This is a genomic window from Actinosynnema sp. NPDC023587 (assembly GCF_040640215.1).
Taxonomy (GTDB): Bacteria; Actinomycetota; Actinomycetes; order Mycobacteriales; family Pseudonocardiaceae; genus Actinosynnema.
In genome coordinates, this window is the sequence record NZ_JBFABG010000002.1 from 285910 (window position 1) to 401252 (window position 115343).

Genomic DNA, 115343 nt, shown 5'->3' on the forward strand with positions numbered 1-115343 from the left:
GATGGTCGACCGGACCTCGCACATGTTCATCACCGGCCCGGACGTGATCAAGACCGTCACCGGCGAGGACGTGGGCTTCGAGGAGCTCGGCGGCGCGCGCACGCACAACACCAAGTCTGGCAACGCGCACTACCTGGCGGGTGACGAGGAGGACGCCGTCTCCTACGTCAAGGACCTGCTGTCCTACCTGCCCGCCAACAACATGTCCGACGCCCCGGTGTTCGACGCCGCCGACCTGGTCACCGGCTCGGTCGAGGACTCGGTCACCGACGCGGACCGCGAGCTCGACACCCTGGTCCCGGACTCCGCGAACCAGCCGTACGACATGCACGAGGTGCTCACCCGCGTGCTGGACGACGGCGAGTTCCTGGAGGTCCAGCCGCTGTTCGCGCCGAACATCCTGATCGGCTTCGGCCGGGTCGGCGGCCACCCGGTGGGCATCGTGGCCAACCAGCCCACCCAGTTCGCGGGCTGCCTGGACATCGACGCCTCGGAGAAGGCCGCGCGGTTCGTGCGGACCTGCGACGCGTTCAACGTCCCGGTGCTGACGTTCGTGGACGTGCCGGGTTTCCTGCCGGGCACCGACCAGGAGTGGAACGGCATCATCCGGCGCGGCGCGAAGCTGATCTACGCCTACGCCGAGGCCACCGTCCCGCTGGTCACCGTGATCACCCGCAAGGCCTACGGCGGCGCGTACGACGTGATGGGGTCCAAGCACCTCGGCGCGGACGTCAACCTCGCGTGGCCCACCGCCCAGATCGCCGTCATGGGCGCGCAGGGCGCGGCGAACATCGTGCACCGCAAGACGTTGGCCAACGCCGTGACCGAGGGCCAGGACGTCGACGCGCTGCGCGCGCGGTTGCAGCAGGAGTACGAGGACACCCTCTGCAACCCTTACGTGGCCGCCGAACGCGGTTACGTGGACGCGGTCATCCCACCCTCTTACACGCGGTCGTACGTCGCGCGGGCGCTGTCGATGCTCCGCGACAAGCGCGAGGTGCTGCCGCCCAAGAAGCACGGGAACATTCCGCTGTGACCGAGCGCCCCTACCTGCACGTCGTGCGCGGCAACCCGGACGACGCGGAACTGGCCGCGCTGACGGCGGTGGTGGCGGGCCTGGCCACCACCGGCGGCACGGCCGACGTTCCGGCCCGTCGTTCGGCGTGGTCCGACCGGTCCCGGCTGGTCCGCGCGCCCCTGGCGCACGGTCCGGGCGCGTGGCGGGCGTCCGGCCTTCCGCGCTGAGCGGTCAGCAGTCCACGCGGCGGCTGTTCACCTGGACGCCGTCGCCGAGCACCATGACCTCGCGGCAGCGGGTGCCGTCCGGCACGTGCAGGCGCACCCGCAGCCAGATGCCGCCGCCCGGCGGGTGCAGGCGGGTGTCGAGCACCTCGACGCCGTCCCCGGCCACCGCCGAGGGCACCCGCGCCGGGTCGCCCTGCGCCCTGGCGGCCTCGGCCACGGTGCCCATGATGCGGTACTCGGCCTGGTCGGACCCGGTCGCGAACGGCCAGGGGGGCACTCCGTAGCCGACCGGGTCGGTGGGCACGACGACCGCCGCCACCCCGCCCAGCAGGACGAGCGGCGCGATCCACGACCACCGCCGCCGACCACGAGCCCGATCGGTCCGGCGGACCACCAGAGCCCGGCGCTGCAACACGTCTCCGAGGTTGCCGAACCGGCGCGCCGCGCGCATCGGTAGTTCTACGCAGCGGACCTCCGGATCACCCGGTCGTCCCCCGTCCGACGTTCCCGGAGCTCCCCCGGTTCCCCCGCCGGCGGGGCCGTTAGGGTTCCGGACGTGCGATTCGTGCTTGCTTCCGCCTCCCCCGCCCGGCTCACCGTGCTGCGCAACGCCGGCGTCGACCCCGTGGTCCGCGTGTCGGGCGTGGACGAGGACGCGGTGGCCGCCGCGCTGCCCGACCCCACCCCCGGCGAGCTGGTCACCGCCCTGGCCATCGCGAAAGCCGAGGCGATCGCGGGCGACGAGCGGGACGCCGTGGTCGTCGGCTGCGACTCGATGCTGCTGACCCCGGACGGCGACGTGGAGGGCAAGCCCGGCACGGTCGAGGTGGCGCGCGAGCGGTGGCGGCGGATGGCCGGCCGGTCGGGCACCCTGCTCACCGGGCACGCCGTGCTGCGCGTGCTGGACGGCGTGGTGGCCGAGCGCGCCGCCGACCACCAGGCGACCGCGGTCCGGTTCGGCACGCCCTCCGAGGCCGAGCTGGAGGCGTACCTGGCGTCCGGCGAGCCGCTGGGCGTCGCCGGGGCGTTCACCCTGGACGGTCGCGGCGGCTGGTTCGTGGACGGCATCGACGGCGACCCGTCCAGCGTGATCGGCATCAGCCTGCCGCTCACCCGCCGGCTGCTGGGTCGCGTGGGCGTCGAGATGTCCGACATCTGGTAGCCGTTGTCACATTCCCGCCGATCCGGGAAGCTCCCCCTGGCACCGGGCGTTGGGGGAGCCGATGGACGAATTGCTGACGCGCCGCCGTCACATCGACTTCGGGCGCAGGACGAGCACGGGCTGTCGCGGCTGACCGCCGCCCCAGTCCTGCCCTGCGCACCCCCGGAGCCGACATGTCGTTCATCCGCACCTACACCAAGCCGAAGGTCTTCGGCGTCACCGTGCTCGCCGCGCTCCTGCTGGGCGCGCTCGCGGGTTGGCTGGCCAAGACCGCCGACCTGCCCTGGCTCACCACCGCGCTGGGCAGGATCGGCGACACGTTCACCAGCCTGCTCCAGTTCACGGTCATCCCGCTGGTGTTCACCGCGATCGTCGTCGGCATCACCAGCCTGCGCCGGCTCGGCGGCTCGCGGGCCGCGCGCCTGGGCGGCAAGACGCTGCTCTGGTTCGCCATCACCTCGCTGGTCGCCGTGCTGATCGGGCTGGCGATCGCGCTGGTCTTCAAGCCCGGCACCGGCGTCCAGGTGACCCCGACGGAAGCGGCGCTCAAGCGGCTGTCCGCCCGCGAGGGCGGCTCGTGGAGCACCCTGCTGGACGGCCTGGTGCCGTCCAACATCTTCAGCGCCTTCACCGAGGGCGAGGTGCTCCAGGTCGTGTTCATCGCGATCCTGGTCGGCTTCGCCGCGTACGCGCTGGGCGAGCGGGCCGCGCCGTTCGTGGACTTCACCCGGTCCGCGTTCGACCTGGTGCAGAAGATCGTCGGCTGGATCGTGCTGCTCGCCCCGCTCGGCGTGTTCGGCCTGATCGGCACGGCCTTCGCGACCTACGGCAACTCGTTCGTGCAGCCGCTGTTCAGCCTGATCGCGTCCGTGTACGGCGGGACGCTGATCGTGCTGTTCGTGGTGTACCCGGTGCTGCTGCGGTTCGTCGGCAAGGTCAGCCCGGTGACGTTCTTCGCGAAGGCGTGGACTGCGATCCAGTTCGCGTTCGTGTCCCGCTCGTCGGGCGCGACCCTGCCGCTGAGCAGGCAGACGGCCGCGAACCTCGGCGTGGACGACGACTACGCGTCCTTCGCCGTGCCGCTGGGCACGACCACGAAGATGGACGGTTGCGCGGCCGTGTACCCGGCCATCGCCACGGTGTTCATCGCGAACCTGTTCGGCGTCGAGCTGGGGATCTGGCAGTACGTGGCGATCGTGGCGGTGGCCGTGTTCGGCGCGCTGGCGACGGCGGGCACGACGGGCTGGTTCACCATGCTGACGCTGACCCTGGGCGCGGTGAACATGCCGCCCGAGGTGATCGCGACCGGTGTGGCCGTGGTCTACGCGATCGACCCCATCCTGGACATGGTCCGCACCGCGACCAACGTGGCGGGCCAGATCACCGTCCCGGTCCTGGTCGCCCGCTCCGAGGGGCTGCTGGACGACGAGGTGCTCAACGCGCCGAGCGAGCCGCCGCTGCTCACCGGCCCGCGCGAGCCCGTGCCGGCCTGACCGGCCCGCCCACCTCCCGGCCCGAGGTCCCCACGGGGGCCTCGGGCCGGATCACGTCGGTGCCGCCCCGGGTCAGGCCCCGCAGCGGTGGAGCTGGGTGAACGCGGGGGCGACGTCCGGCCAGCCCGGCAGCAGGGCCCGGTCGCCCACCACGGTCGTGCAGCCGAGTTCCGACTTGCCGCCCACCAGGGAGAACACCTGGGCGAACCGCCGTGGGCAGTCCGCGCCGGGGCCGCACGCCCGTTGCACCGCCACCACGTCGTCGACCCCGTCCCCGTCGACGTCCCGCAGACCGAGGTACCCGCCGCTGGCCACGTACGGAAGCTGCGCGCGCGACCACGCCCCGCTGCGGCGCACCAGCAACTCGCCCCGCACCTCGCCGCCCAGCGAGCCGCGCACCAGGCACACCGACACCGCGGCGTTCGTGCACTCCAGCGAGTCGGCCGTGATCGCGGCACCGGACTCGGCGATGGTCAGCTCGAAGATGTTGCGCCCCGACGCCCCGTTCGTCCGGATTCGGCCGACGCCCTGGCCGTAGAGCAGCTCGACCGTGTCCGCGCCCACGTCCGCGCGCACGACCGGCTGGCACGCCACCGACCCGCACCGCAGGTCGTCGGCGGCCGGTTCGCCCGTCGGCGCGACCGGCGGGGGCGGGCGCAGCGACCAGGCGAAGACCATCCCCGCGACGGTCGTGGCCACGGCGAGGCACGCCACGATCAGCGCGGTTGCCGGCGGGCGGTTCACGATCGCCGATTGTTCCACCCGCACGTGAGCTGTCTCTCCCTTACGACTTACTGGCGAGTCACTAAACTCCCCGTGCGTTGACCCCCCGCACCAGTGCTGCCAGGAGGTAGGACGTCGTGTCGCTGCGCAAGGTCCTCGTCGCCAACCGCGGTGAGATCGCCGTCCGGGTCGTCCGCGCCTGCCGGGACGCGGGGCTCGCGAGCGTCGCCGTGTACGCCGACCCGGACCGGGACGCGCCCTTCGTCCGGCTCGCCGACGAGGCGTTCGCGCTCGGTGGCAGCACGCCCGGCGACACCTACCTCTCGGTCGACAAGCTGCTCGACGTGGCCAAGCGCGCGGGCGCGGACTCGGTGCACCCCGGCTACGGGTTCCTGTCCGAGAACGCCGACTTCGCGCAGGCCGTGCTGGACGCGGGCCTGATCTGGATCGGGCCGACCCCGCAGGCGATCCGCGACCTGGGCGACAAGGTGACCGCGCGGCGCATCGCGATGCGCGCGGGCGCGCCGCTGGTGCCCGGCACCCGGGACCCGGTGGCCGGGCCGGACGAGGTGGTCGCGTTCGCCCGGGAACACGGGTTGCCGGTCGCGATCAAGGCCGCGTTCGGCGGCGGCGGGCGCGGGCTCAAGGTGGCCCGCACGCTGGAGGAGATCCCCGAGCTGTTCGACAGCGCGGTGCGCGAGGCGGTCACCGCGTTCGGGCGCGGCGAGTGCTTCGTGGAGCGGTACCTGGACAAGCCGCGCCACGTCGAGGCCCAGGTGCTGGCCGACCAGCACGGCAACGTGGTCGTGGTCGGCACCCGCGACTGCTCGCTCCAGCGCCGCCACCAGAAGCTGGTCGAGGAGGCTCCCGCGCCGTTCCTGACCGCCGGGCAGCGCGCGGCCGTCCACACGTCGGCGCGGGCCATCTGCGCGGAGGCCGGCTACCACGGCGCGGGCACCGTCGAGTACCTGGTGGCGCAGGACGGCACGATCTCGTTCCTGGAGGTCAACACGCGGCTCCAGGTCGAGCACCCGGTCAGCGAGGAGACCGCCGGCATCGACCTGGTGCGCGAGCAGTTCCGCATCGCGGCCGGCGAGCCGCTGCGGTTCACCGAGGACCCGACCCCGCGCGGCCACTCGATCGAGTTCCGGATCAACGGCGAGGACGCGGGTCGTGGCTTCCTGCCCGCCCCCGGCACGGTCACCACGTTCACCGCGCCGGCCGGACCGGGCGTCCGGGTGGACGCGGGTGTGGAGAGCGGCACGGTCGTCGGCGGCCAGTTCGACTCGCTGCTGGCGAAGCTGGTCGTCACCGGCGAGGACCGCGCGCAGGCCCTGGAGCGGGCGCGGCGCGCGCTGGACGAGATGGTCGTGGAGGGCGTGGCGACGGTCCTGCCGTTCCACCGGCGGATCGTCCGCGACCCGGCGTTCGTGGGCACCGACGAGGGGTTCACCGTGCACACCCGGTGGATCGAGACCGAGTTCGACAACACCGTCGAGCCGTTCACCGGCGGCGCGGAGGCCGGCGAGGACGAACCCCGGCGGACCGTGGTGGTCGAGGTCGGCGGCCGGCGGCTGGAGGTGTCGCTCCCCGGTGACCTGGCCGCCGGCGCGGCGGCACCGGGGGCGGGCGCGAAGGCCGCGCCGCGCAGGCGGGGCGGCGGCAGGAGTGGCGCGGCGGTGTCCGGCAACGCGGTGACCGCTCCCATGCAGGGCACGATCGTGAAGGTCGCGGTGCGGGACGGGCAGCGGGTCGAGGTGGGCGAGCTGGTCGTGGTGCTGGAGGCGATGAAGATGGAGAACCCGGTGACCGCGCACCGGGCGGGCACCGTGGCGGGTCTCTCGGCCGAGCCCGGGGCGACCGTCACCCAGGGCGCGGTCCTCTGCGAGATCGAGGAATAGGCTCGGCCGCGTGGGCGACGGGGACATCCGGATCGGTGACGCCGAGCGCGAGCAGGCGCTCCGGCTGCTGGGCGAGCACCTCGGCGAGGGCCGCCTGGACGTCGAGGAGTACGGCGACCGGTCGGCCCGGGTGACCACCGCGAAGACCCGCGCCGAGCTGCTGGCGCTGTTCGACGACCTGCCGGCACCGCGCCCGGTGTTCGGGCGGGTGGCTCCCCTGCCCTCGGTGACGCCCGCGCCGCGCGGGGGTTTTTGGTTGGACCAGAGGCTGACCCGCGCGATCGTGCCGGCGGTGGGCATCGTCTGCGTGGCGGTGTTCTTCCTGGGCCTGCGCAACCCGCTGATCTTCCTGCTGGTGCCGCTGGTGGCGGTGCTGCTCGGCCGGTGGAGCAACCGGCGGTGACCCCGCTGCCGCGCGGCCCGCTCGCCCGCGCCCTCATCGGCCCCACTCTTCCGGGTGAAAAAACCGGTGCCGAGTGGCGGGCCGCGCTCTCCGATCGGCCGGCCGCCGACCTCCCGCCCGGCGCGGCCGGGCCGGACCCGGCCACCTCCGGCAAAGCCCCGGCCAGGCCCGGTGGCTGACTTCCTGCTGCTCGTCCTGCACGACCGGGACGAGGCCGAACACCTCGCCGAGCAGCTCGGAACCGCCGGCTGGCGGCCCTGCGCCGTGCACCGGGACCTGCTCGCCGGCGAGGACGACGCCGAGGACGCGGACTGGGTGGTCGAGGTGACCACCGCCCCGGACGGCACGCCCGCGCACGCGCGGCGGACCGAACTCGAAGCGCTGCTCGAACCCCACGACGGGTTCGTGACGGACTAGTCTCGCCGGCCATGGAGCCGGTCGAGATCAACGCGGGCGACTTCTACCTGCGCGAACTGCGGGTGGACGACCGGGTGGACGACCGGGTCGCGCTGCACGCGGGCGGCCGGTTCGACAGCCTCGACGCGGCGGGCGCGCACGTGGCCGAAAGGCGACGGCAGTGGCACGCGGACGAGACGTGCTCGTGGGCGGTGTGCGAACAGTTGTCGAACACCGCGATCGGCGAGATCTCGCTCTCCGCAGCCGGTGAACTGTTCTGCTGGGTCACGCCGGAACTGCGCGGAAAAGGGATCGGGACGCGCGTGGCGGATGCCGTGACGGGCTTCGGGTTCGGTTTTCTGGAGCTGGCGCGCATCACCGCCACCCCTTCCGACAAAGCCGGCGAACGACTGGCGCAGAAATGCGGATTCGAGTCCAGGGCTCCACACGGCGTGTGGACACGGCTACGGTAGGTGCTCATGAGGGCTGCTCGCTTGATCGTCGCGCTCACCGCGTCTGCCCTCGTCGCATGCACTCCCCTGCCCGACAACAAGGCCGACGGCCGGGCGGATGAACCACTCAGCGTGACGACGACGTCCCGGATCGCGCTGCCGGCCCGCCCCCGGGACCTCCCGCTGGACCACCTGGACCCGTGCGCCGTGCTGTCCGCCGAACAGCGGACCCAGTTGAGCTTGGACAACCCGCCCAGCAACTACGTGGAATCGAGCTTCGGCAACGCGAAGGCGTGCACCATCCGGAGCAACACCAGCGGCAACGTGGTGCGGCTGGCGCTGGTCACGGTCGAGGGCGTCGAGGTGTGGCTGAGCGAGAACGCCCAGGTGGAGGCGAGCCAGACCGCTGTAATCGGGTTTCCGGCGCTCACCGTGCGCACGCCGGGCCTGGACCACGTGTGCAATGTCGAGGTGGACGTGGCCGACGGCCAGTTCCTCGACGTGATGTTCCGCGACGGCGGCAATGAAACACAGGTCAAACAGGAAATTCTCTGTCAGGGGGCACAACGCGCGGCAGAGGCGGCCGTCACCGGTTTGTTGCAACGGGGGTGACCCGCGCGGGGGAAGTGCGTTGCACCTACTCCCCGCTGTCGGACCATGTGGCTAAAGTGACCGTGCCGAGGGAACCTGCCGGCGCGGCCGGGAGTCGAACCGAAGCAGACGACAGAGGCAGACGGGGAGGTCGTCCATGCCGTCGGAAGACCACGGCCGTGGTGGGGACACGGGCGGCACACCGCCGCCGATGTCGCACACCCTGAACGTGGAACCCAGCGCCATACCCGGCCTCCGCACCGCGTTCGCAGGCGCGTTGACGAGGCTGGACCAGCAGATCGAACTGGCCATCACCGAGGTCAGGGTCCGTCCCTGGGCCGGCGACCCGGTCAGCGCCGACGCCGCGGAGCGGTTCAACGAGCGCTCCCTGGAGTCGGGCGACTCGGCGCTGAACGCGTTGCGCGACTACCAGCGCCAGCTCAAGGGTGCGATGGACGCGTTGACGCTGGTCGAGCAGCAGTACCGGTCCATCGAGGACGACAACACCGGGTTGATGGAGCAGCAAGGCGGCTGCTAGGCGCACGCCGCAGGCAAGGGGAATCGTCATGCCCGATGGACACCGCTGGAACGGCTACAGCCACGAGGAGCTCTACCGGGAGATCAACTCCGGCCCCGGGCCGACGGCCTCGCACGCCTCGGTGGAGCGCTGGGAGGGCGTCTCGGCCGCGTTAGCCGAGATCAACTCCGAGCTGCACGCCGGCGTGCTGCGGTCCGGCGCGACCTGGGAGGGCGCGGCGGCCGACCAGGCCCGGTCGGGGATGAACCCGCTGGCCGCGTGGGCGGACGACGCCCGGGGCGGCGCGGAGGTCATGCGCACGTCCGCCGAGCTCCAGGCCGACTACATCGCCAAGGCCCGCGCCGACATGCCGCCGCCGGTCGCGGTGACCGCCGAGGACCCCGGCGCGCTGCTGACCGGGTTGACGCACCTCGTGGGCGGCCAGACGGACTACGAGAAGCAGGAGCACGCGCACCACGCGGCCGAGCAGCGGGCCCGCGAGGTGATGGGCACCTACGCGTCGTCCACCACGTCGAACGTGGCCACCCTCGGCCAGTTCCACCAGCCCCCGCAGCTCGTGATCGCCACCCCCGAGGTGGTGCGCAACGAGGGCGTGGGCGTCGGCGGTCCCGGTGGTGTCCACGGCGGTCCGCGCGGCGGACGCGGGTGGGGCGGCTGGAACGGCGGTCGCGGCGGTGGCCGGGGCGCGCGCGGCGGGTGGACCCCGCAGCAGCCGGCCAGGCCGGGCGGGCAGCACGGCGGTGGCAACACCGGCACGTCGACCACTCCGGTGGCGGGCGGCCAGCCGGGCAGCGGGTCGAGCACCAGGCCCGCGAACAGCGTGCCGGGCGGTCCGGGGCACCTGGTGCCCGGTCCGGGCGGCGTGCTCGGCGGTGGCGGCGGAAGCGGCGGTGGCGGCGGCAGTCGGCAGGACCGCGGCAAGAAGGCCACCGACACCACGACCGCCGAGCAGCACCAGGCCGCCGGCGGCGGCGGCAGCCCGGCCGAGCAGGCGTTGGCCCGCGCGAGCGGCACCACGGCGGCCAGCTCGGCGGAGTTCGGCGCGATCGCGGCGGCCAACGCGCAGCACGCCACCACGAGCCCCGGTCCGGGCGCGGGCGGTGTGCCCGGCGCGGGCCAGCAGGGCAGCGGTGACACCGTGCACAAGCGGACGGTCGGCGTCGTCCCCGTCCCGCAGCAGCAGGCGTTCGACCCGTTCGGCGGGTTGGGCGGCGCGCGGGCGGACGAGGAGGAGGACGGCGAGCACGGCGGTGCCGACTACCTCCGCGAGACCGACGACATCTACGGCATCGGCGGGATGATCTCGCCACCGGTGATCGGGGAGAGCACCACCCACTGATGACGACGTTCGGTTTGGACCTGGGCACCAACGACCTGCGCGAGCCGGTGACGATCTCCGCGCTGGAGTTCGACGTGCTCTGGGAGCACCTGCGGCTGGAGACGATGCCGCTGGTGCTCAAGGTGCCCTCACCCGGCAGGACGCACGCGGAGCGCGCGGAGCTGGAGCGCGCCGCGTGGGCGTCGCTGGACCGGCGCGGCCTGGGTCGCCCGGTGTCGCTGGACCCGATGCTGGAAGACCTCCTGCACCTGCTGAACCGGCCCCAGCAGGAGGTCGACGGCAGGCTGTGGCTGGGTCGCAGCGTGCGGGTGCTGGCGGCGGCGAAGGGCCAGTCGGCGGTGCTGGCGGTGCTGGACGGCGAGCAGCTCACGCTGCGGCCGGCGTCCAGCGAGGGCCTGCCGCGCGAGGCGCTCGGCGTGCTCCCGCCCGCGCCGCCCGGTCCGGGCCACTCGGTGACGCTGCCGAGCGCGGACCTGGACGCGGCGGTCGCGGCGGCGGGCACCCCGGACAACCTGCCGGCGGCGTTGCGGGCGCGCGGCGTGCGCGCGGAGGACGCGAAGACCCTCGCCGAGATGCTCCTCGACGCCGGTCACCGGGGCCAGTTCGGCGCGGCGGTGCGGGACAAGTGGGGCAAGCGGGTGCGGCCGGAGCACGTGGTGGCGTTCTTCGACAACCCGCACGGCCGGTACGCGCAGCTTCGGCGGGCGACGCCGGGGCAGCAGCCGTGGAGCACGGTGTCCCCCACGGATTCGCGCAGGCTGGTGCAGCACCTGACCGATCTGCTGCCCACGGCCGAGTGAACCCGGTACGCCCGCCGGGGGTTCGGCCCTCGGTTGGTCGTGACGACGCTGCCGACCGGGACGACGCTGCCGACCGGATTGCACGGGGCCCACGTCCGGTCCGCCCTTGAGGACCGGTTGGGCCCGCCGACCCTGCGCACCGCCGTGGGCGAGGGCGCTCTGGTGCGCTACGGCCGCCGGGTGCTCGTCGTCCGAGAGCGCGCCCTCGACTTCCGGACCCGGTGCGCAGCGGCGTTGCTGGCCGCCGGGCCGCACGCCGTGCTGGCCCGGGAGACGGCGCTGAGCCTGCACGGCTGCACGGCCGCCGGGGTGGGGACGCTGCACGTGCGGGTGCCGTACTGGGCCGGTACCGGGCGGCACGCGGGCGTGCGGGTGCACCACGGCCGGGTGGGCGCGGTGCGCGAGGTGGACGGCCTGCGCTGCCAGCCCGTGGCCGAGGCGCTGGGCGACGTGCTGTGCCGGGGTGACCGGTACGTGGCGTTGGCGTGCGCGGACGAGGCCCTGCACGACTTGCCGGCCGCCGGCCGGGCCGACCTGAAGGCGGCGGTGCGGGAGGAGATCGTCAACCGCCCCGACCCGCGCGGCACCCGCCGGGCGGCGACCCTGCTGGACCTGGCGACCGGCAAGTCACCGTGCCGCAGCCGCCTGCTGCTCACGCTGGTGGACGCGGGCCTGCCGGTCCCGGAACAGCACTACGCGGCACCGGACGGCAGGACCTTCGACTACGCGTGGCCGACGGCGGCGCTGGCTCTCGACTACGCCCCGACCGCAGAGCCGGGCGACGGCCGGGAGCCCACGGGCTGGACGCTCCTGCACGCGGGACCGGCGGACCTGCGGAACCCGACGGCCCTGATCTCCCGGCTGACCCGAGAACTCCACGCCAGGCTGCTACCAGGACGCCCCGGCCGCCGAAGCCCCCACTGACCCGGTGCCGGCCCCGCACCCCCGACAACGCGGGGTCGGCACCGAACCCCGACACGCCGACACCCACCGACCAGTCCGGCACGGGTGTGGGTTCACAGCGAGTGGATCAGGGGCCGATGCCACGGCACGGGCGGGTGCGCAGGTCGGACACGTAGTCGTCCGGCGCGCCGGCCGCTTCCGCCGCGTCGGCCACCACGCCGATGTACCGGGCGGACGGGAGGCCGCCCTCGTAGGCGTCCAGCACGTAGAGCCAGGCGGTGACCGAGCCCTCCAGGGTCTGCACGCGGAGCCGGATCTTCTTGTAGAGGCCGAGCGCGCCTTCCCACCGGTCCAGCCGGGATTCGTCGCGCGGGCTCACGTCGTAGAGGACGGCGAAGGTCTGGGAGTCCGGGTCCTCCACGATCGTGGCGAGAGCGCCCTCCCAGCCGAGGTCCTCGCCACCGAACGACAGTCGCCAGCCGGCGAGCCACCCGGTCCCCGCCATCGGGGAGTACGGGGCTCGCTCCATCATCTGGTTCGGATCCATGTTGGACCCGTACGCGGCATAGAGCGGCACGACGACAGCCTAGCGACCCCGCGATCACCAGAAGACCCGGAAGACCGCACGACACGCCCCAGGACCCGACCGCGTACGGTTGTCCCGGCCGCAGCAGAACACGAGGAGGACTTGTCGTGACCCGCATCGTCATCATGGGCGGTGGGCCCGCAGGTTACGAAGCGGCGCTGGTCGCGGCTCAGCACGGGGCCGACGTGACCATCGTCGAGGCCGACGGCCTGGGTGGCGCGTGCGTGCTCTACGACTGCGTCCCGTCCAAGACCTTCATCGCCTCCGCCGGTGGGCGCAGCGCCTTCCGCAACGCCGGTGAGCTGGGCATCCGCACCGACGACACGACCGCGGCGGTCGACCTGCCGGTGGTCCACGGCCGGGTGAAGGGGCTCGCGCTGGCGCAGTCCGCCGACGTCCGCGCCCGCCTCCAGCGCGAGGGCGTGCGGATCATCACCGGCACCGCGAAGTTCTGCGACGACGAGCGCGGCCTCGCCCAGCACCGCGTGGTGGCGGTCACCGACGAGGGCGAGCCCGAGGTGCTCGCGGCCGACGTGGTGCTCATCGCGACCGGTGCGACCCCGCGCGTGTTGCCCGGTGCGGAGCCGGACGGCAAGCGCGTCCTGACCTGGCGGCAGATCTACGAGCTGCCCGAGCTCCCCGAGCACCTGGCCGTGATCGGCTCCGGCGTCACGGGCGTCGAGTTCGCCTCCGCGTACACCGAGCTGGGCGTCAAGGTGACCATGGTGTCCAGCCGGGACCGCGTGCTCCCGCACGAGGACGCCGACGCGGCGGCCGTGCTGGAGGACGTCTTCGCCGAGCGCGGCACGGCCGTGGTGAAGCACGCCCGCGCCAACCGGGTGGAGAACGTCGGCGACGGCGTCCTGATTCACCTGGAGGACGGTCGCACGATCGAGGCGAGCCACGCCCTGATGACGGTCGGCTCGGTGCCGAACACCGCCGACCTCGGGCTGGACAAGATCGGCATCGAGCTCGGTCGGGGCGGGTACATCACGGTCGACCGGGTGTCCCGCACGACGGTCCCCGGCGTGTACGCGGCGGGTGACTGCACGGGCGTGCTGCTGCTGGCCAGCGTCGCCGCCATGCAGGGCCGGATCGCCATGTGGCACGCGCTGGGCGAGGGCGTCAGCCCGATCAAGCTCAAGACCGTCGCGGCGAACGTGTTCACCAACCCGGAGATCGCGTCGGTCGGCATCAGCCAGCACGCGATCGACTCCGGCGAGGTCCCGGCGCGCACGATCATGCTGCCGCTGGCCACCAACCCGCGGGCCAAGATGGAGGGCCTGCGCCGCGGTCTGGTGAAGCTGTTCTGCCGCCCGGCGACCGGTGTGGTCATCGGCGGTGTCGTGGTCGCGCCGAACGCCGGCGAACTGATCCTGCCGATCGCGCTCGCGGTGCAGAACCAGCTCACCGTCGAGGACCTGGCGACGACGTTCTCCGTCTACCCGTCGCTGTCCGGCTCGATCACCGAGGCCAGTCGCCAGCTCATGCGCCACGACGACCTGGACTGACCACCGGTCGTGCCCGAGCCGCGCCCCGGAGCGGGCGCGACTCGGGGTGCGGATCACTCCACCCAGTCGAAGGTCCTGGTGACGGCCTTCTTCCAGCACCGGTACTCGCGCTCGCGGGTGTCGTCGTCCATCGACGGGTCCCACTGCTTGTCCTGGGCCCAGTTCTGCCGGATGTCGTCCTCCGACTCCCAGAACCCGACCGCCAGCCCCGCCGCGTACGCCGCGCCCAGCGCCGTGGTCTCGCTGACCACCGGCCGGATCACCGGCACGCCCAGGATGTCGGCCTGGAACTGCATGAGCAGCTCGTTGACCACCATGCCGCCGTCGACCTTCAGCGACGTCAGCGCCACGCCCGAGTCGGCGTTCATCGCCTCGATCACCTCGCGGCTCTGGAACGCGGTCGCCTCCAGCACCGCCCGGCACAGGTGGCCCTTGTCGACGAACCTGGTCAGCCCGACGATCGCGCCCCGCGCGTCCGAGCGCCAGTAGGGCGCGAACAGGCCCGAGAAGGCGGGCACGAAGTACGCGCCGCCGTTGTCCTCGACGGACCGCGCGTGGTCCTCGATCTCGGCGGCCGTGCCGATCAGGCCGAGGTTGTCGCGCAGCCACTGGACCAGCGAGCCGGTCACCGCGATCGAGCCCTCCAGCGCGTACACCGGTGCCTTCGAGCCGATCTTGTAGCACACCGTCGTGAGCAGGCCGTTCTCGCTCATGACCTTGTCCGTGCCGGTGTTGAGCAGCACGAAGTTGCCGGTGCCGTAGGTGTTCTTGGCCTCGCCCGGCGACAGGCACGCCTGCCCGAAGGTGGCCGCCTGCTGGTCGCCGAGGATGCCGGAGATCGGCACGCCGGCCAGCGCACCGCGCTCCCGGACGTGCCCGTACACCTCGGACGACGACTTGATCTCCGGCAGCATCGACAGCGGCACCCGCAGGTCGGCCGCGATGTCCGCGTCCCACGCGAGCGTGTCCAGGTCCATCAGCAGGGTGCGGGAGGCGTTCGTCGGGTCGGTGACGTGCACCCCGCCGCGAACGCCGCCGGTCATGTTCCACAGCAGCCAGGTGTCCATGTTGCCGAACAGCAGGTCGCCGGCCTCGGCCTTGGCCCGCGCGCCGGCCACGTTGTCCAGTATCCAGCGGATCTTCGGCCCGGAGAAGTACGTCGCGAGCGGCAGGCCGGTCTTGGCCCGGTACCGCTCCTGCCCGCTCTGCCCGTCCTCCGCCCCCAGCGCCGCCAGCTCCTGGCAGATCTTGTCCGTCCGGGTGTCCTGCCAGACGATCGCGTTGTGGACCGGCCGCCCCGTGGTCCGGTCCCACACCACGGTCGTCTCGCGCTGGTTGGTGATGCCGACGGCGGCGATGTCGGCGATGGTCAGGTCGGCCTTGGCCAGCGCGCCGGCCGCGACCTGCCGGGTGTTCGTCCACACCTCCGCCGGATCGTGCTCGACCCACCCGGCGCGCGGGAAGATCTGCCGGTGCTCGGTCTGGTCGACGGCGACCACCTCACCCGAGTGGTCGAAGACCATGCACCGGGTCGACGTCGTGCCCTGGTCGAGCGCGGCCACGTACTTCGTCATGCTGCGTCCTTTCGGTCAGACCGGGAGGGCCAGGTAGAGCAGCGCCGCGAGCAGGCCACCGATCAGCGGGCCGGCCACCGGGACCCAGGAGTACCCCCACTCGGGGCTGCCCTTGCCGCGGATCGGCAGGATGGCGTAGGCGATGCGCGGCGCTAGGTCGCGCGCGGGGTTGATGGCGTACCCGGTGGGTCCGCCGAGCGAGGCACCGATGCCGATGACGACGAACGCGACGCCCGCGTAGCCCAGCGCGGAGTTGCCGAACTGCGGGACGCCGTCCTGCGCGACCTTCACGCCGGGGCTCAGCAGGACCCAGGCGACCAGCACGAACGTGCCGATGATCTCGGTGACGAGGTTCCACCCGCGCGCGGGCACGGTCGGCGCGGTGCAGAAGATGCCCCGGGTGCCGCCCGGGTCGTCGTGGGTGTCGAACTGGACCTTGTAGGTCAGCCAGGCCAGCACCGCGCCGAGGAACGCGCCGAGGAACTGCCCGGCGACGTAGAACGGCACCGCGCCCCACTCGACCTTGCCGGCCACCGCGAGCCCGAGGGTGACCGCGGGGTTGAGGTGCGCGCCGCTGGGCGCGGCCACGCTGGCACCCGCGAAGACCGCGAGACCCCAGCCGAAGTTGATCAGCAGCCAGCCGCCGCCGTGGCCGCCCGTCCTCTTGAGGACGACGTTGGCGACGACGCCCGCACCCAGCAGGATCAGGATCGCGGTGCCGAGGGTTTCCCACACGAAGATCGAGCCATTGCCCATCCGTCGACCTCCTTGCCTTGGCAGGGGGCGCGCGGTCCGGGTCCGGCGGCGCTGCCCACCCGTCGCTGGTCTTGCCGCCGGTTCCGGCGGTGGTCGGGTGCCTACGGTGGCGTACCAGCGAGTAACGTGGTCGAGTCAAGTCCTGGTCGGACCACGAGTCAGTATCAGGGAGGCGTTGAACAGTGGCCACGCGCAAGCCACCAGCAGCATCCGCCACCCCCGGCCGCCTCGGGCCGGGAGATCGTGAGACCACCTGGGACCGCCTCGGGTCGGAGACCTTCGACCTGGTGGTCGTCGGCGGCGGCGTGGTGGGCGTCGGCGCGGCGCTGGACGCCGCCACCCGGGGCCTGCGGGTCGCCCTCGTCGAGGCCCGCGACCTGGCCTCGGGCACCTCCAGCCGCTCGTCGAAGCTGTTCCACGGCGGCCTGCGGTACCTGGAGCAACTGGAGTTCGGGCTGGTCCGGGAAGCCCTGCGGGAACGCGAGCTGATGCTCACCACGATCGCACCCCACCTGGTGAAACCGGTGAGCTTCCTCTACCCGCTGACGCACCGCGTCTGGGAGCGCCCGTACACCGCCGCCGGTCTGCTGCTCTACGACACCATGGGCGGCGCGCGGTCCGTGCCGGGCCAGAAGCACCTCACCCGTGCGGGTGCGCTGCGGATGGTGCCGGCGCTCAAGTCGGACGCCCTGATCGGCGGCATCCGGTACTACGACGCCCAGGCCGACGACGCCCGGCACACCATGATGGTGGGGCGCACGGCCGCCCACTACGGCGCGGTGGTGCGGACGTCGACCCAGGTCGTGGCGTTCCTGCACGAGGCGGACCGGGTGTCGGGCGTGCGGGTCCGCGACGTCGAGGACGGCCGGGAGACCGAGGTCCGCGCACACGCCGTGATCAACGCGACCGGCGTCTGGACCGACGAGCTGCAACGCCTGTCGGGCAGTCGCGGCCGGTTCCGGGTGCGGGCCAGCAAGGGCGTGCACATCGTGGTGCCGCGCGACCGGATCGTCTCCGAGTCGGGGCTGATCCTGCGCACGGAGAAGTCGGTGCTGTTCGTGATCCCGTGGCGCAACCACTGGATCGTGGGCACCACGGACACCGACTGGAACCTGGACCTGGCGCACCCGGCGGCCACCAAGAACGACATCGACTACGTCCTGGACCACGTCAACACCGTCCTGGCGACGCCGTTGACGCACGACGACATCGAGGGCGTCTACGCCGGTCTGCGCCCGCTGCTCGCGGGCGAGAGCGAGTCGACGTCGAAGCTGTCCCGCGAGCACGCGGTGGCCCGGGTCGCGCCGGGCCTGGTGGCCATCGCCGGCGGCAAGTACACGACCTACCGGGTGATGGGCGCGGACGCGGTGGACGCCGCGTCGGTCGACCTGCCGGGCCGGATTCAACCGTCGATCACGGACAAGGTGCCGCTGGTCGGCGCGGACGGCTACCACGCCCTGGTGAACCAGGTCGACCAGCTCGCCACCCGCTACGGCCTGCACCCCTACCGGGTGCGGCACCTGCTCGACCGGTACGGCTCGCTGGTGCACGAGGTGCTGGAGTCGGCCGACCCGGAGCTGCTCAAGCCGGTGCCGAACGCACCGGACTACCTCCAGGTCGAGATCGTCTACGCCGCGTCGCACGAAGGCGCGCTGCACCTGGAGGACGCGCTCACCCGCCGGACCCGGATCTCCATCGAGTACCCGCACCGGGGTGTCGCCTGCGCCGAGGCGGTCGCCGGGCTGATGGCCCGCGTGCACGGCTGGGACGCGGAGCGGATCGCCCGCGAGGTCGAGGTCTACACCGCGCGGGTGGACGCCGAGCGCGCGTCGCAGACCGAACCGGACGACCAGGCGGCGGACGCGGTCCGCTCGGCCGCCCCGGAGGCCCGGCCCGACCTCACCGAACCGGTGGGCTGAGCGGCGGAGGACGGTCGCGGCCGTCGTCGCCCCTCGGAACGGTCCGCACGACCGCCGAGGAGGGGACGACGGCCCGCCGCCGGGCGGACCGGGTCGAGTCCTGCGAGGAACTCGCCCGGTTCCGCGTCCGACGTGTCCGGGAACACCGCGGACCGGTGCCCGATCAGCAGGTCTTCCAGTACCGGGTGACCCACCGGACGTTGACGCCCGTGTCGCTGATCCGCGTCGGCGCGAGGTTCGCGTTCAAGACGGACCACCCGGAGTTGTAGAGCACGGTTTCCGTGTTGGTGGTCTGGTTGTTGTGCACCGAACCGGTGTTGTCCTGGAACATCTGCGGCACGGTGATCGTCTGGCAGGCGTACTTCGCGAGGCGGTCACCGTTGAAGTGGGTGTCCGTCCACAGGCACACCCACTGGTACTGGCAGTTGGCCACACCGGCGGTGCCGACCGGTTCCTGCACGGCGCGAGCGGACCGCTCGCCGGGCAGCTTCAAGGTGAGCAGCAACGTGCCACCGAGGTATTCGACCTGGTTGATACCGATCTGCTTGCCACCGCCGTAGAGGCCCAGGTTCTCGTCCACCCGTGCTTGCAGCGCGGCGAGTTCCGCCTGGCTGTAGGACTGGCCGCCCGCAGGCTCGGCCCCGGCGACACCGGTGCCGACCAGGACTGCCAAGACCGCGAGCGCGGCGACAGCCGCCCGGATAAATCCACGCATGATTCACCCCTCAGTCGAACGGGACATTCCGACTTCGGTGCGCGCGCATCGAGTGGACCGGCCGGTCGCGACAAGGCGGAGAAAAGCCGGTCGGGTCCAGCTTGCCGGCCGTTCGGCCACCGCTACAAGCACCGTCAACCCACGCGAAAACACGCAGGTCGACGGTGTGCGGAAATAATTCCCACGACCGTTCCGGTCCGTTTTCCGACCGGCCCGCCGGCCCGCGACCGCCGCCGTCGCGCGGCGGCGGTCGCGCCCGGTCAGGCGAGTGCGGCCAGGGCGGTGTGGACCATGACCCGGACGCCGACCAGCAGCGCCCGCTCGTCCAGGTCGAACCCGGCCTGGTGCAGGTCGCGCTGCTTGCCCACGCCGTCCCACACGCCCAGCCGGGCGAACGAGCCGGGCACGTGCTCCAGGTACCAGCCGAAGTCCTCGCCGCCGGAGGACTGCTCGGTGCCGGCCAGGGCGTCCTCGCCCAGCGCGGCCTCGATGCCGGCCCGCAGCAGCACGGTGCTCTCGCGGTCGTTCACCACGGGCGGCACGCCGCGCCGGTGGTGCAGGTCGAAGCCGACACCGGTCGGCGCGAGCAGCGCCCCGGTGAGCTCCTTGACCAGCGGCTCCAGCTCGGCCCAGATGTCCCGGTCGCCGGTGCGCAGCGTGCCGCGCAGGACGCCGTCCTGGGGCACCGCGTTCGCGGCCTCGCCGGCGTGCACCGCGCCCCACACCAGGACGGTCCCCGAGCGGGGGTCGACGCGGCGGGAGAGCAGGGTCGGCAGGCCGGTGATGACCGTGCCCAGGGCGTGCACCAGGTCCGCCGTGAGGTGCGGTCGCGAGGTGTGCCCGCCGGGCGAGGTCAGGCGCAGTTCCAGCAGGTCGCTGGCCGAGGTGATCGGCCCGATCCGGGTGCCGATCCGGCCGACCGGCAGGCGCGGGTCGCAGTGCAGGCCGAAGATCCGCTCGACGCCGTCCAGGCCGCCCGCCGCCAGCACGTCCAACGCGCCGCCGGGCATGACCTCCTCGGCCGGCTGGAACACCAGCCGGACCCGGCCGGGCAGCGCGGTGGCCGAGGCCAGCGCGAGCGCCGCGCCCAGCAGGACGGTGGTGTGCGCGTCGTGCCCGCAGGCGTGCGCCACACCGTCCACTGTGGACGCGAAGGGCACGCCGCTGTTCTCGGTGATCGGCAGGGCGTCGATGTCCGCGCGCAGCGCCACGCACCTCGGGCCGCTGCCGACGTCGCAGACCAGGCCGGTGCCGCCGGGCAGCACCCGGGGCTTGAGGCCCGCCGAGCGCAGCACGTCGCCGATCAGCTCGGTGGTGTTGTGCTCCTGGCGGGACAGTTCCGGGTGGGCGTGCAGGTGCCGCCGCCAGGCCACCACTTCGGAGGCGTTGGCGGCCAGCCACTCGTCCAGCCAGGAGGGGCCACGCCCCTCACCCGGATCATCCACAGGGGCAATGCTGACCCCGCGCTCGGTCAACAGCACTTCGGCATCCTCCTCCCCCGGCAACTCGGGACGCGAGTCGAGAACCGTCATGCCGCACCGCCCACGAGCCGGTCCCGCTGCGCGTCGTCACGCGCGGCGGAGATTGTTGTCCAGGCAAGGGCGAGTGCTCCGTCGAGCACAGCTCGGTCCGCCGAGGCCGAGGCACAGGCGGTCGCGAACTCGATTTGGTGGTTCACCGCGTCTCCGCAGTCGATGGCGATGGTCGGGTGGATGGCGGGCAGCGCACGGGTCACGTTGCCCATGTCGGTGCTGCCGATCCGCCGGTCCCGCTCCTGGGCGGGGCTCAGCGGCGTGCGCCCCAGCTCCGTGACGGCACGCCGGTAGGCGTCGGCCAGCCACGGGTCGGGGGTGAGCTCGGCGTAGACGGGCGAGACCTTGACGACCTCGTGCGTGCAGCCGGTGGCGAGCGCACCGGCCGAGAAGCAGCGGTTGATCCGCTCCTCCAGCCGGCTCAGGGATTCCAGGTCCTCGGCGCGCAGGTCGAACATCGCCGTCGTGCGGGCGGGCACCACGTTGGGCACGGTGCCGCCGCGGGTGACGATCCCGCTGACCATCTGGCCGGGCTCCAGGTGCTGCCGCGCCAGGCCGATCGCGACCTGCGCGACGGTGATGGCGTCCGCCGCGTTCACACCCAGGTGCGGCGCGGCGGCGGCGTGCGAGGGCTTGCCGGTGTAGTGCACCTCGACGTCGGTGATCGCGAGCGAGGCCGCCGCGATCGCCTCGTACGGCGCGGGGTGCACCATCATGGAGAGGGACACGTCGTCGAACACACCGCGTTCGAGCAGCAGCACCTTGCCCCCGCCGACCTCTTCGGCGGGCGTGCCGATGACCCGGACGGTCAGGCCCAGCTCGTCGGCGAGGTCCCTCAGCGCGAGGGCCGCGCCCGCCGAGGCGGCGGCGATGACGTTGTGCCCGCAGGCGTGGCCGACCTCGGGGAGCGCGTCGTACTCGGCGCACAGGCCGAGGACGAGGTCACCGGAACCGTAGGAGGCGGTGAAAGCCGTCTCCAGGCCCGCGACGCCGCGTTCCACCTCGAAACCCTCGCCGGCCAGCAGGTCCGCGACCTTGGCCGCGCTGCGGTGCTCCGCGAAGGCGATCTCCGGCTCGGCGTGGATGCTCTGCGAGAGCTCCACCAGTGCGCCCGAGTACCGCTCGACGGCCGAGCGCGTCCTCATCTGGAAGTCGGTACCCATATACGTCCATCCTGCATCAGCCCCGGAAGCCCCGTCGCCAGTCGCGTTGATCAACCGCCGGCCGGTCGCGCGGCTGCGCCAAGCGGTGCGCGAGATTCGGTCAGACCGATCACATCTGCGCAGGGGCCGTGCAGGAGGACCACACGACGACAGTCGACTCCCACCCAGTGGGAGTCAGGTCGCCCCCAGGACCCCGTCAGCCGGCTTTCCGACCCTTCCGCCACTTGTTCCAGCGCTTCTTGTTACGCCAGTACACGAGGGCGAAGAGCAGCACCGCGATACCGCCCGTCCACAACTTTCTCTTCGTCTCGTCGGCGATACCCGTGTCGGTCTGCTGCGGGGCGTTGATGTCCGGTGCTGGTGAGACCGGTTCAGTCGGTTGGGCGGCGACGACCGGCCCGGTGTGCGCGGGGGAGGTGGCCTGCGCCACTCCGGTCACGGTGAGTGCACCGGCGAGCACGATGAGGCATGCCACGAGCACGGATCGCCACTTGGTCACGGTCACAAAGACTAGCCATCGCGCACAGCGGATACCACTGTCAGTGGTCACTCAAACCGGGATGCTCTTCACGCGCGGTGAAGGCCGCCAGGATGCGCTCCGCAGCCAGGGTGGCCGTCAGTTCGCCATCCCGAACCCGTTGTTCCAGGTCGGGCACCACGGCGCGGACCGCCGGGTTCGAGCGCAGGCTCCCCAGCACCTGGTCGTGGACCATCGCCCAGGTCCACTCCACCTGCTGACGACGTCGCCGCTCGGCGAGCTCGCCGGCGTCCCGCAGGGCGGTCCGGTGCATCCCGACCTGCTCCCACACCGCGTCCAGGCCGGCCCCGGACAGGCCGCTGCACGTGAGCACCGGCGGGTGCCAGATCGCGTCGGGCGGGCGCAGCAGGCGCAGCGCGCCCGCCAGCTCACGGGCCGCCTGGCGGGCGTCCTGCTCGTGCGCGCCGTCGGCCTTGTTCACCGCGATCACGTCCGCGAGCTCCAGCACGCCCTTCTTGATGCCCTGGAGTTGATCGCCGGTGCGCGCGAGTGTCAGAAGAAGCGAACAATCCGTCATGTTCGCCACCGCCACCTCGGACTGGCCGACGCCGACCGTCTCGACCAGCACCACGTCGAAGCCCGCCGCCTCGACCAGCACGATGGTCTCGCGGGTCGCCTTGGTCACGCCGCCGAGCGTGCCGGAGGTCGGCGACGGCCGGATGAACGCCGCCGGGTCCACCGCCAGCCGGGCCATCCGGGTCTTGTCGCCCAGGATCGAGCCGCCGGTCATCGTGGACGACGGGTCGACCGCGAGCACGGCCACCCGGTGCCCCTGCCCGGTGAGCATCGAGCCGAACGCGTCGATGAACGTCGACTTGCCCACGCCGGGCACGCCGGTGATCCCGATCCGGTGCGCCCCGCCCGCGTGCGGCAGCAGCTCGACCAGCAGCTCCTGCGCCAGCCGGCGGTGGTCCGCGCGGGTCGACTCGACCAGCGTGATCGCCCGCGCCAGCGTGCTCCGGTTCCCCGCGAGCACGCCCTCGGCGTACACGCCGACGTCGACCGCCCCGGCCACGCCCGACCTAGCCATGCCCGAGCTGGGCCGAGAGCTTGCCCAGCAGGTCGCCCGCCGCGTCCGCGATGACCGTGCCGGGCGGGAAGATCGCCGCCGCACCCGCCTCCCGCAGCGCGTCGAAGTCCTGCGACGGGATCACGCCGCCGACCACGATCATGATGTCCGGCCGGTCCAGCTCGGCCAGCGCCCCGCGCAGCGCGGGCACCAGCGTGAGGTGCCCGGCGGCCAGCGACGACACGCCCACGACGTGCACGTCCGCCTCGACGGCCTGGCGGGCCACCTCGTCCGGGGTCTGGAACAGCGGGCCGACGTCCACGTCGAAGCCGAGGTCGGCGAACGCCGTGGCGATCACCTTCTGCCCCCGGTCGTGCCCGTCCTGGCCCATCTTCGCGACCAGGATGCGCGGCCGGCGGCCCTCGTCCTCCGCGAACTTCGCCACGACCGCGCGGGTGGTCTCCACGTTCGACACCGAGCCGACCTCCTCCCGGTACACCCCGCTGATGGTACGGATCTGCGCGGAGTGCCGGCCCCAGACCTTGCCCAGGGCGTCGGAGATCTCGCCGACCGTGGCCTTCGCCCGAGCGGCCGAGATGGCCAGCTCCAGCAGGTTGCCCCCGCCGTCGGCCGCCCGGGTCAGCGCGGCCAGCGCGCCGTCCACCGCGGCCTGGTCGCGCTCCTCGCGCAGCCGGGCCAGCTTCGCGAGCTGCCGGGTGCGCACCCCGGCGTTGTCCACCTTGAGCACGTCGATCTTCTCGTCGAACTCGACCTGGTACTTGTTCACGCCGATCACCGGCTGCCGACCGGAGTCGATGCGCGCCTGGGTGCGCGCGGCGGCCTCCTCGATGCGCAGCTTCGGGATGCCCGCGTCGATCGCCCGCGCCATCCCGCCGGCCGCCTCGACCTCGGTGATGTGCGCCCACGCCCGGTGCGCGAGGTCGTGGGTGAGGCGTTCCACGAACGCGCTGCCGCCCCACGGGTCGATCACCCGCGTGGTGCCCGATTCCTGTTGCAGCAGGAGCTGGGTGTTGCGCGCGATGCGCGCGGAGAAGTCGGTGGGCAGCGCCAGCGCCTCGTCCAAGGCGTTGGTGTGCAACGACTGCGTGTGGCCCTGGGTCGCGGCCATCGCCTCCACGCAGGTGCGCGCCACGTTGTTGAACACGTCCTGCGCGGTCAGCGACCACCCGGAGGTCTGGCAGTGCGTGCGCAGGCTGAGCGACTTCGGCGACTTCGGCTCGAAGCCCTTGACCAGCTTGGCCCACAGCAGCCGGGCCGCGCGCATCTTCGCGACCTCCATGAAGAAGTTCATGCCGATCGCCCAGAAGAACGACAGCCGGGGTGCGAACGCGTCGACGTCCAACCCCGCGTCCTGCCCCGCCCGCAGGTACTCCACGCCGTCGGCCAGCGTGTACGCCAGCTCCAGGTCGGCCGTCGCGCCGGCCTCCTGCATGTGGTAGCCGGAGATGGAGATGGAGTTGAACTTCGGCATCCGCTGCGAGGTGAACGAGAAGATGTCGGAGATGATCCGCATCGACGGGCGCGGCGGGTAGATGTAGGTGTTGCGGACCATGAACTCCTTGAGGATGTCGTTCTGGATGGTCCCGGCGAGCAGCTCCGGCGCGACGCCCTGCTCCTCGGCCGCCACGACGTAGAGCGCCAGCACGGGCAGCACCGCGCCGTTCATCGTCATGGACACCGACATCTTGTCCAGCGGGATGCCGTCGAAGAGCCGGCGCATGTCGTAGATGGAGTCGATGGCCACGCCCGCCATGCCGACGTCACCGGCGACCCGGGGGTGGTCGGAGTCGTAGCCCCGGTGCGTGGCCAGGTCGAACGCGACCGACAGGCCCTTCTGCCCGGCCGCGAGGTTGCGGCGGTAGAAGGCGTTGGACTCCTCGGCGGTGGAGAAACCCGCGTACTGGCGGATGGTCCACGGCTGGTTGACGTACATGGTCGGGTACGGGCCGCGCAGGTACGGGGCGATGCCCGGGTACGTGCCGAGGAAGTCCAGGCCCTCGGTGTCCGCCGCCGTGTACACCGGCCGCACGCCGATGCCCTCCGGCGTCTCCCACGTGAACGCGTCCGCGCCCTTGCCGGTGGCCTCGTGCAGCGCTTCCCGCCACTGCGCGGCCGTGCCGACCGCCGGGTCGCCCAGGTCGATGTCGGCGAAGTTCGGGATCATCGCTCCACTCCGAGGAACTCGAAGGTGTGCTCCAGCACCCGCAGCGCCGCGCAACCCGTGAACACGTACTCGTCGACGCCCGCGTCGGCCGGGACGGCGGCGGATTCCCCGCCCGCCAGGAAGACCCGCTGCGCACCGGCGGCGCGCAGGGCGGACACGACCGGCCCGGCCAGCTCCTGGTAGCTCTTCTCGCTGCCGCACAGGCACGCGATCCGCGCGCCGCTGTCCCGGAACTTCGCGACGACGTCGTCGACGGTCTTCGTCGGGCCCGCGCTCGGCGTCCCGATCCCGCCCGCCTGGAACAGGTTCGCGGCGAACGTGGCCCGCGCGGTGTGCGCGGCCACCGGGCCGAGCGTGGCGAGGAAGACCTTCGGGCGCTCCGGCGCGGCGTCGGCCGCGTCCCGCAGCGCCTCGAACGCCTGCGCGTACCGGATGCGCGGCAGCCCGCCGGACGGCTCGGGCGGCGCGGGCGGGCGGGTCACCACCGGTTCGGCCAGGTCGGGGAACTCGCTGACGCCGGTGATCGCGTCCGTGCGGTCCGCCAGGTTCCTGCCGCGCGCCTCCCAGGTGGCCGCGAGCCGGTCCGCCACGAGCGGGAACGCCGCCGGCAGGCCGCCGGCGGCCTCGATCTCCCGGAACCACGCCCACGCGGCCCGCGCGAGCTCGTCGGTCAGCCGCTCCACGTACCAGGAGCCGCCCGCCGGGTCGATCACGCCGGCCAGCCTCGACTCCTCCAGCAGCAGCGACTGCGTGTTGCGGGCGACCCGCCGGGCGAAGTCGTCCGGCAGCCCGATCGCGTGGTCGAACGGCAGCACGGTCACCGCGTCCGCCCCGCCCAGCCCCGCGCCGAAGCACGCGATCGTGGTGCGCAGCATGTTCACCCACGGGTCGCGGCGGGTCATCATCGCCGGCGAGGTCACGGCGTGCTGGAGCTGCGGGCCCGGGGCCCCCACCACCTCCGTCACCCGCGCCCACAGCCGGCGTGCGGCGCGGAACTTCGCGATGGTGAGGAACTGGTCGGCGGTCGCCGCGTACCGGAACTCCAGCAGCCGCGCGGCGGCGTCCGCCGACAGGCCCAGCCCGGTGAGTTCGCGCAGGTACGCCACCCCGGCCGCGAGCGACGCGCCGAGCTCCTGCGCGTCGGAGCCGCCGGCCTCGTGGAACGGCAGCCCGTCCACCACGACCACGCGGAGGGCGGGGAAGTCGCGGGCCTCGCGCACCAGGTCGTGCAGCGCGGCGAAGTCGGCGGCGGCACCGGTGCGGGCCCGCACGCCCAGCGGGTCCGCGCCCACGTTGCCCCGGACCTCGTCGGCCGGCACGGCCCGCCGGCCCCAGACCCGCAGCATCGCCAGGCCGGCCTCGCGGAAGTCCGCGCCCGCGTCGACCACGACCGGCGCGAGGTCCAGGTAGACGTCGGCCAGCAGGTCGTCCAGCACGTCGTCCAGCCGGTCGGCCGGGAGGTTCCTGAGCCACAGCGAGGTGACGCCGTTCTCCAGGTCCGCCAGCACCGCGTTCCGGTCGGGCACGGCGTGCTGCTGGCGGATGTCCCAGCCGTCGACCGCGCCCTGCGGGCGGCCACCCCTGGTGAACGGCGGCAGGCCGGGGAACCCGGCGGGCGGCGCGACGTCCTCGGCGGTGTAGAGCGGCTGCACGCGGATGCCGTCGTAGGTGGTGGTCACCAGCGAGTCGAAGTCCGCGCCCGACTTGCGGAGCACGCCCCGGACCAGCTCCCGCCACCGCTCCCGGTCGGGCGTGGGGAACTCGGCGGCCAGCGCCAGGTCGCCAGTCGGCTCCGTCATGCTCCGCAGTGTTACTTAGTGGTATCCCGACGGCTATGTGAGTTTCACCGCCGTGAACGATGCAGCCGGTCCCCCGTCCTGATGAACAATGGCGCGGGTGGAGACCGAACGCCTGATCGCGGGCCGCTACCGCCTGCGGCACGTCCTGGGACGTGGCTCGATGGGCACGGTGTGGGCCGCGCACGACGAGGTGCTCCGCCGGGACGTCGCCGTCAAGGAGGTGCTCGTCCCGCCCGGGATGCCGGACGTCGAAGCCGACCTGCTGCGCGAGCGCACGTTGCGCGAAGCCCGCTCGGTGGCCCAGTTGACCCACCCGAACGTGGTCACCCTGTACGACGTGGCGCAGGTCGACGGCGACCCGTACGTGGTGCTGGAACTGGTGCCGTCCGAATCGCTGGCCGACGTCGTGCGGCAGCGCGGGCCGCTGAGCGCCGAGCAGGGCGCGGTGGTCGCGGACGCCGTGGCGGCGGCCCTGGAGGCCGCCCACCGGGCCGGCATCACGCACCGCGACGTGAAACCGGGCAACGTGCTCGTCGCCGACGACGGCCGGGTGAAGCTGACCGATTTCGGCATCGCCCGCAACGTCGCCGAGGCCACCCTGACCAGTCGCGGCACCGCGCTGGGCACGCCCGCGTTCATCGCGCCCGAGGTCGCGGCGGGCGGCGCGGTGTCCGAGGCGGCCGACCTGTGGTCGCTGGGCGCGACGCTGTTCGCCGCGATGACCGGCCACCAGCCCTACGAGGGCACGAACGTGATGCAGACCGTCAACCAGGTGATCCACGGCGAAGTACCGCCCGCGTCGGCGTGCGGCGCGCTGGAGGCGGTCGTGGCCGGGCTGATGACCAAGGACCCGGCCGCGCGGATGTCCCTGCCCGACGTCCGCCGCGACGTCCGCGCGCTGCTGCCCGAGCCGGGCACCGACGTCTTCCCGTCCGGCACCACCCGCCCGACCCCGGACCTCGTCCGCCCGCCCCGGGTCAGGACCCCGGTCCCGCCGGACACCCCGCTGGCCGCCGACCCCGGCCCGCTGCCGTTCACCCCGTCCCGGGAGCCGGCGCGCCGGACGTCGGCGGTGCTGGTCGCGGTGGCGGCGGTGGTGCTGTTCGCGATCGGCGGCAGCGCGGGCTTCGCCCTGACCCGGACGCTCGCCGGCGCGCCCCTCCCGCCGCCGCCCTCGGTCGGTGCGCCGGCGCTGCCCGCGATCACCGACGAGGTGCTGCTCCACCCGACCACCACGGCGGCGGCCACCGCCAACGGGGAGCAGGGCGCGGAGTTCACCATCGAGGTGGGGGCGGACTGGACGTCGTTCCTGGAGCAGCGGACGAACGGGGGTCTGGTGCCGAGCACGGTCGTGCACCTGGTCGCGCCGAGCGGCCGGTACGAGGTGACCGTGCAGCGCTTCGCCGACTTCTACCCGAAGAGGTCGCTGGAGGAGTACCTGGCCGTGGTCCGCGACCGGTGGCCGGCGGACCGGTACTTCGGCGAGGCCACCGACGTGACCGACCCGATCGACCCCGCCGCGCCGGAAGCGCCGGTCCAGTTCAGCTACCGGACGGTGGAGACGGCCACCGACCTCGGTCGCGGCTCCGCCGGTGCCGGCCCCGACCAGCGCCGCACGCGGTACTCGCGCGTGCTGCCGCGCGGGACGGACCTGTGGGTGGTCGAGGTGGTGTTCCCGACCGAGCAGGAGGAGATGGGGCGCGGCACCCTGTTCCCCGGCATCGCGGGCACCTTCTCCGTCGTCGGCTAGCCGGGCGGTCCCCCGCTCGGCGGGCGGGGCCGCCCGACGCCGCCGGGTTGGCAGCGGCGTCGCGGACGCCGGGACATTAGGCTCGCCGTCGTGACCGCGACCAGTGACAGCAGCGCATTCGAAGCCCAGGCCGCAGCCGCCCTCGCCGAGCGGACGGGGGTGGAGCGGCACGACATCGCCGTGGTGCTCGGTTCCGGGTGGCGTCCGGCCGCCGACCTGATCGGCGAGCCCGCCGCCGAGGTGCCGATGGGCGAGCTGCCGGGGTTCGCGGCCCCCACCGCGTTCGGCCACGGCGGGACGATCCGCTCCGTGCCGGTGGGTGCCAAGAACGTGCTGGTGCTGCTCGGCCGCACCCACGGTTACGAGGGCAAGGGCATCCAGAAGGCCGTGCACGGCGTGCGCACCGCCGCCGCCGGCGGCGTCCGCTCCGTCGTGCTGACCAACGCCGCCGGCGGCCTGCGCCAGGGCATGTCCGTCGGCCAGCCGGTGCTGATCAGCGACCACCTGAACCTCACCGCCTCGTCGCCGCTGGTCGGCGCGCGGTTCGTGGACCTGACCGACCTGTACTCGCCCCGCCTGCGCGACCTCGCCCGGGAGATCGACCCGTCGCTGGAGGAGGGCGTCTACGCGGGCCTGCCCGGACCGCACTTCGAGACCCCCGCCGAGATCCGGATGCTGCGCACGCTGGGCGCGGACCTGGTCGGCATGTCCACCGTGCTGGAGGCCATCGCGGCCCGCGCGGAGGGCGTCGAGGTGTTCGGGCTGTCCCTGGTCACCAACCTCGCGGCGGGCATCACCGGCGAGCCGCTGAACCACGAGGAGGTGCTGGAGGCCGGTGCCGCCGCCGCCGGTCGGATGGGCGCGCTCCTGCGCGAGCTGGTGGCGCGCGCATGACGTTGACCCCGGCGCTGCGCGACGCCACGTTCCGGTGGATCGCCGACGACCCGTCACCCGGGACGCGGGCCGAGCTCCAGGGCGTGCTGGCGCGCGCCATGGGCGGCGACCCCGCTGCGGCGGACGACCTGGCCGACCGGATGGCCGGCCCGCTCACCTTCGGCACGGCGGGCCTGCGCGGCCCGGTCCGGGCGGGTTCGAACGGCATGAACCGGGCCGTCGTGGTGCGCACCACGGCGGGCCTCGCCGCGTGGCTGAAGGCCAACGGGCACAGCGGGACCGTGTTCGTCGGCCGGGACGCCCGGCACGGCTCGGAGGAGTTCTGCACCGCCGCCGCGTCCGTGCTGGCGGCGGCGGGCTTCACCGTCCGGGTGCTGCCCGGCCCGCTGCCCACCCCCGTGCTGGCGTTCCTGGTGCGCGGGCACGACGCGGTCGCGGGCGTGCAGATCACCGCGTCGCACAACCCGCCCGCGGACAACGGCTACAAGCTCTACCTGGCCGGCGGCGGGCAGATCGTGCCGCCCGCCGACCGGGAGATCGAAGCGGCCATCGCGGCGGTGCCGGCAGCGGTGTCGGTGCCCACGTCGGACGGCTACCTGCCGGTGGCCGACGCCGAGGTGGACGAGTACCTGGAGCGCGTCGCGTCGCTGCCCCGGGGCACGTCCCGCGACCTGCGCGTGGTGCTGACCCCGATGCACGGCGTCGGTGGGCAGACCGCCGTGGAAGCGCTGCGGCGCGCGGGTTTCACCGACGTGCGCGTGGTGCGCGACCAGGCCGTGCCGGACCCGGACTTCCCCACCGTGGCGTTCCCGAACCCGGAGGAACCGGGCGCGGCGGACCGCCTGCTGGCGCTGGCCGAGGCCGAGGACGCCGACCTGGCGATCGCGCTGGACCCCGACGCCGACCGCTGCGCGCTGGGCGTGCGGGACCGCGACGGCAGGTGGCGGATGCTGCGCGGTGACGAGACCGGTGTGCTGCTCGGCTCCCTGGTGCTGTCCACAGTGGACACCCCGGACCCGTTGGTGGCCACGACGATCGTGTCGTCGTCGCTGCTGAAGTCGATCGCCGCCGCGCACGGCGCGCGGTACGCGGAGACGTTGACCGGGTTCAAGTGGCTGGTGCGGGCGGGCGAGGGGCTGGTGTTCGCCTACGAGGAGGCGCTGGGCAACTGCGTCGACCCCCGGTACGTGAACGACAAGGACGGCATCTCGGCCGCCGTGGTCGCGTGCGACCTGGCGGCGGGCCTCAAGGCGACCGGGCGGACGCTGCCGGACGCGCTGGACCGGTTGGCGGTCGACCACGGCCTGCACCTGACCGACCAGGTCTCGCTGCGGTTCACCGACCTGAGCCGGATCGGCGCGCTGATGGCGAAGCTCCGGCGGGACCCGCCGGGCGGTTTCGCGTTCGAGGACCTGCTGCCGGACGCGGACGTCGTGCGGCTGACCGCCGAGGGCGTGCGGGTGGTCGTGCGACCGTCGGGCACCGAACCGAAGCTCAAGGCGTACCTGGAGGTCGTCGAACCGGTGGACGACCTGGCCACGGCGCGCGCCCGAGCCGCCGAACGCCTGGGCGCGCTGCGGGCTCAGGTCGCCGAGCTGCTCCGGTGACCGCTCACCGCGCGGTGCTCACGACGCGAAGGCGATCAGCAGGCAGAGCACCGCGACCGCCAGGGCACCACCCGCCACCAGCCAGGGACGCCTGGTCGGCGGGGTGACCCGGTTGTCGGTGGCCGCCGCGACGGCGATCCGGACCGCGATGTAGCTGACCGTGAGCAGGCTGACGCCGGTGGCCAGGATCATCGTGTTGACGTCCCACGGGCTGTGGTCCACACCGGGCCACACCCCGATGAACACCAGCGGGAACCCGATGAGCCCCACCCCGATGCCGACCCCACCGCCCCAGGTGATCCTCCGGTTCCGGGTCATCGTCGCGATGCTGCGAGTGTCCATGTCTCCCTCCCGAGTTACTTACCCAGACGCACGAGGGCGGCGCAGGTTCCCGTCGTGGACGGCCGTCACCCGTGCGGACCGGGCGCGGCGCTGCGCGTTCGCCGCTCGTTCGCCGTGATCAGGGTAGCGAGCGCCGGCACCCGAGCACGCCTCACGACCGGCGGGAGCGGGTGACCCGGACCACGTGCCCGGCGATGTGGTCGAAGCCGGGACGGCAGGCGGGGGCTCGGCCGGCAGTGCTGGAATGACACCCATGACGGTGCTCTTCGTAGACGGCTGGTTCGGCCCCGACCCCGGTGACTGGCAGGAGCTGTGGGCCCGGGACCTGCCCGGTTCGGCGCGGGTCGGGCAGGACGACTGGGACGTGCCGGAGCGCACGGCGTGGGTGCGGCGGCTGGACGAGGCGATCGCGGCGTGCGACGAACCCCCGGTGCTCGTCGCGCACAGCCTCGGCGTGCCGACCGTCGTGCACTGGGCGGCCCGGCCGCGCCCGGCCGCCGGCACCGACCGCCGGGTGCGGGGCGCGCTGCTGGTGACGCCGGCGGACGTGGAGCGCAATCCCGATCCGGCCATCCGGGGCTTCGCGCCGCTGCCGGTCGACGCGCTGCCGTTCCCGGCGGTGCTCGCGGCCAGTCGGACGGACCGGTGGATGACGCCCGAGCGGGCGCGGTTCTTCGCGGACGCGTGGGGCGCGCGGTTCGCGGACGTCGGCGAGGTCGGCCACCTCACGGTCGCCGAGGGCCCCGGCCCCTGGGACCAGGGCCGGGAGCTCCTCGACGCACTCCTGCACCACCCGGGACCCGGGCCCGGCGGGGCGGACTACCTGCCGGACAGGCGCAGCATCGCCGGCGGGTAGCGGTCGCCGGCGGCGGCCGGTGCGGCGGCCTCGATCGCGCGGAGGTCGGCGGCGGACAGGCGCAGGCCCGCCGCCGCGACGTTCTCCTCCAGGTACTCGATCCGCTTGGTGCCGGGAATCGGGACGACGTGGTCGCCCTGGTGCCCCACCCAGGCCAGGGCCAGTTGCCCGGCCGTGACGCCGCGCTCGGCGGCCAGCGCCTTGAGCGCCTCCACGATGGCCAGGTTGCGGTCGAAGTTCTCCTCCGCGAACCGGGGCATGGTCCGGCGGGTGTCGTCCTGGTCGAGGGTGGCGGTCGAGGTCACCCGGCCGGTGAGGAAGCCCCGGCCGAGCGGGGAGAACGGCACGATGCCGATGCCCAGCTCGGCGCACGTCGGCGCGATGACCTCCTCGATGTCCCGGGTCCACAGCGACCACTCGCTCTGCAACGCGGTGATCGGGTGCACGGCGTGCGCGCGGCGGATCGAGTCGGCGCTCGCCTCGGACAGGCCGAGGAACCGGACCTTGCCCTCGGCGACGAGCTCGGCCATCGCGCCCACGGTCTCCTCGACCGGCACGGTCGGGTCGACCCGGTGCTGGTAGTAGAGGTCGATGTGGTCGACCCCCAACCGGCGCAACGACGCCTCGCACGCCTGCCGCACGTACGCGGCGTCGCCGCGCGGGCGGCGGTCCGGGTCGGCGAGGGCGAACTTCGTGGCGAGGACGACCTGGTCCCGGCGGTCCGCGATGGCCCGCCCCACCAGCTCCTCGTTCGCGCCCGCGCCGTAGACGTCGGCGGTGTCCAGCAGCGTCACGCCCAGTTCCAGCGCCCGGTGCACGGTCGCGATGGACTCGGTGTCGTCGCCCTTGCCGTAGGACTGGCTCATGCCCATGCAGCCCAGGCCCTGAGGGCCGACTTCGAGGGCGGTGCCCAGCAGTGTCACGCGGTGATCCCTTCGAACGTGTGCTCGACCTGCTCGTAGTGCGCGATCTTGTACTCCAGGACGTCCAGGCACGACTGGAGCTCGGTGATCCGCTCGCGGACCGACGTCCGGTGCTCGAACAGCATCTGCTTGCGCCGGCCTGCGGTGGCCGCGCCCCGGTGCCGGAGCTGCGCGTACTCCCGCATCATGCGGATGGGCATGCCGGTGGTGCGCAGCCGGGTGAGGAAGAACAGCCAGCCCAGGTCGTCGTCGCTGTAGCTGCGCCGCCCGCCCGAGTCCCGTGCCGGGGGGTCGACCAGCCCGATCCGTTCGTAGTAGCGCAGCGTGTCGATGGACAACCCACTGCGCTCGGCCGCTTGGGCGATCGAGTAAGTCACCCCTCGACGGTAGGAGCTGGAGTGCGCTCCAGGTCAACCCGATACGCCTCAACTCACGTGCGCGCGTGCGATTTCGTGCGCCGGGTGCCGAGCGGGTGCGCTCCCGGCACGACCGGCGGACCCGGGCTCCGACCCGGACCGGGCGTGACTCCGGTCTCGCGCGCCGGCCGGGCGCGACTCGGGCGCGCGGCTGCCGGACCCGGCCGGCAGCGGCGGATCGGGGCGGCCGAGCGCGCGGCGTGACCGCTCGGGCGTCAGTGGTCCTTCGGGATGCCCCACGCCTCCAGGTGTGCCGCCATGCCGCCGACGTCGACCTCGTCCCTGCCGAGGGCCCGGACGAGGTCCAGGGCTTCGTCCTCCTCCGCGTCCACCCACCAGCCGTTGATGTCGCACAGCGTCACCGCCGCTACCCAACCCAGCCGCCAGTTGCCCTCGACCAGGGGCCGGGTGCGGACTATCGAGTCGAGCAGGGCCGAGGCTTTCAGCCAGAGCGTGTCGTACGCCTCGACGCCGAGCACGGTGGCGCGAGGCCGGTGTGCCGCGGAATCGAGGAGACCTAAGTCGCGCACGACCAGATCTCCACCGGTGACGGCGGTCGCCAGCACGAGCAAATCGCCGGCGTCGAGGTAGTTGACCACTGCTTGACGCGCTCCCTGTCCTGGGGGGCTGGGACTTCGGCGCGGCCGTGCCGCGTCCGGGGTGCCACCGGCACCACGGCCCACCACCTCAGGTCTGTATCGCCTGACCGCCCGTCCGACGGCGAGGATGTTGTCGGCCGCGCGCGGCACCGGGGCGGTGCACCCCGGACGCGGCCCGATCTTCAACGGCGCACCATACCCGGGCACGGGTGATCGGCGTGGGTGATCGCAGCGGTGGGCGAGGGACGTGCGTCGATTACGTCGATTGAGCTGCATGAACCCAGACTATCGAACAAGAGTTCGAACGTCCGGGTGGATCACTCGAACGTGCGGAGCAATCACCTCCGCCGTGCGGGCCGGCAACGGCGGATTCAGGCAGACCCCAGCCGGTCGAGCAACCCCCGGTACTTCGGCAGCACCCGCCCCAGCACCTCGGAGAGCTGCTCCTCCTTCTGGAGCCGCGCCCAGCGGTCGGCCAGCGCCAGTCGCACGACCTCCTGCTTCGACCGACCTTCAACGGCGGCGAGCTCGTCGAGCCGCCGGTTCTCCTCGTCGCTCAGACGCAAGGTCATCGCCATGGACCGACGGTACCAACTTGGTACCACGCTGACCAGACCGAGTTTTGTAACACTGTTGCGATAAGATGCGGCGGTGCCGAGACCGAAGACCCACGATGACGCACTCCGGGTGCGACTGCTCGACCGCGCGGGCGAGTTGTTGTCCACCGAAGGACCGGGCGCTCTGAGCTTGCGCAGGCTCGCAGCGGATGTCAACACCTCCACCACCGCCGTGTACTCCCTGTTCGGGGGCAAGCCCGCGCTGCTCGACGCGCTGTACGAGGAGGCGTTCCGCCGGTTCGGGGACCGGCTCGCCGCGCTGCCCGCGACCGACGACCCGGTCGAGGACATCATCCGGCTCGGGCTCGTCTACCGCGCCAGCGCGCTCGCCGACCCGCAGTTCTACCTGGTGATGTTCAGCAAGGTCATCCCGAACTTCACGCCCTCGGCGGAGACCGACGCCGCCGCGGCCGACACGTTCCTGCCGCTGGTCGAGAACGTCGGTCGCGCGGTGGGGTGCGGGATGTTCGTGGCGGCACCGCACGACCAGATCGCCCTCGCCCTGTGGGGCGTGGTGCACGGCCTGGTCAGCCTGGAGCTGAACGGCAACCTCCCACCGGGCGTGGAGATCGCCCCCGCCTACGAGCGGGCGATCCGCGCCTGCGCGGACGGCTGGCGACGCCGGTAGCGGCGCGCGCGGACGCCCGGCCGGGCGTCGTCGTTCCCGGTGGTGACAGCGAGAACACCGCCGGCGGACCCCGGAAGGGATCCGCCGACGGTGCAAAGGTGGGGTCCGGGGAGGCGGCCGCCGCGAAACCTCCCCGGACCCCGGTGAACTGTCCTGATCAGGACAGTCCGTTTTTGAGGGCGCGGATGAGCTCGCCATCGGCGGTGTCGCTGTCCAGCGACCAGATCATCGCGCCACCCAGCCGACGATCGGCCACGTAACGACCCTTGCGCTTCAACTCCACCGGGTCGTCCCAGGTCCAGAACGTCGTGCCGTCGAACAGCCACGCGTGCCCGGCCTTCGGGTCGCGGTGGACCTTGAACTTGCCGAGCTGCGCCTTGAGGGTCCGGTAGTCCTCGTACCCGGCCTCGTAGGTGCCGGGCGCAGCCCCGGTCGCGGGCTGGAAGAGCCCATTGTTCTCATTGCGCACACCGGTCCAGCCACGGCTGAAGAACGGCACGCCCATCACGATCTTGTCGCGCGGAGCGCCCTTCTTCAAGTAGTGGTCGATGACGACCTGCGTGCTGAAGCCCGGGGACGTCGGGTCGCCCGCCGGCGTCCGCAGCGCGGACTGCTGGTTGGTCAGCGGGTCCCAGGACCCGTGGTAGTCGTAGCCCTGGGTGGTGCCGAAGGTCAACAGGCTGAACACCTTGGGCACGTCGAAACCGCGGTCGATCATGCCCGGGTTGGCGGGCAGGAACGCGGTGAGGTCGTAGGACTTGCCGGTCCGCCAGGTCAACTGCCCGAACTGCTTGCGGTACTCCTTGAGCAGCGCGGTGAAGTTCTCCTTGTCCTCCGGGCGGATCACGTTGCCCGGAGCGGCTTCACTGGACGGCCACTCCCAGTCGAGGTCGATGCCGTCGAACAGGCCCGCCGCCGCGCCGGGTGCCGCGCCGACCAGGTTGCCCTTGAGCCACAGGTCCACGCAGGACTTCACGTGCGCCGCGCGGGACTGGGGGGTCAGCGCCGCGTCGGAGAAGTACTGGGAACCCGACCAGCCGCCGAGGGAGATGTAGACCTTCAGCTTCGGGTACTTCTTCTTGAGCTGCTTGAGCTGGTTGAAGTTGCCCAGCAGCGGCTGGCCCGCCACGTCCGCCTTGCCGTTGACGCTCTGCTCAGCGCTCAGGGGGCGCTGGTAGTCGGCCCACGGGTCGGAGCTGACGCACTTGCCGCCGGCGTCGAGGAACCCGAACGCGTAGTTCAGGTGGGTGAGCCGGGGTGCCGTCCCGTTCGTGACCAGGTCCTTGATCAGGAAGTTCCGGTCGTAGCCGCTCCAGTTGGTGTAGTACCCGACGGTGCGCGGCTGGTGCCGGTCGCCGTGGGCCTGAGCCACCTGAGGGGCGAGCGTCACGGTGAGGGCCGAGATCAGGAGGGCGGGGAGCACCCATCTCCGGCTTGTCATGCTTCTCCTCGCGGGGCAGGGGCCACTAAGTGTGGTCCAGACCACGGTAGGCGTGAGGTCTAGACCACCTCTACGGCCGAACGGCCGAATCCGCGCCTACCGGCGAGTTCGCTTCGGACTCACTTTTCACAGAGGTTGCAAACTTTTGCATGTGCGCCGAGGTCCCGGGTCGCGCTAACGTCGTCGTGTTCAAGTTTGAACAAGCAGGTGACGAGGGGGAAATCGTGACGATCCTGGTGACCGGGGCGAGCGGCAACGTCGGCCGGCGGGTGGTCGACCAACTGGTGACGGCGGGAGCGGCGTTCCGGGCGCTGACCCGCGACCCGGACAAGGCCGGCCTGCCGGCGGGGGTCGAGGTGGTGCGGGGCGACCTCACCCGGCCCGCCGAACTGCCGCTGGAGGGCGTGACCGCGCTGTTCCTGCTGCCCGTGCTGGAATCCGACGACTCGGCGGGTCTGGCGGGGCAGCTCCTGGCGCACGCCCCGGACGTCCGGCGGGTGGCGTTCCTGTCCAGCAGCGCGGTGACCGTGCGGCGGCCGGGCAGCTACGAGCTCCACCTGTCCGTGGAGCAGGTGATCGAGTCGTCCGGTGTCGAGTGGACACACCTGCGCCCCGGCGAGTTCATGTCCAACAAGCTGATGTGGGCCGACAGCATCAAGCAGGACGACGTCGTCCGCTACGCCTACCCCGACGCCCTTGGCTCGCCGATCCACGAGGCCGACATCGCGGAGGTCGCGGTGCGCGCGCTGCTCGACGGCGGGCACGGGGGCCGGGCGTACGCGCTGACCGGACCGGAGCTGCTCACCCACCGGCAGCAGGCGGCGGCGATCGGCGAAGGACTCGGCCGGCCGATCGGGTTCGAGGCGCAGACCTACGGCCAGGCGCGGGCGTCGCTGATCCGGGACGTCGGACTGCCCTGGGACATCGCCGAGTACGTCCTGGGCTACGCGGCCCAGCACAACGAGGAGCCGCCGGAGGTGTCCCCGGAGTTCGAACAGGTCGTCGGCCGGCGTGGCCGGACCCTGGCCCAGTGGGCACGTGACCACGCCGCCGAACTGACCGCGTCGAGCTGACGGTGTCGGACTGAAGGTGTGGAACCGACGGTGCGCTAGACCGCGCCGTACTGGCGGTCGCCGGCGTCGCCGAGCCCCGGGACGATGAACCCGGAGTCGTTCAGGCGCTCGTCGACGCTGGCGGTCACCAGCCGCACCGGCAACCCCGAGTCCGCCAGGTGCCGGATGCCCTCCGGCGCGGCGAGCGCGCACACCGCGGTCACGTCCGTCGCGCCGCGATCGGTGAGCAGCCGGATGGTGTGGAGCATGGACCCGCCGGTGGCCAGCATCGGGTCCAGCACCAGGACCGGCCGCCCGGCCAGCGACTCGGGCAGCGACTCCAGGTACGGCGTCGGTTGGAGCGTCTCCTCGTCGCGGGCGAGCCCGACGAACCCCATCTGCGCGTCCGGGATCAGCCGGTGCGCCTGGTCGGCCATCCCGAGGCCGGCGCGCAGCACGGGCACCAGCAGCGGCGGGTTCGCCAGGCGGTACCCGGTGGTGCGCGCGACCGGCGTGTGCACCTTCTCCTCGGCGACGGGCACGTCACGGGTGGCCTCGTACACGAGCATCACGGTCAACTCGTGCAGCGCGGCCCGGAACGCCGCGCTGTCGGTGCGCGCGTCACGCATGGTCGTGAGGCGCGCCCTGGCCAGGGGGTGTTCGACAACGAGGACGTCCATGGTCGAACAGTATGTGGCACCCCGACCCGATGTTCGACGGCTCCGCACCGAACAGCCGGGCCGCGCGTGACAGGGGTGGGTCAGGCGGTCAGGTGTTCGCCGAGTCGGCGCGCGAGGTCGGCCAGGTCGTCGTCGGAGATTTCCAGGTGCCCGCGTGCGGGGTCGAACACCGCGGTCTGCTGCTCTTCGTAGGGAACCCCGGGCGGCAGTGGGGCCACGTGCCAGTGCACGTGCCGGTTCGCCTGCTGGCTGCCCAAAGACAGCACGTAGAGCCGTTCGACGGGCAGAAGGTCCGCCAGCGCGCTGCCAACCCGGTGCACAACCCGTTGGAGCGTCAGGTACTCGTCGACGGTGAAGTCGCCGACCGCGTGTTCGCGGTGTGCGGCCGGAGCGACCAGGAAGTGCCCGAGCACGGACGGGAAGCGGCTGGCGAAGACCACGGCGTCGGCGTCCCGGTAGGCGGTGTGGTGGGGGTAGTCGGGATTGCCGGCCAGCAGTTCGCAGATGAAGCAGGCCCGGCGGGCGAGGTCGAGGTAGGCATCGGCCCGCCACGGCACACGGTTGGTCATGCCGTCCACGTGTACCCGGTTCGGGCGCTGATCACGGCGGGCGATCCGCGCCAGCGGTCGCCCCGTGCGGGTCGGTGAACGCCGACAGGACGGCGAGATCACCGCGCAGGAGCTCTACGACTACGTGTCGCAGTGGGTGCGGCGGGAGAACCCGGACCAGACGCCGACCCGCAACAGCGCGGTGAACGGCGGCCTGGCGGGGTCCGGCGCGCCACGGTTGTGCTCGGCCGGTCGAGTTCACGGCGGGCGAAGTCGTCCACCGCCTCCTGCTGCCCCTCGGTCGCCGGGTCCACGTCCTTCGAGCCGTCCGGCACTAACAGGCCGGCCTCGAAGTCCGTCGCCAACGGCCGACCGGGGACGTCCGCCGGGGGTGGTCGTCGGCCCCGACCTGAGGTCCGAACGGCCCGTTTGGTGCTCAACCGGCCCACGACCTCCTAAACTCACCGGCGTGAGCGACGAGCTGGTGCCGGACCCCAGTCAGATGCGCGCCTCGGACGACGACCGCGAGAAGGTCGCCCGGGTGCTCCAGCAGGCCCACGGGGAGGGCCGACTGGACCTGCACGAGCTGGACGAGCGGTTGGGAGCCGTGTACGCCGCCAAGACCTACGGCGAGCTGGCCCCGCTGACCTCCGACCTCGGCATGGGCCTGCCCGCCACCACCCTGCCGTCGCCGGTCGGGCAGCACCTGCCCGCGTCGCGGATCGGCGGCACGCCCGGCGCGACGACGTCCATCGCCTTCTGGTCCGGGGTGGACCGCAAGGGCGACTGGGTCGTGCCCGCCAACCACACCGTGGTCGCGATCATGGGCGGGGTCGTGCTCGACCTGTCCAAGGCGCGGTTCGAGTCCGCCGAGACGGTGATCAACATCTTCGCCTTCTGGGGTGGCGTGGAGATCTTCGTGCCCGAGGACGTCACCGTGCGGGTGGACGGGGCCGGGATCATGGGCGCGTTCGACGACACCACCCACAAGACGCCGACCGTCCCGGGCGGTCCGGTGGTCCGGATCACCGGGGTGGCCATCATGGCCGGGGTCGACGTGCGCCGCCCCAAGCGGAAGAAGGTCAAGGGGTCCAAGAACCCCGAGCTGGAGGGCTGACCTGCGCGGACGCGTTCACCTGGGACGGGCGTGCCGGTCCGCCTAGACTCGGTCGCATGGCTGCCACATCGACTGCGCCGTCGCTGCCGCCGGCGCTCGCGGACGCGGTGCGCGACGACGCGTCGTTGCGCCGCTTCCTGCACGGACTGCCCGGTGTCGACCAGGTCGGGGTGGAGCAGCGCGCGGCCGGCCTGGGCACGCGCAGCATCAAGAAGGCCGCGAAGCTGTGGGCGATCGACAAGGCGATCTCGATGGTCGACCTGACCACGCTGGAGGGCGCGGACACCGCCGGCAAGGTCCGCTCGCTCGCCGCGAAGGCGCGCCGGCCGGACCCGGAGCGGCCCGAGGTGCCGGCGGTGGCCGCGATCTGCGTGTACCCGGACATGGTCGCCACCGCGGTCGGCGAGCTGGCCGGGACCGGCGTCGACATCGCGTCGGTGGCCACGGCGTTCCCGTCCGGGCGGTCGTCGCCGGAGGTGAAGCTGGCGGACACCGCCTACGCGGTGGACGCGGGTGCCACCGAGATCGACATGGTGATCGACCGGGGCGCGTTCCTGTCCGGCCGCTACGGCCAGGTGTTCGACGAGATCGTGCGGGTCAAGCAGGCCTGCGGGGACGCCCACCTGAAGGTGATCCTGGAGACCGGCGAGCTGGCGACCTACGACAACGTGCGGCGCGCGTCGTGGCTGGCGCTGCTCGCGGGCGGGGACTTCATCAAGACCTCCACCGGCAAGGTGACGCCCGCCGCGACGCTCCCGGTGACGCACGTGATGCTCCAGGCGGTGCGCGACTGGCGCGACCAGACCGGCGAGCTGCGCGGCGTGAAGCCCGCCGGCGGCATCCGCACCACCAAGGACGCGATCAGGTACCTGGTGGCGGTGCACGAGGTGGCCGGGGCCGAGTGGCTGACCTCGGAGCTGTTCCGGTTCGGCGCTTCGAGCCTGCTCAACGACCTGCTGATGCAGCGGCGCACCCAGTTGGACGGCCACTACAGCGGCCCCGATTACGTGACGGTGGACTGAGACATGTGGGAATACGCGCCCGCGCCCGAGTCGCGGGACATCGCCAACCTCAAGCCGGCCTACCGGATGTTCGTGGACGGGCAATTCGTGGAGGGCGGCGGCGAGCCGCTCAAGACGATCAACCCGGGCACCGAGGAGGTGCTGGCCGAGGTCTCCACGGCCGCGCCCGCCGACGTGGACAGGGCCGTGCGGGCCGCCCGCCGGGCCTACGACGGGGTCTGGGGCCGGATGCCCGGCTCCGAGCGGGCGAAGTACCTCTTCCGCATCGCGCGGCTGGTGCAGGAGCGCGCGCGGGAGCTCGCCGTGCTGGAGTCGCTGGACAACGGCAAGCCCATCAAGGAATCGCGGGACGTGGACGTGCCCACGGCCGCCGCGCACTTCTTCTACCACGCGGGGTGGGCCGACAAGCTCGGCTACGCGGGCCACGGCCCGGACCCGAGGCCGCTGGGCGTCGCGGGCCAGGTGATCCCGTGGAACTTCCCGCTGCTGATGGCGGCGTGGAAGATCGCGCCGGCGCTGGCGTGCGGCAACACCGTCGTGCTCAAGCCCGCCGAGACCACGCCGCTGACCGCGCTGGTGCTCGCGGAGATCATCCAGCAGGCCGACCTGCCGCCGGGCGTGGTGAACGTCCTGCCGGGCGCGGGTGACGTCGGCGCGGGCCTCGTCGGGCACGCGGACGTGGACAAGGTGGCGTTCACCGGGTCGACCGAGGTCGGCAAGGTCATCCAGCGGCAGTTGGCCGGCACCGGCAAGAAGCTCACCCTGGAGCTGGGCGGCAAGGCGGCGAACATCGTGTTCGACGACGCGCCGCTGGACCAGGCCGTCGAGGGCATCGTCAACGGCATCTTCTTCAACCAGGGGCACGTGTGCTGCGCGGGCTCCCGGTTGCTGGTGCAGGAATCCGTGGCCGAGGAGCTGCTGGAGAAGCTGCGGGTGCGGGTGTCGACGCTGCGCGTGGGCGACCCGCTGGACAAGAACACCGACGTCGGCGCGATCAACTCGCGCGAGCAACTCACCAAGATCCAGGAGTTGACCGCGTCCGGCGAGGCCGAGGGCGCGCAGCGGTGGACGTCGTCGTGCCCGTTGCCGGACAAGGGTTTCTACTTCGCGCCGACGGTGTTCTCCAACGTGTCGCAGGCGATGCGGATCGCCCGTGAGGAGATCTTCGGGCCGGTGCTGTCGGTGCTCACGTTCCGCACCCCGGACGAGGCCGTGGCCAAGGCGAACAACACGCCGTACGGGCTGTCGGCGGGCATCTGGACCGAGAAGGGCTCCCGAATCCTGTGGGCGGCGCAGAAGATGCGCGCCGGCGTGGTGTGGGCCAACACGTTCAACCGCTTCGACCCGACCGCCCCGTTCGGCGGCTACCAGGAGTCGGGCTTCGGTCGCGAGGGCGGCCGGACCGGGCTGGAGGCGTACCTCGATGTCTGAGAACCGGATCGCCGTGGCGAAGACGTACAAGCTCTACATCGGCGGGGCGTTCCCCCGGTCCGAGTCGGGCCGGTCGTACCCGGTGAACGACGCCGGGGGCGCGTTCCTGGCGAACGCGGCGCAGGGCTCGCGCAAGGACGCCCGGGACGCCGTCGCGGCGGCGCGCAAGGCGTTCGGCGGGTGGTCCGGCGCGACGGCCTACAACCGGGGGCAGGTGCTCTACCGGGTGGCCGAGGTGCTGGAGGGCCGGCGCGAGCAGTTCGTCGCGGAGGTCGCGGCGGCGGAAGGGGCCTCGGCCGAGGAGGCGCGGTCCCTGGTCGACGCGGCGATCGACCGGTGGGTCTGGTACGCCGGGTGGACCGACAAGATCGCCACCGTGCTCGGGAGCTCGAACCCCGTGGCGGGGCCGTACTTCTCGTTCTCCGTGCCGGAGCCGACCGGGGTGGTCGCGGTGCTCGCGCCGCAGCGGTCCTCGTTGCTGGGGTTGATCAGCGCGGTCGCGCCGGTGATCGCGGGCGGCAACACGGCGGTCGTGGTGACCTCGCAGGACCGGCCGCTGCCGGCGGTGACGCTGGCCGAGGTGCTGGCGACGTCGGACGTGCCGGGCGGGGTGGTCAACGTGATCACCGGCCGCACGGCCGAGATCGCGCCCTGGCTGGCGTCGCACGCCGACGTGAACGCGCTGGACCTGACCGGTGCGCCGGAATCGTTGCGCGCGGACCTGGAGCGGTCGGCGGCGGGGACGGTCAAACGGGTGCTGCGGGCCCGTCCGTCCGAGGACTTCACGCGGGAGCCCGACCTGGCCCGGCTGCGGTCGTTCCTGGAGTCCAAGACCGTCTGGCACCCAATAGGAATCTGAACACAGCAGGAATCTGAGCACAGCAGGAATCCGAGCACAGCGGGGTCTGGGCACGGGAGGTCGAGCCCGGGGGTCAGGCGAGGTCGGGTGAACGGAGGCAGCGCGCCGCCTGGGCGGCCCCTGCCTCCAACGCCCTGGGCACGTCCGCGCCCGCGAGGTGCGCCACCAGGAAGCCGGCGAAGAACGCGTCGCCCGCGCCGTTCGCGTCCACGATCCGGTCGACCGGCGCGGCCGGCACCTGGTGCGGCACGCCCGCGACGACGGCCACCGCACCCCGCGCACCCCTGGTCGCCACCACCGGGCGGCCGTGCGCTCCGAGGAACGCCATCAGGTCCGGCTCGGGCATCCCGTCGTCGTTGAGGAACAGGAAGTCGGCGGCGTCCACGAAGTCCTGGTGGTAGGCCGATCTCCCGTCGTAGTCGTGCACGTCGCACCACACCGGGACACCCGCCTCGCGCGCGGCGGCCAGGAACGGCCGGGCGGAGTCCGCGAGGTCGATCACCGCCGCGTCGGCGTCCGCCAGCGCGGTCAGCGCGCGCTCGTCGTGCACCGGTTCGGCCAGGTGCGGCAGCTCCAGATAGATCGAGACCCGACCGCCGTCCGGCGACATCAGGTTGAGGTGCTGCTCGCTCGGACCGGGCACCACCTCGGCGATCAGGTCCACCCCGGCACCGCTCAACGACCCGACGACCGACCGCCCGGCCTCGTCGTCACCGACCACCGTGCGCAGGGTGACCCGCGCGCCCAGCGCGGCCAGGTTGAGCGCCTTGCCGGCCGACGTGCCGCCCAGCGCGGTCCGGTGGCCGGACGCGAACGCGGTGTGCGGCCGGGGCTCCGGCAGGTGGTCCAAGGCGACCAGGCGGTTCCAGGACGCGGGACCGGCGACGAACACGTCGGGCATGGGCGCATTGTGCTACGCGCGGCCGATCACCGCGTCCGGCAGAGCTCGCCGCGCTCCCCGCGCGTGAGGACGTCCGGTGCCCGGGTCGTCCGGCGACTCGGGCCCGGTGGCGTCGAGCACCGTCGCGGGCGCGTGGTCCGCTCAGTCGGTCCGCCACCCCAGGTGGCCGTCGGCCGTGACGAGTGGTTCGCAGTGCCCGATCCGGCTCCGGTGCTCCAGCGCGGTGGCCACCTGGTCGAGCATCTCGTCGAGGCTCGTCCACTCGGGCTTGAGCATCTCGCCGCGCTCCCGGTCCCACTCGACCACGCACCCGGACAGCACGCCCGGCCGCAGGTCCACGGCGAGCGCGTCGCCGCACCCGTCGAACGCGATGGGCAGCCACCTCGGGTGGAACCCGGTCGTCGGGGTGCCGGCCTCGGTGTCCAGGTCGCGCGGCCAGAACCGCTCCTTGAGCCGCCACGAGCGCAGCGCGTTGCCCGGTCCCAGCGGCGTGTAGAAGGGCGGCAGGACCTCGGCGAAAGCCAGGTCCGCGGTGCCGCCGCAGACGGCCCACCACGCGCGCAGGTCTTCGGGCGGCGTCAGGCCGCTCGCGACCGACAGTGCCTCGACCGCCGCGACGTCCTCGCTGGGGATGAACGCCGAACCGGTCAAGGGGGCGTGGTGGTCGAGCCACGCCAGGATCCGCTCCCAATGGCGCATAACACCCACGTACCCATGATCAGGTCTGAACGTGGCGCGGGGTACCGCCCATCAGGGGAGGATCTGCCCGAAAGGCCACCCCTGCCCCCGTTCGATGGTGCAGGATCGCGGCCGGAGGGCGTACCCGAGGGGAGATGCGGTGGAACGGGGTTTCGGCGTCGACCTGGCGGCGCTGTCGACGTACAGCGGCGCGGCGTCCGGATTGGCGGACGAGGTCGGCGAGGTCGGCACGTCGACGCTGTCCGGCACCACGTCGCTCGCGGCGGGGAGTTTCGGCGTGATCGGTGACGAGGTCGGTCTGGGCGCGGCGTTCCAGCAGGCCGCGCAGACCCAAGTGGACGGTGTCGCCGCCGCGTCGGACGGGCTGTCGGCGTTCGCCGGCGCGGTGTCGGAGACCGGCGCGGCCTACACCGAGCAGGAGGCGCGGAACAGCGCCGACCTCGACCGGGCCTACGGGGTCTGAGGTGGACGTCGCGGGATTCCTGGCCGGCCTGGTCCGACCGATGAAGGACGACCTGGCCAAGCTGGAGGGCGACCCGGGCGGGGCGACCCGCGCGGCCGACGCCTTCGGGCGGGCCTCCTCGGCGTTGACCGAGATCGACGGGCGGCACACCGGCGCGGCGAACGCCGTGCTCGGCACCTGGTACGGCGACCGCGCGAACGCGTTCCAGCAACGCGTCGCGGCGTTCTCCGGCGGCGTGGGCGCGTTGGCGCGCAACGCGACCGCCACCCAGACGGCCGCCACCACCGCGGTGACCGCCGTCGACGGCGGCAGGAAGGCCATCCAGGGGCTCATCGACGAGTTCACCGGGTGGGCCCAGCCCCGGCTCGCCGCCGCCGTCGCGGCGTCGCTGTTCGGCGGGATCGGCGCGGTGCTCGCGGTGGCCGCCGACGTGACCGCGAAGGCCCGGGAGTACGAGGGCAGGTCCGGGCGGGAACTGGACGGGGTGCGCGCCGAGCTCACCGCCGTGGCGGCCTCGTTGAGGGGGCTGGAGAAGCCCGACTTCGCCGGGCTGGGCGATCCGCTGGGCGCGGACTCCGGCGGCACCACGTCGACTTCGAGCGCCGGTGACGACGGCAAGCGCGACCCGTCCTCGTCCGGCGGGCCCTCCGGTGGCTCCGGCGGCTCGTCCGGCAGCGGCGGCGGCAGTGACGGCGGCGGCGGCTCGGGTGGCGGTTCCGGTGGCGGTGGCGGCGGTGGCGGCGCGACCGGGCCCCGGCTGCCGGTCGCGATCCCGCCGCAGCCCGGCACCGGCGTGGGCGTGAACCTGCCGGACGGCAGTTCCGCCGAAGCGCCCAACGAGACCGCCGCGCGGGCCGTGCGCAACGCGCTGTCCGCGCTGGGCACCCCGTACGTCTGGGGCGGCGCGAACCCGCCGCAGGGCACGGACTGCTCCGGCCTGACCCAGTGGGCGTACCAGGGTGCCGGGTTCGACGTCCCGCGCCCCGCGTCGTCGCAGGCGATGGGCGCGTCCGTGCCGGCGGACCAGTTGCTGCCGGGTGACCTGGTGGTGTGGGACGGGCACGTGGCGATGGTCATCGGCAACGGCCAGATGGTGGAGGCGGGGGACCCGGTGCAGGTCAACCCGGTCCGCACCGGCAACATCGGCATGGGTTTCCTGGGTTTCTACCGACCGACGGGCTGAGGACGTGGACGAGACGGCACGCGCGGCCCGGCGGGTCGCGGAAGTGGGCGAGCGGGTGTCCGGGCACCTCGCGCGCACCGGACCGGTGTTCGGGCGCGCGTCCTCGGCGGACGGCGCGGTGACCGTGGTGACCGCGCCCGGCGCGCCGCCCGGTGAGGTCCGGATCTCGCCCGCCGCGCTGAACATGGGCGCGGACGCGCTGGGCGCGGAGATCGTGCGCGTCGCCGAGCGGGCCGCGCGGGACGCCGCCGCCCGGTTGCACCGGTCGCTGGCGCGGGTGGTGGACCCCGCGACGGCGCGGGCGCTGACCGAGATCGGCTTCCCGGCGGACGACGCGGGCACCACCCCGGAAGACGACTTCGGGAGTACGTACCCGAGGGGACCGCGATGAGCGTGCGGGAGGAGCGGATCGCCGCCGCCGACCGGCTGACCGGCCTGCTGGCCCGGATCACCGGCACGGCCGAGCACCCGTCCGGGCTGGTGACCGTGACGGCGTCCGCCACGGGCGCGCTGCGCGCCGTGCGGCTGCACCCGGCGGCGCTCGGGCAGGGCCCGGACGCGGTGGGCCGGCTGGTCGTCGAGACCGCCCGGCTGGCCACCGACGCGGCCCTCCGGACGAGCTACAACGAACTGGCGAAGACGCTGGGTGACAGCGTGGCGATGGCCGTCGAGGACTTCGCGGGCCCGCCGCCGCCGCACCGGCGGACCGAGCCGCCGGACGGGCCCCGGCCCGCGTCGGGTTCCGGACAGCCGTCCGGTACCGGACCGGGTGAACCCACCGCCCCGCCGTGGGGCGCGGCACGCCCACGAGGGCCTCAGCCTGCACGTCCCCGCCCCGCGGCACACGTCGAGGACGACGAGGACGACTTCTTCGCCGACCCATTCCGTGGTCAACGGCGGTAGGACTAGATCCACCCCGTACTCTTGCCCCCGCATGGCAACGGGCTTGGCGTGACCGGGAGGCACGGATGGCACAGGACATCGTCCCGATCGAGCTGGGGCTCACCCAGGGTGATGTCGTCACCCTGTGGGCCCCGCGCTGGCGGGAAGAGGGCGAGGAGTGGGAGGCATTCCTCGGCCACGAGGAAGACCTGTACGCCTTCCCGGACGCGGCCCACCTGGCGGCGTTCGTGCGCAAGGCGGAGGAGCACGACCTGACCGACCACCCGGCGTGGCACGTGGTGCCGGGCCTGTCGGTGGGTGAGCTGTCGCCGGACGACAACCACCAGTTCGACCTGGTGGGCGTGCCGGAACTGGTCGCCGAGGAGCCGGACACCTGGGTGATCGGCGAGCTGGCCGACGTGGTGTCGATCGTGCGGTCGCTGGCCGAGGTGTGCGAGCTGGACAAGGTGCACGAGGTGCTGGACTCGGCGGACGGCTTCGCGCTGCTGCCGCAGGGCACCCTGCCGTTCACCGGCCGCGAGGGCCAGGCGCTGTGGACCGAGCTGGCGCGGGTCGTCGCCGAGAAGTGGGACGAGGTGCTGGACGCCATCGACGAGGTGGTGACCGCGCCCGAGGTGGACGCCGACGCGCTCAAGGTCGCGCAGGAGGAGCTGGCCGCCTTCGAGGAGGCCAACGCGGTCGCCGCCGAGGAGCACGCGGACCCCGACGACGAGGGCGGCACCGAGCCGGTCACCTTCTGGAGCGAGGTCGGCATCGACCCGATCAAGATCATCACCGGCGCGGGCGAGTACTACACGCTGCGCTGCTACCTGGACGACCAGCCGCTGTTCCTGGGCCGCAAGGGCCGGATCGACGTGTTCGGCTCGCCGCGCGCGCTGTCCCGGTTCATCGTCGAGGCCGAGGGCAACGACCTGGCCGACGTGTCGACGTGGGGCGAGCTGGTGGTCAAGGCGACCGGCGGCGACCTGGACGTCGAGGTCGACCCGGACAACGTCTACGTGTTCACCGGTCTGGACGAGGACATCTCGGACGGCCCGGACGCGGTCGACCCGACGCAGCTCGACCTGGCGGTGGAACTGCTGGAGGACACCGGCGAGTGGGCCGGCGACGACGCGGTGAAGGTCGCCCTCAACCAGTCCGAGTCGCTGGGCTGGCTGGTGTCCTACGTGCTGAAGCCGGACCCGTCGCGGCTCGCGCCGAGCGCGCCGTACGAGGCCGAGGTCACCGCGTGGCGCGGGCTGGTCGCGGCGTTCGAGGACCGGCTGAACGTCCACTAGCGCCCACGGCGGAGGGGGCCGGTTCCGCGGAACCGGCCCCCTCTTCCACGCCCGGGACTACTTCGCGAGTGCGGCGTAACCGGGTTCGAGCACGTCCTGGATCAGCGCGCGGCGCTCGTCCAGCGGCAGGAACGCGGCCTTGGCGGCGTTGACCGCGAAGCCGCGCAGGTCGTCCCAGCCGAAGCCGAACTGGGTCACCACGGACTCCAGCTCGCCGGTCACCGTGCAGTCGCTCATCAGCCGGTTGTCGGTGTTGATCGTGATCCGGAAACCCAGGTCCGCCAGCCGCTTGACGGGGTGCTCCGCGAGCGAGGGCACCGCACCGGTCTGCACGTTCGAGGTCGGGCACATCTCCAGCGCGATCCGGCGGTCGCGGACGTAGGCGGCGAGGTGGCCGACCTCGCCGTCCTCGATGTCCTCGACCAGCCGCACGCCGTGGCCCAGCCGCTCCGCACCGCAGTACTGCACGGCCTGGTGGATCGACTCGGGGCCGTCCGCCTCGCCGGCGTGGATGGTGAAGTGCGCGTTCTGCCGCCGCAGGTACTCGAACGCGGACAGCTCGCGGGTCGCCGGGAAGCCCAGCTCGGGACCCGCGATGTCGAACCCGACCACGCCCGCGTCCCGGTACCGCACGACCAGGTCGGCGATCCGCTGCCAGCCGTCGTTCTGGCGCATGGCGCACAGCAGCGTGCCGACCCTGATCCGGTTGCCGGACGCGGCCTCGCCCTGGCGGAAGCCCTCCTGCACGGCCTCCACGGCCTGTTCCAGGCTCAAGCCCTGGTCCGTGAACAGCTCGGGCGCGTAGCGGATCTCCGCGTACACCACGCCGTCCGCCGCGAGGTCCTGCACGGCCTCGGCGGCGACCCGGACCAGCGCCGCCTCGTCCTGCATGACCCCGCAGGTGTGCGCGAAGCCCTCCAGGTACCGGACCAGGGAACCCGAGTTGGCGTTGTCGCGGAACCAGTCGCCCAGCGCGACCGGGTCGGTGGTGGGCAGACCCTGGTAACCGCAGGCCGCGGCGAGTTCGATCACCGTCTGGGGCCGGAGTCCACCGTCGAGGTGGTCGTGCAGCAGCACCTTGGGCGCGCTGCGGATGGCCTCCGTGGTAAGCGGGGTAGGCATGCGTCTCACCGTATACCGGTGGCGCGGCGGCATCCCCGCGCAACCGGATGATCTTGGCGCGATATGATCAGCGCGGAGTCATCCGGTGTGTCGAGAACCACCTCCTCGGATGGACCTTTCTCCGTTGTGCACTCGTGATGCAGAACTTTCCGCTACTGCCCGCCGAACTTGAGTCACCCACCCGGCGGATGGTCACTGCGGGCCGTCAGGAGCGCTCAGCCGATTACCTCCCGGTAAGGCCGATTGACGTAACCCGTATGGAGCAACCGCAAGCGCGAGACAGGCGATGCGCGCCGGGGGCTCGTACAGCCTCGACCCCCGACGCGGTTAGGCTCCCGAAGGTCTCCCCTCCCCTGGACGAAGGCATTCAACGCCGTGAACGAGAACAACAACTCCACGATGTCCTTCGATCGGATGCGCAACATGCTGACGCGCGCCGCGGAGATCCGTGAGAGCGAACAGCAGCAGATCTTCGATGCACTGGACGAGATCCACGCGCGGATGTCCCCGCTGGAGTCGCTGGGTTCCGTTCGCAAGCGCCTGTCCGAGCTGCCCGACCGGACCGAGGTCGGCGTGCTGGCCGAGCGGCTGGACGAGGCGCTGGCGCGCCTGGAGGCGCAGGACAACGCGGTCCAGGGCATCACCCGCGCCGTGGACGGCCTGGTCGACAAGCTGGCCAAGCCGTTCGCCCAGCTCGACGGCAGGCTGGAGGGCGTCGCCGGCCGGTTCGAGGGCGTCGCGGGCCGGATGGACGGGCTGGAGGACAAGCTCTCCCACATCCACAAGCGACTCGACGACCTGGACGTCCACCTCGACAAGCAGGACACCAAGGTCGACACCGTGCCGGGGGCGGTGACCGGTCCGCTGCGCGAGCGCATCGAGGCGCTGGAAGCCGCGCTGCGCGGTCGCCTGGACGAGGTGGACGAGGGCGTGCACGAGCACCTCGACGGCACCCGCGAGGCGTTGCAGCGCTCGGTGACCGACTCGTCGACCGCGCTGCACGGCCGCCTCGACGAGACCCGCGACAACCTGAACGCCACCCGCGACTCGCTGGCCGGCACCCTCGCCGACACCCGCGACAAGCTGACCGCGTCCGTGGTGGAGACCCGCGACAACCTGGCCGCGTCCGTGGCCGAGACCCGCGACAGCCTGACCGGCTCGCTGAACGAGACCCGCGAGTCGCTGGCGGCCTCGCTGGACGACACCCGCAGCACCGTGCACGGCAAGCTGGACGAGGCCCGCGAGGCGCTGCACGCCGCGCTGGACGAGACCCGCGACCAGGTCGACGCGACCGACCGCCTGGAGGCGCTGGCCCAGCGGCTGGAGGGCGTCACCTCGCGCCTGGACACGATGACCACCCGCCTGGACTCGGTGGAGGACGACTTCGCGGCCCGCCTCGGCGAGCTGTCCGGCGTCGTGGAGCAGGGCATCGCGAAGGTCGAGGGCACGCTGTCGACCCGTCCCGACTCGGACTCGCTGGCGTCCATGGTGCGCAAGAGCAACCAGGAGTCGGAGCTCCGCATCGGCGGCCAGTTGGACGAGGCCATGGCGACCTTCGCCGAGCTGATCCTCGGCGGCGGTTCCCCCACTCCTCCCCCGCCGCCCACCGCGCTGCCCCGCCCGCAGCGGCGCACCCGCAAGAACGGCCCGAAGACCTCGGACAACCGCGACGACGACGACCTCGCCGCCGAGGGTGCCTGATCTTCTCCGCGCACAGCCCGGTTCCCGCGAGGAGCCGGGCTGTTCCGCGCTCCGGGTGCGGTGCACGCTCGGATCGACGCCTAGAACGGCAGCCGGCGCGGGTGCGGGTACGGGTCGGCGGTGGACCACCGGCCGGTGTCCACGCGGGCGAACAGCCGCGTGAATGCCGTGATCTCCTCGGACGCGGTGACCCGGCAGTGCCCGGCCCCGTCGACGGCGTGCTGCCTCAGGTTCTCCTGGCGCGACACCCGGCCCGCGCAGGCCGCGCGCACCAGCGCCCTCCCGCCCGACCGGTCGAGCAGGTCGCGGTAGTCGACGCCGGTGTTCCAGTGCGGGACACCGAGTCTCCGCACGCCCGGTTGTACGCCCCGGAGTGATGCGGCGGTCACCTGGTCACCCGATACCGGACAACACCGGACGCCGACCTGACGACATCAGCCCCGCACGACGTCGATCACCAGCGGCGGCCGGATCGGCGCGGTGTCGCCGAGCGCGTACCCGCCCTCCAGCGCCGCCAGCGCACCGGCGACGGCGTCCGGCGTGTCCGTGTGCAGCTCAAGCAACGGCTGCCCCGCGACCACCCGGTCACCGGGCTTGGCCAGGCACAACACCCCGGCACCGGCCTGCACCGGGTCCTCCTTGCGCGCCCGCCCGGCACCCAGCCGCCACGCCGCGACGCCGACCGCGTACGCGTCGAGGGTGATCAGCACCCCGTCGTCGGGGGCCGTCACGACGTGCTTGTGCTTCCCGACCGGCAACGCGGCCTCCGGGTCGCCGCCCTGCGCCCGGATCATCCGCGCCCACGTCTCGTACGCCTCGCCGGACGCGAGGACCGCCCCCGGGTCGGCGGAGATCCCGGCGCGGTCCAGCATCTCCGCGGCCAGCGCGACGGTCAGCTCCACCACGTCGGCGGGCCCGCCACCGCGCAGCACGTCGACCGACTCGGCCACCTCGACCGCGTTCCCGACCGCGCGGCCCAGCGGCACCGACATGTCCGTGAGCAGCGCGGAGACCTTCAGCCCGTGGTCCACGCCGATCGACACCAGCGCCTGGGCCAGCGCCCGCGCCTGCGCCTCGGTCTTCATGAACGCGCCGGAGCCGACCTTCACGTCCAGCACGAGCGCCTCGGCACCCTCGGCGATCTTCTTGGACATGATCGAGCTCGCGATCAGCGGGATGGCCTCGACCGTCCCGGTCACGTCCCGCAGCGCGTACAGCTTCCGGTCCGCCGGGGCCAGCCCGGTGGTGGCCGCGCAGATCACCGCGCCGACGTCCCGCAACTGGGCGGTGACCTCGTCCACCGAGAGCTGCGCGCGCCAGCCGGGGACGGACTCCAGCTTGTCCAGCGTGCCGCCGGTGTGGCCGAGGCCGCGCCCGGAGAGCTGCGGCACGGCCGCCCCGCACGCCGCCACCAGCGGGGCCAGCGGCAGGGTGATCTTGTCGCCGACGCCGCCGGTGGAGTGCTTGTCCACGGTGGGCCGGCCGACGTCGAGCGTCAGCGTCTCGCCGGAGCGCACCATCGCGCGCGTCCAGCGGGCCGTCTCGCGGGCGTCCATGCCGTTGAGGTAGATCGCCATGGCGAGCGCCGACATCTGCTCCTCGGCGACCCGCCCCCTGGTGTAGGCGTCGACCACCCAGTCGATCTGGGCGTCGGTCAGGGCGGTGCGGTCCCGCTTGGCCCTGATCACGTCCACCGCGGTGTAGGTCATGGCAGGTCCTCCGGTCCGAACGCGGCGGGCAGCACCCGGCTCATGGGGAGCACGCCGAGCGGCGTGTCGACCAGGCAGTCGGGACCGCCCAGCTCGTAGAGCACCTGTCGGCACCGCCCGCACGGCATGAGGAGCTCACCGGTGCCGCTGCGGCACGCGACGGCGACGAACTTCCCGCCGCCGGTCAGCCGGAGCTGGCCGGCCATGGTGCACTCGGCGCACATGCCCACGCCGTACGAGGCGTTCTCCACGTTGCAGCCGAGGACGACCCGACCGTCGTCGCACACCGCCGCCGAGCCGACCTGGAGCCCGGAGTACGGGCAGTAGGCCGACTGGGCGGCTTCGACGGCACGGGCGCGCAGGTCCTCCCAGTCGACGTCAACCACGGCGGTACACCACCCCGTCGGCCGCGGGCATGCGCAATCGTTGCGACGCGACGGCGAGCACGATCAGGGTGACCAGGTGCGGCGCGTACGTGGTGAGCTCGCCGGGCACCTCGTCGACGCTGTAGTACACCGCGTACAGCGCGACCGCCGCGACGATCCCGCCCGCCGCCGCGAACCAGCGCCGCCGGACGAGCTGCCAGACCACCAGCACGCCCAGCAGCAGCACCGCGCCGTAGATCAGGGCGAGGAACGTCTTGCCGCCGCTGCGCAGTTGCAGGCCGTCCGCGTAGCCGAACAGCGCCGCGCCGCCGAGCAGGCCGCCCGGCCGCCAGTTGCCGAAGATCATCGCGGCCAGGCCGATGAAGCCGCGACCGTTGGTCTGGCCCTCCAGGTAGCCGGGCTGGCCGGGGTTGAGCACCAGGGCCGCGCCGCCGATGCCGGCCAGCGCGCCGGAGGCGATGACCGCGACGTACTTGTGCCGGTAGACGTTGACGCCCAGCGACTCCGCGGCCACCGGGTTCTCGCCGCAGGACCGCAGGCGCAGGCCGAACCGGGTCCGCCAGAGCACCAGGTAGCTGCCGACCACCAGCGCGATGGCCAGCACCGTCAACGGCGAGACGCCGGTGACCAGGCCGCGCAGGATGCCCGCCACGTCGGACAGGCCGACCCGCTGCTGCGCTTCGAGGTCGGCCAGCCAGTCGGAGAGGCCGGGCGTGGAGTACGTGTCGAACTTCGGCACGGCCGGCGACTCGCGCGGGTTGTCCGACAGCGGGAAGAAGATCAGCGTGGACAGGTACTTGGTGATGCCCGCGCCGAGCAGGTTGATCGCCACACCGGAGACGATGTGGTTGACGCCGAAGGACACCGTGGCGATCGCGTGCAGCAGGCCGCCCAGCGCGCCGAACACGGCGGCGGCTACCAGCGCGGCCCACGGGCCCCACTGGTAGCCCGCCCAGGCGGCACCCCACGTGCCCATGATCATCATGCCTTCGAGGCCGATGTTCACCACGCCCGCGCGCTCCGCCCACAGGCCGCCGAGGCCCGCGAGGAGGATCGGCAGGGCGAGCCGCACGGCGGTCTGGATCGTGCCGGTGGAGGTCAACTGCGGCACGTCGGTCAGGTACGACGTGGTGGACAGCAGCACGACCGCGCCGGCCACCCCGATCACGCCGACGAGCCACCCGGGCACCTTCCGCGCCCTGCGCGGCGGCGGAACGGTGGAAGGAGCTTCCGACGGGTTCAGCAACGAAGTGCTCATGATGCCGCCTCGCTCACGCTCTCCGGGTCGGGAGCACAGGTCACCGCGTTCAGTGGTCCGCTCGCGAACTCGCTCACGCCGACACCGTCCCCAACTGCTTGCCGACCCGACGCTGCTCGGCGGCCAGCTCGAAGCGCCGGACCACCTCGTAGGCGACGACGACCGACAGCACGATCGAACCCTGCATGATCGTCACGATCTCCCGGGACACGCCGATGTTGTCCAGGGCCAGCCCCGACTTGTCCAGGAACGCCCACAGCAGCGCGCCGAACGCGATGCCGCCGGGGTGGTTGCGGCCGAGCAGCGCGATCGCGATGCCGGAGAACCCGAGGCCCGCCGGGAAGTTCAGGTTGTAGGTGTGGTCGCGGCCGAGGATCTCCGGCATCGACACCAGACCGGCGATGCCGCCGGACAGCAGCATCGCGATCAGCACCATCTTCTTCGCGCTGACGCCACCCGCGGCGGCGGCCGTCGCGGACTCGCCGGACGCCTTGAGCTCGAACCCGAACCGGGTGCGGTTCATCATCACCCAGTAGCCGACGCCCAGCAGCACCGCCAGGAACACCAGGCCGAAGATCGTGCCGGCCGAGCCGAGCGGGATGCCCGGCACCCAGCCGCTCTCCGGGATCTCCGGGGTGCGGATGTTGTTGCCCCGCAGCTCGCCGAAGACGTCCTCGCCGATCAGGTACGCGGCCAGGCCGAGCGCCAGGCCGTTCATCATGATCGTCGAGATGACCTCGTTCACGCCCCGGGTCACCTTGAGGATCGCCGGGACCGCCGCCCACAGCGCGCCGGCCAGCGCGGCCACCACGATGATCACCAGGGCGTGCAGGCCGGGCGGCAGCGCGATCGAGCCGCCGACCACGGCCGCGACCACCGCCGCGACCCGGTACTGGCCCTCGACACCGATGTTGAACAGGTTCATCTGGAACCCGATGGCCACCGCGAGCGCCGCGATGTAGAACGTGCCGGTGCTGTTGACGATGTCGACGGCGGTCGTGCCCTCGCCGACCTGCGACACCATCGCGCCGAACGCCTCGGCCGGGTTCGCGCCGGAGATCACCAGCGCGATGCCGCACAGCAGTGCGGAGAACAGGATCGCCAGTGCGGGCGGCAGCAGCTTGCCGCGCAGGATTCCCATTACTCGCCTTCCAGTTCCGCGACGGCGGCGCTCGTCGCGCCCGCGCCCGTCATCGCGCTGCCCAGGTCCTCCGGGGTGACCGAGCCCGGGTCCGCGTCGGCGACCAGCCGGCCGCGCAGCATCACCTTGATCGTGTCCGACAGGCCGATCAGCTCGTCCAGGTCGGCGGAGACGAGCAGCACGGCCAGGCCGCGCGCCCGCGCGTTCTTGATCTCGTCCCAGATCAGCGCCTGCGCGCCGACGTCCACGCCGCGGGTCGGGTGCGACGCGATGAGCAGCACCGGGTCGCCCGACAGCTCCCGGCCCACCACCAGCTTCTGCTGGTTGCCGCCGGACAGCGCGGCGGCGGGCACGTCGATGCCGGGCGTGCGGACGTCGAACTCCTCGACGATCCGCCGGGTGTCCTCCTTCGCGCCGGCCAGGTCCAGCCACGCGCCGCGGGACACCGGTTCCCGGGTCTGGTAGCCGAGGATTCGGTTGGCCCACAGGGGTTGCGTGAGCAGCAGGCCCTGGCGGTGGCGGTCCTCGGGCACGTAGCCGATGCCGGCCTCGCGCCGCGCCAGCGTGCCGAGCCTGGTCAGGTCACGGCCGCCGAGCCGCACGTGACCGTGGTGGGCCTTGCGCATCCCCATGATCGTCTCGACCAGCTCGGTCTGCCCGTTGCCCTCGACGCCCGCGATGCCGACGATCTCGCCGGACCGCACGACCAGGTCGATGCCGTCGAGCACCGGCCGGGTGCCCTCCTCGGCGACCAGGCCGAGGCCCTCCACCCGGAGCACCACCTCGTCGGTGACGGTGGACTCGCGGGTCTCCGGGCTGGGCAGCTCGCTGCCCACCATCATCTCCGCGAGCTGGCGCGAGCTCACCGCGCGGGGGTCGGCGGTGCCGACCGTGGTGCCGCGCCGGATCACCGTGACCGAGTCGGCGATCGCGCGCACCTCGTCCAGCTTGTGCGAGATGAACAGGAAGGTGAAGCCCCGCTCCCGCATCCCGCGCAGGGTGGCGAACAGCTCGTCGACCTCCTGCGGCACCAGCACGGCCGTCGGCTCGTCCAGGATGATCACCCGGGCACCCCGGTAGAGCACCTTGAGGATCTCCACCCGCTGGCGGTCGGCGACGCCGAGGCGCTCGACCAGCACGGCGGGGTCGACGGTGAGGCCGGTGGACTCGGCCAGGCCCAGGATGACCTTGCGGGCCTTGCCGCCGATGCCGTGCAGCGCCTCCGCGCCGAGCACGACGTTCTCCTGCACGGTGAGGTTGTCGGCGAGCATGAAGTGCTGGTGCACCATGCCGATGCCCGCCTTGATGGCGTCCGCCGGGGACTTGAACCGGACCTGCTCGCCGGCGACCTCGATGGTGCCCTCGTCGGGGTGCTGCATCCCGTACAGGATCTTCATCAGGGTGGACTTGCCCGCGCCGTTCTCGCCGCACAGCGCGTGCACTTCACCGGCGCGCACGGTGAGGTGCACGTCGCTGTTGGCGACGACACCGGGGAAGCGCTTCGTGATGCCGGACAGGACGACGGCGGGCGCGACGTCGGCGGCGGGGGTGCTGGTGCTCATGGGGACTCCGTCCGGGGAACCGGGGTCACAAACCGCGCAAAGGCCTCGCGAGGAGCTCGCGAGGCCCAGTGCGGAACCGGCCGGATCAGCCGGTCGGCTTGTCCGAGACCTTGATCTTGCCCTCGATGATCTGCGCCTTGTAGCCGTCGAGCACGGCCTTCAGGTCGTCGTCGATCTTGCCGCCGGACGTGGCGTAGCCGACGCCGTCCACCTTCAGGTCGAACACCTTGGGCAGGTTGGCCAGGTCGTCCTTGGCGACCGCCCGGACGAAGTCGTACACCGCGACGTCGACGCGCTTGAGCATCGACGAGACGATCACGTCCTTGGACTCCGCGACCGTGGTCTGGTTGTACTGGTCGGAGTCGACGCCGATCGCCTTCACGTTCGCCGCCTTCGCGGCGGTGAACACGCCCTTGCCGGACGCGCCGGCGGCGTGGTAGAGCACGTCCGAGCCGGCCTCGATCTGGCCCTTGGCGGCTTCCTGGCCCTTGGACGGCTCCTGGAACCCGGTGAAGTCACCGGCCGGGGTCAGGTACTTCTTCTCGATCTGGATGTCCGGCGCGGCGGCCTTGGCACCCTGCTCGAAACCCGCCTCGAACTTCTGGATCAGCGGGATCTTCACGCCGCCGACGAAGCCGACGTGGCAGGACTTGGACTGGTAGGCGGCGATCACGCCGGCCAGGAAGGAGCCTTCCTCCTCCGCGAACACCAGCGGCGTCACGTTGGCCGCACCCTCGACCGCGCCGTCCACGATCGCGAACCTGGTGGCCGGGAACTGCGGCGCGACGACCTTCAGCGACTCGGCGTACGCGAAGCCGACCCCGATGATCGGGTTGTAGCCCTCGGTCGCGAGCTGGCGCATGCGGGTCTGCTTGGCGTCCTCGGCCTCGTTGGGAGCGGCCGTGAGCTCCTTGATCTCGGCGATGCCGAGGTCGGCCTTCGCCTTGTCGAGCCCGGCGGCGGCGGAGTCGTTGAACGACGCGTCGCCACGGCCGCCGATGTCGTAGGCCAGACCGACCTTGAGGGCGCTGCCGTCCACCTTCTCACCGGCGGCGGAGCTGGTGGTGTTCCCGGCGGCGACCGGCGGCTTGTCCGCCAGCTTGCACCCGCCGGAGGCGCTGCCGGTGTTGCCGGAGCTGGTCCCACCGTTGTCCTTGGCACAGGCGGCCATCGACAGAACGCTGGTCAGCGCGATCGCGGCCACCGCGATGCCACGCATTCGACGACGCAAGGCTCGTCTCCCTCCCTGCTCGATGAGCAGACAACTCCCTGACCGCGTTGCCAGGGTTCCGAGTGGCGAACCGTACCCCGTGGTAACGACGGCCGCGCACGTACCGGTCCGCACGTGACCTAATCGTTGGTGCTCCCGACGCGGGCCGCCACTCAGTTGCCTGTTTGCCGCGATTTCGTCGTGGCGGCCCGGCCGCCGGGTAGTCGATCCATCACGGTCCGCTTCCGATCGAAGGGCGTGATCGACCGGAAGCGGACCGTGACAGACCGACGCGGTCTCGCGTGGTGGTGGCTGAGGTCGGACCCGGCTATCGGGCTGTTCTGTCCCCCGTTGGTGGGGCGTTGGGGCGGCGTTGGCGACGTTCGGTGAACTCCAGGCTGCACCGGTATCCCCCGCAGGAGGCAGCCTTGGACCCCCGGCAGTGGCTGGACGACTACGAGTCGCGCCTGGCCGACCTCAAGCAGAAGTCGGACGCGCTCCAGGACGACCTGGCCGCCGCCAACGGCACGGCCACCAGCCCGGACGGCGCGGTCAAGGTCACCGTGGGTCCCGGCGGCGGGTTGCTGGACCTCGAACTCGGCCACCGCGCGTGCGACCTCGGCCCCTCCCGGCTCACCGCGCTCATCCTGACCACCGCCCGCGCCGCGCAGAAGGCGGCCTCGGCCAAGGTCGTGGAGGCGTTCGCGCCGATGGGCACCGACACCGAGGCGATGCGGATCGTCCTGGACTCGATCGCGCACGACGAGGAACCGGACGTCGTGGACGACTACGAACCGGAACCCGAGCCCGCGCCGCAGCGCCCGCCCGCGCACCCGCAGCCGGTGGCCCAGCCGCGCCCGCCCGCCGCCCGTCCGCCGCGCCGCGACGACGAAGACGACGACGACAACCAGCCCTGGTGACCGAGGAAGGCCCTGTCATGACCGCCCCCGAAACGCCGATCGCGGCACCTCCCGGCATGGAGATCACCGAAGAGAACAAGTTCAAGGGGTCGTTGTTCGTCGAGGCGTTCGACGGTCTGATCGACTCCATCGGCAAGGACGCCGAGTCGGAGACCGAGCGCGTCCTCGACATCACGTTCAACGCGATCGGCGCGGCGTCGTCGGTGGCGATGTTCGCGATGGACCCGTTCGGCAGCATCCTCGGCGCGGGCATCGGCTGGCTGATCGAGCACATCTCGTTCATCCGCGAGGGTTTCGACCAACTCATGGGCGACCCGGACGACATCAACGCCAACGTCGAGGCCACCAAGAAGCAGGCCGTCGAGATGCGCGTGCTGGCCCAGGACCACAGGCAGGGCCTCGCCACGTTCGACGGCTGGACCGGGCAGGCGTCCGAGCGGTTCCAGGCCAGCATGGAGGCGATGGGCCAGGAACTCGACAACATGGCCGGCGCGATCGAGACGAAGGCCAAGATCGTCGCGGTCTGCGGGATGCTCGTGCAGGTCCTGCGCGACATCGTGCGCGACCTGATCGCCCAGTTCCTCGGCGGGCTGCTGGCCGGCGCGCTGGCCGCCGCCGCGCTCGCGATCCCGACGTTCGGCGCGTCCATCGCGGCCTTCATCGGCTTCGCGGTCGGCAAGGGCATCGCGCTGGCCACCAACGTCGCCGCCCGCATCGCCCGCCTGATCGCCGCGCTGACCCGGAACACGAAGCGGATCGACGACCTCGACGGCGTGGTGAAGAAGATCGGCAAGGGCTGGGACCGGTTTGAGAACATCGCCGACGTCGGCGAGATCGGCTGGGAGGGCTACAAGGCCCAGGACGACGTCGACAAGAAGATCGACAAGGGCCTGAAGGACGACGACGCCCGGGACAAGGTCGACAAGGACTCCGAGGCGGCCAACAAGAAGTACGAGGACGCCAAGAAGGACGAGCAGAAGGAAGCGGACGAGCTCAAGACCGCCAACGAGGAGCTCAAGGAGAAGTCCGACCGGGCGTCCGAGGCGAACAAGCGGGCCAGTGCCGCAGCCGACGAGGTGAACAGGGCCGCCGCGTCCGGCGACCAGGCGGCGTTCGACCAGGCCAAGGCCAAGTACGACGCGGCCAAGGCGGACGCCGACGCGGCCCGCGCGGACGCGGCCGAGGCGGCGAAGAACTCGGCCGGGGAAGCCCGCGACCTGGCCGACGCGTCGAAGAGGTCGAACGAGGCGCTGGACGCCACCAAGCCGACCGACGAGGCGGCCAAGAAGGCGTACGAGGAGTACAAGCAGAACAACCCCGGTGGCCAGGTCGACCCGGCGCGGACCGCCGCCGAGAACGACCTGAGCACCAAGAACGACGCGGCCAAGCAGGCCAACGCCAAGTACGAGCAGGCCAACGTCGACTTCACCGAGGCCAACGCCAAGGCCGCGGAGGCCAACGCCAAGGCGTTCGCGTCCGGCAGCGAGGCCGACATCGCCGCCGCCGAGCGTGCGTCCAAGGCGGCGGAGGACGCGGGCAGGCGCGCCGAGGCCGCCGCCGCCGAGGCGAAAGCCTCGGGCGAGGCCGCCGGCACGTCGTACAAGGACTACAAGGCCAAGTACGACAACAAGTCCGGTGGCCAGACGCCCTCCCCCGACGCGCCCACCACCCAGGTCTAGTCGTCCCGCCCAGTCGTCCGGAGAACCCCGCTCATGGCTCCCAAGAACCCCGGTGGCACGAACCCGAACCCGTCGCCGAGCCCCGGTCCGACGCCCGCGCCGCCACCGCCGCCGGTCGGCGGGCCCACGGGCGGTTCCGGGTTCGGCATGAACGTGTCCACCATGGAGGGCCTCCAGGGCAAGGCGGGCGACTTCCAGGCGCGGTTGACCGCCATCACCGGCGGCCTGCGGGGCTTGCAGTTGAGCCCGAACGCGCTGGGGCCGATCGGGCTGTTCGCGGTGCCGGCGTTGAACAACTCGAACAACAACACCGTCTCGCAGACCGAGCGGGCGGCGACGACGTTCGGGAACGTCCAGTCGGGTCTCAAGGCGACGCAGGAAACTCACGTCCAGACCGACCAGAACAGCCGCCGGGAGTTCGGCAAGTTCAACCCGGACGCGAACGCCCAGCGCCCGCCCGGTCAGCCCGGCGGCGGGCCGGGCGGCGGCGGGAAGTCCGGTGGTCCGACGGTCCGGAAGAGCGATGGGCCCCAGGGCGGCGGTGGTCCGAGCGGTCCCGGCGGCCCCAAGGGTGCCGGCGGGCCGGCGGTGAACCCGGTCGGCGGGCCGAAGGGCGGCGCGGGCACCGGACCGGCAGGTGGTCCCAAGGGGGCGGGCGGACCGGCGGTAGGGCCGATCGGCGCACCCAAGGGCGGTGCCGGCACCGGACCGTCCGGTGGTCCCAAGGGGACGGGTGGACCTTCGGTCGGGCCCGTCACGGGTCCGAAGGGCGGCGGTGGGGTGCCGGGCGGCATCCCGTCTGGTGGCGTTCCGGGCGGCGGGGCCGGCAAGGGTGGCGGTATCCCCGGTGGCGGTGTCCCTGGCAGTGGTGTTCCCGGTGGCGGGGCCAACCTGCCGCCGGGTGGGAAGACAGCGGTCGGTGGCACTCCCGTCGCGACGCCACCCGGCACCACGGCCGGTCCGAAGGGCGGCGCGGCCCCGTCCTCGCTCGGCGGCGTCCCGCCGATGGCCGGCGCACCCGGCGGCGCGCCGGGAGGAGCGGGGGCGTCCGAGCGTTCGAGCAGGTACACGAGCGGCCCCGGCAAGGGGTTGTTCGACTCACCCTCGCCGAAGACCGGCGACGGCACCATCAGCAAGGCCCCGACCGGCACGTCCTCCACGCCACCGCCCGCCCCCAAGCCGAGCATCCCCTCTCCGAGCATCCCCTCCCCGACCGGCACCACCGCCCCCGGCACCACCGCCCCCGGCACCTCCGCGCTCGGCACCCAGGCCGGCTCACCCGGCGGCAGTCCCGGCGGCGGGGCGTCACCGAAGACCGGCGGACCGGCGGGCATCCCGTCGACCACGCCGTCCCCCACCACGCCGTCCCCCACCACGCCGTCCCCGACCGGTCCGGCCCCGACCAGCGGGACGACGCCGCCGACCAGTCCCACCTCGACGGCCACCGCGCCGCCGGCCGGCAAGTCCCCGACTCCCGCGCCGACGTCCCCGATGGCGGGCGGGGTACCGCCGGCCGCCGCGCCGCCGATGGGCGGAACACCGGGTGGGGCGGGCGCGGGCGAGCGTTCGAGCAGGTACACGAGCGGCCCCGGCAAGGGCACGTTCGACGCGCCACCGCCGAAGGCCGGCGACGGCACCATCAGCAAGGCCCCGACGTCGTCACCGTCCACTCCCCCACCCGCACCGGCACCGACGAAGTCACCGACGCCCCACCCCGGTGCGGCCCCGAACCCGAGCACACCGACCCCGGGCACACCGAAACCCGGCAACCCGGGCCCGCCCGCCCCCGCAGCACCGAAACCGGTCACCGCGCCGTCCCCCCACGGCAAGTCCGGCACCGACGTCCCGCCGGTGGCCGGTCCGAAGCGGACCGACGCCGACCGCATCCTGAACGACGAGAGCTGGCGGCACAGCGACAAGAGCATCGGCGACCCCGGCACGGAGTGGGCCACCCACCCGAACCCGGTGGACCCGGACGCGGTCGCGGCCGTGCGCGGCAAGGTGCCGCCGACCCGGTTCACCAGCGAGTCCGGCGGTCTCACCGACGACAGCAGGATCACCATCGGCCCCGACGGCCGACCCAGGTTCGACTTCACGGCCTGGGGCGGTCCGATCTCGTTCGACGTGCGCCGGATCGAGTTCCCGAACGGCGACGGCAAAGCGCCGACCGTGGTGCAGGACCACAACTTCAAACTCCACCTGGACAACCGCGCGGACTTCACCGACGCCGAGCTCCGGAACTTCGCGGACAACGCGAAGAAGGGCGTGGCGGACTTCTGGAACCGGGGCCTGCGCCTGCCCTCGGGCGACCAGCTCAACGTGAACATCGAGTTCACCCCCGATCCGGGCGACGCCACCGGCCGGATCGGGATCGCCCCGCCGGGCAGCCGCCCGAACCAGCTCAGCCTGCCCATCGACGCCACGCCGGCGCACTTCGCGCACGAGATCGGCGGCCACTTCGGCGGGCTGGACGACGTCTACAGCGAGGTCGGCAACCCCGACGCGAGCGTCTTCCAGCACTCGGACGGCAAGCGGGTCACCCACCTCGACGGCTCCACGGAGACCGTGGGCACCGGCCGGATCGTCGACGACAACGGCATCATGGGTCCCCACGCCGGCCCGAACGCGGCGGTGAAGCCGCGCGACCTGTGGCTGATCGACAAGCGCGGCCCCTCCACCGAGATGATCACGCCCACCAGCGTGGCGAACCTCGACGCGCCGCCGGTCAACCCGAACACCACCGGCCCGGCGACCGCCCCCGCGCCGCGCCACCCGGGCAACAGGCCCCCCAACAACCCGCCGGACGGCGGCCACAAGCGCCCCCACTCGCCGGACCCGGAGGGCAGCACCAAGCGGCCCAAGGAAAGCAGCCCAGGGACCGGCAGCGGTTACGACGCCGACGTCGAGCCGAACAGCTCCCACGACGTCCGGTCGGACACCGACTCGCCGACGCCGATCGTTCCGCCGGGCGGTGCGGACATCCCGGACTTCGCGGACCTGGGCGACCCAGCCCCGGCGGCGAACCCGTCCAGCGACACCGACACCGGCTACCGCGCCGACGTCGACACCGACCCGGTCGTCGACCCCCGGACGTTGACCGACGCCGAGTTCAGAGCGCTGCTGGACACCAGGACCGACGGCGCGTGGTTCTGGTCGGGCAACTTCACCGGGTACGACGGCAAGATCCACACGATCATGAACATCGCCGGGCAGGACGCGTTCGGCGACGGCGGCACCACCCTGGAGGACAAGCTCGACGACTCGAACGTGGAGATGCCCACGTTCACCATGCGGGACCCCGAGTCGCAGCGGATCTGGGACAACGCCTCGAAGTTCTTCGCCGAGAACGCGTCCGGCGACGTCTACGTGTCACTGGGCGGGAACCGCCGGGTCGACAACGTCTTCGACACCACGGAGTTCCCCGCCCTCCAGGCGAACCCGAAGGTCGACAAGGTCATCAAGGTCGACCCGGAGACCGGCGCGCGCACCACGATCTTCGACCGCGCGAACCCGGACACCGGGGCGAACCCCGCGCGGAAGGCACCGAACTTCCCGTCGCTCCCGAACGCGCTGAAGTTCAGGCTGCCCGGGTTCTCCGGGGCGGGCCGGACGAAGGTCGAGTCGACCGAGATGGGGCCGGTCGGCGGCGGCTCGACCTCGGCGAACCCGCAACCCCAGCCCCAGTCCCAGTCCCAGTCCCAGTCCCAACCGCAGTCCCAGCCCCAGTCCCAACCGCAGGCCCAGACCCAGACCCCCGAGATCCGGGTCACGCCGGCCGACCCGGACGCGATCGAGGTCGCCCCCGACCAGGACCGGTCCGGCAGCCGGGACGGCGACCGCGACCACCGCGCCCCCGAGGCCGACCCGCGCGTCCTGCCCTCGAAGAACCTCCCCGCGTTCATCCAGGACGGGAAGGCCCTCGGCACGATCGCGGCCACCGGGGTCGACGGGGCGGCCGACGTCAGGGCGCGGGTCGCCGCGCTGCTGGACGACCCGGACCCCGCCCGGACCCAGGGGCTGGACCAGATCGAGTCCGCGATCGACAACAACTTCGAGACGCTCCTCGGCAGTGGCCGCAGTTTCCAGGTCCGGGTCGGCAACAAGTGGTTCGAGGCGACCGTCCGGGCGACGCTGGTGCCCCAGCCGGCCGGCACCGACGTGGTCACCTCCGCCGGCCCCACGACCAAGGTCGACTTCACCGCGAACAGCGGGGTCACCGGCAACTCCACGAACACCGTCGCGACCGCCGGCGAGATCGGCCTCAGCGCCACGGCGGGCGGCATCGGCGAGCTGGGCGGCCCGTACGGGTCGCTGGGCGGCCGGGTCGCGCTCGCCCGTCCCGGCACGACGACCGTCGTCCAGACCTCGACGCTGGACCAGCGGGCGATCCGGTCGGGCGGGAACTCGTCCGTCACGACCGTCCCGGTGAGCTTCGAGGTCGAGGTGGTGGACTCGGCCGGGAACGTCGTCAAGCCGAAGGACGTCGCGAAGCCGGTCGACGGCCGCGTCACGCTCCAGATCCCGAGCGAGCTGACCATCACCGCCGAGCCGGACGTGCGGCCGGGCGGGAAGGTGCCGGCCGCCGACTTCGGGGCCAGGATCGAGCACCCCGCGCCGGAGGCGGTCACCGACCTCGACTCGAAGCGGCTGTTCGAGGACGTCACGAAGCGCCTGCACCCCTCGGTGGTCAAGATCGGCGCGCCGGGCCGGGCGGCCTTGCAGGACTTCCTGAGCCCGACCACGATCCGCGACAACCTCGGCTCGATGCTCAACGGCTGGGTCACCTCGCCCGACCTGTCGAGCCCGAACGCGAGCTACGCGGGCGTGGTGCAGATGAAGGCCACGCTCGACCCGGCGAGCGTCGAGCTCATCACCACCAACCAGAACGCCCAGCTCCGCCTGCACGACATCGCCACCACCGGCACCGGCAGCACCGCCAACTCGAAGACCGGGTTCGACGTGACCGCCGCCCTGGGCGGTGGCCTCCAGGTGCCCGGCCGGCTCGGGGGCACGGCGGGCCTCGTGCTCGGCTACTCCGCGAAGATCACCCAGACGTCCAACTCGGGCACCAACACCGGCAACCGGGCCGGCGTGCAGGTGAAGACCGAGTCCGGTCTGTACAAGGTGGACGCGAAGCTGGAGGTGCGCACGCCCAACGGCGCGATCGAGCCGGTGACCGTCTCCACCTACCTGCGGATCGGTCTGCCCGAAGCCGCCGCGCACGGCCTCCCGGTGCCGACGACCGGGCCGACGCGGCTCACCGCCGACGGCACGGCGAACACCAGGTTCGAGCCGCCGTACCTGGCCTCCGACATCGGCGGGGCCAACGTCAAGGTCGGCGAGTTCGACGTCGCCGCGAACGTCCAGGCCGAGGTCGAGGCGGCGCTGACGAAGCTGCCCGGGATGGCGGACTTCCTGCCGGAGTTCACCGCGACGAACTCCGACCCCCGCAAGAACGGCAAGAACTTCGCCGAGCTGGTCGAGCGGTTGAACAACCAGCGCAAGCTGTCCGCCGAGCTGTCGCCGACCGCGCTGAAGACGAAGATGGACAGCCTGATCGGTCCGGGCGTCGACGTCCAGCTCAAGCGGCGGGGCCGGTTCACCAACGACTACCTCAACATCAAGGTCACCGCCGAGCTGACGAGCACCGAGCACCTCGGCCGGGTCGACAACCACAACGTGCGCGGGTGGGCGGGCAGCGGTCCGCGCCTGGACAGCTCCACGACCACGCAGAAGGGCGTGAGCGTCGGCGTCGAGGCGAAGGCGGTGATCCCGAAGACGTCGGGTTCGAGCAGCCTCACGCCCACGCCGACCGTCGGCGTGCGGTACAACGACACCTCGTCGGTGAAGACGACCGCCGGTCCGGCGGTGAACAGCTCCGGGCTCAACGTCGGCGCGTCGCACGCCCAGGTGTTCCGGCACGGCGTCGAGATCAAGGTGGAGATCACCGAATACAGCCGGAATCGCGCGTGGGTCAAGCGGATCACGCCCGGCTCGCCGCACACGCAGGTCCCGACGCCCAAGGTGGTCGCGAGGACGGTAGCCACGCCGACGCCCCCCGCGACCACCCAGACCGGGCCCGCGCGGGTGGCGGGGGTCGTCGCCATCCCGCCGATCACGGGCAACGTCAACTTCTGGCTGTCGGACAGCTCGACGTTCGCCACCCCGCCGACGGCGCTCAAGCCGGCGGACCCGGTTCCGGTCACCGCCGACAACCCGCCGGCGGACATCAGGACCCTGCTCACGACGGCACCGGTCAAGCCCGCGCCGGAGATCCTGCACGTCGAGGCGGTCGCCCACGGCGCGGCGCTCAAGCAGGCCGCGATCGAGGCGATGACCGACGCGGCGGGCGGCGTCGACAGCTCGCTGACCGTGCCCGGTTCGCACGCGCGCAACCAGGTCGACAAGATGTTCAGCCCGGAGAACCTGCGCGCCAACCTGACCCGGCTGATCGACACCGGGATGCAGGAGGGCGGCTTGAAGCACAGCCGCCGGCTCAACGACCGGACCGGCGCGATCGGCGTGAAGTTCGAGCTCGGCGAGGCCCGACTGGTGTCGATCGCGGACAACACCGGTGCGGAGAGCACCACCAGCGGCGGCTTCAAGGCCGGTGACAGCACCGGCACGGGGTCGTCGTGGGACTTCACCGCCGGCGTGAACGTGCCCGCGAAGCCGTCGAGCGGGCCGACCGGTCAGGGCGCGGTCGGTGTCCTGGGCAAGTGGACGCCGTGGTCGAAGCAGGCCACCTCCGGCACGGAGGTGGCCGGCAACGTCGACCGCGTCAAGATCACCCCCGCGAACGCGCGCACGGTGCTGGTCCGGGTCGACGCGACCGCCACGATCGTCGCCGAGACGCGCAACGGCAACACCGCGTTCAAGGGTGACGTGCGGTCCGGCACCCGGCGGGTCGAGCTGCCCGGCGGCGTGTTCATGCGGGTCGACGAGGACGTCGCCCGGTCCCTCGGCGCGCTGCCGGACCCCGCGCCCGACAGCACGGCGAACCCGGACCCGGCGGCGAACCCCGCGCCGCTGCCCGGGATGGCACCGCCGAAGAACCTGGACCCCACGCTGCCCGGCTCCCTGGGGCTCGGGCTGATCGAGGCGCTGCCGCCCGAGCTCGGCACGCTGGTGCCCGACCTCCGGGAGAAGCTGGCCGGGCAGGCCCCGAAGCTCTTCCCCGAGTCCGTGCTGGACGACTCGATGAACAACCTCCAGCGGTTGGTGGACCTGTCGTCGCCGACCAGCGTGAAGGCGCTGATGGACAGCGCGATCGACGGCGGCGTCCCGCTGCTGGTGCACCAGCCGGGCACGTTCGGCACCGACACGTACCAGGTCACGCTCAAGGCGACGCTCGGCACGCCCCAGTTCGCCGGCATGGCGCACGACGGCCTCGACATCGAGCACATCATCGCCGGCAGCACCAAGTCCTCGACCGGGCAGAGCCGGACGACCGCGTGGGGCGCGGGCGTGAAGGTGCCGGGTTCGGGCCTGCCGGCCGCCGCCGGTCCGGACCTGTCGGGCTCGGCCGGCGTGGCGGTGGCGGCCAACGTCGCCCACCAGACGACCACGTCCGTCTCCGACTCCACGACCTCGCAGGTCGGCCACAAGCGGGTCGGTGCCGGTCCGGTCGCGCGGTACCACGTGCCGGTGCGGTTCGAACTGGTGGTGGAGCGGGGCGACAAGACCGTCGCGGTCGCGACCAGCGGCGACCCGAAGCCGATGACCATCCGGCTGCACGCGGACAACCAGAAGCTAGCCCCGGCCCCGGCCGGCACGGACCCGGACGCGATCACCCCCGCCCCGGTCGGGCAGGGCACCGACCGGGACGCCGCGCCCGCGCCGGTCCCGACGTCCCTCCCCGGCCGGACCGAGGCGGAGGTGCGGCGCTGGCAGGCGGGGACCGACGGGACGACGTTGCCGCCGGCCGCGTCCGTCGAAGCGCTGCGGGGCGCGGCGAAGGTGCGGGAAGCCGCGATCAAGGCGTTGACGGACGCGGACCCGAGGACCCCGCTGACCGCCAAGGGCTCGGGTTCGCTGAACTCGCTGCTGTCCTCGTTGAGCTCCGAGACCCTCCAGCCGCAGTTGCCGGGCATGCTCGCCGGGCCGCTGGCCGTGCCCGGCCTGCACGAGGCCGCGCTGACGTTCAGCCGGCACGCCGACGTCAAGGTCTACGCCAAGATGACCAACCCGTCGCTGGCCGGGCTGAGCGACGGGGTGAAGCTGGAGAACCCGAGGAGCACGATCACCTCAACCTCCGGCGACGCCAGGAAGTCCGAGTTCAACGACGTCGTCGTGGGCGCGGTCGCCGGGGGCCTGGTGAGCAAGGACAACCCGGCCGTCTCGTTCAGCACCACCGGTCTGGAGTTCAGGCACGGCGGCGAGGTGTCGGACGGCACCAGCGCCGGCACCACGCACAACCAGATCAACGACCTCAAGCGCGAGGGCCGCACCGGTCTGGTGGAGTTCGACGTCGAGTACCAGGTCGTCGCGGACCTCGGCCGGGGCAAGGTCGCCGTGGTCGGGCTGAAGGTGCCCGGCGCGGCGCAGGTGCGGATGCCCGAGGCGGACGCGCAAACCGTGCTGGGCAAGGGGTTCGACGACCTGGCCGGCGCGCAGGACCGGGTGCGGACGACCGCGACCGGGTGGCGGACCGCCGAGGTCGCGCTGGGCCGGGTCCAACCCGACGTCAACGGGCAGGTGAACGACCTCGCGCCGAGGATCGCCACCGCCGGGGACGCCGTGCGGGACGCGGCGGCCGTGGTCGAGGCGGCGCGGAACGCCCACGACGCGGCGAGCGCCGGGCTTCCGGACCTGGCCGAGCGGCTCGACACCGCGAAGTCGGAGCTCGACACCGCCACCGAGACCTTGGCGGACCGGCTCGCCGAGGTGGAGGCCGCCGACCGGCGGCTGGCGGACGCGAACACGGCCCTGCCGGACGCGAAGTCGGCCGTCGAGGCGCGGCACCGGGCCCTGGCGGACCTGACCGAGGACCTCCGCACCGCGACCGAGGACGTCGAGGCCGCCGAGAACTCGGCGCGCGCGGCGCAGCGGGCGTGGGCCGACCACCTCGCCGACCGCCCGGTCCCCGTGGCGGGCGAGACCCCCGCACCGGACCGGGTGGAGACCGACCTGGCCGGGGAGGTCGACGCGGCGAACAGCGACCTGGCCGCGAAGCGGCAGGAGCTCGACCGGTTGACCGGGCAGCTCCCCGAGGTGCGGGAGCGGCTCCGGGAGACCGCCGGGAAGCAGGCCGAGATCGTCGCCGCCGAGGCCGGGCTGGGCGACGCGCGGAGCCGGTTCGAGGACGCGCGCGCCGACGTCGAGGCCAGGACCGAGGCGGTCGAGACCGCCGAGCGGACCCTCGCGGACGCCGACGCGGCGGTCGAGGCGGCGGGCAGGGCGCTCGACGGGGCCCGAGCCGCGCACGGGGCAGCCGAGGTGGCCCTGACCGGGCTGGAGCAGAGCCTCGCCGCCGCCGAGCAGCGGCTGGCCGCGAGCCGGGCCGACGCGGAGGCCGCCCAACGGGCTTGGTGGGACGCCAAGCGGGAGGTCGAGCGGAGGATCGACACCCTCAACGCCACACCGGCTCCGGCTCCGACGGGGGCCGCGCCGGACCCGCAGCCACCGAACTCCCCGGGCAGCGGTGGACAACCGGCCGGCGACCGGACGACGACCAGCGCCGAGGGATCGCAGCGGATGTTCGGCAGCGCGCCGGACCTGGGCGGCACGGGCAGGGGCAGCGCACCGGACCCGGGCGGCACGGTCGGGGGCGGCACGGTCGGGGGCGGCACGGTCGGGGGCGGCACGGTCGGGGGCGGCACGGTCGGGGGCGGCTTCGGCGCGCCGCCCGCCGGCACCCCCGCCGCGACGTCGGCCACCGCGCCCGCCACCCCGGCCCCGGCCCTCACGCCGGAGCAGCGGAAGGCCGTGCGCGACCAGGCGGTCGGCGACCTGGCCGCCCGGCAACTGGCCGAGCGGACCGCCGAGCGCAACGCGGTGCTGTCCCGGCAGGCGGCGGAGAAGTCGCAGGCGTCCGCCAACCTGGCCGCCGCGCAGCAGGCCGAGCACCAGCGCGAGAGCCTGGCCCTGACCACCCGGTTGGCGACCGAGGCCGCTGAGGTGGCCGCCGACGTGCTCGCCCGGCAGGCGACCGAGCGGACCGGGGCGGGCAACCGGTTCGCCGAGCGGATGCGCGTCGAGCAGGCGCGGGCCGTGCAGCAGATCACCGAGCGCCAGGCCGCCGAACAGCAGCGCGTGCGCGACGAGGTGTTCCGGCGCGAGGCGGCCGAGCAGCAGCAGTTCGTCCACCACGTCCACACGCAGCCGGGCATCACCCCCGTCGCCGTGGAGCAGTTGCGGCAGCAGCTCGCCGCCCACCAGCAGCACTCGCGGCAGAGCGCCGAACAGCGGTTGGCCGCCGCGCAGCAGGCCGAGCGGCAGCAGGCCGACCAGCGGTTCACCGCCTGGCGGGAGGATCAGCGCCGGCTCGCCGAGCGCGAGTTCGAGAGCGCGGCGCAGGCCGAGCGGCAGAAGGTGGAGCAGGACCTGGAAGTCCGGCAGGACCGGGAGCGCAAGACCGCCGAGCAGGAGCTCCAGGACCGCCAACAGCGGGAGCGCGCGCGGGTGGAGCACGAGCTCGACACGCGCCAGACCGAGGAGCGCAGGCAGTCGGAGCAGCGGCTCCACACCCGGCAGGACCCGGTCTACCAGGCCGAACTCCGGAAGTGGCTGCCGCCGGACACCAAGCACCACGGCGCGTTCGCCGACGACGCGGCGGCCGTCACCTGGGCCGACGACCAGTACCCCGGGCTGGCGGCCATCAACCGCGACAAGTTCCGGAACAACGTCGCCGGCCACAACGTCAACTGCACCAACTGCGTCATCGCCACCCACGAGGCGTTGCACGGCCGCCCGGCCCCCGCGCCGGCCCTGACCGGACCGCAGCCGGGCAGCTACCTGGAGAACCACTTCGGCACGCGGTTCCGGGACGCGGCGAACTACCACCAGGTGGTCGACCACCTCGGCGAGCAGCCGGGCCGGCACGTCAGCGTCGGCATCACCCGCGACGACGGCTCGGCCCACGTGTTCAACGGCTGGAACGACGGCCGGGGCATCACGTTCTACGACGCGCAGACGCACCTGCCGGCCAGGCTGGAGCACACCGCGACCCGCATCCAGTACATCCCGCTGCCGCACCTGCCGCCGGCGCAGCTCCCGCCTGCCCAGCTCCCGCCTGCCCAGCCCCCACCTGCCCAGCCCCCACCTGCCCAGCCCCCACCGGCACAGCCCCCGCCCCCGCCCGCGTCCGGCACTGCCGCGCCGGCCCGGGTGCCCTAGCCTCGGTGACCCTACCGACCGGCCCGATGAGACGACCAACCGATGAGGTGCGTGTGACGCAACCACGGGGCACTGCCGAACAGTGGCTCGACCGGGTCTACGGCGGTGCGGCCGAACCCACCCGGTACGCGGTGCTGGAGACCGCGCGGGTGGCGGTCTACGGCTGCCGCTTCCGGGACGAGTCGCTGCCGATGCTGGCCGCCTCCGTCGCCGTGCCGAAGAACGGCGACGCGCCGTTCCCGCTGCCCAACGACCGGCCGTTCGCCGACCTGGGCTTCGACGAGGACGGCCCCGGCGACTGGCGCGCACCGGGCGAGCGCGACTGGGTGTGGCGGGTCAACGCCCGCAACTGCGTGGTCGTGGTGGACTCGGTGGTCGACCGGGCACCGGCGTCCGCCCTGCCGTGGCGGCCGGGGGACGAGCGTCCGGGCTGGTGGGACCGGCTGCGCGGGAACCACTTCGGGGACTGCGAGGTGTCCGCCTGCCAGGACTGGTCGGAGGTGGTGTCGGCGGTCCACGACGGCGGCCCGGACACCCGGGGCGTGGTGTGGGTGCGGCGCGAGCTGGCCGGCGTCGAGGTCACCGGGCACCTCGTCTACGCGCACCACGACGGCGGCGGGGTGGCCGTGCTGGACGGGCTGCGCGGCGGACCGGCCGACCTGGAGACCGCGACGGTGAAGGAGCTGGTCCTGGCCCGCTTCCACCGGCCGCGACCCGCGCCCGCGCCCGACCTCCGCACCCTGGACGAGGCCGTGCGCAGGGCGGAACGGCACCTGGCCGCCACCTACGGCGACGAGGTCGTGCTGGTCGACCCCGATCCGGCCGACGAGCTCGACCGGGGCTGGCTGTTCGCCTGCACGACCCGCGCCTTCCTGGCCTCCGGCGACGCCCGCGACCAGATGCTGGACGCCGCGCTGGTGGTGCCCAAGGACGCGCGGCAGGCCCCGTTCGGGCTGCCCAACTCCGACCCGTGGCCGTGGCTGGCGCGCTGGGACGCGGGCGACGACGACCTGACCGCGACGCCCGCGCCCGGACCGGCCGCCTGGTTCGGGCCCACGACGCGCCGGCTCGGCGAGGTGACCGGCACCAGCGCGCACACCCGGTGGGGTGACGTCCTCGCCGAGTTCGGCGGCCGTCCGCCGGGCTCGGCGGGCCTGGTCTGGGTCCGCCGGCGGGACCGGCGCGGCCGGGAGACGGTGGGCCTGGTGGTGAACGCGCGCCGCGTCGAAGGCGGGTTGGAGCTGGTCGACGGGCTGCGGGCAGAGCCCGTCGAGCTCACCGAGGAGGGCGTGCTCGCCCTGCACGTGGTGCACTACCGGTAGCTCCGGCGTCCGCTGTGGACACCCTTCCGCACAGGTGGGGCACGTCACACCACGAGGTGAATTGATCCAGGGCGCGGTGGATGTCTCGTCGCTCACAGACGGCGGCGGCCGTTGGGTCGCGCAGACCACCCGGGACTAGCATCCGGGGGTCAAGGTCCCCTTCACCTCGGGGAGACCAGTCCACCACTGACGCTGGAGGCCGTTGCGCATGGCCGGCACCACCGCAACAGAGCGGTCGGGCACCTCCAAAGGAGGCGGCACGCTCTACCGTGGCGATCTGGGCATGTGGTCCTGGGTCGCCCATCGCATCACCGGTGTGTTGACGTTCTTCTTCCTGTTCGCGCACGTCCTGGACACCGCCCTGGTACGGGTGTCGCCGGACGCGTACGACAAGGTCATCGAGACCTACAAGAACCCCATCGTCAACCTGTTCGAGGTCGGACTGGTCGGCGCGGTGCTCTACCACGCGCTCAACGGCATCCGCGTGATGCTCGTCGACTTCTGGGGCAGGGGTCCGAAGTACCAGCGGCCGATGCTGTGGGCGGTCCTCGGCGTGTGGGTGGCCGTGATGATCCCGGGCACCTACTTCATGGTGGTCCGCACGGTGTCCGACATGTTCGGGGGTCACTGACCATGAGCGACCTGACCCTGGCGAAGCCGCGCTCCCCGCGCCGCCCCGCCGCCCGGCGCGGCAACGGCGAGCTCTACAGCTGGCTGTTCATGCGCGTGTCCGGCATCGCGCTGGTCGTGCTGGTGCTCGGCCACCTGTTCATCATGAACATCCTCGACGGCGGCGTGCACCGGATCAACTTCGGTTTCGTGGCGGGCCGCTGGGCCTCGCCGTTCTGGCAGTTCTGGGACCTGGCGATGTTGTGGCTGGCGCAGATCCACGGCGGCAACGGACTGCGCACCGTGATCAACGACTACGCCCGCAAGGATGCCACCCGGTTCTGGCTCAAGGTGCTGCTCTACGCGTCCATGGTGCTGATCATCGCCCTCGGCTCGTACGTGATCTTCACCTTCGACCCCAACATCACCTCCTGACCCGCCGCGGGGAGTCTTCGACATGCAGTTCCACAAGTACGACGTCGTGATCATCGGCGCGGGCGGTGCCGGTATGCGCGCGGCGATCGAGTCCGGCCAGCGCGCCCGCACGGCCGTGCTCACCAAGCTCTACCCCACGCGCTCCCACACGGGTGCCGCGCAGGGCGGCATGTGCGCCGCGCTGGCGAACGTGGAGGAGGACAACTGGGAGTGGCACACCTTCGACACGATCAAGGGCGGTGACTACCTGGTCGACCAGGACGCCGCCGAGATCATGGCGAAGGAGGCCATTGACGCGGTCCTCGACCTGGAGAAGATGGGCCTGCCGTTCAACCGCACGCCCGAGGGCAGGATCGACCAGCGGCGGTTCGGCGGCCACACCCGCAACCACGGCGAAGCCGCCGTGCGCCGGGCGTGCTACGCGGCCGACCGCACCGGTCACATGATCCTCCAGACGCTGTACCAGAACTGCGTCAAGCACGGCATCGAGTTCTTCAACGAGTTCTACGTGCTCGACATCTGCCTGACCGAGACCGCGGACGGCCCCGTCTGCACCGGCGCGGTGGCCTACGAGCTCGCGACCGGCGAGATCCACGTCTTCCAGGCCAAGTCCGTGGTGTTCGCGACGGGCGGGTTCGGCAAGGTCTTCAAGACCACGTCGAACGCCCACACCCTGACCGGCGACGGCATGGGCATCGTGTTCCGCAAGGGCCTGCCGCTGGAAGACATGGAGTTCTACCAGTTCCACCCGACCGGTCTGGCGGGCCTGGGCATCCTGCTCACCGAGGGTGCCCGCGGCGAGGGCGCGATCCTGCGCAACGGGTCCGGCGAGCGGTTCATGGAGCGCTACGCCCCGACCATCAAGGACCTCGCCCCGCGCGACATCGTGGCCCGGTCGATGGCGCTGGAGGTGCTGGAGGGGCGCGGCGCGGGTCCGAACAAGGACTACGTGCTGCTGGACTGCACGCACCTCGGTGCCGAGGTGCTGGAGTCGAAGCTCCCGGACATCACCGAGTTCGCCCGCACGTACCTCGCGGTCGACCCGGTGACCGAGCCGGTGCCGGTCTACCCGACCGCGCACTACGCGATGGGCGGCATCCCGACCAACATCCACGGCGAGGTGCTGCGGGACAACGACCACGTGGTCCCCGGCCTGTACGCGGCCGGCGAGTGCGCGTGCGTCTCGGTGCACGGCGCGAACCGCCTGGGCACGAACTCGCTGCTGGACATCAACGTGTTCGGCCGGCGCGCGGGCATCGCCGCCGCCGAGTACGCCAACGCGCACGAGCACGTGGAGCTGCCGGAGAACCCGGCCGTCCAGGTCGAGGCGCAGGTGGCGCTGGCGCTGTCGGAGCACGGCCACGAGCGGGTCGCGGACATCCGCACCGAGCTCCAGGCCACGATGGACGCGAACGCGTCGGTGTACCGCACCGAGGACACCCTCAAGACGGCGCTGCACGACGTGCAGGCGCTGAAGGAGCGGTACCAGCGGATCACCGTGCAGGACAAGGGGAAGCGGTTCAACACCGATCTCCTGGAAGCCGTGGAGCTGGGCTTCCTGCTGGAGCTGGCCGAAGTCCTGGTCGTCGGCGCGCTGGCGCGCAAGGAGTCCCGGGGCGGTCACGCCCGCGAGGACTACCCGAACCGCGACGACACGAACTTCATGCGCCACAGCATGTACTACAAGCAGGGTGAGGGCTTGGCGGCGGACATCCGCCTGGACTACAAGCCCGTGACGTTCACCCGGTACCAGCCGATGGAGCGCAAGTACTGATGACCGCTACCGCTGAAGTGTCCACGGGCTCGCGCGGCTCCCAGCCCCCGGTCCCGGACGGCGCGATCACCGTCACCCTGAAGGTGCGCCGCTTCAACCCGGAGATCGACGACGAGCCGCGCTGGGACTCGTTCGAGATCCCGGCGCTCGCGTCGGACCGCGTGCTGAACCTGCTGCACTACGTGAAGTGGTACCTGGACGGCACGCTGACGTTCCGCCGGTCGTGCGCGCACGGCATCTGCGGCTCGGACGCGATGCGCATCAACGGCGTGAACCGGCTGGCCTGCAAGGTCCTGCTCAAGGACCTGCTCGCGAGCGGCGGCAAGCAGACCACGATCACCGTCGAGCCCATCAAGGGCCTGCCGGTGCACAAGGACCTGCTGGTCGACATGGAGCCGTTCTTCGAGGCGTTCCGGGCGGTCAAGCCGTACCTGATCACCTACGGCAACGAGCCGACCCGCGAGCGGGTGCAGTCGGTGGCGGACCGGGAGCGGTTCGACGACACCACCAAGTGCATCCTGTGCGCCTGCTGCACCACGTCGTGCCCGGTGTACTGGACCGAGGGCTCGTACTTCGGCCCGGCGGCGATCGTGAACGCCCACCGCTTCATCTTCGACTCGCGCGACGAGGGCGCGGAGGAGCGGCTGGACATCCTGAACGACGTCGACGGCGTGTGGCGCTGCCGGACGACGTTCAACTGCACGGACGCCTGCCCGCGCGGCATCCAGGTGACCAAGGCGATCCAGGAAGTGAAGCGCGCGCTGCTGTTCAAGCGCGTCTGAGCCGACCCGCGAAGAGGGGCGGAGCCGTTGCGGCTCCGCCCCTCTTCCCGTTCCGGTGCCGACCGCTCCCGAGCCGGTGTCCGCCCACGGCCGGGGCCGACCGCCCGGCGGCGAGCGGGCGGCTCAGCCCGTCTGGCGGGCCTGGGCGGCGGCGCGGGCGGCGCGGGCCGCCTTCGCCTTCTTGCTGCGCAGGTACATCACGAACCCCAGCACCAGGCCGAGCACCGCGACGGCGGTGATCGGGCCGCCGACGTTGCCGAACGCCTTGGACATCGCGGTGTTCGAGGTGTTCCGCGACTCCGCGACCTGGCCCACGTTCGCGCTGGTCGGCGACGAGTCGGCCTCCTGGGTCCTCTTCTTGGCCTGCGGCGCGCCGTCCACCAGCCGCCCCACCGGCGCGCCGGAGGGCAGCTCGAAGCCGTAGTCCAGCAACTGGGTGGCCTGGTCGGTCATCTTGATCGGGGCCTGCCGGCCGCGCAGCAGCACCACGACGAGCTTGCGGCCGTTGCGCTGCGCAGCACCCACGTAGGTGTGCTGGGCGTCGTCGGTGAAGCCCGACCGGCCACCCAGCGAACCCTCGTACGAGGTCAGCAGCTTGTTGTCGTTGAGCACCGGCACGGTCCCGACGCCGTTGGGCGCGGGGAAGTCGATGCGCTGGGTGACCACCGCACGGGCGAAGTCCGGGTACTTCATGGCGGCGCGGAAGATCAGCGCCACGTCGTAGGCCGACGTGCTGGTGCCCGGCGCGTCCAGGCCGGACGGCGTGACCGCGCGGGTGTCCAGCGCACCCAGCTCCATGGCCAGCGCGTTCATCTTGCGGATCGCGCTGGGCAGGCCGCCGAGCCGGCGGGCCAGGGCGTGCGCCACGTCGTTGCCCGAGGCCATGACCAGCGCCTGGAGCAGTTGCTCGACGGTGTACTGCGCGCCGTTGCGCAGGCCGATGCAGGTGCACTCCTGGGCGATGTCGTCCGCGTTCGCGGCGACCGTCGCGTCCGGGGACAGCTCCTTGGCCACGACCATCGCCAGCAGCACCTTCATCACCGACGCCGGGCGCTGCCGGCCGTGCGGGTCGTAGGCCGCGAGGACCGCGCCCGAGTCGAGGTCGGCGAGCAACCAGCCCTCGGCGGTGATGCTGTCCGGCGGCTTCCGGGCGTTGGCGGGCAGCACGATGCCGCACTCGCCCATCCGCTCACCGCCGACCGGGTTCTCCGGGACGGCCAGCGGAGCGGGTGGCTTGGTGCCGGGTGCCACCTGTTCGGAGGTGTCCACCGCCGGGGGCGGTGACACGCGGTTGTCACAGGGGTCGGCCTGCGCCTGCGCGGTCGGGGCTGCGCCGAACACTGCGGTGGCCATGAGCGTGCAGGCAGCCAGCACCAGGGCAACGGGGCGTCGGGACGCGGGGGAACGCACCCGTCCAGGCTAGCCACCCCGGATGAGTGATGTGCACCCGCCACGTCGGATACTGCCTCCGTGAAGCTCTCCCGTCGCACGTCGGCGTTCCTGGTGGCCTTCGGGGTGTGGTCCTGGGTGATCTGGCCGACCTTCCTGCGCAACTTCTGGAAGGACCCCCGTTCGTGGGATGACGGCCCGACCGGGTTCTTCACCGTGCACCTGGTGCTCGTCGCCGTCTCGCTCGCGTTCGGCACGGTCATCGGCGTGCTGGGCGTCCGGGGTCTCCGAGCCGGCCGCCCGTAACCCACCACACCTCCTGGAGGCTCCCCGTGGAGTTCGTACGCCTGCTGCTGGTGTTCCTGCACCTGCTGGGCATGGGAATGCTCGTCGCGATGTTCCTGGTCCAGAACCGCGCGGGCAAGGACGGACCGCTGAACAAGGGCTGGCTGCACGGCGCGGCCCTGCAACTGCTCACCGGCGTGGCCCTGGTCGGCCTGGCACCGCTCACCGACCAGGACTACGACCACGTCAAGATCGGCGTGAAGCTGCTGGTCGTCGTGGTCGTCGCGGGCCTGGTCGCGGTGAACCTGAACAAGCCGAAGGTCCCGTCCTGGCTCACCCCGGCCCTCGCGGGCCTGGTCGTGCTCAACGTGGGCGTGGCCGTCTTCTGGACGTAGCCGCTCACCTGCGCCGGAACAGCGCGCCCAGCAGCAGGCCCGCACCGACCAGACCGGCGGCGGTGCGGGGGCTGGGTGCCCGGTGCACCTCGACCACCGGCCGGATCACCGCAGGCGGCGGCGGGGCCGGCGGGTCCTTGAGCAGGTTCTCCCGCGCGGTGGCCGTCCACGCCGTGATGAACAGCAGGAACTGCGCCACCAGGTTCGCGAACACCAGGACACCGATGACCGGGCCGAACGCCGCACCGGCCGGCGACGCGGTCACGGTGGTCAGGTAGATCGTCCCCACCTGCTTGAGCACCTCGAACCCGATCGCGGCGGCGGCTGCGCCCTTGAGCGCGCTGCGCCACCCCACGGGCTTGCGCGGCAGCTTCGCCAGCACCCACAGGAACACCAGCCAGTTCGCCGCCAGCGCCAGGACGATCGTGCCGACCTTGAGCAGCGCCTCGGCCCACCACACGCCGTCCAGGCCGACGAACTCCAGCACCAGGTGCGCGAACCCGCTGCCCACCGCCGTGAGGCCGAACGAGACGACCAGCGCCGCACCCAGGCTGATCAGCGCCAGCAGGTCCTTGAGGGCGGTCTTGAGGAACGGCAGGTCTTCCTTGGCGTGACCCCACTGGGCGGTCAGCGCGTCCCGCAGGTTGCTCATCCAGCCGAGCCCGGAGTAGGCCGCACCGAGCAGGCCGAACACCCCGACCGTGCCCTTGGACTCGACGGCCTGCTTGACGACGGTGTTGATGGTGTCGCCGAGCGCGCCCGGCACCGCCTCGGCGATGCTGCCCTTGAGGTCCTCCAGCAATCCGGGCTGCGAGGCGAGCACGAAACCGGCGATCGCGAAGCCGATCATGAGCATCGGCACCAGCGACAGCACGCTGAAGTACGTGACGGCGGCGGCGTAGTGCGACCCGTACTGCACGGAGTACCGCTGGGCCGCGCGGAGCAGGTGGTCCACCCACGGGCGCTCGCGGCGCAACCTGTCGAGCTTCGACTCTTCCGCCACGGTTGAACGTTAAGGGTTGGGATGATCACCCGCATCTCGAACGGGCGATCGTCCCCGCTCAGCCCGCCAGGAAGCCGATCCGCTCGTAGGCGCGGGCCAGCGTCCGACCGGCCACCTCGCGCGCCCGCTCCGCGCCGCGGGCCAGGACCTTGTCCAGCTCGGGCAGGTCGCCCAGGTACTCCTGGACCTTCGCCTGCACCGGGGTCGCGAAGTCGGTGTAGACCTCGCCGAGGTCCTTCTTCAGGTCCCCGTAGCCCTTGCCGTCGTACGCCGCGACCAACTCGTCCACCGGGCGGCCGGTCAGCGCGGAGTAGATCACCAGCAGGTTGCTCACGCCGGCCTTCGCGGCCGGGTCGTAGACGATCTCGCGGCCCGCGTCGGTGACCGCCGAGCGGATCTTCTTCGCACCCCGCCTCGGGTCCTCCAGCAGCTCGACCACGCCGGTGGGCACCGACTTGCTCATCTTCGACGTCGGGTCCTGGAGGTCGAAGATCTTGGCGGTGTCCTTGACGATGTACGCCTCGGGCACCCGGAACGTCCTGCCGTACCGGGTGTTGAACCGCTGCGCGAGGTCGCGGGTCAGTTCGAGGTGCTGCCGCTGGTCCTCGCCGACCGGCACGTGGTGGGCCTGGTAGAGCAGGATGTCCGCGGCCTGGAGGATCGGGTAGGTGAACAGGCCCACGCCGACCTGGGACTCCTGGCGGGCGGACTTGTCCTTGAACTGGGTCATCCGGGACGCCTCGCCGAACCCGGTGAGGCACTGCATGACCCAGCCGAGCTGCGCGTGCTCGGGGACCTGGCTCTGCACGAACAGCGTGGCGCGCTCCGGGTCGATGCCCAGCGCCAGGAGCTGCGCGGCCGAGACCCGGGTGTTCTGCCGCAGCGTCTTCGGGTCCTGCTCGACGGTGATGGCGTGCAGGTCCACCACGCAGTAGAACGCGTCGTGGGTCTCCTGGAGGGCCACCCACTGGCGGATCGCGCCGAGGTAGTTGCCGAGGTGGAACGACCCGGCGGTCGGCTGGATGCCGGACAGGACGCGCGGCCGGCTCACCGGGGTGTGCGGACCGGCCTCGGGTGCGTTCTCGACGGGGTTCTCAGGAGCCACCGGGTGATTCTCCCAGGGCCCGCCGGCGGCGCGGGACCGGGCCGGCGGTCCGCTCAGGCGGGACCCCCACGGGCGTGCTCCGCCCCGCGCGGGTGGCACCGCGCGGCGGGTCCCGGGGGCGTCAGGCGCGGGTGGACGGCACCGCGGGCTGGGCGGCGGCCGTGGCGGGCAGCGCCACCGCGGGCACCACCGCCGCGACGACCGGCGCGACGAGCTCTTCGGACTTGGCCCGGAGCACGGCGGCGGCGGCCCGGCGACGGCGGACGAGGCCGGCGACCAGCCCGACCACCCCGAACACCACCGCGGCGAGACCGACCGGCGTGTTCACCGACGACGCGCCGAGGGCGGCCGTGCCGGTACCCGCCAGGGCGACCCCCGTCGTGGCCAGGGGTGCCGCCAGGGCACCCAGGAACACACCCAGAGCTGCACTGCGACAGCGCACCGCCGAGCCTCCTCACCAACACCGCGTCACCGCTACGGGTGAACCCTGTTGACGGACGGCCGCGAACCTACCGAAGCTGTGGGGCTCCGGTGAGCAGATCGGTCGAAAACGCGGCTCGCGGCAGACTAACCACGACACTCCCCGTGATCGTCCCCGGGGCTCACCGGACGGGGTCGACCCGGCCGTACGTCGTGGTGCGCTGCCGGGCCGGCCGACCGGCCAGCGCGGCGGTCGCGTGCAGTTGGCGCGCGGTCCGCGCGGAGCCGTGCTCGGAGCCCGCCATCCGGCTGATGGTCTCCTCCATCAGCGTGCCGCCGAGGTCGTTCGCACCGCCCCGGAGCACCTCCGCCGTGCCCTCGTCGCCGAGCTTGACCCACGAGCACTGGATGTTGTCGACCCGCCCGTGCAGCGCCAGCCGGGCGAACGCGTGGATGGCGCGGTTGTCCCGCCGGGTCGGGCCGGGCCGGGCCACGCCCGCCAGGTAGATCGGCGCGTTGCGGTGCACGAACGGCAGGCCGACGAACTCGGTCAGGCCGCCGGTGCGGTCCTGGAGGCGCGCCAGGGCCCGGAAGTGGCCCAGCCAGTGGCCGGGGTGGTCGACGTGGCCGTACATCATCGTGGACGACGACCGCAGGCCCACTTCGTGCGCGGTGGCGACGACCTCCAGCCAGGTGGCGGCGGGCAGCTTGCCCTTGGTGAGCACCCAGCGCACGTCGTCGTCCAGGATCTCGGCGGCCGTGCCCGGGATGGTGTCCAGGCCGGCGGCCTTGAGGTCGGTGAGCCACTCGCGCACGCTCACGCCGGCCTTGGCCGCCGCGCTGACGATCTCCATCGGGCTGAACGCGTGGACGTGCATCCCGGGGGTCCGCGCCTTGATCGCCCGGACCACGTCCGCGTAGTACGTGACCGGCAGCTTCGGGTCGATGCCGCCCTGCATGCAGACCTCGGTCGCGCCCGCGTCCCACGCCTCCCGGGCGCGGTCGGCGACCTCGTCGATGCCCAGCCGGAACGCGTCGGCGTCGCGCTCGCGCTGGGCGAAGGCGCAGAACCGGCAGCCGACGTAGCAGACGTTGGAGAAGTTGATGTTGCGGTTGACCACGTAGGTGACGTCCTCGCCCACGACGTCCCGGCGCAGGTCGTCGGCCAGCCGGGTCATCGCCTCCAGCGCCTCGCCGTCGGCGGTCAGCAGCGCCATGGCCGCGTCGGTGTCCTCCAGCAGCCGGGCCGGGTCGTCGGCGGCCAGCGCGAGCGCGCGGGCGGTGTCCTCGGGCAGCCGGGTCGCGGCCACCGGCACGCTCAGCGAGTCCCAGTCGCCGTAGACGGAGTCGAAGTCGCCGCGCCGGTCGCCGGTGCGGCCCTCGGTGTCGATGGCGGTGTGCAGGTCGGCGCGGCCGTAGGTGTCCAGGCCGCCGTCCGGCTCCTGCCACTCTCGGCCGACCACGGGTGCGTCCGGGTTCGCGAGGCCGTCGTCCGCCGCCAGCGCCCGGACGTGCCCGGTGAGCCGGGCGTCGATCCACTGACCGGGCGCGGAGCGCACGTACCGCGGGTAGACCGCGAGGCGCTCCCGCAGGTCGAACCCGGCGGTCCGGGTGAGCTCGGTGAGCGTGTCGACGTGCGGCCACGGGCGTTCCGGGTTGACGTGGTCGGGCGTCACCGGGGACACGCCGCCCCAGTCGTCGACGCCGGCCCGCAGCATCAGGCCGAACTCGTCGCCGACCAGGTTCGGCGGGGCCTGGACGCTGGTGGACGACGGCATCACCAGCCGGGCCACGGCGATCGTGGCGGCCAGTTCGCGCAGGTCGGCGTCGGGCATCCCGCGCATCGCGGTGTCCGGCTTGGCCCGGAAGTTCTGGATGATGACTTCCTGGACGTGCCCGTACTGGCGGGCGATCCCGCGCATCGCCAGCAGCGACTCGGCGCGCTCGGTGATCGTCTCGCCGATGCCGATCAGGATGCCGGTCGTGAACGGGACGTTGACCCGGCCCGCGTCGGTGAGCACCCGGAGCCGCACCGCGGGCTCCTTGTCGGGGCTGCCGTGGTGCGGGCCGCCCTTCTCGCTCCACAGCCGGTCGGCGGTGGTCTCCAGCATCATCCCCATGCTGGCCGCCACCGGGCGCAGCCGCTGGAGCTCCTCCCAGCTCAGCACACCGGGGTTGAGGTGCGGGAGCAGGCCGGTTTCCTCCAGCACCGCGATCGCGCAGGCCCGGACGTAGTCCAGGGTGGACTCGTAACCGCGCGCCTCCAGCCACTCCCGGGCCTGCGGCCAGCGCTCCTCGGGCCGGTCGCCGAGCGTGAACAGCGCTTCTTTGCAGCCCTGCGCGGCGGCCCGGCGGGCGATGTCCAGCACCTCGTCGCGCTCCAGGAACGCGGCGGGCAGCCGGTGCGGCACGGTCGCGAACGTGCAGTAGTGGCAGCGGTCGCGGCACAGCCGGGTCAGCGGGATGAACGCGTTGCGGCTGTAGGTCACGACGCCGGGGCGGCCCTCGGCGAGCAGGTGCGCGTCCCGCACCCGGCCGGCCGCCGCCAGCAGCGCGTCCAGGTCGTCGCCACGGGCGTGGAGCAGCACGGACGCCTCGGTCACGTCCAGCACGGCACCGTCGGCGGCCCGGCGCAGCGCACGCCGCATCGCCGCCGCGCTGGGGTGGGACTCGGGCGGGGTGATCGAGATGTCCACGGCCACGTCAACGACACTAGGCGGCCAGAATTCCGGCCTCGCGCCGGGAGTGAGATGAGGCACGTTCGGGTGTCGGCGGTGCCCGCGCCCGCGCGACCGGGGCGGCGCGGGCGCGGCTCGCCCACGCGGTGACCGGTGAGCGCCCCGCGACCAGCGGTTCCGCGTTCCGCCCGGTCGGTGCGCCGACGGCGCGGAGGTCGGTGTGCGGGTCGGCCAGGACGTCACCGGCCGGTCGGGGCCCGCCGGTGCTCGACCAGCTCGACGTCGATGAACGCCCCGATCATGGCCCGCCACACCGCTTCCGCGACGTCGGGCGACAACCCCTCGGCCACGGCCCGCCGCCGGACCCCGGCCACGACCCGCTCGACCCGGTCCGGCGCGCGCACGGCCGACTCGTCGACCTTGAACCCCGCAGCCGCCCGCACCAGCGCCTGCCGCTGGGCGAGCAACCGCACCAGCTCCCCGTCCAGCGCGTCGATCCGCGCCCGGACCTCGTCCAACGACCCCGGCTCGGCCACCGCCCACTCCTCCCGCACGACGTCCTGGCGACACCGGACCATCGCCCACCCGGGACGGCCCGTGGTCATCGGGCCCTCGGAAAGGCGTGCCCGGCACTCCGGTCAGGTGATCTCAGGCCCTCGGCCAGTCGAAGCCCACGGTCACCGGCGCGTGGTCCGACCAGCGCTCGGCGTAGGTGGCCGCCCGATCGAGCAGTCGGCGAAGCACCTGGTCCAACGCGGGGACCTTGTCGATGAGCGTCTGCCAGACCAGGGCGTCATCGACCGAGGCGTACCCGTGGATCAGGACGTCGCGAAAAGCTGTTCCCTGGTGCCCATCACTCGCTGCCGGAAGTACGGGTTGCGGATGCTGGAACCGCTCACGAGGTCGACCGGTCGGCCGAAGATCCGCTCCAGCCCCTCCTTCAGGGCGAAGTAGCCGCCGAAGTAGTCGAATCCCGGGCCGGCGTCGAACTCCACGAGAACGTCCACGTCAGAGGACACCACGTCGAACGAGTCACCGACAGCGGAACCGAACACGTCGAGACGTCGAACGCCCGACGCGCGGCACAGGTCCTCGACCTCAGACCGCTTGGCCGCGATGATCTCGTGCACGGGCGTCACCTCCTGACCACGATTGTGCCCGCTCTCAGGCCCTCGGCCAGTCAAAGCTCACGGTCACCGGCGCGTGGTCCGACCAGCGCTCGGCGTAGGTGGCCGCCCGCTCCACCACGGCGCTGGTCGCCGTGGCCGCGATACCGCCGGTCGCGCAAGCCAGGTCGATCCGCCAGCCGGAGTCGTTGTCGAACGCCTTGCCCCGGTACGACCACCACGTGTAGGGCCCGGCCGCGTCGGGGTGCAGCGCCCGCACCACGTCCACGTACCCGGACTCGAACACGCTCGACAGCCACGCCCGCTCCGACGGCAGGAACCCGGACGACTTGAGGTTCGCCTTCCACGCCTTCAGGTCCGCCTCGCGGTGCGCGATGTTCCAGTCGCCGCACACCACGACTTCGCGCCCGGCCGCCGCCGCCTTCTCCCGCAGCTCCACCAGGTACGGCAGGAACCCGGCCATGAACCGGTCCTTCTCGTCCTGGCGCGGGGTGCCCACGTCACCGCTGGGCACGTACACGCTCGCCACCACCACGGTCGGCAGCTCCACCTCGACGTACCGCCCGGACAGCTCGAACTCCGGCACCCCGAACCCGATCCGGACCGCCTCGGGCGCTGCCCGGGTCAGCACGGCGACGCCGTTGCGGCCCTTCTGCTCCGAGTGCGCGTGCGCCACGTGCCACCCCTCGGGCGACCGCACGTCGTCGCTGAGCTGGCCTGGTTCCGCGCGGACCTCCTGGACGCACACGACGTCGGCCGAGGTCGCGGCCAGCCACTCCCGGTAGCCCTTCTTGGCGGCTGCGCGCAGCCCGTTCACGTTCACGGTCGACACGGTGAGCACGGGTCGGGAGCCTAGTCGCGGGCGGCGACCGCCCAGCCGTGCGGGTAGTCCGCCCCGCAGCCCGTGCACGTCGCCTCCAGGCCGAGTTGCCACACCAGCGGGCTGCTGCCGCCCGGCGACGGCACGCCGCGCACCTCGTGCCCGTCCAGCTCGGCCCGCAGGCCGGGCCACTCCGGCGCGCACGCGCATGCGACCACCGCACCGCGCCGGGACGAACGCCACCTCAGGAACATGCCCCCCATCACACCACCGACGGCACCCGCCGCGCATACCGGACCCGGCACGGGGAGTCGGGCCACTTGGTGTGCATCCCCGGCACGGGGCGCGGATCGGGGTCGAGGAGGTGGAAGTCGTAGTCCCGCAACAGGGTGGCGACGACCAGCTTCATCTCCAGGTAGGCGAAGTGCACGCCGGTGCAGCGGTGCAGACCGCCGCCGAAGCCGATCAGCGCCTGGCGCTCCAGCCTGCCCTCCCGCCCCTCGGTGTACCGGTCGGGCCAGAACTCGTCGGGCCGCGCGTGCTCCTCGGGCAGCCGGTGCGACACGGACGGCGCGGCGATCACCATCGCGCCCTCGGGGATCGCGTGGCCGTCGAGCTCGATCGGTTCGGCCGCCTGGCGCACCAGCAGGTGCGCGACCGGGTGCAGGCGCTCGGTCTCGTGCAGGCAGTTGTCCAGGTGCGCCAACGCCTTGACGCCCGCCAGGTCGAGCTCGCCGGTCTCCGCGCGGACCCGGTCGACGTGCTGGGGGTGGGTCAGCAGGTCGACCAGCGCCCACGAGATGTGCCCGGTGGTGGTCTCGTGACCGGCCCAGGTGAACAGCAGGATCATGTTGACCAGCACGGGGTCCGGCACCTTCGCGCCGTCCGCGTACACCGCCTCGGCCAACGCCTGGAGGAAGTCCGGCGGCGACGTGGGGTGCTCCCGGCGCTCCCGGAGCATGCCGCCGAGCGCGTTCCGCAGCCGGTCGCGGGCGCGGTTGCTGCGCACCACGGACGGCAGCGGGACGCGTTGCGGCGCGGCGGGGTTCATGCCGGCGGAGAAGCGGCGGAACTCGGCGAAGAAGTCGTGGTCCATGCGGGAGCCGAAGTCCGGGCCGAGGAAGCAGCGGGCGGCGATGCGCATCACCAGCGGGCCGAGCTCGGCGGTCAGGTCGAACTCGCCGGTGTCGCCGAGGCGGTCGGTGAACGCGGCGGTCTCGGCGCGCATCGTCGCCACGTAGCCGTCGAGCTGCCGGCCCTGGAAGCGCGGCACCACGATCTCGCGCTGCCGCCGGTACTCCTCCGGACCCGCGAAGAAGTAGAACTCGGGCGAGAACATCCGCTCGAAGAACGGGTAGGCCGTGCGGATCGACAGCTTCCGGTCGGTCTCCCCGAAGAAGAACCGGTTGCGCTCCGCACCGAGCAGCACCACCGCCCGCCTGCCGGGGAGGCGCAGCGAGAACACGTCCCCGCACTCCCGGTGCCCCCGCCCGATCAGCTCGACGGGTCTGCGGAGGAACTCGACCAGGTGCCCCAGCACGGGTAACGCGCCGGACACCTGCGGAGGGTAGCGGCCCATGTCACCCACCGTGCCACTCCCGTCCACGCCCGGACACCGCTTCCTGAGCGACTTTCACATCTCACCCGCAGTCACTGTCCGAGGTCGGCGCGACGAAGTCGTTGTTCACCCACCGCCCGTCGGCCAGCAGCCGGAAGCCGTTCTCCACCCGCCGCTCGGCCTTCACCACCGAGTCGCGCTGCATGGTCGACACGATCGGCTGGGTGTCGGCCGGCCCGGTCCGCACGTTGAGGATGTCGGCGGTCACCGCGACCCGGCACTCCGCCGCCGCCTTCTCCGACCCCATCGGCTTGCCGCCGTTGGTCACCCACATCACCCCGGCCGCGCCGAGCACGCCGATCACGATCAACCCGCGCGTAGGAATCCCGAACATCGCCCCGCCTCCCCGAACACCGGTCCTGAGGTGCAGATATAGCGCGATGCGGTGCCTCGCCGAACGTTCCCGGCCCGAATCCACCCGGCAGGGGAACCGATGGGGTGACCACCGCTACCGGCTGGTCACCGGAACACCGCCACCCGAACGCCGGCGGGCTGCCCCGGCGCGACCACGGGTCCCAGGGCCGTGCGGAGGCGGCGCGCCTGCGTCCAGGCCAGGCGGGGAACGCCGAAGGGGACCGCCCGAGAGCGGTCCCCTTCGCGTGCGTCCGGTCGGCTCAGCCGGCCATCCGCTTCTGGAGGTTCTCGTCCAGCGTGCCGAGGAAGTCCTCGGTGGTCAGCCACTCCTGCTGCGGACCCACGAGCTGGGCCAGGTCCTTGGTCATCCGACCGCTCTCGACGGTCGAGATGATGACCTGCTCCAGGGTCTCGGCGAAGCCGGTGACCTCGGGCGTGCCGTCCAGCTTGCCGCGATGCTTCAGGCCGCCGGTCCACGCGTAGATCGAGGCGATCGGGTTCGTGGAGGTCGGCTTGCCGGCCTGGTGCTGGCGGAAGTGCCGGGTCACCGTGCCGTGCGCCGCCTCGGCCTCGACCGTCCGGCCGTCCGGCGTCATCAGCACCGACGTCATCAGGCCCAGCGAGCCGAAGCCCTGCGCCACGGTGTCGGACTGCACGTCACCGTCGTAGTTCTTGCAGGCCCAGACGTAGCCGCCCTCCCACTTGAGCGCGGCGGCGACCATGTCGTCGATCAGGCGGTGCTCGTAGGTGAGGCCGGCGGCGTCGAACTCCGCCTTGAACTCGGACTCGAAGACCGCCTGGAAGATGTCCTTGAACGCGCCGTCGTACGCCTTCAGGATCGTGTTCTTGGTCGACATGTACACCGGGTAGTTCCGCCGCAACCCGTAGGCGAACGAGGCGCGCGCGAAGTCCTCGATGGACTTGTTGAAGTTGTACATGCCCATCGCCACGCCGCCGTCGGGGCCGAAGTCGGCCACGACGTGCTTGATCGGCTCGGAGCCGTCCTCGGGCGTGAAGGTGATGGTCAGCTCACCCGCGCCGGGCACCTTGAAGTTGGTGGCCTTGTACTGGTCGCCGTGGGCGTGGCGGCCGATGATGATCGGCTTGGTCCAGCCCGGCACCAGTCGCGGGATGTTGGAGATGATGATCGGCTCGCGGAAGACCACGCCGCCGAGGATGTTGCGGATCGTGCCGTTCGGCGAGACCCACATCTTCTTCAGGCCGAACTCCTCGACCCGCGCCTCGTCCGGGGTGATCGTGGCGCACTTGACGCCGACGCCGTGCTTCTTGATGGCGTGCGCCGAGTCGATCGTGACCTGGTCGTCCGTGGCGTCCCGGTGCTCGATGCCCAGGTCGTAGTACTCCAGGTCGACGTCCAGGTACGGGTGGATCAGCTTGTCCTTGATGAACTGCCAGATGATTCGGGTCATCTCGTCGCCGTCGAGTTCGACGACGGTCCCCTGAACCTTGATCTTACCCATACGCAGGGCGCTCCTCTCGCGACAGTGCAAGCAAGACAAGCGTACTGCTAGGTCCGGCAGGAGGTGCGGCCACCCGGCCAAATGGGAACGGGGTCACAATGCCCTAGCCTCCGGGTGACGATCTTGGAGGGGGCACATGTCGACCGGACCCACGCACGCCATGAGCGGCCTGCTGGCCTGGGCGGCGGTGACCGCGCTCGCCGAGAACCACCCCGTCGGCCAGCTCAGCCCGCAGAGCTGGGCGGTCGGCGCGGTGCTGGCGACGGGCGCGGCGCTGCTGCCCGACCTGGACCACCCGTCCTCGACCATCTCCCGCACGTTCGGGCCGGTCAGCGCGGGTGCGTCGGCGCTGATCAACACGATCAGCTCGTTCGTCTACCGCACCACGCGGACCCGCAAGGACTCCAACCGCGACGGCGGCCACCGCGGGCTGACGCACACGCTGGCGTTCGCCCTGGTCGCCGCCGTGGGCACGACGGCCGTGGTCCAGCAGTCCCAGAAGTGGGCGCTGCCGGTGCTGATGTTCGTCTTCGCGGGCCTGGCCGTGCGCGGGATCATGAACGACTGGTGCCCCCGGAAGGACGCCCTGCTGATCACGGCCGTGTCCGGCGGCATCACGGTGCTGTGCGTGGTCTGGACGGACCAGTCGCCGGCCAGCGCGGCGGCCTGCGGGGTCGCCGTGGGGGTGGGGTGCGTGGCGCACTACCTCGGCGACGCGATCACCGAGCAGGGCTGCCCGATCCTGTGGCCGATCCCGCTGGCGGGCAAGACGTGGTTCCCGGTCGCGCCGCCGAAGATCATGCGCATGAAGACCGGCGGGACCGTGGAGATGGCGATCGTCGGACCGCTGGTCACGATCCTGTCCGTCTGGCTGTCGGCGGCGGCGCTCCAGCGGACCGGCGTGCTGCCGTTCCTGGACGGGTTCGACCTGCTGCCGATCTGAAATTCGGACAACCGCCATTCGCAGGCTACCCGCACCTCACCCGATCGGACTAGCCTCGCCGGGAACCGCGATCCGGTGGCGGAGGGGACAGATCCACGTGGACGTGCGATGACGACCTGGCTCGGCCTCAACGCGGGCCACGGCGACCCTCGAGCGGCGGACCGGACCGCTCTGGCGCTGTACGAGTCCCTGCTGTTCCACGCCTACGTGGTGTGCGTGCACGCGGTCGAGGACAGCCACGCCATGTCGTTCCGGCTGACCGACGACCCGTCGGAGAACACCGTGTCGACGCTGATCGAGCGCGGCTACGGCGTGGCCGTGCACAACGGCAGCCTGCAACGCCTGGCGGGCCCGGAACAGCTCGCCAGGGGCGCGCTGAGGGCCGCGCTGGCCCACCGGTACCGCAAGGAGGGCCGTGCCCTGCGGTTCCCCGGCCAGCGCTCCCTGCGGGGCCGGTACGGCGTGTCCGACATCCTGGCGTTCAGCGCGATCGACGAGGTGCTGCCGCACGGCGTCAAGAGCGTCGACGCGCGCGGCGACCTCCAGCCCCGGTTCGTCGACGGCAAGCTGGTCCTGGACGTCTGACCGTCAGCCCGGGTGCGTGCCGACGGTGTCCTTGATGAGCGCCCCGAGGCCCTCCGCGCTGCGCGCGCAGTGGGCGCAGCAGAAGAACCGGCCCTCGACCTCGACGCCGTGGCCGAGGATGCGGCAGTCGCAGTGCTCGCAGCGCGGCGCGAGCCGTTGGACCGCGCACTCGAAGCTGTCGAACGTGTGCACGTCGCCGCTCACCGTGCGCACCTCGAACGCCATCCAGTAGTCGTTCCCGCAGACGTCACAAGTCGCCATAAGCGCAGCGTGCGGCCTGTCCGGCGGTCCGGCAACCCGAACGCCACCCGGCCGGCGGCGCGCCCCCGGGACGTCCGCGCGCGGCGGGGACGACGATGCGGACCAGGCCGGATTCGAACCGACGTACTCCCGTCCCGGAAGACGGGCGCGTCAACCACTGCGCTACAGGTCCCGACGAGCCCGACCCGCGCGGCGGACGCCGCACAACCGGGCTCCGCACAACCCTAACCACCAGCCCGCTCCGGAAGACAGTGCCGAACAGAGTGCGCTGATCGGTCCCGCTAAGGTCTGCCGCGTGCGCGGGGTCGACTACTACGAACTCCTCGGAGTGGGCCGCAACGCGTCCACGGCGGAGATCAAGTCCGCTTACCGGTCGCTGGCGAAGGTCATGCACCCCGACGCGGGGGGCTCGTCACTGACCTTCCGCATGTTGCAGGAGGCTTACGACACGCTCCGCGACCCGACGCGGCGGCGCGACTACGACCGGGGCTGGTCGTTCACCCGACCCCAGTCCCGGACGACGTCCACCCGCCCGCCGCGCACCGGCCGGACGGGGCGGCTGCGCAACTTCGGCGACGATCCGGATTTCGTACCCCCGAAGCCGCGCGTGGACGTCGGGGACGTCCCGTGGTGGCACCTGGTCGACGTCGGGCAGCGGGTCCGGTACGTGCCCGTCGCCGGTCCCGGTCACGCGCCGGCGCTGGCCGCCGTGTGCGGCTGGTTCTTCCTGCTGCTGCCCGTGGTGGCGGTGGACTTCTCGCCGCTGACGCTGACCCTGTGGCTGCTCGTGGTGGGCGCGGCGGCCGTGGTGGCGTTCCGGTTGGTGCGGCGGTACCTGCTGGCGGCGCGGGCCGACCGGGCGTTCGCGCACGGGGTGGACGCGGAGGTCGTGCACGGCACCACGGACGACCGGGTGTGCGAACGGCTCACCGCGGACCTGCTGAGCCGGTACCTGACCAGGCTGCCCGGCGCGCGGGTGTTCCACGGCCTGGCGTGGCCGGGTTCGGTGTTCGCCGACGTGGACCACGCGGTGCTGTGCGGGCGGCGGCTGGTGCTGATCGAGTCGAAGTCGTGGCTGCCGGGGCACTACGCGGCCGAGGACGACGGGACGCTGTGGCGCAACGGCCACCCGTTCCGGGGCGGCGGCACGCGGCTGCCGAGGAGCCTCGCGGTGTACCGGAAGTTGTTGCCGTGGCTGGACATCCGGACGGTGCTCGTGGTGTACCCGAGCCGCGCCGGAGAGGTGACGACGGACGAGCCGGCGGACACCCTCGTGCCGCCGACGACCCCGGCCCAGTTCGTCGAGGAGATCGGCGAGTGGCTGGCCGAGGACCCCGCCACCGTGGACCGCGAGGCGTACCGCCTGCTGCTGGCGCAGGTGGTGCCGATCAGCGGCACCTGAATGGCCGCTGCCGCACGGCCGTCCGCCGGGCTAGGTTCTGCCGACGCTGCGGACAAGTGGAGGACACGCGGTGAAGGTCGACGTTTTCAACGAGATCCAGGACCCGCGCCCGTGGCACGAGGGTCACCAGCACGCGCGCATCACCGAGTCCCTCGAACAGGCGAAACTGGCCGACGAGCTCGGCTACGGCTGCTGGTGGCAGGTCGAGCACCACGGCGCGGAGGAGTTCAGCCTGTCGTCCGCCCCGGAGTTGATGCTCGCGGCCATCTCCCAGCACACGTCGCGCATCCGCCTGGGCCACTCGGCCGTCCTCGCGCCGGCGCGCTTCAACCACCCGATCCGGGTCGCCGAGCGGGCCGCGATGCTGGACCACCTCAGCAACGGCCGGGTCGAGCTCGGGCTGACCCGGTCCACGACGCCGGAGTGGCGGCTGTTCGGCATCGACCCCGCCGACGTCCGCCGGCAGACCCAGCAGGCGTTCGAGATGGTGCCGAAGATGTGGACGCAGGACCGGTTCTCGTACTCCGGCGAGGACTTCGAGATCCACGACGTGCCGATCGTGCCGAAGCCGTTGCAGCGCCCCCACCCCCCGCTGTGGCAGGCCGCCGGGACGCCGGCGTCGTTCGAGGAGGCGGGCAGGCGCGGCGTGGGCGTGCTGGGGACGACGATCTGGGAGTCCGCGGAGCGCGTGCGCAGAATGGTCCGGCTGTACCGCGAGGCGGCCGACGCGTGCACGGACCCGGTCGGGTCGTTCGTGAACAACCAGGTCGCGTTCTTCACGTTCGTGCACTGCGCGGAGACCGACGAGCAGGCGGTGAAGAACGGCGCGGTGGCCGCAGCGGCGTGGTACACCGTGCGGGCGTTGACGTTCTTCGAGGCGGCGGATTCGTTCGTGGAAACCGTGCGCCACCAACAGGAAATTCTGCAAGACCCGTCGGGTGGCGGCCTGACCGGCGACTTCCTGCGGGCGGAAGCCGAGTCGTTCACGGGTCCGAACCGCGCCCAGGTCGTCATCGGGCGCGTGTTGCAGGGCGAGGACGTGCCCGACGAGGAGATCTTCGAGGCGCTCAACGAACAGGACTCGCTGATCGTCGGCAGCCCGGAGACGTGCCGGAAGAAGCTGCGCACGTACGCCGACCTGGGCATCGACCGCCTGATGGCGTTCCACCAGGTGGGCAGCCTGTCGCACGAGTCGGTCATGACCAGCCTGCGGCTGATCGGCGACCTGATCCCGGAGTTCGACGTCTGACGCGGGTCGCGACCACCGGCACCTGAACGGCCGTTGCCGCACGGCTGGTGCGGCACGGCCGTGCCGCGCGGCTGGTGCCGTTGACCCGAGAACCTGATCCCGGAGTTCGACACCCGACACGGGACGCGACCATCGGCACACCTGTTCGGCGCGTTACCTGAAACCACTCCAACGAGTGAGAACAATTTTTCGGGTAACGGGTCGGCGGATGGTCGCGATTCCCCAGTACGTCGATTCCGAGGATGTGCGCCATGAGCTACCCCCAGGAAACCCAGCACCACCCGACCGACCACCAGGAGCCCAAACCGAAAAGGTTCGGTGCGCTGGCGTGGGCAGCGCTCATCCTCGGCATCGCGGGCGTGGTCGGTTCACCGATCATAATCCTGAACAACCTCACCGCCGTCATCGCCGGGGTCGGCGTCGTGCTGGGTGTGATCGCGCTCTTCGGCAGCCGCAAAATCCTCGCGACCATAGGCGTGGTGCTCTGCGTGCTGGCGATCGTCTTCACCGTGATGGCGCAGGGCGCAGCCGTGCGGGAGTTGGAGAAGATCGTCGACGGAACCACCAACGAGGGCACCGTGAGCAGCGGAGACACCAAGGAAGCCGCCGCCACCAGCCCGCCCACGTGGGGCCAGCGCTACACGTGGAAGGACGGCTTGGCCGTCGAGGTGTCCGCCCCCACGGCGTGCACGCCGGGAGAGTACGCGCACCCGCCGAACGTGGTTCGAGGCGCGAAAATCACCGTCACGATCGTGAACGGAACAGACAAGGCTTTCGACACGACGCTGCTGTCGATCGGCAACGAAGCTCAATTCGCCGGCAAGAAAGCCGATACGATCTTCGACTCCAACGGCCCTTGCGGTGGTGGCGGCCTCGAAAACGCCACGGTCCTGCCGGGAAAGACCTACACCTACGACAAAGCGTTCTCCGTGGGCGCGGAACCGGGCGACCTCCAGATCACCCTGCAACCCGGCTTCGGCGCGGACAAGGCAGTCTTCACCGGTCAAGCCTGACCACCCCTGGTCAGGTGGACAACGACCACCGAGCCGTGCACGACCCCCGAACTGCGCCTCGCCAGGACCCGGAAGCGGACCAACTCCTCTGCCCCTTTGTCGCTGCTGTTCGGCAAGCTGCTCTACCAGCACACTGCCTGAGGTACGACTAGCTGCTCTCTTCAAGCAACCGAGCGGCGGCTTCCGGGTCCATCAGGTTCGAATAGACCTGTTCGCCGGGACGCAGCATTCGAACAGCAGCTTCAGCGCGGTACCGGTCGTGGTCATCTCCGTCAGCGAGCCACTGGCCGCAGAACGCCGGCTGCCACCACCCAACCAGGATCGCCTGCCTCGACAAGGGCTGCTCGCCAATGTTGGACCTTGACCTTGAACATGACCACGTCGTCGATCGACCGGATGCGCTCGCGGGGACCAGCGGGCAGAGCGAACTGATCGTTGACCTTCCTGATCAGAGGATGATCGATCTCATCAAGCGGTTCATCGATCGGCGGCAGGCCCAAGTCCTCACGAGGACAGCGAAGGGTGGGACGAACAGTCATCAGGACTCGCGAACCCCGCCCAGTTCATCGAGGCGTTCCTTCGACATGCCCGTCAGAGCGGCCACCTGGCCGCTCTGGGTGCCGTCGAGCATCTGCATCGTGCGACGCAACGCGGCGTCGATCTCTTCCCGCCTCGCGCCCAGGTACTCACGGACGGCAGCGGCCAGCAGTTCCTTCTGGGTCATGTGCAACGCGGTAGCACCGTGAGCGATCAAAGCGTGCGTCTCTTGATCAACCTTGACAGGAGCCGACCGGACAGCCATGACCCACCTCCGGTACCCAAGGGTACTCGGGTACCATCGCAAGGCAAGCTCGCAGCCTTCCCCGCGCATGTCGAAGATGCCTGTAGCGCACCAGCACTTCCCCACCGCCATGGGATGCTTCCACCATGAGCCCGAAGCTGGGCCTCGTCCAGGACCCGGAAGCGGACGAACTGCTTCCCAGCAGTGCTCTCGCCCTGCTACTCGGGATGCTGCGGGACCAGCACACTGCCTGATGCATGACAAGCCGTGACAGACCTCCAGCCGGCCTGGAGCCCCCCTACCGGGCCTAGTTGTTCGGTTCAATTCATTCGACGGAGCGCGAACAACTTGAGGACACGCATGGCAGGGCGTCCATCACGAGCGGTCGTGTACTAACGGCTGAACGAAGCCGTCGCCGAGCTTCGCGAACGCCTCGGCGGCCTGCCCGCTCCGGCAGAAGCCGAGGACATCTGGTCCAACATCTGGCACCAGGAAGCCCACAACAGCACCGCGCTCGAAGGCAACACCCTTGTCCTGCAAGAAGTAGAACGCCTCCTGGACGAAGGCCGCGCGGTCGGCGCGAAGCCGCTCAGGGACTACATGGAGGTGCGCGGCTACGGCGACGCCGCGCGGTGGGTGTACGGCCAAGCTCTCGACCCGGGCGACTGGCAGACCGGCGACCTCATCTCCTTGCAGGAGGTTCGCCACATCCACCACCTCTGCATGTCCCCGGTGTGGACCATCGACCCCCACCCCACGCCTCTGACACGGAGAGCCCCGGCAGCTTCCGCCGCCACGAGATCGCGGCATTTCCCGGAGGCATGAAGCCGCCATCCTGGACCGACGTCGACCACCTGATGCGCGACTGGGTCAGCGGGACGGCCGGACTGCGCGACCTCGACAACGACCCGCTTCCCGAATCACTGGCACGAGCCCACAACTCCCTTGAACAGATCCACCCCTTCCTGGACGGCAACGGACGGGCGGGCCGCTTGGTCCTCAACCTGCTGCTTGGACGCCTCGGCTACCCGCCCGCGATCATCTTCAAGAGGGACCGCGACAAGTACCTCCAGGCGATGAGACGCGCGGATCGCGGCGAGTACGGCCCACTCGGCGAACTGATCGCCCGCAGCGTGACCGCCAACCTGTACAAATTCGTCATCCCGGCCGTGGCAGGCCCCGTGAAACTCGTGCCGCTCGCCGCCCTGGCCACCGATGACTTGACCGAGAACGCACTTCGAGTAGCCTCCATGCGGGGTCGGCTGCGCGCGATCAAGGGTGACGACGGCCTGTGGCGCAGCAGCAAGAACTGGGTGGACGAGTACCGCCAAAACCGCCACCGCCGTCTCGGCGGCGCATCCTCCTGACGGCAAACGGGACCAACGCGTGCCACCATGTCGCGCATGAGCCCGAAGCTGTACCTGGCCCAGGACCCGGAAGCGGACGAACTGCTTTCCAGCAGTTCTCTCGCCCCGCTATTCGGGATGCTGCTGGATCAACAAATTCCCATGAAAAAGGCTTTCAAGGGCCCGAAGGTCATCGCCGACCGCATGAGCGGTGAACTGAGCGTGCACCGGATCGCGGAGGCGAGCGAGGAGGAGTTCGCCGTTGTCATGTCCGAGGTACCGGCCGTTCACCCATTCCCGGTTCCATGGACCTGGCGACACCAACTCCACACCCGGTCGCAGGGCCGTTGCGACCAGGAAGATTACACGGTGTCCGATCTGGTCGCATTACCCGGACCCGAACCCGAAGCCGTGGAGGCGTCTTCCTCGTCCGCAGTTTCCTGCGCGGACCGCTCAAGGTACTGTCCCAGCAGTTCCCGCACCTGCACTTCCGACAGGTTGCTGCCCTTGATCTCAAGGGTACTGCCGTCAGCGACGATCTTGATGGACACGTCCTTGCTCCGACGGGAAAACAGGGCGCGAACCAACGCGAAGGCCGCAGTCGCGCCTGTTGCCACTGCCGCGAGAATCGGAACTACCAGACTCCACATATCAATCCACCTCGGCGACGATCAGGCAAACAAGGCTCAACACGAAGGCACACGGACCGATTATCGCCGAACTTGCGACGACAAACCCGATGTCGACGGTTTGCAGATTTCCTTCCACCGGGATCGACTGCGCGTAGATGCCCGTCCCGATGCAGCCCAAGAGGAATCCCACGCCAACCAGGAGCACCCTGACCCCGCGAAGGCGGGTAGCGATCTCCCGGTTCAGCAGGTGGCCGACCGCAGTGGCCACGATTGCCACCGAGACGAGCAGGAGTTCGCCCTTCCCCAGCAGGGCGGACCAGTCGGCCGGCCGACGATGCCCCATCGACCCTAAAAGGTTCATCACCAGCGGCAGGATCGCAAAAGCGAGTTCGAAGATCACCCACACGCCGATCTTCTGCTTCAGCGAGACTTTCGGCGACAACTGCGACGAGCCCGAGGTCTGCGTGGTGATCTGCCCGATCTGCAACCCTGAGGTACCGGAGCCCTGAACGACCATTGGGACAACCCCACTGTTGAGCGAATCGCTGACGCTTCGTGCCATACCTCGGCAGGAGAGTTAGTCGGGGGTAACCGACAAAACGTTACATACGGACATCCAGCGGTGTGTTACGTCCAGCAGATCCCGGTGGAGAGGGCTGTCGAGGGACCGAGGGACCGAAGGTGGACAGAGCGGCGACCGGGGGCTCGGGTGAGGTCTCGGGGAGGGTTCGAGCGGCGAGTCGTGGCACCGCTGCGGATGCCTTGGGGCGTGGTGTCGGCGGTGCTCAACCGGCTATCCGGGACTGTCCGCCCTCCGGGTTAGAGTCGCCGCGTGCTGTTGCCGGGATTGGCCGATCTCACACCTCTGGGGCAGGGCGGGTTCGCCACCGTCTACCGCGCCCGCCAGGTCCAGTTGGGGCGGGACGTCGCTGTCAAGATCGACAACCGCGTCCTCCAGACCGAACGGGACCGGCGGCGGTTCCTGCGGGAGGCGCAGGCCGCCGCGCGGTTGTCCGGGCACCCGCACGTGGTGTCGGTGCACGACGCCGACTTCACCCCGCAGGGGACTCCCTACCTGGTGATGGAGCTGTGCACGGGCGGTTCGCTGGCCGACCTGGTCCGGCGCGACGGGCCGCTGCCGACCGCACGGGTCCGGGAGATCGGGATTCAGCTCGCCGACGCGCTGGCCGCCGCTCACGCCGAAGGCGTCCTGCACCGGGACATCAAGCCCGGCAACATCCTGCTCGACCGGTACGGGACCGCGAAGCTCGCCGATTTCGGGCTCGCCGCGCTGCTGGACGCCGAGGGCAGCTCCACCGTCACCCGGGACGCCCTGAGCCCCAGCTACGCCTCCCCCGAGGCGTTCGCGATGGCCCAGCCGACCCCCGCCGCAGACGTGTACTCACTGGCCGCGACCCTCTACGACCTGCTCGCGGGCAAGCCGCCCCGGCCGGTGCCGTGGCCCGTCGAATCCTTCGACCACCTCGGAGAGGTGCTGCGGTCGCCGGTGCCGCCGGTGGCAGGCGTGCCCCAGGACTTCCACGACACGCTCGTCCGCGCGCTCATCCCGGACATCTCCTACCGCACGGGCAGCGCCGCCCGGTTGCGGGACGAGTTGAAGGGGGTGGGAAGTGGCGGGCCACAGGTGGCGGTATCGCCGGGGTCCGGGCCGCAGGTGGTAGCGCCGCCGGTGTCCGGGCCGCAGGTGGCGGTGTCGCCGGTGTCCGGGCCGCAGGTGGTAGCGCCGCCGGTGTCCGGGCCGCAGGTGGCGGTGTCGCCGGTGTCCGGGCCGCAGGTGGTGGTGCAGCCTGCATCAGGGGCGCGGCCGGTGGTGTCGGGGCCGCCGTACGGAGGGCCGCACCAGCGGCCCGGTTCGCCGCAGTTCCCGCAGCACTCGGGGCCTCCCGTCCAGTACGCGCACTCCGGGCCGCTCGCGGCTCCCCGGCGCGGGCCGTGGGCCCTCGTCGCGATCGTCGCGGTGCTGGCGGTCGCGGTGGCCGGCGGGGTCTGGTGGGTTACCAGGAGCACGAACTCCCCGGGCGGCAACGCGGGCAGCGGCACCGGGACGAGCAGCGCTCCGACCGCCGAGGACACCCTCGAAACCGTGCCGCCGCGACTCAAGTCCTGCGGCGCGGGCTACTGCATGGCCGAACCCACCTGCTACCACGGCATCACGTCCATCGGCGGCCAGGCTGCGTCGGCCCGGCGCGCGGGCGACTGCTCGACCCCGCACTACTGGGAGGCGTTCTCCGGCGGCTGGCTGTCCGGCGCGATCCCCCAGGTCGACAACGACGAGTTCGTCAAGGCCGCCGAGGTCAAGAACGTGTGCACGGCCGAGGTGATGACGGCCAGTACCCGCCCGTCCGTCGACACGTCGACCTGGGAGATCTCCGCCGTCGCGTTCAACGACGGCAGCCGGAACTACTTCCACTGCTTCGCGAAGGACCCCGAGGAGGGCGAGGTCACGACCAGCGCCTTCGGGTCCTGAGGTGGTTCGAACGCGAGTGACGGCCTGGTGAACGGCGTTCTCGCCGCGTCCCGGTGAACCGCGACAGGCCGCCGGGACGGTCGCAAAATGGTTTGCGCCCATTCCTAGGGTAGTAAGACGTGCGCGCTTACGGGCAGCTTGCGCTCGCCGGATTCCGCCGTTACTCCACCTATCGACAAGCGATGTTCGCCGGCCTCGCCGCGAACACCACCTTCGGCCTGCTCCGCACAGCGGTGATGGTCGCGGTGGTGGGCGCGGTGCCCAAGGCCGGCTACGACGTACCCACCGCCGTGGCCTACGTGTGGGTCGGCCAGGGCCTGATGGCCTTCGCGCAGCTCTGGGGCGACACCGCGCTGGCCGAACGCGTCCGCAGCGGCGACGTCGTCGTCGACCTCTACCGGCCGTGGCACCTCCAGGCGGCCCTGTTCGCCACGGACATCGGCCGCGCCGCGTACTCGCTGCTGATCCGGTTCACCCCGACGGTCCTGATCGGTGCGCTCGTCTTCCCCTTCCACTGGCCCGAACCGGCCGCGTGGCCGGTGTTCGCGCTCAGCGCGCTGCTGGCTCTCACGGTCAGCTTCGGCGTGCGCTTCCTGCTCAACGCCAGCACGTTCTGGTTGATGGACAACCGGGGTGTGATGAGCCTCTACTCCGTCATGTCCAGCGTCCTGTGCGGTTTGGCGCTGCCGCTGTCGTTCTTCCCGGAATGGGCGCGGACCCTGTTGTGGGCCACGCCCTTCCCGGCGATCATCCAGGGCCCGGTCGACATCTGGACCGGTCACGGTCCACAGTGGACCACGCTGGCGCACCAGGTGTTCTGGGCGGTCGCCGTGCTGTTCGCCGGGCACGTGGTGCTCGGCCGCGCGGTGCGCAAGGTGGTGGTCCAGGGTGGGTGACCGCGTCTACCGGAAGCTGGTCGCCGCGCGGTTGCGCGGCCAGATGTCCTACCGGGCCTCCTTCGTGCTGGACTGCACGTCCCAGGCGCTCGCGCAGGGCTCCGAGCTGATCGTGATCCTGGTGCTGTTCACCCAGGTCGACGCGCTGGGCGGGTTCTCCGCGGCCGAGGTCGTGCTGGTGTACGCGCTCGCGTCGGTCGCGTTCGGGATCGCGGACACGGTGGTGGGGCAGCTCAACGACCTGCCGCAGTACATCCGCACCGGGCAGTTCGACGTGATGTTGTTGCGACCACTGGGGACCCTGCCCCAGATCGCCGTGTCGGACGTCCGGTTGCACCGCCTGGGCCGGGTCGCCACCGGTGTGGTCGCGCTGGTCTTCTCCCTGGTGCACAACGACATCGCGTGGTCGCCCTGGACGGCGCTGCTGGTCGTCGTGGCACCGGCGGCCGGCGCGGTGATCTTCTCCTCGGTGTGGGTCGCGGCCTGCGCGGTGTGCTTCTGGCTCGTGGAGGGGCAGGAGCTGGCGAACTGCGTCACGTACGGCGGCAACGCGTTCACGACGTACCCGGTCACCATCTACACGGGCTGGCTGCGCCGGGTCATGGCGTTCGTGATCCCCGGCGCGTTCGTCGCCTACTACCCCGCCCTGGCGCTGCTCGGCCGCCCGGACCCGTTGGGCGGCCCCGGTTTCCTGGGGTGGATCTCGCCTCTCGTCGCACTCGCCACCGCCGGCGCGGCCGGGCTGGTGTGGCGCTCCGCCGTTCGCCACTACCGAGGGACCGGGTCATGATCGAAGTGCGCGACCTGCGCCGCGAGTTCACCGTGACGAGCAGGACCGGCCGGTTCCGGCGCACCCGGCGGACCGTGCGGGCGGTCGACGCGGTGAGCTTCGACGTCGCCGCCGGCGAGGCGGTGGGGTACGTCGGGCCGAACGGGGCCGGCAAGTCCACCACGATCAAGATGCTCACCGGCATCCTCGTGCCGACCTCCGGGCACGTCCGGGTGTCCGGCGTCGACCCGTCCCGGTCGCGGCGCGAGCTGGCCCGCCGGATCGGCGTGGTCTTCGGGCAGCGCAGCCAGCTCTGGTGGGACCTGCCGCTGCGGGACAGCTTCGAGCTGCTGCGCGCGATCTACCGGGTGCCGTCGGCGGATTTCGCGCGGCGGCTGGCCGAGTGCGCCGGACTGCTCGAACTGCACCCTTTCCTGGACACGCCGGTCCGCCAGCTCTCGCTGGGGCAGCGGATGCGCGGCGAGGTGACCGCGGCCCTGCTGCACGGTCCGGAGCTGCTGGTGCTGGACGAACCGACGATCGGGCTCGACCTGGAGTCGAAGGAGCGGCTGCGCGAGTTCCTCGCCGAGCTCAACACCGCGCGCGGCACCACGCTGCTGCTCACCACGCACGACCTGGACGACATCGAGCGCCTGTGCCCCCGGCTGGTGGTGATCGACCGCGGCACGGTGCTGGCGGACGGGCCGCTGGAGGAGCTGCGGTCCGAGGTCGCGCCGGAACGCGTCCTGGTGGTCGACCTGGAGACGCCGACCGGGCCGTTGGAGGGCTTGCCGGGCGTGGTCTCGGTGCGGGTGGAACTGGGCGGATTGCGACAGCACCTCACGTTCCGCCGCGCGGAAACCACCGCCGCCGCACTGATCTCCGCCGTCGCGACCCGGGCCGACGTGCACGATCTGGTCGTCGAGGAACCCGAGATCGACGATGTGGTGCGCCGTTTGTACGCGCGTCGGTAGAGTCGGACGAAACGGTCACGTTTTCCCACTTGAGGAGTAGCCATGCGCGCAGGTCGTCCGGTCGCCACCACCCTGCTGGCGCTGGGGCTCGTCGGCGCGCTGTCCGCGTGCGGAGCCGTGCAGGAGGCGTCCAACGCCGCGGACCAGGCCGGTCAGGCGATCGACAAGGTCAAGCTCTGCACCGAGGCGGTCAGCCTGGCCGGGTTCACGCCGAGCGCGACCGACCCGCAGAAGGCCGTGGACGAGACCAAGGCCAAGGCCGACGAGCTGACCAAGCTGGCCGAGAAGACCGGCGACGCCACGCTCAAGGACGCCATCACCGGCGTGTCCGAGACGATGTCCAACGTGACCCTGAGCGACCTCGACCCGGGCAAGTTCGCGGACTGGACGCAGAAGAAGCTGGACCAGGTCGCGAAGCTCAGCGCCGCCTGCGGCTGACCCGTTCGGGTCGCGCCCCCTCGCGCGGAATGGTCGTGCCGAGCGGAAGTGCCACGCGGTCGGTACCTTCGGAGTCGTCCCACGCTGGGAGTCGTCCTCGCTGGGGCGCACCGGAGGTGTTGCGATGCACGCGATAGTTGGCGACCGGTTGCACGTCCACAGCCGCGCGGTGGGTCTCGACGAGCGCGTCGGCGAGATCCTGGAAGTGCGCGGGACCGAGGGAGCGCCGCCGTACCTGGTCCGCTTCCCCGACGGCTACGAGGGGCTGGTCTACCCCGGCCCGGACAGCCTGGTGGAGCCCCGCACCGGCGACTAGTCGCCGGCGAGCAGTGACTCGACCTCGGCGCGGTAGAGCAGCGCCGGGTCGAACCCCATCGGGCCGAACTGGCCCGACACCTCCAGGCTGAGCACGCCGTGCAGCCTGGTGAACGCCCGCACGGCGGTGAGCAGCACGGCGGGGTCGACCTCGCCCTCTCCCCGGGACCGGGCCCAGTCGACCAGTTGTTCGTCCAATGTGGACCGGTCGGTCGTGCCGGCCGTGCGCGCGGCGGTGAGCACCCCGATGAACGCGCTCATCGTGCGGTGCGCGAGCGCGACGGTGTCCGGCGGTGCGTGGTAGCCGGGCAGGGGCGTGCCGAAGAGCAGCAGGTAGCGGTGCGGCCGACCGATCGCCCAGTCCCGGAACGCGCGCCCGAACTCGTGCACCCGCTCGTCCGGCGGGCGGCCCGCGCTCTGCTCCGCGGCGTCCTCGACCGCCTCCGCGAGGTCCCGCCAGGCGTCCCGGATCAGTTCGGTGAGCAGGTCTTCGCGGTTCTTGAAGTACCGGTAGAGCGCGGGGCCGGTGATGCCCATGCGCTTGGCGATGGCGTTGACCGAGACGCCCTCCACGCCGAGTTCGGCGAGCTGTTCCAGCGCGATGCGCTTGGCCTCGCCCCGCGTCTCCTCGCGGTACCGCTCGCGCCGGGTCATGGTCACGCCGCACCTCCCTTGACAGGCACACTCTAACTTGTGTTAGAACTTCTTACATCCGTAAGAGGCAATCAGGGAGTCGTCATGACGGTGGTCGTGCTGGGCGCGGGTCGCGGTATCGGGTGGGAGATCGCCCGGCAACTGGTGGCCGACGGGCGGGAGACGCGGGCGGTCACCCGATCCGGTGGAGTGCCCGAGGGGGCCGCCGACGTGCGGGCGGACCTCCTGGACCGGACGGCGACGATCGAGGCGGTGCGCGGCGCGTCCGTGGTGCACCTCGCGGCGAACGTGCCGTACCCGTCGTGGGCGGACACCCTGCCGACGCTCTACGACAACGCCGTCGCGGCGGCCGAGGCGGCGGGCGCGAAGCTGGTGCTGGCGGACAACCTGTACTCCTACGGCCCGGTGTCGGGACCGCTGACCGAGGACACGCCGGAACGCCCGGCCGGGCCCAAGGAGAAGCTGCGCAGCACGTTGGGCAAACGTTTGCGGGAAGCCGCCGTGCCGGTCGTGCTCGGCCGGTCGAGCGACTACTACGGCCCGCACGGCATCGGCTCGCTCGTCGGCGAGCTGGTGGTCAAGCCGCTGGCGCTGGGCAAGCAGGCGATGTGGTTCGGGCCGCTGGACGTGCCGCACACCTTCGCCTACCTGGGTGACACCGCCCACGCGCAGATCGTGCTGGGCGACGACGAGCACGCGGACGGCCGGGTGTGGCACACGCCGGCCGCCCGGACCGTGACCGTGCGCGAGTTCATCGCGCTGGCCGGGCGGGTGCTGGACAACCGGCGCAAGCCCCTGCGGCTGCCGAAGGCGACCGTCGCGCTGGCGGCGCTGTTCGACCGGCGGCTGCGCGGGATGGGGGAACTCGACCACCAGTGGACCCGGCCGTGGGTGGTGGACCACTCGGCGTTCGAGCGGACGTTCGGGTCGCTGCCGGCCACCCCGCACGAGGAGGCCGTCGCCCGGACCGCCGAGTGGTACCGGACCCGGCCCTAGCCCAGGATCGTGGTGATCAGCTCGTCGGCCAGCGCCGGGGTGGCGGCGGCGATGCCGGACCAGCGGCGGGACAGGTCGAGGTCGAACTCCAGCGGACGGCCGCGCAGGTCCAGCAGCGCGCCGCCGGCGGCGGGGACGGTGACCAGGGCCGCGATCAGGTCCATCAGCCGGTGGGTGTCCGAGCCCGGGTCGGCGAACGCGTCCACCGAACCCTCGGCCACCAGCATCGTCTCCAGACACGTCGTGCTCAGGATGCGTATCCGGTCGGCGGCGTCCGCCAGGCGCGTCCACGCCTCCTCGGTGCCGCGCTTCGGGCGCATCACGCAGAGGGAGGCACCCCGCAGCCGGGTCCGGCCGGACGTGCGGAACGGGGTCGGGCGACCGGCCTTGGCCGACCACGCGCGGCCGGTGTCGAACCAGACCGTCAGGGCCTCCACCGGCACGGTGTCGATCACCAGCGCCCCGGCGAAGCACGACAGCGGGACGCCCGTGGCCGCGTTCGCCGAACCGTCCACGGGGTCGACCACCAGGGTCGCGGCGGAACCGTGATCGACGAAACCGGCCTCCTCGGACAGCAGGTTGACGCCCGCCGCCTCGGCGGCCTCCAGGATCGCGCCCTCCACGATCGCGTCGACCCGCATGGTCGGGGTGCCGTCCGCGCCGTCCGCGACCTCCTCGCGCAGCTCCACGCGGGTGTGCAACTGCCGGGCCTCCTGGAAGGCGCGGGCGGCGGCCCGCGCGGTGGCGGCCAGCGCCGGGTGGACGTCTTCGGACAGCAGCGGTTCCGGAACGGGCCAGGGGTTCTTCGTCACGCTCCTGAACATGCCACGGGGGAGCCCCCGGCGTGGAGGCTCCCCCGTGTTCGGCGCGAAACTCAGATGAGGCCCAGGCCCCGGACCGCGTCGCGCTCCTCGACCAGCTCGGCCACCGAGGCGTCGATGCGGGTGCGGGAGAACTCGTCGATCTCCAGGCCCCGCACGATCTCGTACCGGCCGGCCTTCGCCGTCACCGGGAACGACGAGATGAGGCCCTCCGGCACGCCGTACGAGCCGTCCGACACGACCGCGGCCGACGTCCAGTCGCCCTCGTCGGTGCCGTTGACCCAGGTGTGCACGTGGTCGATGGCCGCGTTCGCCGCCGACGCCGCCGAGGACGCGCCGCGCGCCTCGATGATCGCCGCGCCGCGCTTGGCGACGGTCGGGATGAAGTCGTTCTCCAGCCACGCCTGGTCGTTCACGGCCTGCGCCGCGATCTCGCCGTTCACCTCGGCGTGGAACAGGTCGGGGTACTGGGTGGCCGAGTGGTTGCCCCAGATGGTGAGCTTCTTGATGTCGGTCACCGTCACGCCGAGCTTCTTGGCGAGCTGCGACAGCGCCCGGTTGTGGTCCAGGCGGGTCATCGCGGTGAACCGCTCGGCCGGGACGTCCGGCGCGTGCTGCTGCGCGATGAGGGCGTTGGTGTTGGCCGGGTTGCCGACGACGAGCACGCGGACGTCGTCCGCCGCACCCGCGTTGATCGCCTCACCCTGCGGCTTGAAGATGCCGCCGTTGGCCTCCAGCAGGTCGCCCCGCTCCATGCCCTTGCTGCGCGGGCGCGCGCCGACCAGCAGGGCGACGTTCACGCCGTCGAACGCCGTCTTGGCGTCGTCGGTGATGTCGATGCCGGACAGCAGCGGGAACGCGCAGTCGTCCAACTCCATCGCGGTGCCCTCGGCGGCCTTCACGGCCTGCGGGATCTCCAGCAGGCGCAGGCGGACGGGCACGTCGGGGCCCAGCAGGTGGCCGGAGGCGATGCGGAACAGCAGTGCGTAGCCGATCTGGCCGGCCGCACCGGTGACGGTGACGTTCACGGGCGTGCGGGTCATGAGCCTTCCCGAATGACGATCGAACTGGCTTCAGTCCTCGGGCACGACCACTAGGCAGGCTGCACCTGTCAGCGGCGGTCTCTACTCCGGGACCGGCGCATCGGGCGGGTTCGCCCGACGCGGTGAGGTTACCAACCGTTGAACGGTGGCAAGGTGTGACAGTGGACATCATCGAAGCGGACGAGGACTACGGCGACGCCGTGCTGGCGGGGCAGCGTTGGGAGGGGCGGTCGTTCCTGCGGTGCGACTTCACCGATGCCGACCTGCGGGGGTTGGTGACGTCGGGCTGCACGTTCACCGAGTGCAAGTTCGACCGGACCGACCTGGGTGACTCTTCGCACACCGCCACGGCGTTCCGCTCGTGCCGGTTCGACCGCGCCGTGCTGGCGTCGGCGGTGTTCCGGTCCTGCACGCTGCTCGGCTCGGTGTTCGTGGACTGCGGGTTGCGGACCGTCGTGCTGGAGGAGACCGACCTGACCCTCGCGGGCCTGTCCGGAGCGGTGCTGCGGAAGGCGTCGCTGCGCGGGCTGCGGTTGCGGGAGGCCAACTTCGAGGGTGCCGACCTGCGCGACGCGGACCTGCGCGACGCCGACCTGACCGGGGCGCGGCTGCGCGAGTGCCGGTTCGCGGGTGCCGACCTGCGCGGGGCGCGGCTGAGCGCGGACGGCCTGGTCGCGGGCAACCTGCGCGGAGCGCGGATCGACCTGCCGACCGCGGTCGCCTTCGCCGCCGCGCACGGGCTCCAGGTGGACTGACCGGACACCGGGGCCGAAGACCGTTCCGGGGGTTCCACCCGGGGCACCGCCCGGCCGGGTCCTCGCCCGGCCGGTGGCGGTGACCGGCCGGTGGCGGTGACCGGTCAGGGGGTGGGTGCCTCCTGGTTCGCGACCTCGACCAGGACACCGTCGGCCAGCATGTCCTCCACGGACTTCGGCATCAGGTAGGCGGTGCCGCCGCCGGGCTGCTCGAACCACGGGACGGCCACGCCGGTCAGCGCCTCCACCGGGCGGCGCAGGCGGTAGACCCGGTAGGGGCGGTTGATCCAGGACGGGACGAGCGAGCGCTCCGCGAACGGGGTGCCCGCCGCGTAGACCAGGTTGCCGCTGCCGTCGCCGAAGCGGTCGACCTCCAGGCCCACCGGGAGTTCGACCACCTTCTTGTGGCGGAACAGGGTGAGCGGCGGCTCGCCGTTCATCGGGGTGATCGGCCAGCTCCGGGTCTTGGGCGGTTCCGGGCGGTCCGGCGGGGCCGACCGGCGGTCGTCGCGGAAGCCGTTGACCGCCGGGGGGCGCTGGTCCTCGCGGAAGCCCTCGGCGGCCGGGCGGGCCTGCTGGTCCTCGCGGAAACCGTTGTTGACCGGCGGGTGCGGGGGCTCCTCGCGGAAGCCCTCGACCGGCGGGCGGTGCTGGTCGTCGCGGAAGCCCTCGGCCGGCGGGCGCGGCGGCTGCGGGGTGCGCGGCGGCAGCCGGCGCGGGGTGCGGCGGCCGGTGAGGACCAGCTTGCCGATCAGGTAGGCGGCGGCGTCGTCGACCCGCTCGAAGCGGACCGGGTTGGTGGGGCCGTGGTCGAACCACGCCACCTCCCAGTCCTGGCCCTCGGTGCGCAGCACCCACGTGCGGTCGGCCGGGTCGCCGAAGCGGTACGCGGCGGGCGGCACGTCGAGCTCGTCCAGCGCCCGGCGGACACCGGTCAGCTCGCGCTCCTCGTCCTCGGTGACCTGCCTCGGCTCGACCGGCTCCGGCTCCGGCTCCGGCTCGTGATCGTGGTCGTGGTCCGCATGAGCGTGCTCGACGTGAGCGTGCTCCGCTTGAGCGTGCCCGGCGTGAGAGTGCTCAGGGTGGGCGTGCTCAGGGTGAGAGTGCTCCGCGTGGTCGTCCTCGGCGTGGACATCCTCGACGCGGGCGTGCTCGGCGTGAGCGTGCTCGTGGTCGGTGTGGTCGTCCTCGTCGTAGTGGTCGTCCGCGAACTGCGAGCGTTCCTGCGGCTGGTCCTCGAACCGGGGGCGGTCGTCGAACTGCGACCGGTCCTCGAAGCGCGGCTGCTCGTCGAACTGCGCCCGCTCTTCGAACTGGGTGCGGTCCTCGAAGCGGGGCTGGTCGGCGAACTGCGTCGAGCGGTCGAACTCGGGCTGCTCGGGGAACAGCTCCTCGTGGCCGCCCTCGAACCCGGCGGTCCGCTCGTCCACGGCGGCGGTGCCGGGCTCGGCCACCGGCACGTCCGCCAAATCCGGGTCGTCCTCGGACGGCTCCTCCACGACCGGACCGCCGGCGGCCGGCGCGGCCTCGCGCTCGGGCTCCTCGTCCGCGAACGGGCTCCACGTCTGCGTGTCGCCCTGCCGGGCTTCCCCCGATTCCCGGTCGTACGTCGTGACCGGCGCGAACAGGTCCATGCCGTCCACGTAGTCCGCGCGCCGGTACCGGTCGTCGATGACCGGGCCGTCCTCCTCGAACCGCACCCGGTACGGCGGGCCCTCCTGGGCGTACTCCACCACGTCCGGCTTGAGCCCGGCCAGGTTCGCGGTCTCCTCCACGGCGGTGGGCGCGTCGGCCTGGTCGCGGTCGTCGGCGAGCAGCTCCGGCAGCGGGGCGGCGACCGTCGCGCCCACCTCGACCGGCTTCTCCTGCTCCGCGAACGCCGGTTCGTCGTACCGCTGCCCGTCGTACTCCCGGTCCTCGAAGTCCCGGTCGGCACCGTCGAACGCCCGCGCCCCGAACTCCGCGCCCGCGTAGGCCGGGGCGTCGAACGCCTCGGGCTCCGGCTCCGGGAGCTCGGCCACCGGCACCGCCGTGTCCTCGGGCGCGGCGGGCGCGCCCAGGTTCGCGGCGGCGGCGACCCGGGCGTCCTCGGACACCTCGGGCAGCTCGTAGTCGTTGGCCCTGGCCCGCTCCACCAGTTCCGCTTCCGGCGGCACGCCGTACTCGCGCAGGTAGTAGCCCACGGCGGCGGGCCAGATCCAGTGCCCGTCGGTCTGGAACGCCACCGGCACCACGGCCGGCGCGTCCGGGTTCAGCACGTCCGCGTCGAACCCCCGGCCGACCACCGCGACCGGTGCGCCGTCCAGGTAGTCCAGCAGCAGGTCGCGGTCGGCCTCCGGCACGGGCGGCCGGTTCACCGAGGGCCGGCCGCCGGGGCCCGCGCCGTCGAACACCCGGGCCGTGCGGAACCCGCGCGGCTGCTGCTGAGGGGGTGCCGGCGGCGCGACGACCTGGGCCACCCGGCGACGCAGCCAGTCCGGCACGTTCTCGTCCGTGCGCGGGAAGAACCGCATCTCGTCCACGTACGCCTGCGGCGGCGGCGGCGTCTGCCACGTGGGTTCGGCGCGGTCGAAGTCCAGGTTGTAGCTGGACGGGTGGTCGAGCTGGTAGCGGGCGTTGGACCAGCTACCGCGGCCCTCCCGGTACATGCCCCCGCGCAGGCGCGCGAACAGCGCCGCCACGTCCTGCGGCGGGGACCAGACGCGCATGGTGCCGTCGGCGGAGCGCACCTCGGCGACGAGTTCGGCGTACCGACCGGTCGCCCGGTACTCCGCCGTCACGTGCCGCCAGTCTTCCGGGGCGGCGCGCATCAGCGACAGGCCGATCTGCTTGACCAGCGCGTCCTGCTCGGTCGGGTTCAACGGCTTCGGCTCGGACACGTGCAACATCTTCCCCCGCGACTCCCCGTGCCCGCACGTGACCCCGCTGCGCCGAACGGACGAACCACGCGGCGCGACCGGAATCAGACCTTCGGTGTCGGCGGCTCGGCACCCGCTTCCGCCACCTCCACCAGGCTGCCATCGGCCAGCAGGTCGCGCACGGCCTGGGCGAGGAAGTACCCGGTCCCGCCGCCGACCTGCCCGAACCACGGCACCGCCACGCCCTTGAGCGCGGGCACCGGCTTCTGCACCCGATACACGTGGTAGCGACGATTCAGCCAATCAGGTGGCAGCGATCGGTTGCCGTACATGGTCCCGGCCGCGTACACGAGGTTGCCGGTCTCCGCGCCGAACCGGTCCAGCTCGGTGCCCGGCGGCACCACCACGGCCTCCCGGTCGCGGAACAGCGACAGCGGCGGCTCGTCGGCCATCGGCTGGATGTCGGCCACCGGCCGCACCGCCGGCACCTGGCCGCCGGACCGGGCCGCGTCCAGGTCGTCGCGCCACAGGAGCTGGGCGAGGAGGGCCTTGGCCGCGTCCACGGCGTGCTCGTAGACCCTCGGGTGGCCGTGCGGGCCCCGGTTCGCGTCCCAGAACTGGACCTGCCAGCCGACCGGACCGGGCGCGGGCTCCAGCACCAGGGCGTCCGGCTTCGGTTCCACGATGCCGTACTCGCCCTCGCCGACGCCGTAGTGGTCGAGGCGGGCCTTCAGGTGGTCCAGCGCCCGCTGGTCCGCGTCCGTGATCACCCGGGGGGTGTGCTCCGGCAGCGGCGCGCCCGCGACCTGGCCGGTGGCGACCGCCGTGGCGGCGCTCTCGGCGGCCGGGTCGACCGGCGGCACCGCGTAGCCGTTGTCCCGGATGTGCTGCACGAGCTGCGGCACCGGGGCGATGTGGTGGTGGCGCAGGTAGTAGGCGACGCCACCGGGCCACACCCACGCGCCGTCGGTGTGGAACGACATGGGCACGGCGGGCGTCGCGTCCGGCTTGAACGCGTCCGCGCCGTACGACCGGGCGGCCAGCACCAGCGGTGCGCCCTCCAGGTACGCGAGCAGGTCGTCGAGCTCCTGCGGGTGCACGGCCGGCCGGTCGTGCGTGGGCACGCCCTCGGCGTCCACGCCGTCGAACAGCGGCGCGGCGATCAGCTCGGACGTGGGCGCGGCCGGGGCACCGGCGAGGTGGGCGCGCAGCCAGTCCGGCGGGTTCTCGCGCGGGTGCAGCTCCAGTTCCTCCGCGTAGGCGGCGGCGGGCGGCGGGGACGTCCAGGTGGGCTCGTGGTCCCGGTTGAACTCCACCGAGTACGTGTCCGGGTGCACCAGGTGGAACTTCAGCGAGAACCAGGTGCCCCGGTCCGGGCGCGCCATGCCCTCGCGGAGCTGGAGCAGGAACGGCAGCGCCTCGTCCGGGAGCTGCCACGGGAATGAGCCGCCGAACATGGTCAGCCCGGACGTCTCGGCCTCCACGTACCGGCCGACCACCCGGAAGTCCACGAAGAGCTGCTCCCAGTCGCCGGGCAGCCGCTGCACGAGCAGCGTGGTGACCGAGCCGAGGATCGCGTTCTGGTCCTCGACGTTCAACTGCGGCGCGGTCATGCGTTCTGCTCCTCGGTAGCGGCCTCGGCCAGCTTCGCCCGCAGCCAGTCCGGGACGAAGCCCTCGTCGCGGGGGAAGACCAGCAGGTCACGGGCGAAGTCCTCGGCCGGGACCGGCGGCTCGAACCGCGGGTCGTGGTCGAAGTTGTAGGTGATGTCGATCCGCACCGGTGCGTTGACCACGCACCGGCAGGAGAACCACGCGCCGCGCCCCGGCTGGTACAGCACCTGGCGCATCTCCTGGAACGCCCGCGTCAGCTCCTCCGGCGGCAGCACCTCCGGCGTCGACCCGTCCGGCCGGTACACCGTCAGCGCCAGGTCCTGCACCGCGACCGTCATCTTCACCAGCAGGTCGATGCGCCGGAAGTCCTCGGGAGCGGCGGTCAGCAGCAGGCCGCCGATGCGCTGGAGCAGCTCGTCGTGCCGCTGCTCAGAACTCGGCGGGCCAGAGGGCTGCGTTGTGCTCATTCGGGTAGCTCCTGACGTAGATCTCGGTCGTGCCGTCGGCGAGCGTCACACGCCACCGGGTCTGGTACGTGTGCGGGTGGCGCTGGAGCGGGTCGCGCAGGGCGAAGGTGTCGATGATCTCGACCGTACCGCCGGCCTTGATGAACTTCGACCGGTCCCGTTCCATCCGGTGCCAGGTCTCGGCGGAGGCGAACGCCGGCCGGCCGTTGCCCTGGTTCTGGTCGCGCTGCTGGCTGGACTGGTTCGCCGCCTCGGCCGGGAAGCCCAGCTCGTTGCCCTGGTGGTGGCCGCCGTCGGACAGCTTCTTCCCGTTGCCGTCGACCTCGCCGTGGTTGCCCACCTCGATCTGGGCGCTGCCGTCCCGGCGGATCGCGCCGCCCGAGGAGATGTCCGGCCGGCCGGTGGTGGCGACGGTCTCGCCGTCGCCGTTGGTCCGGCCCCGCCACATGCCGTGGTCGGCGGTCAGCGTGGCGTTGGGCAGCGGCAGGTTCAGGTCCGGGCTGAACGGGCGGAACGTGTGCAGGTGCGACACCGCGCCGCCGTCGCCGGTCTGGAACGTGCCGTAGCCCTGCTTCTGGTGGTCGTCGAGGGTGAACCGGGTGTTCGGCGGCAGGTCCGGGCGGGCCGAGAACGGGCTCGCGTTGGTGAACGGCGCGGTCACCGCCGCGACCTGGGCGGGCGTCCAGTGCGCCGGGATGCCGCCGACGACCTGCACCGAGTGCTGGTACTCGCCGTCGACCCTGGTCCGCTGCGCCTGGAGCCGGACCTCGCCGCCGGCGGGCGCGGGCCAGGTCCGCGCGGGCTGCTCGGCGCGGCCGAGCCCGTAGAAGCCGTCGGAGGTGATGTGCGCGCCCGCCGGGGCCTGGGTGATCTCGGTGTTGACCCGGCTGCGCTGGCCCGAGTGGGTCTCCTCGAACACCACGTGCCCGGCGTCGTCGGTGATGAACCGGCCGCGCCGCTGGCCGTGCTCGTCGGTGACGG

General features: G+C 72.2%; 111 protein-coding genes and 1 tRNA gene (2 of these 112 only partly in view). 56 read left to right on the forward strand and 56 right to left on the reverse strand.

The genetic code is table 11. The annotated features are described in order from the left end of the window. Together AB0G01_RS06400 and AB0G01_RS06405 are read left to right on the forward strand one after the other, a co-directional pair. Positions 1-1036, forward strand: the 3' portion of a protein-coding gene (locus AB0G01_RS06400; protein WP_360940352.1) for an acyl-CoA carboxylase subunit beta. Its footprint begins 593 nt before the window's first position; the window shows 1036 of its 1629 coding nt (coding positions 594-1629); its start codon lies off the left edge, out of view; the stop codon is at positions 1034-1036. Continuing rightward, positions 1033-1245, forward strand: a complete 213-nt coding sequence (locus tag AB0G01_RS06405) for an acyl-CoA carboxylase subunit epsilon (RefSeq protein WP_360940354.1) — start codon at positions 1033-1035, stop codon at positions 1243-1245. Before AB0G01_RS06400 ends, AB0G01_RS06405 begins: the two co-directional genes overlap by 4 nt. Before the next feature lie 4 nt (positions 1246-1249). Here AB0G01_RS06405 and AB0G01_RS06410 read toward each other — a convergent pair whose 3' ends face one another. Continuing rightward, the gene (locus AB0G01_RS06410) at positions 1250-1696 is read right to left on the reverse strand and encodes a hypothetical protein (protein WP_360940356.1); all 447 of its coding nucleotides are present in this window, start codon (positions 1694-1696) and stop codon (positions 1250-1252) included. Between the two features lie 105 nt (positions 1697-1801). Between AB0G01_RS06410 and AB0G01_RS06415 the strand changes: the two genes are divergently transcribed. Together AB0G01_RS06415 and AB0G01_RS06420 are read left to right on the forward strand one after the other, a co-directional pair. Next, positions 1802-2407, forward strand: coding sequence for a Maf family protein (locus AB0G01_RS06415; RefSeq protein ID WP_360940358.1), 606 nt, complete (start codon positions 1802-1804; stop codon positions 2405-2407). A 173-nt stretch (positions 2408-2580) separates the two neighbouring features. Continuing rightward, complete coding sequence (locus AB0G01_RS06420) at positions 2581-3900, forward strand: dicarboxylate/amino acid:cation symporter (protein WP_360940360.1); 1320 nt, start codon at positions 2581-2583, stop codon at positions 3898-3900. A 72-nt stretch (positions 3901-3972) separates the two neighbouring features. On the opposite strand, the gene AB0G01_RS06425 is transcribed toward AB0G01_RS06420, so the two are convergent. Continuing rightward, positions 3973-4644, reverse strand: a complete 672-nt coding sequence (locus AB0G01_RS06425) for a hypothetical protein (protein ID WP_360940362.1) — start codon at positions 4642-4644, stop codon at positions 3973-3975. 116 nt (positions 4645-4760) lie between these two features. On the opposite strand from AB0G01_RS06425, the gene AB0G01_RS06430 reads away from it, so the two are divergent. From AB0G01_RS06430 to AB0G01_RS06475, 10 genes are all read left to right on the forward strand, one after another. Continuing rightward, entirely contained in the window at positions 4761-6524 is a 1764-nt protein-coding gene (locus AB0G01_RS06430; protein ID WP_360940364.1) for a biotin carboxylase N-terminal domain-containing protein, read from the forward strand. Between the two features lie 10 nt (positions 6525-6534). Then, positions 6535-6927 carry a DUF1707 domain-containing protein gene (locus AB0G01_RS06435; protein WP_360940366.1) on the forward strand — a complete coding sequence of 131 codons (393 nt, stop codon included), beginning with the start codon at positions 6535-6537 and terminating at the stop codon, positions 6925-6927. Next, a complete protein-coding gene (locus AB0G01_RS06440) occupies positions 6924-7106 on the forward strand; it encodes a hypothetical protein (protein WP_360940368.1) in 183 nt (60 codons plus the stop codon). Before AB0G01_RS06435 ends, AB0G01_RS06440 begins: the two co-directional genes overlap by 4 nt. Further along, a complete protein-coding gene (locus tag AB0G01_RS06445; RefSeq protein ID WP_360940370.1) occupies positions 7099-7344 on the forward strand; it encodes a hypothetical protein in 246 nt (81 codons plus the stop codon). Before AB0G01_RS06440 ends, AB0G01_RS06445 begins: the two co-directional genes overlap by 8 nt. Before the next feature lie 11 nt (positions 7345-7355). Further along, complete coding sequence (locus tag AB0G01_RS06450; RefSeq protein ID WP_360940372.1) at positions 7356-7796, forward strand: GNAT family protein; 441 nt, start codon at positions 7356-7358, stop codon at positions 7794-7796. 21 nt (positions 7797-7817) lie between these two features. Then, the gene (locus AB0G01_RS06455) at positions 7818-8387 is read left to right on the forward strand and encodes a DUF3558 domain-containing protein (protein WP_360940374.1); all 570 of its coding nucleotides are present in this window, start codon (positions 7818-7820) and stop codon (positions 8385-8387) included. A gap of 190 nt (positions 8388-8577) precedes the next feature. Next, positions 8578-8904 (forward strand): transcriptional regulator, encoded by a 327-nt coding sequence (locus AB0G01_RS06460; protein WP_360940376.1) that lies wholly within the window; start codon positions 8578-8580, stop codon positions 8902-8904. Between the two features lie 28 nt (positions 8905-8932). After that, on the forward strand, positions 8933-10243 hold the full coding sequence (locus tag AB0G01_RS06465) for a PPE domain-containing protein (RefSeq protein ID WP_360940378.1): 1311 nt from the start codon (positions 8933-8935) through the stop codon (positions 10241-10243). Beyond that, complete coding sequence (locus AB0G01_RS06470) at positions 10243-11043, forward strand: ESX secretion-associated protein EspG (protein ID WP_360940380.1); 801 nt, start codon at positions 10243-10245, stop codon at positions 11041-11043. Before AB0G01_RS06465 ends, AB0G01_RS06470 begins: the two co-directional genes overlap by 1 nt. A gap of 39 nt (positions 11044-11082) precedes the next feature. Continuing rightward, entirely contained in the window at positions 11083-11967 is an 885-nt protein-coding gene (locus AB0G01_RS06475; protein ID WP_360940382.1) for a hypothetical protein, read from the forward strand. A gap of 106 nt (positions 11968-12073) precedes the next feature. On the opposite strand, the gene AB0G01_RS06480 is transcribed toward AB0G01_RS06475, so the two are convergent. Beyond that, positions 12074-12523, reverse strand: a complete 450-nt coding sequence (locus tag AB0G01_RS06480) for a gamma-glutamylcyclotransferase family protein (RefSeq protein WP_360940384.1) — start codon at positions 12521-12523, stop codon at positions 12074-12076. Between the two features lie 116 nt (positions 12524-12639). Here AB0G01_RS06480 and AB0G01_RS06485 point away from each other — a divergent pair, with 116 nt between their 5' ends. Then, positions 12640-14043, forward strand: a complete 1404-nt coding sequence (locus AB0G01_RS06485; RefSeq protein WP_360940386.1) for an NAD(P)H-quinone dehydrogenase — start codon at positions 12640-12642, stop codon at positions 14041-14043. 53 nt (positions 14044-14096) lie between these two features. Here the strand turns inward: AB0G01_RS06485 and glpK are convergent, their stop codons facing one another. Both glpK and AB0G01_RS06495 read right to left on the reverse strand, forming a co-directional pair. Continuing rightward, positions 14097-15617 carry a glycerol kinase GlpK gene (glpK, locus tag AB0G01_RS06490; RefSeq protein WP_360940388.1) on the reverse strand — a complete coding sequence of 507 codons (1521 nt, stop codon included), beginning with the start codon at positions 15615-15617 and terminating at the stop codon, positions 14097-14099. A 15-nt stretch (positions 15618-15632) separates the two neighbouring features. Next, positions 15633-16373 carry an MIP/aquaporin family protein gene (locus tag AB0G01_RS06495; RefSeq protein WP_360940390.1) on the reverse strand — a complete coding sequence of 247 codons (741 nt, stop codon included), beginning with the start codon at positions 16371-16373 and terminating at the stop codon, positions 15633-15635. Positions 16374-16555: 182 nt separating this feature from the next. Here AB0G01_RS06495 and AB0G01_RS06500 point away from each other — a divergent pair, with 182 nt between their 5' ends. Then, positions 16556-18292: a glycerol-3-phosphate dehydrogenase/oxidase gene (locus AB0G01_RS06500; RefSeq protein ID WP_360940392.1), complete on the forward strand. Its 1737-nt coding sequence runs from the start codon at positions 16556-16558 to the stop codon at positions 18290-18292. Positions 18293-18455: 163 nt separating this feature from the next. Here the strand turns inward: AB0G01_RS06500 and AB0G01_RS06505 are convergent, their stop codons facing one another. The 7 genes from AB0G01_RS06505 to AB0G01_RS06535 form a co-directional block, all read right to left on the reverse strand. Continuing rightward, positions 18456-19007: a peptidase inhibitor family I36 protein gene (locus tag AB0G01_RS06505; RefSeq protein WP_360940394.1), complete on the reverse strand. Its 552-nt coding sequence runs from the start codon at positions 19005-19007 to the stop codon at positions 18456-18458. A 260-nt stretch (positions 19008-19267) separates the two neighbouring features. After that, positions 19268-20539: an amidohydrolase gene (locus AB0G01_RS06510; protein WP_360940396.1), complete on the reverse strand. Its 1272-nt coding sequence runs from the start codon at positions 20537-20539 to the stop codon at positions 19268-19270. After that, positions 20536-21684: a M20 family metallopeptidase gene (locus AB0G01_RS06515; RefSeq protein ID WP_360940398.1), complete on the reverse strand. Its 1149-nt coding sequence runs from the start codon at positions 21682-21684 to the stop codon at positions 20536-20538. Before AB0G01_RS06515 ends, AB0G01_RS06510 begins: the two co-directional genes overlap by 4 nt. Before the next feature lie 214 nt (positions 21685-21898). Beyond that, positions 21899-22207 (reverse strand): hypothetical protein, encoded by a 309-nt coding sequence (locus AB0G01_RS06520; protein ID WP_360940400.1) that lies wholly within the window; start codon positions 22205-22207, stop codon positions 21899-21901. Positions 22208-22241: 34 nt separating this feature from the next. Beyond that, on the reverse strand, positions 22242-23255 hold the full coding sequence (gene meaB, locus AB0G01_RS06525) for a methylmalonyl Co-A mutase-associated GTPase MeaB (protein ID WP_360941244.1): 1014 nt from the start codon (positions 23253-23255) through the stop codon (positions 22242-22244). 7 nt (positions 23256-23262) lie between these two features. Then, positions 23263-25434 (reverse strand): methylmalonyl-CoA mutase, encoded by a 2172-nt coding sequence (gene scpA / locus AB0G01_RS06530; RefSeq protein WP_360940402.1) that lies wholly within the window; start codon positions 25432-25434, stop codon positions 23263-23265. Then, on the reverse strand, positions 25431-27233 hold the full coding sequence (locus AB0G01_RS06535; protein WP_360940404.1) for a methylmalonyl-CoA mutase family protein: 1803 nt from the start codon (positions 27231-27233) through the stop codon (positions 25431-25433). The genes scpA and AB0G01_RS06535 overlap by 4 nt, the downstream gene beginning before the upstream one ends. A gap of 88 nt (positions 27234-27321) precedes the next feature. On the opposite strand from AB0G01_RS06535, the gene AB0G01_RS06540 reads away from it, so the two are divergent. From AB0G01_RS06540 to AB0G01_RS06550, 3 genes are all read left to right on the forward strand, one after another. Beyond that, on the forward strand, positions 27322-28983 hold the full coding sequence (locus AB0G01_RS06540; protein ID WP_360940406.1) for a serine/threonine-protein kinase: 1662 nt from the start codon (positions 27322-27324) through the stop codon (positions 28981-28983). Between the two features lie 90 nt (positions 28984-29073). After that, positions 29074-29877 carry a purine-nucleoside phosphorylase gene (locus AB0G01_RS06545; RefSeq protein ID WP_360940408.1) on the forward strand — a complete coding sequence of 268 codons (804 nt, stop codon included), beginning with the start codon at positions 29074-29076 and terminating at the stop codon, positions 29875-29877. Further along, positions 29874-31484 (forward strand): phospho-sugar mutase, encoded by a 1611-nt coding sequence (locus tag AB0G01_RS06550; protein WP_360940410.1) that lies wholly within the window; start codon positions 29874-29876, stop codon positions 31482-31484. The genes AB0G01_RS06545 and AB0G01_RS06550 overlap by 4 nt, the downstream gene beginning before the upstream one ends. A gap of 18 nt (positions 31485-31502) precedes the next feature. On the opposite strand, the gene AB0G01_RS06555 is transcribed toward AB0G01_RS06550, so the two are convergent. Then, positions 31503-31826, reverse strand: a complete 324-nt coding sequence (locus AB0G01_RS06555; RefSeq protein ID WP_360940412.1) for a hypothetical protein — start codon at positions 31824-31826, stop codon at positions 31503-31505. Between the two features lie 253 nt (positions 31827-32079). Between AB0G01_RS06555 and AB0G01_RS06560 the strand changes: the two genes are divergently transcribed. Then, positions 32080-32682, forward strand: a complete 603-nt coding sequence (locus AB0G01_RS06560; protein ID WP_360940414.1) for an alpha/beta hydrolase — start codon at positions 32080-32082, stop codon at positions 32680-32682. Here AB0G01_RS06560 and AB0G01_RS06565 read toward each other — a convergent pair. The 4 genes from AB0G01_RS06565 to AB0G01_RS06580 form a co-directional block, all read right to left on the reverse strand. Further along, entirely contained in the window at positions 32646-33554 is a 909-nt protein-coding gene (locus AB0G01_RS06565) for an aldo/keto reductase (RefSeq protein ID WP_360941247.1), read from the reverse strand. The genes AB0G01_RS06560 and AB0G01_RS06565 overlap by 37 nt on opposite strands. Before the next feature lie 47 nt (positions 33555-33601). Next, the gene (locus AB0G01_RS06570; protein WP_360940416.1) at positions 33602-33982 is read right to left on the reverse strand and encodes a MerR family transcriptional regulator; all 381 of its coding nucleotides are present in this window, start codon (positions 33980-33982) and stop codon (positions 33602-33604) included. 254 nt (positions 33983-34236) lie between these two features. Continuing rightward, complete coding sequence (locus AB0G01_RS06575) at positions 34237-34620, reverse strand: Fic family protein (protein WP_360940418.1); 384 nt, start codon at positions 34618-34620, stop codon at positions 34237-34239. Positions 34621-34991: 371 nt separating this feature from the next. Beyond that, complete coding sequence (locus tag AB0G01_RS06580) at positions 34992-35198, reverse strand: type II toxin-antitoxin system VapB family antitoxin (protein WP_360940420.1); 207 nt, start codon at positions 35196-35198, stop codon at positions 34992-34994. Positions 35199-35271: 73 nt separating this feature from the next. Between AB0G01_RS06580 and AB0G01_RS06585 the strand changes: the two genes are divergently transcribed. Beyond that, on the forward strand, positions 35272-35865 hold the full coding sequence (locus tag AB0G01_RS06585) for a TetR/AcrR family transcriptional regulator (RefSeq protein ID WP_360940422.1): 594 nt from the start codon (positions 35272-35274) through the stop codon (positions 35863-35865). 157 nt (positions 35866-36022) lie between these two features. Here the strand turns inward: AB0G01_RS06585 and AB0G01_RS06590 are convergent, their stop codons facing one another. Continuing rightward, positions 36023-37306, reverse strand: coding sequence for a glycoside hydrolase family 18 protein (locus AB0G01_RS06590; RefSeq protein ID WP_360940424.1), 1284 nt, complete (start codon positions 37304-37306; stop codon positions 36023-36025). Between the two features lie 224 nt (positions 37307-37530). Here AB0G01_RS06590 and AB0G01_RS06595 point away from each other — a divergent pair, with 224 nt between their 5' ends. After that, positions 37531-38379, forward strand: a complete 849-nt coding sequence (locus tag AB0G01_RS06595; RefSeq protein ID WP_360940426.1) for an NAD(P)H-binding protein — start codon at positions 37531-37533, stop codon at positions 38377-38379. A gap of 35 nt (positions 38380-38414) precedes the next feature. Here AB0G01_RS06595 and upp read toward each other — a convergent pair whose 3' ends face one another. Beyond that, positions 38415-39038, reverse strand: a complete 624-nt coding sequence (gene upp / locus AB0G01_RS06600) for a uracil phosphoribosyltransferase (RefSeq protein ID WP_360940428.1) — start codon at positions 39036-39038, stop codon at positions 38415-38417. 80 nt (positions 39039-39118) lie between these two features. Next, positions 39119-39607, reverse strand: coding sequence for an HIT domain-containing protein (locus tag AB0G01_RS06605; protein WP_360940430.1), 489 nt, complete (start codon positions 39605-39607; stop codon positions 39119-39121). Between the two features lie 448 nt (positions 39608-40055). Between AB0G01_RS06605 and AB0G01_RS06610 the strand changes: the two genes are divergently transcribed. Genes AB0G01_RS06610 through AB0G01_RS06625 form a run of 4 tightly spaced genes read left to right on the forward strand, consistent with a single transcriptional unit; the run spans position 40056 to position 44015 of the window. Further along, positions 40056-40703, forward strand: a complete 648-nt coding sequence (locus AB0G01_RS06610; RefSeq protein ID WP_360940432.1) for a DUF1707 domain-containing protein — start codon at positions 40056-40058, stop codon at positions 40701-40703. Positions 40704-40759: 56 nt separating this feature from the next. Continuing rightward, complete coding sequence (gene deoC, locus AB0G01_RS06615; protein WP_360940434.1) at positions 40760-41725, forward strand: deoxyribose-phosphate aldolase; 966 nt, start codon at positions 40760-40762, stop codon at positions 41723-41725. A gap of 3 nt (positions 41726-41728) precedes the next feature. After that, entirely contained in the window at positions 41729-43156 is a 1428-nt protein-coding gene (locus tag AB0G01_RS06620; RefSeq protein ID WP_360940436.1) for an aldehyde dehydrogenase family protein, read from the forward strand. After that, the gene (locus tag AB0G01_RS06625) at positions 43149-44015 is read left to right on the forward strand and encodes an aldehyde dehydrogenase family protein (RefSeq protein WP_360940438.1); all 867 of its coding nucleotides are present in this window, start codon (positions 43149-43151) and stop codon (positions 44013-44015) included. Before AB0G01_RS06620 ends, AB0G01_RS06625 begins: the two co-directional genes overlap by 8 nt. A 73-nt stretch (positions 44016-44088) precedes the next feature. Here AB0G01_RS06625 and AB0G01_RS06630 read toward each other — a convergent pair whose 3' ends face one another. Both AB0G01_RS06630 and AB0G01_RS06635 read right to left on the reverse strand, forming a co-directional pair. Beyond that, positions 44089-44916, reverse strand: a complete 828-nt coding sequence (locus AB0G01_RS06630; protein WP_360940440.1) for a PfkB family carbohydrate kinase — start codon at positions 44914-44916, stop codon at positions 44089-44091. A gap of 141 nt (positions 44917-45057) precedes the next feature. Next, positions 45058-45615, reverse strand: a complete 558-nt coding sequence (locus tag AB0G01_RS06635; protein WP_360941250.1) for an SMI1/KNR4 family protein — start codon at positions 45613-45615, stop codon at positions 45058-45060. 139 nt (positions 45616-45754) lie between these two features. On the opposite strand from AB0G01_RS06635, the gene AB0G01_RS06640 reads away from it, so the two are divergent. The 5 genes from AB0G01_RS06640 to AB0G01_RS06660 all read left to right on the forward strand — a co-directional run bounded on the left by AB0G01_RS06640 (position 45755) and on the right by AB0G01_RS06660 (position 49441). After that, the gene (locus AB0G01_RS06640; RefSeq protein WP_360940442.1) at positions 45755-46078 is read left to right on the forward strand and encodes a hypothetical protein; all 324 of its coding nucleotides are present in this window, start codon (positions 45755-45757) and stop codon (positions 46076-46078) included. A gap of 1 nt (position 46079) precedes the next feature. Continuing rightward, on the forward strand, positions 46080-47261 hold the full coding sequence (locus tag AB0G01_RS06645; protein ID WP_360940444.1) for a C40 family peptidase: 1182 nt from the start codon (positions 46080-46082) through the stop codon (positions 47259-47261). 4 nt (positions 47262-47265) lie between these two features. Continuing rightward, on the forward strand, positions 47266-47652 hold the full coding sequence (locus AB0G01_RS06650) for a hypothetical protein (protein ID WP_360940446.1): 387 nt from the start codon (positions 47266-47268) through the stop codon (positions 47650-47652). Further along, entirely contained in the window at positions 47649-48164 is a 516-nt protein-coding gene (locus tag AB0G01_RS06655; RefSeq protein WP_360940448.1) for a YbaB/EbfC family nucleoid-associated protein, read from the forward strand. Before AB0G01_RS06650 ends, AB0G01_RS06655 begins: the two co-directional genes overlap by 4 nt. Positions 48165-48229: 65 nt before the next feature. After that, the gene (locus AB0G01_RS06660; RefSeq protein WP_360940450.1) at positions 48230-49441 is read left to right on the forward strand and encodes a primosomal protein; all 1212 of its coding nucleotides are present in this window, start codon (positions 48230-48232) and stop codon (positions 49439-49441) included. A 57-nt stretch (positions 49442-49498) separates the two neighbouring features. Here the strand turns inward: AB0G01_RS06660 and AB0G01_RS06665 are convergent, their stop codons facing one another. Next, positions 49499-50563 (reverse strand): adenosine deaminase, encoded by a 1065-nt coding sequence (locus AB0G01_RS06665; protein WP_360940452.1) that lies wholly within the window; start codon positions 50561-50563, stop codon positions 49499-49501. Between the two features lie 375 nt (positions 50564-50938). Between AB0G01_RS06665 and AB0G01_RS06670 the strand changes: the two genes are divergently transcribed. Further along, the gene (locus AB0G01_RS06670; RefSeq protein WP_360940454.1) at positions 50939-52264 is read left to right on the forward strand and encodes a hypothetical protein; all 1326 of its coding nucleotides are present in this window, start codon (positions 50939-50941) and stop codon (positions 52262-52264) included. Between the two features lie 80 nt (positions 52265-52344). Here AB0G01_RS06670 and AB0G01_RS06675 read toward each other — a convergent pair whose 3' ends face one another. From AB0G01_RS06675 to AB0G01_RS06705, 7 genes are all read right to left on the reverse strand, one after another. Then, on the reverse strand, positions 52345-52653 hold the full coding sequence (locus AB0G01_RS06675) for a hypothetical protein (protein ID WP_360940456.1): 309 nt from the start codon (positions 52651-52653) through the stop codon (positions 52345-52347). Positions 52654-52698: 45 nt separating this feature from the next. Next, positions 52699-53973 carry a thymidine phosphorylase gene (locus AB0G01_RS06680; RefSeq protein WP_360940458.1) on the reverse strand — a complete coding sequence of 425 codons (1275 nt, stop codon included), beginning with the start codon at positions 53971-53973 and terminating at the stop codon, positions 52699-52701. Next, on the reverse strand, positions 53970-54359 hold the full coding sequence (locus AB0G01_RS06685; RefSeq protein WP_360940460.1) for a cytidine deaminase: 390 nt from the start codon (positions 54357-54359) through the stop codon (positions 53970-53972). Before AB0G01_RS06685 ends, AB0G01_RS06680 begins: the two co-directional genes overlap by 4 nt. Next, complete coding sequence (locus tag AB0G01_RS06690; protein WP_360940462.1) at positions 54352-55617, reverse strand: ABC transporter permease; 1266 nt, start codon at positions 55615-55617, stop codon at positions 54352-54354. Before AB0G01_RS06690 ends, AB0G01_RS06685 begins: the two co-directional genes overlap by 8 nt. Positions 55618-55690: 73 nt before the next feature. Next, positions 55691-56758: an ABC transporter permease gene (locus tag AB0G01_RS06695; RefSeq protein WP_360940464.1), complete on the reverse strand. Its 1068-nt coding sequence runs from the start codon at positions 56756-56758 to the stop codon at positions 55691-55693. Then, entirely contained in the window at positions 56758-58320 is a 1563-nt protein-coding gene (locus AB0G01_RS06700) for an ABC transporter ATP-binding protein (protein ID WP_360940466.1), read from the reverse strand. The genes AB0G01_RS06695 and AB0G01_RS06700 overlap by 1 nt, the downstream gene beginning before the upstream one ends. A gap of 85 nt (positions 58321-58405) precedes the next feature. After that, entirely contained in the window at positions 58406-59539 is a 1134-nt protein-coding gene (locus AB0G01_RS06705; RefSeq protein WP_360940468.1) for a BMP family ABC transporter substrate-binding protein, read from the reverse strand. Between the two features lie 419 nt (positions 59540-59958). Between AB0G01_RS06705 and AB0G01_RS06710 the strand changes: the two genes are divergently transcribed. The 8 genes from AB0G01_RS06710 (at position 59959) to AB0G01_RS06745 (ending at position 78388) form a co-directional block, all read left to right on the forward strand. Next, positions 59959-60450 carry a YbaB/EbfC family nucleoid-associated protein gene (locus AB0G01_RS06710; protein ID WP_360940470.1) on the forward strand — a complete coding sequence of 164 codons (492 nt, stop codon included), beginning with the start codon at positions 59959-59961 and terminating at the stop codon, positions 60448-60450. Between the two features lie 17 nt (positions 60451-60467). After that, positions 60468-62129, forward strand: coding sequence for a hypothetical protein (locus AB0G01_RS06715; RefSeq protein ID WP_360940472.1), 1662 nt, complete (start codon positions 60468-60470; stop codon positions 62127-62129). Between the two features lie 33 nt (positions 62130-62162). Beyond that, entirely contained in the window at positions 62163-73466 is an 11304-nt protein-coding gene (locus tag AB0G01_RS06720) for a toxin glutamine deamidase domain-containing protein (protein WP_360940474.1), read from the forward strand. 53 nt (positions 73467-73519) lie between these two features. Next, positions 73520-74788, forward strand: a complete 1269-nt coding sequence (locus AB0G01_RS06725) for a YrhB domain-containing protein (protein ID WP_360940476.1) — start codon at positions 73520-73522, stop codon at positions 74786-74788. Positions 74789-74996: 208 nt separating this feature from the next. Beyond that, positions 74997-75419 carry a succinate dehydrogenase, cytochrome b556 subunit gene (gene sdhC, locus AB0G01_RS06730; RefSeq protein WP_360940478.1) on the forward strand — a complete coding sequence of 141 codons (423 nt, stop codon included), beginning with the start codon at positions 74997-74999 and terminating at the stop codon, positions 75417-75419. A gap of 2 nt (positions 75420-75421) precedes the next feature. Next, positions 75422-75832, forward strand: coding sequence for a succinate dehydrogenase hydrophobic membrane anchor subunit (locus tag AB0G01_RS06735; protein WP_360940480.1), 411 nt, complete (start codon positions 75422-75424; stop codon positions 75830-75832). A 22-nt stretch (positions 75833-75854) separates the two neighbouring features. Continuing rightward, positions 75855-77606 carry a succinate dehydrogenase flavoprotein subunit gene (gene sdhA / locus AB0G01_RS06740; protein WP_360940482.1) on the forward strand — a complete coding sequence of 584 codons (1752 nt, stop codon included), beginning with the start codon at positions 75855-75857 and terminating at the stop codon, positions 77604-77606. Continuing rightward, positions 77606-78388, forward strand: coding sequence for a succinate dehydrogenase iron-sulfur subunit (locus AB0G01_RS06745; RefSeq protein WP_360940484.1), 783 nt, complete (start codon positions 77606-77608; stop codon positions 78386-78388). The genes sdhA and AB0G01_RS06745 overlap by 1 nt, the downstream gene beginning before the upstream one ends. Positions 78389-78511: 123 nt before the next feature. Here AB0G01_RS06745 and AB0G01_RS06750 read toward each other — a convergent pair whose 3' ends face one another. Then, entirely contained in the window at positions 78512-79798 is a 1287-nt protein-coding gene (locus tag AB0G01_RS06750) for a serine hydrolase (RefSeq protein WP_360940486.1), read from the reverse strand. Between the two features lie 60 nt (positions 79799-79858). Here AB0G01_RS06750 and AB0G01_RS06755 point away from each other — a divergent pair, with 60 nt between their 5' ends. Together AB0G01_RS06755 and AB0G01_RS06760 are read left to right on the forward strand one after the other, a co-directional pair. Then, complete coding sequence (locus AB0G01_RS06755) at positions 79859-80083, forward strand: hypothetical protein (protein WP_360940488.1); 225 nt, start codon at positions 79859-79861, stop codon at positions 80081-80083. 26 nt (positions 80084-80109) lie between these two features. Then, positions 80110-80457, forward strand: coding sequence for a hypothetical protein (locus AB0G01_RS06760; protein WP_360940490.1), 348 nt, complete (start codon positions 80110-80112; stop codon positions 80455-80457). 4 nt (positions 80458-80461) lie between these two features. Here the strand turns inward: AB0G01_RS06760 and yhjD are convergent, their stop codons facing one another. From yhjD to AB0G01_RS06815, 11 genes are all read right to left on the reverse strand, one after another. Continuing rightward, positions 80462-81460: an inner membrane protein YhjD gene (gene yhjD, locus AB0G01_RS06765; protein WP_360940492.1), complete on the reverse strand. Its 999-nt coding sequence runs from the start codon at positions 81458-81460 to the stop codon at positions 80462-80464. A 58-nt stretch (positions 81461-81518) separates the two neighbouring features. Beyond that, positions 81519-82565, reverse strand: coding sequence for a tryptophan--tRNA ligase (trpS, locus tag AB0G01_RS06770; RefSeq protein WP_360940494.1), 1047 nt, complete (start codon positions 82563-82565; stop codon positions 81519-81521). Between the two features lie 121 nt (positions 82566-82686). After that, complete coding sequence (locus AB0G01_RS06775) at positions 82687-83007, reverse strand: hypothetical protein (protein ID WP_360940496.1); 321 nt, start codon at positions 83005-83007, stop codon at positions 82687-82689. A 160-nt stretch (positions 83008-83167) separates the two neighbouring features. Further along, entirely contained in the window at positions 83168-85687 is a 2520-nt protein-coding gene (locus tag AB0G01_RS06780; protein WP_360940498.1) for a bifunctional FO biosynthesis protein CofGH, read from the reverse strand. 215 nt (positions 85688-85902) lie between these two features. Continuing rightward, on the reverse strand, positions 85903-86241 hold the full coding sequence (locus AB0G01_RS06785; protein WP_360940500.1) for a chorismate mutase: 339 nt from the start codon (positions 86239-86241) through the stop codon (positions 85903-85905). Between the two features lie 240 nt (positions 86242-86481). Further along, positions 86482-86793, reverse strand: a complete 312-nt coding sequence (locus tag AB0G01_RS06790; protein ID WP_360940502.1) for a nucleotidyltransferase domain-containing protein — start codon at positions 86791-86793, stop codon at positions 86482-86484. A gap of 34 nt (positions 86794-86827) precedes the next feature. Then, positions 86828-87631, reverse strand: coding sequence for an exodeoxyribonuclease III (locus AB0G01_RS06795; protein WP_360940504.1), 804 nt, complete (start codon positions 87629-87631; stop codon positions 86828-86830). A gap of 11 nt (positions 87632-87642) precedes the next feature. After that, positions 87643-87873 carry a hypothetical protein gene (locus tag AB0G01_RS06800; protein ID WP_360940506.1) on the reverse strand — a complete coding sequence of 77 codons (231 nt, stop codon included), beginning with the start codon at positions 87871-87873 and terminating at the stop codon, positions 87643-87645. Then, on the reverse strand, positions 87873-89189 hold the full coding sequence (locus AB0G01_RS06805; protein WP_360940508.1) for a cytochrome P450: 1317 nt from the start codon (positions 89187-89189) through the stop codon (positions 87873-87875). Before AB0G01_RS06805 ends, AB0G01_RS06800 begins: the two co-directional genes overlap by 1 nt. A 61-nt stretch (positions 89190-89250) precedes the next feature. Further along, positions 89251-89562 (reverse strand): SH3 domain-containing protein, encoded by a 312-nt coding sequence (locus tag AB0G01_RS06810; RefSeq protein WP_360940510.1) that lies wholly within the window; start codon positions 89560-89562, stop codon positions 89251-89253. 280 nt (positions 89563-89842) lie between these two features. Then, positions 89843-91063 (reverse strand): NADP-dependent isocitrate dehydrogenase, encoded by a 1221-nt coding sequence (locus AB0G01_RS06815; protein ID WP_360940512.1) that lies wholly within the window; start codon positions 91061-91063, stop codon positions 89843-89845. A gap of 136 nt (positions 91064-91199) precedes the next feature. Between AB0G01_RS06815 and AB0G01_RS06820 the strand changes: the two genes are divergently transcribed. Further along, positions 91200-92006 (forward strand): metal-dependent hydrolase, encoded by an 807-nt coding sequence (locus AB0G01_RS06820; protein WP_360940514.1) that lies wholly within the window; start codon positions 91200-91202, stop codon positions 92004-92006. A gap of 108 nt (positions 92007-92114) precedes the next feature. Next, positions 92115-92591 carry a hypothetical protein gene (locus AB0G01_RS06825; RefSeq protein ID WP_360940516.1) on the forward strand — a complete coding sequence of 159 codons (477 nt, stop codon included), beginning with the start codon at positions 92115-92117 and terminating at the stop codon, positions 92589-92591. Between the two features lie 3 nt (positions 92592-92594). On the opposite strand, the gene AB0G01_RS06830 is transcribed toward AB0G01_RS06825, so the two are convergent. Together AB0G01_RS06830 and AB0G01_RS06835 are read right to left on the reverse strand one after the other, a co-directional pair. Beyond that, positions 92595-92852 (reverse strand): Prokaryotic metallothionein, encoded by a 258-nt coding sequence (locus AB0G01_RS06830; protein ID WP_360940518.1) that lies wholly within the window; start codon positions 92850-92852, stop codon positions 92595-92597. A 98-nt stretch (positions 92853-92950) separates the two neighbouring features. Further along, positions 92951-93024, reverse strand: a tRNA-Gly gene (locus tag AB0G01_RS06835). Positions 93025-93147: 123 nt separating this feature from the next. Between AB0G01_RS06835 and AB0G01_RS06840 the strand changes: the two genes are divergently transcribed. The 3 genes from AB0G01_RS06840 (at position 93148) to AB0G01_RS06850 (ending at position 96516) form a co-directional block, all read left to right on the forward strand. After that, positions 93148-94254 (forward strand): DnaJ domain-containing protein, encoded by a 1107-nt coding sequence (locus AB0G01_RS06840; RefSeq protein ID WP_360940520.1) that lies wholly within the window; start codon positions 93148-93150, stop codon positions 94252-94254. Positions 94255-94324: 70 nt separating this feature from the next. Then, positions 94325-95503 (forward strand): LLM class flavin-dependent oxidoreductase, encoded by a 1179-nt coding sequence (locus AB0G01_RS06845; protein WP_360940522.1) that lies wholly within the window; start codon positions 94325-94327, stop codon positions 95501-95503. A gap of 251 nt (positions 95504-95754) precedes the next feature. Beyond that, positions 95755-96516, forward strand: coding sequence for a hypothetical protein (locus AB0G01_RS06850; protein WP_360940523.1), 762 nt, complete (start codon positions 95755-95757; stop codon positions 96514-96516). Between the two features lie 272 nt (positions 96517-96788). Here the strand turns inward: AB0G01_RS06850 and AB0G01_RS06855 are convergent, their stop codons facing one another. From AB0G01_RS06855 to AB0G01_RS06865, 3 genes are all read right to left on the reverse strand, one after another. Next, positions 96789-97016, reverse strand: coding sequence for a hypothetical protein (locus AB0G01_RS06855; RefSeq protein ID WP_360940525.1), 228 nt, complete (start codon positions 97014-97016; stop codon positions 96789-96791). A gap of 38 nt (positions 97017-97054) precedes the next feature. Beyond that, positions 97055-97240 carry a hypothetical protein gene (locus tag AB0G01_RS06860; protein ID WP_360940527.1) on the reverse strand — a complete coding sequence of 62 codons (186 nt, stop codon included), beginning with the start codon at positions 97238-97240 and terminating at the stop codon, positions 97055-97057. A gap of 432 nt (positions 97241-97672) precedes the next feature. Further along, a complete protein-coding gene (locus tag AB0G01_RS06865) occupies positions 97673-98005 on the reverse strand; it encodes a hypothetical protein (protein WP_360940529.1) in 333 nt (110 codons plus the stop codon). 26 nt (positions 98006-98031) lie between these two features. Between AB0G01_RS06865 and AB0G01_RS06870 the strand changes: the two genes are divergently transcribed. Next, entirely contained in the window at positions 98032-98664 is a 633-nt protein-coding gene (locus AB0G01_RS06870; protein WP_360940531.1) for a Fic family protein, read from the forward strand. Between the two features lie 341 nt (positions 98665-99005). Here AB0G01_RS06870 and AB0G01_RS06875 read toward each other — a convergent pair whose 3' ends face one another. Next, complete coding sequence (locus tag AB0G01_RS06875; RefSeq protein ID WP_360940533.1) at positions 99006-99194, reverse strand: hypothetical protein; 189 nt, start codon at positions 99192-99194, stop codon at positions 99006-99008. A gap of 100 nt (positions 99195-99294) precedes the next feature. After that, positions 99295-99792, reverse strand: a complete 498-nt coding sequence (locus AB0G01_RS06880; RefSeq protein WP_360940535.1) for a hypothetical protein — start codon at positions 99790-99792, stop codon at positions 99295-99297. Positions 99793-100107: 315 nt separating this feature from the next. Here AB0G01_RS06880 and AB0G01_RS06885 point away from each other — a divergent pair, with 315 nt between their 5' ends. The 6 genes from AB0G01_RS06885 (at position 100108) to AB0G01_RS06910 (ending at position 105156) form a co-directional block, all read left to right on the forward strand. Further along, positions 100108-101763 carry a protein kinase gene (locus AB0G01_RS06885; RefSeq protein WP_360940537.1) on the forward strand — a complete coding sequence of 552 codons (1656 nt, stop codon included), beginning with the start codon at positions 100108-100110 and terminating at the stop codon, positions 101761-101763. A 182-nt stretch (positions 101764-101945) separates the two neighbouring features. Then, positions 101946-102659: an ABC-2 family transporter protein gene (locus AB0G01_RS06890; RefSeq protein WP_360940539.1), complete on the forward strand. Its 714-nt coding sequence runs from the start codon at positions 101946-101948 to the stop codon at positions 102657-102659. Next, positions 102652-103449, forward strand: a complete 798-nt coding sequence (locus AB0G01_RS06895) for an ABC-2 family transporter protein (RefSeq protein WP_360940541.1) — start codon at positions 102652-102654, stop codon at positions 103447-103449. The genes AB0G01_RS06890 and AB0G01_RS06895 overlap by 8 nt, the downstream gene beginning before the upstream one ends. Further along, entirely contained in the window at positions 103446-104402 is a 957-nt protein-coding gene (locus tag AB0G01_RS06900; protein WP_360940543.1) for an ATP-binding cassette domain-containing protein, read from the forward strand. Before AB0G01_RS06895 ends, AB0G01_RS06900 begins: the two co-directional genes overlap by 4 nt. Before the next feature lie 42 nt (positions 104403-104444). Next, positions 104445-104840 carry a bacteriophage spanin2 family protein gene (locus AB0G01_RS06905; RefSeq protein ID WP_360940545.1) on the forward strand — a complete coding sequence of 132 codons (396 nt, stop codon included), beginning with the start codon at positions 104445-104447 and terminating at the stop codon, positions 104838-104840. 124 nt (positions 104841-104964) lie between these two features. Continuing rightward, a complete protein-coding gene (locus AB0G01_RS06910; RefSeq protein ID WP_360940547.1) occupies positions 104965-105156 on the forward strand; it encodes a DUF1918 domain-containing protein in 192 nt (63 codons plus the stop codon). Here the strand turns inward: AB0G01_RS06910 and AB0G01_RS06915 are convergent. Beyond that, the gene (locus AB0G01_RS06915; protein ID WP_360941253.1) at positions 105153-105809 is read right to left on the reverse strand and encodes a TetR/AcrR family transcriptional regulator; all 657 of its coding nucleotides are present in this window, start codon (positions 105807-105809) and stop codon (positions 105153-105155) included. The two genes, AB0G01_RS06910 and AB0G01_RS06915, sit on opposite strands and share 4 nt — an antisense overlap. 84 nt (positions 105810-105893) lie before the next feature. Between AB0G01_RS06915 and AB0G01_RS06920 the strand changes: the two genes are divergently transcribed. After that, a complete protein-coding gene (locus AB0G01_RS06920; RefSeq protein ID WP_360940549.1) occupies positions 105894-106805 on the forward strand; it encodes an NAD-dependent epimerase/dehydratase family protein in 912 nt (303 codons plus the stop codon). On the opposite strand, the gene AB0G01_RS06925 is transcribed toward AB0G01_RS06920, so the two are convergent. Both AB0G01_RS06925 and AB0G01_RS06930 read right to left on the reverse strand, forming a co-directional pair. Next, a complete protein-coding gene (locus AB0G01_RS06925; protein WP_360940551.1) occupies positions 106802-107617 on the reverse strand; it encodes an inositol monophosphatase family protein in 816 nt (271 codons plus the stop codon). The genes AB0G01_RS06920 and AB0G01_RS06925 overlap by 4 nt on opposite strands. Positions 107618-107679: 62 nt before the next feature. Beyond that, a complete protein-coding gene (locus tag AB0G01_RS06930) occupies positions 107680-108669 on the reverse strand; it encodes a malate dehydrogenase (protein ID WP_360940553.1) in 990 nt (329 codons plus the stop codon). Positions 108670-108830: 161 nt separating this feature from the next. Here AB0G01_RS06930 and AB0G01_RS06935 point away from each other — a divergent pair, with 161 nt between their 5' ends. Next, positions 108831-109424, forward strand: a complete 594-nt coding sequence (locus tag AB0G01_RS06935; protein ID WP_360940555.1) for a pentapeptide repeat-containing protein — start codon at positions 108831-108833, stop codon at positions 109422-109424. A gap of 104 nt (positions 109425-109528) precedes the next feature. Here AB0G01_RS06935 and AB0G01_RS06940 read toward each other — a convergent pair whose 3' ends face one another. From AB0G01_RS06940 to AB0G01_RS06955, 4 genes are all read right to left on the reverse strand, one after another. Then, positions 109529-112303, reverse strand: coding sequence for a TNT domain-containing protein (locus tag AB0G01_RS06940; protein WP_360940557.1), 2775 nt, complete (start codon positions 112301-112303; stop codon positions 109529-109531). An 83-nt stretch (positions 112304-112386) separates the two neighbouring features. Then, positions 112387-113895 carry a glycohydrolase toxin TNT-related protein gene (locus AB0G01_RS06945; RefSeq protein ID WP_360940559.1) on the reverse strand — a complete coding sequence of 503 codons (1509 nt, stop codon included), beginning with the start codon at positions 113893-113895 and terminating at the stop codon, positions 112387-112389. Continuing rightward, positions 113892-114362: a hypothetical protein gene (locus AB0G01_RS06950; protein WP_360940561.1), complete on the reverse strand. Its 471-nt coding sequence runs from the start codon at positions 114360-114362 to the stop codon at positions 113892-113894. The genes AB0G01_RS06945 and AB0G01_RS06950 overlap by 4 nt, the downstream gene beginning before the upstream one ends. Beyond that, a protein-coding gene (locus AB0G01_RS06955; protein WP_360940563.1) for a glycohydrolase toxin TNT-related protein crosses the window boundary here: on the reverse strand, positions 114325-115343 show its 3' portion. Its footprint extends 4978 nt past the window's final position; 1019 of the gene's 5997 nt are visible here — the last part of the coding sequence; the start codon falls outside the window, past its right edge; it ends in the stop codon at positions 114325-114327. Before AB0G01_RS06955 ends, AB0G01_RS06950 begins: the two co-directional genes overlap by 38 nt.

Coding starts and splice junctions, on each gene's coding strand:
- AB0G01_RS06660 (WP_360940450.1), top strand. CDS start 48,230: ATGGCACAGGACATCGTCCCGATCGAGCTGGGGCTCACCCAGGGTGAT.
- AB0G01_RS06915 (WP_360941253.1), bottom strand. CDS start 105,809: ATGACCCGGCGCGAGCGGTACCGCGAGGAGACGCGGGGCGAGGCCAAG.
- glpK (WP_360940388.1), bottom strand. CDS start 15,617: ATGACGAAGTACGTGGCCGCGCTCGACCAGGGCACGACGTCGACCCGG.
- AB0G01_RS06890 (WP_360940539.1), top strand. CDS start 101,946: ATGTTCGCCGGCCTCGCCGCGAACACCACCTTCGGCCTGCTCCGCACA.
- AB0G01_RS06505 (WP_360940394.1), bottom strand. CDS start 19,007: ATGCGTGGATTTATCCGGGCGGCTGTCGCCGCGCTCGCGGTCTTGGCA.
- AB0G01_RS06605 (WP_360940430.1), bottom strand. CDS start 39,607: ATGACCAACCGTGTGCCGTGGCGGGCCGATGCCTACCTCGACCTCGCC.
- AB0G01_RS06700 (WP_360940466.1), bottom strand. CDS start 58,320: ATGAGCACCAGCACCCCCGCCGCCGACGTCGCGCCCGCCGTCGTCCTG.
- AB0G01_RS06620 (WP_360940436.1), top strand. CDS start 41,729: ATGTGGGAATACGCGCCCGCGCCCGAGTCGCGGGACATCGCCAACCTC.
- AB0G01_RS06680 (WP_360940458.1), bottom strand. CDS start 53,973: ATGACCTACACCGCGGTGGACGTGATCAGGGCCAAGCGGGACCGCACC.
- AB0G01_RS06515 (WP_360940398.1), bottom strand. CDS start 21,684: ATGAGGACGCGCTCGGCCGTCGAGCGGTACTCGGGCGCACTGGTGGAG.
- AB0G01_RS06420 (WP_360940360.1), top strand. CDS start 2,581: ATGTCGTTCATCCGCACCTACACCAAGCCGAAGGTCTTCGGCGTCACC.
- AB0G01_RS06540 (WP_360940406.1), top strand. CDS start 27,322: ATGGCGCGGGTGGAGACCGAACGCCTGATCGCGGGCCGCTACCGCCTG.
- AB0G01_RS06705 (WP_360940468.1), bottom strand. CDS start 59,539: ATGCGTGGCATCGCGGTGGCCGCGATCGCGCTGACCAGCGTTCTGTCG.
- AB0G01_RS06470 (WP_360940380.1), top strand. CDS start 10,243: ATGACGACGTTCGGTTTGGACCTGGGCACCAACGACCTGCGCGAGCCG.
- AB0G01_RS06495 (WP_360940390.1), bottom strand. CDS start 16,373: ATGGGCAATGGCTCGATCTTCGTGTGGGAAACCCTCGGCACCGCGATC.
- AB0G01_RS06880 (WP_360940535.1), bottom strand. CDS start 99,792: ATGGTCGTTCAGGGCTCCGGTACCTCAGGGTTGCAGATCGGGCAGATC.
- AB0G01_RS06830 (WP_360940518.1), bottom strand. CDS start 92,852: ATGGCGACTTGTGACGTCTGCGGGAACGACTACTGGATGGCGTTCGAG.
- AB0G01_RS06460 (WP_360940376.1), top strand. CDS start 8,578: ATGTCGCACACCCTGAACGTGGAACCCAGCGCCATACCCGGCCTCCGC.
- AB0G01_RS06910 (WP_360940547.1), top strand. CDS start 104,965: ATGCACGCGATAGTTGGCGACCGGTTGCACGTCCACAGCCGCGCGGTG.
- upp (WP_360940428.1), bottom strand. CDS start 39,038: ATGGACGTCCTCGTTGTCGAACACCCCCTGGCCAGGGCGCGCCTCACG.
- AB0G01_RS06715 (WP_360940472.1), top strand. CDS start 60,468: ATGACCGCCCCCGAAACGCCGATCGCGGCACCTCCCGGCATGGAGATC.
- AB0G01_RS06450 (WP_360940372.1), top strand. CDS start 7,356: ATGGAGCCGGTCGAGATCAACGCGGGCGACTTCTACCTGCGCGAACTG.
- AB0G01_RS06555 (WP_360940412.1), bottom strand. CDS start 31,826: ATGGACACTCGCAGCATCGCGACGATGACCCGGAACCGGAGGATCACC.
- AB0G01_RS06850 (WP_360940523.1), top strand. CDS start 95,755: ATGAGCTACCCCCAGGAAACCCAGCACCACCCGACCGACCACCAGGAG.
- AB0G01_RS06625 (WP_360940438.1), top strand. CDS start 43,149: ATGTCTGAGAACCGGATCGCCGTGGCGAAGACGTACAAGCTCTACATC.
- AB0G01_RS06800 (WP_360940506.1), bottom strand. CDS start 87,873: ATGGGGGGCATGTTCCTGAGGTGGCGTTCGTCCCGGCGCGGTGCGGTG.
- AB0G01_RS06565 (WP_360941247.1), bottom strand. CDS start 33,554: ATGGGCATGAGCCAGTCCTACGGCAAGGGCGACGACACCGAGTCCATC.
- AB0G01_RS06815 (WP_360940512.1), bottom strand. CDS start 91,063: ATGGGTAAGATCAAGGTTCAGGGGACCGTCGTCGAACTCGACGGCGAC.
- sdhA (WP_360940482.1), top strand. CDS start 75,855: ATGCAGTTCCACAAGTACGACGTCGTGATCATCGGCGCGGGCGGTGCC.
- deoC (WP_360940434.1), top strand. CDS start 40,760: ATGGCTGCCACATCGACTGCGCCGTCGCTGCCGCCGGCGCTCGCGGAC.
- AB0G01_RS06820 (WP_360940514.1), top strand. CDS start 91,200: ATGTCGACCGGACCCACGCACGCCATGAGCGGCCTGCTGGCCTGGGCG.
- AB0G01_RS06735 (WP_360940480.1), top strand. CDS start 75,422: ATGAGCGACCTGACCCTGGCGAAGCCGCGCTCCCCGCGCCGCCCCGCC.
- AB0G01_RS06860 (WP_360940527.1), bottom strand. CDS start 97,240: ATGACCCAGAAGGAACTGCTGGCCGCTGCCGTCCGTGAGTACCTGGGC.
- AB0G01_RS06550 (WP_360940410.1), top strand. CDS start 29,874: ATGACGTTGACCCCGGCGCTGCGCGACGCCACGTTCCGGTGGATCGCC.
- AB0G01_RS06905 (WP_360940545.1), top strand. CDS start 104,445: ATGCGCGCAGGTCGTCCGGTCGCCACCACCCTGCTGGCGCTGGGGCTC.
- AB0G01_RS06930 (WP_360940553.1), bottom strand. CDS start 108,669: ATGACCCGCACGCCCGTGAACGTCACCGTCACCGGTGCGGCCGGCCAG.
- AB0G01_RS06745 (WP_360940484.1), top strand. CDS start 77,606: ATGACCGCTACCGCTGAAGTGTCCACGGGCTCGCGCGGCTCCCAGCCC.
- AB0G01_RS06590 (WP_360940424.1), bottom strand. CDS start 37,306: ATGACAAGCCGGAGATGGGTGCTCCCCGCCCTCCTGATCTCGGCCCTC.
- AB0G01_RS06785 (WP_360940500.1), bottom strand. CDS start 86,241: ATGGTCCGGTGTCGCCAGGACGTCGTGCGGGAGGAGTGGGCGGTGGCC.
- AB0G01_RS06810 (WP_360940510.1), bottom strand. CDS start 89,562: ATGTTCGGGATTCCTACGCGCGGGTTGATCGTGATCGGCGTGCTCGGC.
- AB0G01_RS06950 (WP_360940561.1), bottom strand. CDS start 114,362: ATGAGCACAACGCAGCCCTCTGGCCCGCCGAGTTCTGAGCAGCGGCAC.
- AB0G01_RS06825 (WP_360940516.1), top strand. CDS start 92,115: ATGACGACCTGGCTCGGCCTCAACGCGGGCCACGGCGACCCTCGAGCG.
- AB0G01_RS06465 (WP_360940378.1), top strand. CDS start 8,933: ATGCCCGATGGACACCGCTGGAACGGCTACAGCCACGAGGAGCTCTAC.
- AB0G01_RS06635 (WP_360941250.1), bottom strand. CDS start 45,615: ATGCGCCATTGGGAGCGGATCCTGGCGTGGCTCGACCACCACGCCCCC.
- AB0G01_RS06410 (WP_360940356.1), bottom strand. CDS start 1,696: ATGCGCGCGGCGCGCCGGTTCGGCAACCTCGGAGACGTGTTGCAGCGC.
- AB0G01_RS06720 (WP_360940474.1), top strand. CDS start 62,163: ATGGCTCCCAAGAACCCCGGTGGCACGAACCCGAACCCGTCGCCGAGC.
- scpA (WP_360940402.1), bottom strand. CDS start 25,434: ATGATCCCGAACTTCGCCGACATCGACCTGGGCGACCCGGCGGTCGGC.
- AB0G01_RS06945 (WP_360940559.1), bottom strand. CDS start 113,895: ATGACCGCGCCGCAGTTGAACGTCGAGGACCAGAACGCGATCCTCGGC.
- AB0G01_RS06665 (WP_360940452.1), bottom strand. CDS start 50,563: ATGCCTACCCCGCTTACCACGGAGGCCATCCGCAGCGCGCCCAAGGTG.
- AB0G01_RS06655 (WP_360940448.1), top strand. CDS start 47,649: ATGAGCGTGCGGGAGGAGCGGATCGCCGCCGCCGACCGGCTGACCGGC.
- AB0G01_RS06690 (WP_360940462.1), bottom strand. CDS start 55,617: ATGAGCACTTCGTTGCTGAACCCGTCGGAAGCTCCTTCCACCGTTCCG.
- AB0G01_RS06510 (WP_360940396.1), bottom strand. CDS start 20,539: ATGACGGTTCTCGACTCGCGTCCCGAGTTGCCGGGGGAGGAGGATGCC.
- AB0G01_RS06580 (WP_360940420.1), bottom strand. CDS start 35,198: ATGGCGATGACCTTGCGTCTGAGCGACGAGGAGAACCGGCGGCTCGAC.
- AB0G01_RS06695 (WP_360940464.1), bottom strand. CDS start 56,758: ATGGGAATCCTGCGCGGCAAGCTGCTGCCGCCCGCACTGGCGATCCTG.
- AB0G01_RS06630 (WP_360940440.1), bottom strand. CDS start 44,916: ATGCCCGACGTGTTCGTCGCCGGTCCCGCGTCCTGGAACCGCCTGGTC.
- AB0G01_RS06805 (WP_360940508.1), bottom strand. CDS start 89,189: ATGGGCCGCTACCCTCCGCAGGTGTCCGGCGCGTTACCCGTGCTGGGG.
- AB0G01_RS06900 (WP_360940543.1), top strand. CDS start 103,446: ATGATCGAAGTGCGCGACCTGCGCCGCGAGTTCACCGTGACGAGCAGG.
- AB0G01_RS06560 (WP_360940414.1), top strand. CDS start 32,080: ATGACGGTGCTCTTCGTAGACGGCTGGTTCGGCCCCGACCCCGGTGAC.
- AB0G01_RS06920 (WP_360940549.1), top strand. CDS start 105,894: ATGACGGTGGTCGTGCTGGGCGCGGGTCGCGGTATCGGGTGGGAGATC.
- sdhC (WP_360940478.1), top strand. CDS start 74,997: ATGGCCGGCACCACCGCAACAGAGCGGTCGGGCACCTCCAAAGGAGGC.
- AB0G01_RS06535 (WP_360940404.1), bottom strand. CDS start 27,233: ATGACGGAGCCGACTGGCGACCTGGCGCTGGCCGCCGAGTTCCCCACG.